This window comes from Yersinia alsatica, from assembly GCF_902170305.1.
Classification (GTDB): Bacteria; Pseudomonadota; Gammaproteobacteria; order Enterobacterales; family Enterobacteriaceae; genus Yersinia; species Yersinia alsatica.
In genome coordinates, this window is sequence record NZ_CABHWW010000034.1 from 1 (window position 1) to 85,075 (window position 85,075).

Below are 85,075 nucleotides of genomic sequence, written 5' to 3' on the forward strand. Positions count from 1 at the left end.
TTGGAGCGGGAAACGAGACTCGAACTCGCGACCCCGACCTTGGCAAGGTCGTGCTCTACCAACTGAGCTATTCCCGCTCTGGTGCTCTACTTTCCAGTACTAAATCGGTTTGCGCAAGCTTGCGAATTCTTCATCGGTACGGGGTGCGCATTATACGAGAAATCCGTTTTGCCGCAAGCCCCTGAAAGCAAAAAAATCATTTTTCGGTTTAAGTGCCGATTAAATCGGCAATATGAGCATTTTGCCAGCACTGCCAATAAATTAAAACATCATCGAGACTAATTTATTAAGCAGGGCATAATTTTATAGGAAAAATACAGTATATACCCAAAAATCCTTGGAACCGCAGATGTGCAGCAAACACACGAATCACTATGAGCCTTTTCAAGTAAAAACAACTACCAGTAAGTGATTCGGGTGAGTGTGCGTAGCTAACGCCCCTGTGGTTTCAAGGATGAAGAGACTCCCCAAAATCATTGGAATCACAGGTAGGCAGCAAACACGCAAATCCCGATGAGCCTCTTCAAGTAAAAACAACTACCAGTAAGTGATTCGGGTGAGTGTGCGCAGCTAACGCCCCTGTGGTTTCAAGGATAAAGGGGATTAAGACTGAATAAAATGCTCACGATAATAAGCAAGCTCAGCAACTGACTCGCGAATATCATCCAAGGCTTGATGGGTATTCTGCTTTTTGAAGCCGGGCAGGATTTCAGGTTTCCAGCGGCGGGCTAGCTCTTTTAAGGTGCTGACATCCAGATAACGGTAGTGGAAGTAGGCTTCCAGTTCTGGCATATAGCGGAACAAAAAGCGCCGGTCCTGACCTACGCTGTTGCCACAAATAGGGGAAATACCCGCCGGAACCCATTGCTTCAGAAATTCAATGGTTTGTAATTCAGCATCATGATCATTAATGGTGCTGGCTTTAACCCGCTCCACCAAGCCACTGCCAGTATGAGTTCGCACATTCCACTCATCCATTAGTGCGAGCTGCTCATCGGACTGATGAACCGCCAATACTGGGCCTTCTGCCAGGATATTAAGATTCGCATCGGTGACCAGAGTGGCGATCTCGATGATCCGATCCCGCTCAGGATCAAGACCGGTCATTTCCAGATCGATCCAGATCAGATTATTTTGATTCTCTGCCATGATATTTCCTGCCTGTTAGCTGGGGAGACTACCGAACAAACGGTTAATTGATAAAATAATGTGTATCATAGCCTTTTTGGTCGCAACGAGCGATATACACAAAGAACTCGGTGTTGCAGCGAATATCGCTAACCTCCCAGCAACATCAAGTCCGAAAGGTATGCCCTGAGTCATTAGGGTTGCAGGTAGGCGGTTGCCGATGAGCTTACTCAAGCACAGCCAACACCTTTGCAACCTGAGTACGAAGGGTAAAATGTAAGATTCAAGTGAGGCGCAGTGAGCAAGAATAAACTGTCCAAAGGTCAACAACGACGTGTGCAAGCTAACCATCAGCGTCGGCTACGTACTGATAGAAAACCTGAGTTAGATGACTCTCAGCTTGGCGATGCGCAAGAAGGTATCGTTATCAGCCGTTTCGGCCAGCATGCCGATGTCGAAGCCACTGATGGTGTTCAGCACCGTTGTAATATCCGCCGTACCATCAAGTCACTCGTGACCGGTGATCGTGTGGTTTGGCGTCCCGGCCTGCAAGCGCAGGAAGGTGTTCGGGTTAAAGGTATTGTCGAGGCCGTTCATGAGCGGACCTCCGTTCTAACGCGCCCTGATCTTTATGATGGCGTAAAACCGATCGCCGCTAATATCAACCAGATCGTCATCGTATCGGCGATCTTACCCGAACTTTCTCTTAATATTATCGACCGCTATCTGGTGGCCTGTGAAACACTGGATGTCGAGCCATTAATCGTACTGAATAAAATCGATTTACTGGATGCCGATGGCCGTAAATTCGTTGATGGCATGATGGATATTTACCGTCGTATTGGCTACAACGTATTGGAGGTCTCCAGCCAAACCCGCGAAGGGATGGAAGCCTTTGAACAGGCACTGGCCGGAAGAATCAGTATCTTCGCTGGTCAATCTGGCGTAGGTAAATCCAGTCTGTTGAATGCCCTGTTACCACCAACAGACAATGAGATTCTGGTCAATACTGTTTCCGATAACTCGGGCTTGGGCCAACACACCACCACCGCGGCTCGTTTGTATCATTTCCAGCATGGCGGCGATGTTATTGACTCACCTGGGGTACGTGAATTCGGCCTCTGGCATCTGGCTCCGGAACAAATTACGCAAGGATTTGTCGAATTCCGTGATTACCTCGGTCATTGCAAATTCCGTGATTGCAGCCATACCAATGATCCCGGTTGTGCACTGCGCGAAGCCGTGGAGCAAGGCAAAATTGCTGAAGAGCGTTTTGATAATTACCACCGGATTCTGGAAAGTATGGAACAGGCAAAACCGCGTAAGACATCAGATAGCGACGAGAAATGATGTCTTAATAGCAAATGCCATACCCAAATTCACTTGTGGGCGCATAAAGTTATACCCCATAGATTTCGAGTTGCAGGTAGGCGGCACCTGGATATCCCCAAGGAGTTGAGATAACTCAATCACTTGGCCCAAAGATGGCAGCCAACAACTTGAAAGATGACGGGGGTATAATGCGCCCCTTAATTTTACCGTTTACCCAAGAGGTCTACGTGCTGGACAGTATCAAAATCAGATTACAGTATTTACTCCCAAAACTTGGCCTGACCCGTTTGGCTGGCTGGGGTGCAGATAAGCAAGGTGGCTGGTTAACGCAGCTGGTTATCAAGGCGTTTGCCCGCTATTACCATGTCGATATGAAAGAAGCACAGGATCCTGAATTCTCTGCTTATCGTACATTTAATGAGTTTTTTGTACGTCCGCTGCGTGCCGGCGCTCGACCAATCGTGGTTGAAGAAAATCTATTAGCCCAACCGGCTGATGGTGCTATCAGTCAGTTAGGCACCATTCATGAGCAACAAATCTTGCAGGCGAAAGGCCACCATTACACTCTGGAAGCTTTGCTGGCGGGTAACTATATGCTGGCAGAAGAGTTCAAAAATGGTCAGTTCGTTACCACCTATTTGGCTCCCCGCGACTACCACCGGGTGCATATGCCTTGTGAGGGTACTTTGCGTGAAATGATTTATGTTCCTGGCGATTTATTCTCCGTCAACCCATTGACCGCTGCCAATGTACCTAACTTATTCGCCCGTAATGAGCGCGTCATTTGTATCTTCGACACCCCTGTTGGCCCAATGGCACAAATTCTGGTGGGTGCCACGATTGTTGGTAGTATAGAGACTGTCTGGGCTGGCACCATTACCCCGCCACGGGAAGGTGTGATTCGTCGCTGGACTTACCCGCAAGCGGGAACTGAAGGGGCAATAACACTGGAGAAAGGGCAAGAAATGGGCCGCTTTAAATTGGGCTCCACGGTGATTAACCTGTTTGCTGAAGGTAAAGTGTATTTAGCGCCGCAGTTAAACAGTGGTTCTGTGACCCGCATGGGTGAAGTGCTTGCTGAAGCCGTCCCTGCGACTCCGCCGTGCTAGCCTTTGGCTTACGACGTAATTGATGCTTAAGGAGCCCTGACTTGCGCCCAATTATTTCCCGACCTTTTGGCACGTTACTGTCTTTGAGCAAGCGGCTATCTTTTGCTCTATTAGTGTCATTTACCCTGCTGTTATCCCTGCCGCTACAGGCGGCAACTCAGCCTAATGAAGATCAGCTCAGACAAGAGTTGAAACAGGCTGAAGCCAATAAAGGGATGACAAACCAGGCAGAGATTGTTCAAGCGCTGCAAGGGGCTCTTAGCTGGTTAGCGGATGCTAAAGAGTCCGATATCCGCGCCCAACAGTATCAAAAAGCGATTGATGACTTCCCCAAACTCACCCGCGAACTACGTCAACAACTGGCGCAGGAAGGGGATAAACCCCTGCCTGTACCCAGCAATATGTCGACGTCCGAACTTGAACAGCAAGTGCTGCAAATTAGCAGCCAGCTGTTAGAGTTAAGCCGCCTGTCGCAGCAAGAGCAGGATCGCGCGCGGGAAATCAGTGAATCCCTCAATCAGTTGCCGCAGCAGCAATCCGAAGCGCGGCGAATTCTGACCGAAATCAGCACCCGACTTCAGGCGCAAAGCAGCCCTACCACCCCAGCCGCACAAGCTCAGCTAGCGTTATTGCAAGCAGAAGCCGTGGCTCGTAAAGCAAAAGCCAATGAATTAGAGCTTTCCCAGTTGTCGGCCAATAACCGGCAGGAACTGTCACGGCTACGTGCCGAGCTATACAAAAAGCGTCAGGAACGGGTCGATGCCCAACTCCAGACCTTGCGTAACAACCTGAATAATCAGCGCCAGCAGGCCGCAGAACAGGCACTTGAACGCACAGAGTTACTGGCTGAGCAAGGTGGGGATTTACCTGAATCCATTACTCAGCAGTTGCAAATTAACCGCGACCTGTCTTTGGCTCTAAATCAGCAAGCACAGCGCATTGATCTCATTTCTTCTCAGCAACGTCAGGCGGTAGCGCAGACTCAGCAAGTTCGGCAGGCACTCAGCACTATTCGTGAACAGGCGCAATGGCTGGGGGTGTCCACCGCATTGGGGGAAGCGCTGCGAGCGCAGGTTGCCAGATTGCCCGAAGTGCCCAAATCCCAGCAATTGGATCGCGATATGGCCCAACTGCGGGTACAGCGCCTGCAATATGAAGACATGCTGGAGAAGTTGCAGCAGCAAAACGTCAAATTAACCCAAGACGATGGCACGCCACTCACCACGGAACAACAGCGCATTCTCGATGCCCAGTGGCGTACACAGCGCGAGCTGCTTAACTCACTGCTATCAGGTTATGACACCCAGATTCTTGAGTTAACCAAGCTGAAAGTGGCGAATAGCCAGTTAGTAGATGCACTGAGCGAAGTTCGTGAAGCCACTCACCGTTACCTGTTTTGGGTGGCGGATGTTAGCCCGATATCACTCTCTTATCCGATTAACGTCGCCCATGATCTTACCCAGTTACTGTCGCTAGATACTCTCTCGCAGCTCAGTAAAGCGTTCGCTATGATGATGACCAGCCAAGAAACATTGCTGCCAATTATTGGTGCTCTGCTGTTTGTCGGTTTCAGTATTAGCTCCCGCCGCCACTATCATGCTTTTCTGGAGCGCGCCAGCAGCCGGGTTGGCAAAGTCACGCAGGACCATTTCTCCCTGACGTTACGTACCGTGTTCTGGTCAATTTTGATAGCGCTTCCGCTCCCGGTCTTATGGTCGGCAGTCGGCTATGGGCTGCAAAATGCCTGGTCATTCCCGATGGCTATCGCGATTGGTAATGCCGTCACAGCAACGGTACCGGTGCTATGGGTGTTTATGATAAGCGCCGCATTTGCCCATCCACATGGCCTGTTTATCACTCACTTCCGCTGGTCACCGGCGCAAGTTGGCCGGGCAATGCGTTTTTATCGAATGTCAGTGTGGCTGATTATCCCGCTGATGATGGCGCTGATTACCTTCGAGAACTATAACGACCGTGAATTTGCCGGAACACTTGGCCGCCTGTGCTTTATTTTACTGTGTATTGCCCTGAGTCTGGTGACCAACAGCCTGAAACGGGCCGGTATCCCGCTCTATCTGGATAAGAAAGGCTCTGGTGAGAATATCGTTAACGTGGCGCTATGGGGGCTGCTGCTGTCCGCACCATTGATTGCGGCCTTAGCCTCTGCACTGGGTTATCTCACCACCTCACAGGCACTGTTGGCGCGGCTAGAAACCTCGGTCGCCATTTGGTTCTTCCTGTTGGTGGTTTATCATATTATCCGCCGCTGGATGCTGATTCAGCGCCGCCGTATTGCCTTTGACCGTGCCAAACAGCGACGAGCCGATATTTTGGCGCAACGTGCCCGTGGCGAAGAGGATACGCCGCACAATAACAGCACCGAAGGGTCGATTGATGTGGAAGAGCCGGTCATTGATCTTGATGTGATCAGTGCACAATCTCTGCGGCTGGTACGATCAATTTTGACCATGATCGCGCTAGTTTCAGTGATCGCCTTGTGGTCTGAGATTCACTCAGCGTTCGGTTTCCTGGAAAACATTCGTCTGTGGGATGTGTCATCCACCATTAACGGTATTGAGTCGGTACAGGCGATCACCATGGGATCATTGCTGATCGCCATTCTGGTGATGATCGTGACCACTCAACTGGTGAGAAACTTACCCGCCCTGTTGGAGCTGGCGCTGTTACAGCACTTGGATCTGACGCCGGGAACAGGTTATGCCATCTCCACCATCACCAAATATCTATTGATCCTGTTTGGTGGCTTGCTCGGTTTCTCCATGCTGGGGATCGAATGGGCGAAATTCCAGTGGTTGGTAGCCGCCCTCGGTTTAGGTTTGGGCTTTGGTTTGCAGGAGATTTTTGCCAACTTCGTTTCTGGCCTGATCATCTTGTTCGAAAAACCGATCCGTATTGGCGATACCGTGACTATCCGTGACCTCACCGGTAGCGTGACCAAAATCAATACTCGAGCCACCACCATCTCTGACTGGGACCGCAAAGAAATTATCGTGCCAAATAAGGCCTTTATTACTGAGCAATTTATTAACTGGTCACTGTCGGATTCAATTACCCGTGTGGTGCTGACCGTGCCAGCACCGGCTGAAACCAGCAGTGAAGAAGTGACCGAAGTATTACTGACCGCCGCGCGCCGCTGTACGCTGGTGTTGGATAACCCACCACCGGAAGTCTATTTGGTTGACCTTCAGCAAGGGATTCAGATTTTTGAATTGCGTATTTATGCCGCTGAGATGGGCCATCGTATGCCGCTGCGTCATGAGATCCACCAGCTGATTCTGGCCGGTTACCGCGAACACGGTATTACTCTACCATTCCCACCATTCCAAGCGCGTCTGGAAACATTGGGCCGTGGGCGGGTGGTATCTTCAAACCGTAGCCGCACACCGGGCAGTTTGTAAGATACACTCGCTATCTTTTAAGCCGCAGCCATGTTGCCCGCGGCTTAAAGAACACAAGATATCATCCAAAGTCATTGGCGTTGCAGCAAGGCGGCCAGCGAACTCATCCCGATGAGCTTACATCAGTAAGTGATTCGGGTGAGTGAGTGCGGCCAACACTGCTGCGGCGTCAAGAATGCAGAATATTATCCAAAGTCATTGGCGTTGCAGCAAGGCGGCCAGCGAACTCATCCTGATGAGCTTACATCAGTAAGTGATTCGGGTGAGTGAGTGCGGCCAACACTGCTGCGGCGTCAAGAACACAAGATATTATCCAAAGTCATTGGCGTTGCAGCAAGGCGGCCAGCGAACTCATCCCGATGAGCTTACATCAGTAAGTGATTCGGGTGAGTGAGTGCGGCCAACACTGCTGCGGCGTCAAGGACGAAGGATAAAAGGATAACTAGGCGATATCGACAGGAAACGCAATAACATCACTCAACTTCTCTGCACCCAACGCTAGCATCACCAGGCGATCAACCCCTAGCGCGACACCAGAGCAATCCGGTAGCCCATGCTTCAAGGCGGCAATCAGGTTCATATCGATGGGGTGTTCTGGCAAACCACGTTTAGCACGGCTGCGGTTATCTTGCTCGAAACGTTGCAGTTGTTCATCACCGTCAGTGAGCTCATGGAAACCATTCGCCAGCTCAATACCTTTGAAGTAAACCTCAAAACGTTCTGCTACCCGATGATCTTCCGTGCTAATGACGGCTAAGGAAGCCTGAGATGCCGGGAAGTGATACACAAAAGCAGGTTTATCGCGGCCAATGTGAGGTTCAACTCCGACAGTGAACAGCAATTGCAACAGTGTATCGCGATCTTCTTCAGTGTCAGCGATATTACTGAGATCCAGCTTGGCTGCGGCTTCACGCAACTGCGCTTTGTCTGCGGACAATGGATCGATATCCAGATGGCGCAAGAATGCCTGCTGATAAGACAAGGTTTCTGCGCTATTGCAATCCAGTATTTGCTGTAGCAGGTCATCAACCTCATTCATTAAGCGATACATATCATAATGTGGGCGATACCATTCCAGCATGGTGAATTCAGGATTGTGATGGCGGCCAGCTTCTTCATTGCGGAAACTGCGCCCTAATTGATAAATAGAGCCGCTACCCGCCGCCAGCAGGCGCTTCATGTGATATTCCGGGCTAGTCATCATGTACAGCGTCAAGCCATCGGCAGCGCCCGGGCCAACAAACCGGGTTTGGAAGGGGACCAAATGAATGTCCGTTACTGTCGCTTGGCTCATGGTTGGCGTTTCAACTTCTAATACGCCACGATCGGTGAAAAAACGCCGGATCTCTGCCATTATTGCTGCGCGCTTCAACAAATTGGCGATAGGTGCACTCGGCTGCCAGCTTGCCGTTTCGCTCATGGTGGTTAACTCCGAAATCAAACAGGGGGTGCAGTCTACTCGCATCTCCCCACTCAGACAAATCTGTCATCCATTCCGCAGATTTTCCCCTTTAATTCAGCATTTCACTCTGTGAAAGAGACTTTTGCCCAGCAGATCCTGTTTGGGATCACGTTTTCGTCAGTAATGCCCTTGAGACGGTTCAAATAAAACAAAACAATCGATCACATCAAATTTCTGCCACTTAGCATTAGGTATAATTATTTCCATACAAAAAGTAAGAAATAGCTATTCTTAATACCATGATTCTCGTTAGCGGCTAATAGGTTAGCCAAATAATAATATTAAAAAACATATTAAGAATAGAGATTCACTTTATATAGCCAAAGTCATGGAGTTGCAGGTAAACCAAACAAACAATCCCCCTGTAGCTTCAATACTAAGGATATAAGATTTTCACTTGAACAATGGAGAAGCGCAGTGCAAACCTTTAACGCCGATCTTGCCATTATCGGGGCCGGAGGCGCTGGTTTACGTGCAGCAATAGCCGCAGCGGAAGCCAACCCTCAGCTGAAGATTGCTCTGATCTCGAAAGTATACCCGATGCGAAGCCATACTGTGGCCGCCGAAGGGGGATCAGCAGCTGTCACACAGGACCACGATACCTTTGACTACCATTTCCACGATACTGTCGCCGGTGGTGACTGGTTATGCGAACAAGATGTTGTTGACCATTTTGTCCACAGTTGCCCGGAAGAAATGGCACAGTTGGAAATCTGGGGCTGCCCATGGAGCCGTAAACCTGATGGTTCAGTTAACGTTCGTCGCTTCGGCGGGATGAAAATCGAACGTACGTGGTTCGCCGCCGATAAAACCGGCTTCCACATGCTGCACACTCTGTTCCAAACTTCTTTAAAATATCCGCAAATTCAAAGATTTGATGAACATTTCGTGCTAGATATTCTAGTCGATGATGGTCAGGCGCGCGGTGTTGTCGCCATGAATATGATGGAAGGCACTCGAGTACAAATTCGAGCAAATGCCGTGGTCATGGCGACCGGCGGTGCAGGCCGAGTTTATCGTTATAACACCAACGGCGGTATTGTTACCGGTGATGGTATGGGGATGGCATTCCACCACGGCGTTCCGCTGCGGGATATGGAATTTGTGCAATACCACCCTACCGGTTTACCGGGCTCAGGCATCCTGATGACCGAAGGTTGTCGTGGTGAAGGCGGTATTCTGGTCAACAAAGATGGCTACCGCTATTTGCAAGATTACGGCATGGGGCCAGAAACCCCGCTCGGTGAGCCAAAAAACAAATACATGGAATTAGGCCCACGCGATAAAGTCTCGCAAGCCTTCTGGCATGAATGGCGCGCTGGCCGCACGGTTGCAACGCCGCGTGGTGATGTGGTCTATCTGGACTTGCGCCATTTGGGTGAAAAGAAACTGCTTGAGCGCCTGCCGTTCATCTGTGAACTGGCAAAAGCCTATGTCGGTGTTGACCCAGTTAAAGAACCTATTCCAGTACGTCCAACCGCGCATTACACCATGGGCGGTATCGAAACCAACCAACAGTGTGAAACTCGCATCAAAGGGCTGTTCGCCGTCGGCGAATGTTCGTCTGTTGGCCTGCATGGTGCCAACCGTTTAGGTTCCAACTCACTGGCTGAACTGGTGGTCTTTGGCCGTGTTGCCGGTGAACAAGCGGCACTGCGCGCCATGGAAAGCAATCCGGCCAACGGCAGTGCACTGGATGCACAGACCCGTGATGTGGAGACCCGCCTAAGTAACCTGATGAAGCAGGAAGGGACTGAAAACTGGGCTAAGATTCGCGATGAGATGGGCCTGTCAATGGAAGAAGGTTGCGGTATTTACCGTACACCGGAACTGATGCAGAAAACCGTGGATAAACTGGCCGAGCTGAAAGAGCGCTTCAAACGCGTGAAAATCACCGATAACTCCAGTGTCTTCAATACGGATCTGCTGTACACCATCGAGCTTGGCTATGGTTTGGATGTGGCTGAATGTATGGCTCACTCTGCACTGAATCGTAAAGAGTCCCGCGGCGCACATCAGCGTCTGGATGAAGGCTGTACCGAGCGTGATGATGTTAACTTCCTCAAACACACTCTGGCCTTCCATAATCCGGGCGGCGCACCACGTCTTGAATACAGCGATGTGAAAATTACCAAGCTGGCACCGGCAAAACGTGTTTATGGTGGTGAAGCTACCGCACAAGACGCGAAAGATGCACAAGATGCGAAAGATTTAAAGGATAAGGAGCAGGCGAATGACTGATATGAAAGTCCTGAAAATGGAAGTCATGCGCTATAACCCGGAACGTGATAGCGAACCCCACTTCGAAACCTTTGAAGTGCCTTACGATGAGCAAACTTCTCTGCTTGATGCTCTGGGCTATATCAAAGATAACCTGGCACCAGACCTCTCTTATCGCTGGTCTTGCCGGATGGCCATTTGCGGCTCGTGCGGCATGATGGTTAACAAGGTGCCGAAGCTGGCCTGTAAGACTTTCCTGCGCGAATATACAGCAGGTATGAAGGTTGAGGCGCTGGGTAACTTCCCAATCGAGCGCGACCTCGTGGTTGATATGACTCACTTTATTGAGAGTCTGGAAGCCATTAAGCCTTATATCATTGGTAATGAGCGCAAAGCGAAAGACGGCCCAACGAAGCAAACTCCCGCTCAGATGGCGAAATACCATCAGTTCTCTGGCTGTATTAACTGCGGTCTGTGCTACGCCGCCTGCCCACAGTTTGGCCTAAACCCTGAGTTTATTGGCCCGGCAGCTATCACTCTCGCGCATCGCTACAATCTGGACACTCGCGACCACGGTAAGAAAGAGCGTATGCCTCAGCTTAACGGGAAAAATGGCGTCTGGAGCTGTACCTTTGTTGGCTACTGTTCTGAAGTTTGTCCTAAGCATGTTGACCCGGCTGCTGCTATCCAGCAAGGCAAGGTTGAAAGCGCTAAAGACTTCATGATCGCCATGCTGAAACCACAATAAGGGAGGGGAACAGTAATGACTACTAAACGTAAAGCTTACGTCCGTACCATGGCCCCGAACTGGTGGCAACAGCTCGGTTTCTATCGCTTTTATATGTTGCGTGAAGGTACATCCGTACCCACTCTGTGGTTCAGTATTCTGCTGATTTACGGTGTGTTCGCACTGAAAAGCGGCCCAGCTGGGTGGGAAAGTTTCGTCGGGTTCCTGCAAAACCCACTGGTGTTATTGATTAATATCATTACGTTATTGGCCGCCGTGTTACATACCAAAACATGGTTTGAACTGGCACCGAAGGCCGCCAATATTATCGTTAATAGTGAAAAAATGGGTCCAGGGCCAATTATTAAGGCCCTGTGGGTTGTGACTGTCGTGGCTACCGCGATCATTCTGGCTGTCGCCTTACTCTAACCCGGAGGAGAATAAGATGAATCAAGTCCCTAAGCGCTCCGATGAACCTATCTTCTGGGGTCTGTTTGGTGCCGGTGGTATGTGGAGTGCCATTATTGCACCTGCCGTTATTCTGCTGGTCGCTATTTTGCTCCCACTGGGTGCTTTCCCTGGTGATGCATTGAGCTATGAACGTGTTTTGGCATTTTGTCAGAGTTTCATTGGCCGCATCTTCTTGCTGCTGATGATTATTTTGCCACTGTGGTGTGCTTTACACCGTATCCATCACGCAATGCATGATTTGAAAATCCATGTCCCTGCAGGGAAATGGGTATTCTATGGTTTGGCTGCCATTCTGAGTGTGGTCACCATCATTGGTGTACTGACACTGTAGATTATCGTTGCCAGACTCTATCAACGGCCCGCGCCTCTGCGGGCCATTTTTTTGCTCTTCCGCTAATACATTCTATCAATAACTCAGATTGTTCCATTTGCCTCTTGCCTAGATGATAGCTATTCTCAATTAAAGACTAATCATTGAAATACTAAGGAATGCAGATGCGCCTGTGGTCAAAATTATCCGTATTAACAGCGACCTTGCTCTCTGTTGCCTGTGGAGTTACGCCGCCAAAAGACGTAAAGATCGTCGATAACTTCCAACTACCCCGCTATCTTGGCACCTGGTATGAAATTGCCCGGTTGGATCACTCCTTTGAGCGCGGATTAGATCATGTTACGGCCAATTACTCACTCCGTGATGATGGCGGTGTAAAAGTGGTTAATCGCGGTTATAACGTGAAGAAGCAACAATGGCAGGAGAGTGTTGGGAAGGCTTATTTCATCGGTTCGCCACAGCAAGCTTCACTGAAGGTTTCATTCTTTGGGCCTTTCTATGGTGGCTATAACGTTATTGATTTAGATGATGAATATCAGCATGCCCTGATTGCTGGCCCGAATCGAGATTACCTGTGGATTCTATCCCGCACACCGACGATTGATACTCAGACCCAACAGCGGCTGGTTGCCGTAGCGCAACATTATGGTTTCCCAGTGGATAAGTTGATCTGGGTTGAGCAGGGAGAGATGAGTTTACGCCAATGATCGCGTGAAGAGTGACATTCGGCTATTGACTCAGGGGGGATATCCCCCCCTGATGATTTATGAGGCCAATTTCAAGCCAATAATTCCCGCTAAAATCAGCCCTAGGCTAAATACTCGCGCCAAGCTGGCTGACTCCCCGAGCAACATAATACCTAGAATGGCCGTTCCCACGGCACCAATGCCGGTCCAGACGGCATACGCCGTGCCCGCCGGTAATGTTTTCATGGCATAGGCCAATAGAAAAACACTGGCTGCCATCGCCACCAAAGTCACAATACTGGGTGTCAGTCGTGTAAAACCATGGGAATACTTCAGGCCAATAGCCCAAATGACTTCTAACAGACCTGCAATAACCAGAATAATCCAAGCCATGGTAACCACCTCGCTCAGGCGGGGTCGTCCCCGAGAAAACCGATGCGTGCTGGGTCGTCCCAAGCAGCAGATAGATAAGAATGATACGTTAGCACGCTAGATAATAAGCAGCAATATCATAAGCAACCAAAAATAAATCCGGCGGCCAATGCCGCCGCTAACAATACAAACAGAGGGTTATTCCGCGCTACGTTCAATGGCACTACCAGCGCTTTGAACATCTTTGCCAACACCTTTGGTGGTATTGCAGGCGCTCAACGAAGAGATAACTAACAATGAGAAAATAACTGCGATGCTTTTCTTCAACATTATAAAAATTCCTTATAGTGCGTGAGTAGGTTCGCCCTATAAGGATAGTCAAAAAAACAACATTGCACTTTTTCCGACTTGAAATGCCAGCAGCAGGCCAAGCCCAGATAGCAGAAAACCGCCAATTCAGCGGTTTTCTTTCGTTCTCAGCGTAACCGACTTACTTCACGCGAGAAACGTATTCGCCAGAGCGGGTGTCAACTTTGATGACTTCTCCAACCTGTACGAATAGTGGCACTTTGACCACTGCACCGGTGCTCAGAGTTGCAGGCTTACCACCAGTACCAGCAGTATCACCTTTCAGACCTGGGTCAGTGTCAACAATTTCGAGTTCAATAAAGTTTGGTGGGGTGACAGCGATAGGCTGACCATTCCACAGAGTTACGATGCATTCTGCCTGATCAATCAGCCATTTAGCATTGTCGCCAATCGCTTTAGCATCAGCTTGCAGCTGTTCGTAAGTCTCGTTATTCATGAAGTGCCAGAACTCACCGTCGTTGTACAGGTAAGTCAGGTTCAGATCGTTAACGTCCGCACCTTCCAGAGAATCGGTTGATTTGAAGGTCTTTTCAACACGTGAGCCGGTCAACAGGCGGCGCATCTTAACACGAGCAAAAGCCTGACCTTTGCCGGGTTTTACGAATTCGCTGGACTCAACTGCATAAGGCTCGCCCTCGAACATGATTTTAAGACCGGGACGAAAATCGTTGCTATAATAACTGGCCATTATGGTCCTCAAGAAACTGGTAGTAAGCCTAAAAAATGGCAAGTATTGTAACCCGAAACATGCCAATTAGAGAAGATTGGTTGCAACAACTCGCCGATGTAATTACAGATCCGGACGAATTGCTAAGAATTTTGTTCTTAAATGAACACCCTAACCTGCAACAAGGCACCGCAGCGCGTCGTTTATTTCCCTTAAGAGTGCCCCGTGCATTTGTCGCACGTATGCAACCGGGAAATCCATCAGACCCTTTACTGCTGCAAGTGCTCACTGCACGCGAAGAATTTATCGCGGCCCCCGGCTTTACCAACGATCCACTCGATGAGCAGCGCAGTGTTGTCCCCGGATTGTTACACAAATACCGCAACCGCGCATTATTGCTGGTCAAAGGCGGCTGCGCCGTCAATTGCCGCTACTGTTTCCGCCGTCATTTTCCTTATCAGGATAACCAAGGCAACAAAGCCAATTGGCAGCAAGCACTGGATTATATCCGCCAGCATCCTGAACTGGACGAGATTATTTTCTCGGGCGGCGACCCATTAATGGCAAAGGACAGTGAACTCAGTTGGTTAGTGGGTGAATTAGAAAATATCCCCCACATCAAACGGTTGCGTATCCATAGCCGCTTGCCGGTGGTGATCCCCGCTCGTATTACTCCAACACTGTGTCAGTTGCTAGGTGATTCACGATTACAGGTATTGATGGTTACACATATAAACCATGCCAATGAAATCGACTCATCTTTCCGTGACAGTATGGCACAGTTGAAACGGGCGGGAGTCACACTGTTAAACCAGAGTGTGTTGCTACGTGGGGTCAATGATGATGCAGACGTATTGGCGACATTAAGTAATGCTTTGTTTGATGCTGGAATTCTGCCTTATTACATCCATGTGCTGGATAAAGTGCAAGGCGCGGCCCACTTTATGGTTGATGATGATGAAGCTCGGCAATTAATGAAAGGGTTACTGAGTCGGGTATCAGGCTATTTGGTACCCCGTTTGGCACGAGAAATTGGGGGGCAGCCCAGCAAAACACCACTGGATCTTCGATTAATGCAGAGCGAATAAGGGTAAGTCAGGGGATACGATGCGCCCCTGACTTATTTACATTGGCGCTTAAACTATTAAGGGCACTTGTAAACTTCACCGACCATTTTGCTGTCGAGTGGCGCGAAGCTTGATAAGAAGGTTTCGCTTGGGCTGGTTGCACCATAGATAACATTGCCGCCCATGGCTGCTGCTTTGTTGCGCAGGTCATTTGCCGCACCGCGCATCGAGCTGCTTTCACCGCCGCCGCCAGATATCCAATTGCTCTGAGTACCGGTGACCTGACCCACCAACTGGCATTCACTACCCGGTTTGGTATCGGAGAACTTCACTTGCTCGCCCGCCGCACTCAATTGATTAGTGGAGCTACAACCTGCCAGCAACAGCGCTGCTGAAAGACCAAGTAACACTTTAATCCGCATTTTTTTCCCCATTCGAAGTTGAGAATCACGCTAAAGATTACCAGAAAGCACCGCCGCCGCTTAGGCATCCGTTGCCGAAATTATCCAGCTACCCGATTTCGAGACTGATGGTTAATGAGTAACAGTTTACACATTAAATCAGAAACTAAGATAATAAAAAGTCCGGCAATCATCACTCTGGCAAAATAAAGCCACTTTTACAGCGTCGAGTTGCAAAATATGAGTCAGAGAAAATCTTGTTTCCAGATAAGGCCAAGTATAAGGCTTTGTTGGGGCGAGGTTATGACAGGTTTGATTTATTGCCGGTTTTTCTTTTCATAAAAAATAAGAGTGAATCTCACCAAAAATAAAAGCGAGCAGGTTTCCCCACTCGCTTTCATCAACAGCTTGTCCCTTCGGCTACCAAACTTATGGTCGCTCAAAGGGTTGGCAGCATTACATCATGCCGCCCATGCCGCCCATACCACCCATGCCACCAGCGCCCATATCAGCACCTTTGTCATCACGTGGCAGGTCAGTGATCATGCACTCGGTGGTGATCATTAGGCCAGCAATAGAGGCTGCGTACTGCAGAGCAGAACGAGTCACTTTAGTTGGATCCAAGATACCCATCGCGATCATGTCGCCGTATTCTTCGCTGTATGCGTTGTAACCGTAGCTACCTGAACCCGCTTTAACGTTGTTCGCGATAACAGAGGCTTCTTCACCGGCGTTAACTACGATCTGACGCAGTGGAGATTCCATCGCACGCAGAGCAACTTTGATACCCACGTTCTGGTCTTCGTTGTCGCCTTTCAGGCCAGAAGCAGTGATAGCAGATGCAGCACGAATCAGTGCAACACCACCACCAGCAACCACGCCTTCTTCTACCGCAGCACGAGTTGCGTGCAGAGCATCTTCAACGCGAGCTTTCTTCTCTTTCATTTCAACTTCAGTTGCGGCGCCAACTTTGATAACGGCAACGCCGCCAGCCAGTTTAGCAACACGCTCTTGCAGTTTTTCTTTGTCGTAGTCAGAAGTCGCATCTTCAATTTGCTGACGGATCTGAGCAACACGGCCCTGGATTGCAGCTTCATCACCTACACCATCGATGATGATAGTGGTGTCTTTGTTGATAACAACACGTTTTGCCTGACCCAGATCTTCCAGAGTGGTTTTTTCCAGTTCCAGACCGATTTCTTCAGAAATAACAGTACCAGAAGTCAGAGTCGCGATGTCTTGCAGCATGGCTTTACGACGATCGCCGAAACCAGGTGCTTTAACTGCAGCCACTTTAACAATGCCGCGCATGGTGTTAACCACCAGAGTTGCCAGCGCTTCGCCTTCAACGTCTTCTGCGATGATCAGCAGTGGTTTACCGGCTTTCGCTACTGCTTCCAGAACTGGCAGCATTTCGCGGATGTTAGAGATTTTCTTGTCAGCCAACAGGATGAATGGGCTTTCAAGTTCAATAGAACCAGTTTCTGGTTTATTGATGAAGTAAGGAGACAGGTAGCCACGGTCGAACTGCATACCTTCTACAACGTCCAGCTCGTCTTGCAGGCCTGAACCTTCTTCAACGGTGATAACGCCTTCTTTACCGACTTTTTCCATCGCTTGTGCAATCAGCTCACCAACAGTTGAGTCTGAGTTTGCAGAGATGGTACCTACCTGGGCGATAGCTTTAGAATCAGAGCAAGGCACAGACAGTTTTTTCAGTTCTTCAACCGCAGCGATAACAGCTTTATCGATACCGCGTTTCAGATCCATTGGGTTCATGCCGGCCGCTACAGCTTTCAGGCCTTCAGTGATGATGGATTGAGCCAGAACAGTTGCAGTGGTAGTACCGTCACCTGCAGCGTCATTCGCTTTAGAGGCAACTTCTTTAACCATCTGTGCACCCATGTTCTCAAACTTGTCTTCCAGTTCGATCTCACGTGCAACAGATACACCATCTTTGGTGATAGTTGGAGAGCCGAAAGACTTGTCCAGAACTACGTTACGGCCTTTCGGGCCCAGGGTCACTTTCACTGCATCAGCAAGGATGTTTACGCCGCGTAGCATTTTGATGCGTGCGTCGTTACCGAATTTTACGTCTTTAGCTGCCATTGGTATTTCCCTTAACTCGTTCAGTTCAGAAGATTAGAGAGCGTGATTACGCTTCAACAATTGCCAGAATGTCGCTTTCGGACATGATCAACACTTCTTCATGGTCGATCTTCTCTGACTTCACGCCGTAACCATCGTTGAAAATAACGACGTCGCCAACTTTCACATCCAGCGGCTTAATTTCACCGTTATCCAGGATGCGACCATTGCCGACAGCCAGAACTTCACCACGGGTAGATTTACCCGCTGCAGTGCCAGTCAGAACGATGCCGCCAGCAGACTTGGATTCAACTTCTTTGCGCTTGACGATAACGCGGTCATGCAATGGACGAATTTTCATTGATAGCTCTCCTATGAGAAGGTCCGTATCAGATTTAGGATTAATATCGGCATGCCTTCATAACCGATACCGTGCCTTCCTTAATGGGGGCGGCTTCTCATCCCTTCAAGGGAGACGACAAAAAAAAATTCATTTTTTTCTCGTCCTAAGATGGCTGTTTTGAGCCACCTCACCGCCCACAGTGAAAAGAAAACACTGTGATTTACTTTATAAATTTATGATTAATAAACAGGCTATTAGAGTGAACCTTCGGTTTACTTATCATCTTTAAAACGATTATCTGTCGATTTATCATCCTCATCCGGACGATGCTCGACAATGAAGCTCTCATCAGCTTTGCGCTGAAACTCACCGTCAAAAGTATTTCCGCCGCCCATTGGGCCGCTACCGGTGCCAAAACTGCCGCCACGGTAAATGTGCAAATGTGGCATCAACTTTAATGTTAATGACTTTTGAATCGGGGGTAAGAGCAGCAGCAAACCGAGGAAGTCGGTGAAAAAGCCCGGGATCAACAGCAAGAAACCCGCCAATACCAGCGAGACACTTTTGACCATTTCTGCCGCCGGGCTTTCACCCGCAGCCAGTTTTTGCTGCATCTGCATAAAGGTTTTGATGCCCTGGTTACGCACCAGAGAGATCCCCACACAGGAGCTCAGGATCACTAGCAGCAGGGTAACCAGCACACCCAATACGGCTGCGACCTTGATAAATATCGATATTTCTATGTATGCCAATAAAAATATCAGCGCTAACGGTAACCAACGCACCGCATTCTCCTTATTTCAATCATTCAATATCCCTCATCAGGTTAAACCTGCCTGACAGATACCATGAAAACCTTGACCCAGTTGGCGCTGACACTGCCTTTTCCCCTCATACTTCAAACTGCATATGCGGTGGCTGCATTCAATCACCCGAATCACTTACTCAAGTAAGCTCATTGGACTCATTCGCTTGCCGCCTTCCTGCAACTCGAATTATTTGGGGTATATATCTAGATTTCGGCGTCAGCTCCCCTCTTCGACGTGGGTCGACAATCATAAAGTGGTGGTGGTCGAAGTACTTTTCAAGTTGAGGGCATACTTTTATTACTCATTTGTGCAACTGTGAGAGAAATCACAGATATCAGATCCTCTTAATTAATTCCGACCATATAGTGATCCTAGTTCAAGGCTTTTTCTCGCTAAGCAGCATATGATCCTGTTAGCAACATGATGAATGGTTAATCTTTCCGCACTAAAGGTTCATAGCGGCATCAATGTTGCCCACGGCGACATAATTTAGTTAACAAATACAAAACAAGACAGCACATTAGAGAAGGTTCTCATGTCAAATAACATTCGTATTGAAGAAGACCTGTTAGGTACACGAGAAGTCCCCGCAGAGGCTTACTACGGTGTTCATACCCTGCGTGCGATTGAAAACTTCTATATCAGCAACAGCAAGATCAGTGATGTTCCCGAATTTGTACGCGGCATGGTTATGGTAAAAAAAGCGGCGGCAATGGCGAACAAAGAGCTACACACTATTCCACGCAAAATTGCAGACATCATTATTCAGGCATGTGATGAAGTTCTGGATAAAGGCAAATGCATGGATCAGTTCCCGGTTGACGTGTTCCAAGGCGGCGCCGGTACCTCTTTAAACATGAATACCAACGAAGTTCTGGCCAATATCGGTCTGGAACTGATGGGGCACCAAAAAGGGGAATATCAATATCTCAACCCTAATGACCATCTAAACAAGTGCCAATCCACCAACGATGCCTACCCAACCGGCTTCCGCATTGCGGTCTACGCCTCCATTATGAAATTGATCGACGCGATCAACGAATTGGGCGAAGGTTTCGGTAGAAAATCCAAAGAATTCGAAAAAATTCTGAAAATGGGTCGTACCCAGCTACAGGATGCAGTTCCAATGACTCTGGGGCAGGAATTCCGTGCCTTCCAGGTATTGTTGAACGAAGAAACCAAAAACCTGCAACGTACCGCAGAGTTACTGCTGGAAGTTAACCTGGGTGCAACGGCTATCGGTACCGCCTTGAACACACCAGAAGGTTATCAGCAACTGGCTGTTCAAAAACTAGCTGAAATCAGTGGGCTGGCATGTGTACCAGCAGAAGACTTGATTGAAGCAACATCTGACTGTGGTGCTTACGTGATGGTGCACAGTGCGCTGAAACGTCTGGCAGTTAAGATGTCGAAAATCTGTAATGACTTACGTTTGCTCTCCTCTGGCCCGCGTACTGGTCTGAATGAAATCAACCTGCCAGAATTGCAGGCCGGTTCCTCAATCATGCCAGCCAAAGTCAACCCGGTTATTCCTGAAGTTGTTAACCAGGTTTGTTTTAAGGTGATCGGCAACGATACTTGCATTACTATGGCGGCCGAAGCAGGCCAGCTCCAGTTGAACGTCATGGAGCCAGTGATTGGCCAGGCTATGTTTGAGTCCATTCATATCCTGACAAATGCTTGCTATAACTTGTTGGAAAAATGCATTAATGGCATTACGGCCAACAAAGAGGTCTGCGAGCGTTACGTCTTTAACTCTATCGGTATCGTTACCTATCTTAACCCATTCATTGGCCACCATAATGGTGACATTGTCGGTAAGATCTGTGCGGAAACCGGTAAGAATGTGCGGGAAGTGGTTCTGGAACGCGGTTTGCTCACTGAAGCCGAGTTAGACGATATTTTCTCTGTCGAGAACCTGATGCATCCTGCCTATAAGGCGAAACGTTATACCGATGAAAATGAACAATAAAATAATCATCCGGTAGCCCTATAAGGCACGTATGCTCCTCTGGACAACGTGCCTTTTTAGTTTCTGGTAAACACAATTATTTAACGTTTAAAGTTCAATTTAAACAAGTTGTTTCAAATTATAAACAAGGGGTAAAGCTATGATAGCCGTAGAATTAGTCATCGTTCTGCTGGCCATTTTTTTAGGGGCCAGATTAGGCGGTATCGGTATCGGATTTGCGGGCGGGATTGGTGTTTTGGTGTTGGCGATCATTGGCGTCAAACCAGGCAGCATTCCCTTTGACGTTATTTCAATCATCATGGCTGTTATCGCCGCAATCTCTGCAATGCAGGTGGCGGGCGGTATGGATTATCTGGTGCAGCAGACTGAAAAATTGCTGCGTAAGAATCCAAAACACATCACCATCCTTGCTCCGTTGGTCACCTATTTTCTGACCATCTTTGCCGGGACAGGTAATATTTCTCTGTCAGCCCTGCCGGTTATTGCTGAAGTGGCGAAAGAACAAGGCATCAAACCTTGCCGCCCTCTGTCAACCGCAGTTGTCTCCGCGCAGATTGCTATCACCGCCTCACCTATTTCTGCGGCAGTTGTCTATATGTCTTCTGTCATGGAAGGCCACGGCGTCAGCTACTTACATTTACTGATGATAGTTATCCCATCCACCCTGCTTGCGGTGTTTGTGATGTCACTGATCGTCTCTTGGTGCTTTAACTCCAAGCTGTCCGATGACCCAATCTATCTGAAACGTTTGGAAGAAGGTTTGGTAACACTACGTGGTGACACGGTAAAAGTGATTAAACCACGGGCTAAAACCTCAGTATTGCTGTTCCTGGCGGGCGTATTGTGTGTTGTGGCTTATGCCATCATCAACAGCCCAAGTGTCGGTCTGGTGGCAACACCGCTGATGAATACCACCAATGCTATTTTGATCATTATGCTGAGTGTGGCGACTATCACCACTATGGTGTGTTCGGTTGATACCGACTCAATCCTGAACTCCAGCACTTTTAAAGCGGGTATGAGTGCTTGTATCTGTATCCTCGGTGTAGCTTGGTTGGGTGATACCTTTGTACAACACAATCTGGAGTGGATTAAAGAAACTGCGGGTAGCTTGATTCAGGCTCACTCATGGTTACTGGCTGTTATCTTCTTCTTCTGTTCAGCCCTGTTGTACTCTCAGGCGGCAACTGCCAAGGCATTGATGCCAATGGCAATGGCACTGAACGTATCACCACTGGCCGCGATTGCTTCTTTCGCAGCGGTTTCTGGTCTGTTCATTCTGCCTACCTACCCAACACTGGTTGCGGCAGTACAAATGGATGACACCGGCACCACCCGTATTGGTCGCTTCGTGTTCAACCATCCGTTCTTCATCCCTGGCACCATCGGGGTGGCACTGGCTGTTTGCTTCGGCTTTGTGATGGGCGGTTTGGTGTTGTAATCACTTAAGTAATTTCATCGGATTGGGGCGCATCATGCGCCCTATTTCCTCAGCTATATCCCATCGTTACACAAATCATCTTCTGACCCAGCCAAGCTTCGCGTTATAGTACTTTTGCTATCCATGTAACTTATCGTCATATAAGCCACGCGACCTACGAGGTTAAAATGTCTGATTGTGATACAACTGACTGTGATGCAATTGTGGTATTGTGCACCGCTCCCGATGAAGCCAGCGCACAAGACTTAGCCGCGCAGGTTTTAGGGGAGAAATTGGCCGCCTGCGCTACCCTGTTGCCAGGTGCGACCTCGATTTACTACTGGGAAGGTAAGCTTCAGCAAGAGTATGAAGTCCAGTTATTGTTCAAAAGCAATACGGATCATCAGCAGGCGCTTCTCAGCTATATCAAACAACATCACCCCTACCAGACACCGGAATTACTGGTGCTGCCGGTAAGGGATGGAGATAAAGATTACCTGTCATGGCTCAACGCTTCATTACTCTGATTCTGCTGCTGTGCAGCGTTTTACTCGCACCGCACAGCGCACAGGCTTCACTGTTTGGTGAAAAATCCTCTTTTGGCCAGCAAAGCAGCCAGAGCCGGTTTATCCCTGTCGATCAGGCGTTTGCCTTTGATTTTCGCCAGCAAGGTGACCAGCTCACCCTAAGCTGGCAGATTCATCCCGACTATTATCTGTATCGCCAACAAATCAAAATCGTGCCGCAGAATGCTTCTCTGGGTACATTTACGCTGCCAGAAGGCATTGCTCATCATGATGAATTTTATGGTGAAGTCGCGATTTTCAAGCAACAGCTCACACTGAAAATCCCCATTATGCAGGCCGGTGAACAAGCCAGTGTCAGTGTGACTTATCAGGGCTGCGCTGAGGCCGGTTTCTGTTACCCGCCAGAAACCCGTGTCGTTCCGCTCTCCGCCGTGATCGCTGGGTCATCCGCGGCGACGGGTACAGAAGCTGTGGTTTCTCCTGCGGCCAATAATGTGGCCCCAGTGCCTGCGGAACTGCCGTTTTCACCCCTCTGGGCGCTGCTCATTGGTATCGGTATCGCCTTCACCCCTTGCGTGTTGCCGATGTATCCGCTGATTTCAGCCATTATCCTCGGGCGCGAAAAACCCCATAGTCAACGGCGGATATTGCTGTTGGCGGTGGTGTATGTGCAAGGAATGGCACTGACCTACACCTTACTTGGCCTGGTGGTTGCCGCCGCAGGTTTACAATTTCAGGCGGCATTACAACACCCTTATGTCTTGATTGGGTTATCCATCCTGTTTGTGCTGCTGGCGTTATCCATGTTCGGCCTGTATTCCTTGCAATTACCGTCCTCACTGCAAACCCGGTTGGTGCAGTGGAGCAGTACTCAACGCGGAGGCTCACTGGCTGGCGTCTTTGCCATGGGCGCACTGGCGGGGCTGATTTGCTCACCTTGCACCACCGCCCCACTCAGCGCCATTCTGCTGTATATCGCCCAAAGCGGTAACATGCTGGCCGGCGGTGGTACGTTGTATCTATATGCCTTAGGGATGGGCATCCCATTGGTGATTGTGACGTTGTTTGGCAATAAGCTCCTCCCGCGCAGTGGCCCGTGGATGCAGTACGTCAAAGAAGCTTTTGGTTTTATTATTCTGGCACTGCCGGTGTTCTTGCTAGAAAGAGTGCTGGGCGATGTCTGGGGTTTACGTTTATGGAGCTTACTGGCGATTGCTTTCTTCGGCTGGGCATTTGTATTAAGTCTGAAAGCGCACTCCGGCTGGGCGCGGGTTTGCCAGCTATTACTGCTGGCCGCCCTGCTGATTGCCGCCCGCCCACTACAAGACTGGGCTTTTGGCAGTAACACACAACAGAGTGAAATTAAGCATTTAGCCTTTAAACAGGTGACTGATTTACCACAGTTGCAAGCGGCATTAGCTCAAGCACGGGGTAAGCCAGTGATGCTGGATCTGTACGCTGACTGGTGTGTCGCCTGCAAAGAGTTTGAGAAATATACCTTCAGCGATGAGCAGGTTCAGCGCCAGTTAGCCAATACCGTGCTGCTGCAAGCTGACGTGACAGCGAATAACGCAGAACATGCGGCGCTATTGAAGCAGTTAAATGTGTTGGGCTTGCCGACCATCCTGTTTTTCGATGCTCAGGGCAATGAAGTTAGCGATGCCAGAGTAACCGGCTTTATGAATGCCGCCGAGTTCTTGCAGCATTTACAAAATAAGACGCGGTAAACCACCTTGGTGGCCTACCGCAATGAATAGACTGATGGCTACTGGACGGCAGCATCTGACAGCCGTTTTTTCAGTTGGTAATATTGTTGCTCAACATATTGCTCTGCCGCGCGTTGGTCACTAATGGCCTCCACTTTGACCGCACAATGCTTGAATTCCGGTGTTTTTGACACCGGATCGACATGATCCACCGTCAGCTCATTACAAGCACCGATCCACCACTGATAAGTCATATATACCGCGCCAAGATTTGCCCGCTCAGTAACACTGGCGCGAGCAATCACTTTACCGCGCCGGGAAGAAATCCAGATCAGCGCTTGATCGACAACTCTTAGCTCACCGGCATCTTGCGGGTGAATTTGTACATAACCTGGCTCATCTGCCAGAATTTTCAATGTGGTACAGTTGCCGGTCATTGAGCGGCAGCTGTAGTGCCCCACTTCACGCACAGTACAGAGCGCCAGCGGATACTCACTGTTAGTCTGTTCATGAGGCGGCTGCCACGGCGCACAACTGAGCAAACCTTTGCCATCCTCGGTAGCAAATTGATTACCGGTATACAGGTAAGGAGTGCCGGGGTGATCTTCACTTGGGCAGGGCCACTGCACATAACCCAACCCCGCCATTTTTTCATAGGTTGCGCCAAAGAAGGGTGGGCACAAGCCGCGCATTTCATCCCATATTTGTTGGGTATTTTGGTAAGCCATCGGATAACCCATCGCCGTGGATATCAGGCTGATTATCTCCCAATCGGGCTTCACATCGCCCTTTGGCTCAATGGCTTTATTAAAGTGCTGGAAGCCGCGATCGGCGCTGGTATATACCCCTTCATGCTCCCCCCAAGACGTGGCCGGGAGAACTACATCCGCCAGCGCGGCGGTTTTGGTCATAAAGATATCCTGCACCACCACCAGCTCCAGTGCTTCAAACGCGGCGCGCATTGCGGCTAAATCTGGCTCGGTTTGGATCGGGTCTTCACCAAACACGTAATAGGCTTTAAGTTTTCCTTCGGCCACTTTATGCGGAACATCGGTAATCGAGTACCCCACATGAGCTGGCAACTCAGGGACTCCCCAGGCAGCGGCGAAGCGGCCTCTGGCCTCATTATCCGTCACTTTCTCATAGCCGGGGAAGGTGTTGGGCAGCACCCCCATATCACAAGCGCCCTGAACATTGTTCTGACCACGAACCGGGCCGACGCCGACATTGGGCCGCCCAAGATTACCGGTTAACAGAGCCAACGAAGACAGCCCTTTCACCACGTCCACGGCCTGCCCCCATTGGGTGACGCCCATCCCCCACAGAATCGTCGCCGCTGGTGCTGCGGCATAGGTACGCATCGCCTGACGAACAGCTTGCGCAGGCAAGCCAGTAATGTGCTCGACATCCTCCGGGCGATAATCTGCAACTCCCGCTTTCAGTTCATCAAAGCCACGGGTATGCGCGCGCACATAATTATCATCAAAGAGTTTTTCTTCAATCAATACATAAATAAAGGCATTCACCAACGCCATGTTTGCGCCATTTTTCAATGCCAGCCATTGGTCAGCAATGCGCGCAGTTTCAATGTGCCGAGGATCGCAGACAATCAGTTTGGCACCTTTGTTTTTGGCTTTGATAATTCGTCTGGCGACAATCGGGTGGGAATCAGCGGCGTTATAGCCAAACACCAAGATGCAATCGGTATTCTCAAGTTCGCCGATGGAATTACTCATCGCGCCATTGCCCAGAGTCTGCTGTAAACCAGCCACTGACGGGCCATGGCACAAGCGGGCGCAGCAATCGATATTGTTAGTGCCAATCGCGGCGCGAGCAAACTTTTGCATCACATAATTGGCTTCATTACCCGGCCCACGAGAGGAGCCGGTCATCATGATGGCATCCGGCCCATGGCGTTTTTTAATGGCTTTGAATTTAGTAGTGATAAAAGCAATAGCTTCTTGCCAGCTCACACTCTCAAATGGCTCGCCCCGTTTGCGGCGCAATAGTGGTGTCGTCAGCCGAGGGGTAAGCAGGCGGGTATCATTGAGAAAGTCCCAGCCATAGTAACCTTTTAGGCACAGCTCCCCTTGGTTGGTGACACCATTGGCTGGCTGTGCGCCTACAATTTCGCCGTCTTCAACCAGTAAATTTAATTTGCATCCGGAGCCACAATAGGGGCAGACCGTGAGGATCTTTTCCATTTTTCTATCCTTATGACCACCGACGTTACCGAGCAATACCCGGCACAGCGCCACGAGCAGCGCGTAATTGTCTGTCTCGCTGTAGAGTTTCCAACGCCATCGGCGTCACCAATTTCAGTGCTTTAGTTGGGCAGACCTCAATACAGGCCGGGCCTGCTTCACGCTGATGACATAAATCACATTTATGCGCCTGCGCGCTCACCGTGGTGTTATGGCTAATCGGCTCAACCATGTTCATCGCGCCAAACGGGCAGACCAACATGCAGGTTTTGCAACCAATACAACGAGATGCCATCACCTGCACACCATGATCGCCGGTGACAATCGCCCCATTTGGGCAAGAGTTTTCACAGGGCGCATCTTCACATTGATGGCAGAGGATTGGCGCACTAACCGCAAAACTTTTCATCACACTCAGACGCGGGTGAAACTGATCCGCCGTAATGCTGCTGACCTTATTATCTGTGCTATGCGCCACCACGCAGGCGATTTCGCAGGTGCGGCAACCAATACACTGAGTCATATCAGCGATAACAAATCGGTTCATCTTTTCTCCTGACCGCTGGCGTTATAAAACATCAAGATAATAAGCAATGCTTTCCGCCGCTTTACGCCCTTCGGCAATGGCGGTGACGATTAAGTCAGCACCACGCACAATGTCGCCACCGGCAAAGATTTTGGGGTTACTGGTTTGATATGGATAACCGGAGATCGTCGGGGCAACCACTCGCCCCTGTTTATCCAGCACCACATTGTGTTCAGCCAGCCACGACATCCGGTGTGGGCTAAAACCAAAGGCCATAATGACCGCATCGGCGGGAATAATGTGTTCAGAACCGGGGATAGGCCGCGCCTGCCGCCGCCCTTTGGCATCTGCCTGGCCCATTTCAGTTCGTATCATTTTGATGCCGGTAACCTGCCCCTGTTCATCGACTTCAATTCGCTGCGGTTGCAGGTTAAACATAAATTCAGCGCCTTCCTCGCGAGCATTTTTCACTTCACGTTTGGAGCCGGGCATATTCTTTTCATCACGACGATAAGCACAAATCACATTGGCAGCACCATGGCGCAGCGAGGTACGAACACAATCCATCGCCGTATCCCCACCGCCCAGCACCACTACCCGCTGATTTTCCATACTGGTATAAGGATGAGCACCACTGGCGCTATACCCCATCAAATGTTGGGTATTACCAATCAGGAATGGCAAGGCATCAAACACACCGGGAGCATCTTCATTTTCCAATCCGGAGCGCATCGAACGGTATGTCCCAACGCCGAGGAAAAGGGCATCAAACTCACCAAGCAGACTTTCCATGGTGATATCGCGGCCAATTTCGGTATTCAGGCAAAACTCGACACCCATCTCGCTAAAGATCTCGCGGCGGCGGGTCATCACCCCTTTTTCCAGCTTGAAGGCCGGAATACCAAAGGTCAGCAAGCCACCGATTTCGGGATAACGGTCAAATACCACGGGCGTGATACCGTTGCGAACCAGAATATCCGCGCAGCCCAGACCCGCTGGGCCTGCGCCGATAATAGCCACGCGCTTGCCCGTCGGCTTAACGTCGGACATATCGGGCCGCCAACCTGTCGCCAGTGCTGTTTCAGTAATATGCCGCTCAATCTGGCCGATAGTGACTGCGCCATCATGGTCATTCAAGGTACAAGCTTGTTCACACAAGCGGTCTTGCGGGCATACCCGGCCACAGATTTCCGGCAAACTGCTGGTTTGATGTGACAGCTCCGCCGCCTCATGGATGCGCCCTTGATGCGCCAACGAGATCCATTGCGGAATGGCGTTATGTAGCGGGCAAGTCCACTGACAAATGGTTTTATCACCACAATTCAGACAGCGCTCCGCCTGTTCAAGAATCTGGCCTTCGGTGAAAGGCAGATAGATTTCAGCAAAGCTGGTTTTACGCTCTTCCAGTGGGATTTTTTTCGCTTCCAACCTTGGTGTACGTGGCCGTAGCAATAAATTGACGGGAGCGGCATCACGGATATTTTTGCTTAGCGGGCTAAAAGAGTGAGAAACCCCGGCAGCGGTGGTGGTGCTAAATAAGCGGCCATTGTGGTCATTCAATGCCGAGCGCTGGCGCTTTTGTCGCTGTTGATTCAGTAAATAATTCTGATCAACCAGAGTCAGCGCTTGAGTGGGACACGTTTTGATGCAGGCTGGGCCATCAGGTTGGTCAATACATAAGTCGCATTTTTGCGCTTCAGTACGTTGATAGGCATCTGCCAAACGATGACTGGCGGGTTGTACGGTTTCGGTCACCACAGTCATCATGCCGAATGGGCAGGCAATCATGCAGGTTTTGCAGCCGATACATTTTTCCTGAATAACCTGAATGCTATTATTCATTTCAACAATGGCCCCATTCGGGCAGGTGCTGGCACAAGGAGCATCTTCACAATGGTGGCAAAAGACCGCTGTCGCACTGTCATTATTTTTAAACACTTTAACGCGGGGCGTGAAATAGTCTGGTTTATCAGGGAACCGACCCTCATGATGCGCGACAACACAGGCAACTTCACAGCTGCGGCAACCAATACAGCTTTCGGCATCTGCAACAATAAATGGATTCATATTATTTCTTCCCAGAAGTCATATCATTGCCGATAAATAATTATTATTTTCAACAACCATTTACAACTCTACAAAATCATTAACCTTACAAACATAGTGGCCATGATATTTTATTATTACAATTAATTTTTAATGCAAAAGAATCGTGCTTTTGTTGATATTTATGACTAATTAAATTGGCAAATGCACGAGGGCATCATAATAAATAACGGGAAGAATCGATTAAGCACAGGGGATTATTTTTATTAATACCAACAATAAAGGGAATTACTTGGCACGATGTTAATTAAAAGTTGATTTCACCAATCCAATCATTCGATACAAAATTGATCCAGATCAGTTTGATATTAAAGTCCAAAACAATTTCATTAGAAAATAACCAAAGTCATGGGTGTAACAATCAGGCAGCACGCGAATAAACCCCAGCGAACTGGCTCAAGCCAGAGATGCGAATATCTGAGAGAAGCGAACCAGGCTATCGCGCCAAGAATGCTGGGTATTTGTGATGATAGCCCCACTTTGCTGTACAGCAACACAACAATTAGATAATTTCCCGGCATTTTTTTGGGCCGATGCACAATGCGAATTATTTCCCCACTCCATATAATGGATACAGCGCTAACAAAGACATTAATGAGAATTAACTTTTGTATTTATATAACACCAAATAAAAAATAGGTTATTGCATCTTATTCATAAGGAATTTAAATGCGGCAACCTAAAAAATGATTTATAGAGGGTATAAAAATGAGTCTGGATGCCGCTGTGACCGAAAAACGGACCCATGTCCGATATATAATATTATTAATTATCTTTATTGTAACTGCAATTAACTATGCTGACCGGGCAACATTATCAATTGCAGGCACTGAAGTGGCAAAAGAGCTGCAATTAGATGCAGTTGCAATGGGATATATTTTCTCTGCTTTTGGTTGGGCTTACCTATTAATGCAAATACCCGGCGGCTGGTTGTTAGACCGTTACGGCTCAAAACGCGTTTATACCTATAGCCTGTTCTTCTGGTCGCTCTTTACCTTTACCCAAGGCTTTGTTGACATGTTCCCGATAGCTTATGCCGCTATCTCCATGTTTATCATGCGCTTTATGTTAGGTTTCGCTGAAGCGCCCTCCTTCCCGGCTAACGCCAGAATTGTTGCCGCCTGGTTCCCAACCAAAGAGAGAGGAACGGCATCGGCAATCTTTAACTCGGCCCAATATTTCTCGCTGGCTATCTTCTCTCCATTATTAGGTTATTTAACCTTTGCCTGGGGCTGGCAGCATGTATTTACTGTCATGGGTGGGTTAGGTTTTGTATTAACCATTGCTTGGGTCAAATTTATTCATAACCCGACAGATCATCCAGATATGTCAGCATCTGAACTGGAATATATCAAACAAGGTGGTGCAGTTGTTGATATGGACCACAAGAAAGCAGAGGGTCATAAAAGTGGTCCTAAATTAGATTATCTTAAGCAATTGCTAGCCAGTCGAATGATGTTGGGCGTATTTTTCGGCCAATACTTTATTAATACCATCACTTGGTTCTTCCTGACCTGGTTCCCCATTTATTTAGTTCAAGATAAAGGGATGTCTATTTTAAAAGTTGGGATGGTGGCATCTATTCCAGCATTGTGCGGATTCGCCGGTGGGGTGTTAGGGGGCGTATTCTCTGATTCATTAATTAAACGAGGCCACTCACTGACTTTCGCACGTAAAGTCCCTATCGTGTTAGGCATGTTATTGGCATCAAGTATTATTCTGTGTAACTACGTCGATAGTGATGTGGTGGTGGTTGCGCTGATGGCATTAGCCTTCTTTGGTAAAGGCTTTGGTGCCTTGGGCTGGCCGGTCATTGCCGATACCGCGCCAAAAGAGATCGTCGGTCTGTGTGGTGGCTTGTTCAACGTATTTGGTAACGTGGCCTCTATCGTCACTCCGTTGGTCATCGGCTATCTGGTGAAAGAATTACACTCCTTTAATGCCGCACTTATCTTTGTCGGTTGCTCGGCCATTATGGCGATGTTCTGCTACTTATTTGTTGTCGGCGATATCAAGCGATTGGAATTGAAAACAGTTTGATAGAACAAAAACAGGTGCCTCTGATGGGGTACTTGTTATTTAGAATGTATAAGATAAATATTATAAGGGTAATATTATGAGCATGGGTCATAGTCCGGTAGAAAATCCGCTTTATATTAAAGTGCAGGATGCGGATAACGTTGCCATTGTGGTTAATAATAATGGGCTGTGTGCCGGCACCCGGTTTAAATGCGGTCTTGAACTTATTGAGCATGTGCCGCAAGGCCATAAAGTCGCCTTGGTTGATATCCCTAAAGGTGGCGCCATCATTCGCTATGCCGAAGTTATCGGGCTAGCGGTTCGCGATATTGCTCGTGGCGGCTGGATTGATGAGTCATTAGTCGAACTGCCCGCAGCTCCGGCGCTGGAAACCCTCCCTCTTGCCACGGCGGTCCCTGAGCCCCTACCACCACTGGCAGGCTATACTTTCGAGGGCTATCGCAATGCCGATGGCAGTGTCGGCACCAAAAATCTACTCGCGATTACCACCAGCGTGCATTGTGTCGCTGGTGTGGTGGATTATGTGGTCAATATTATTGAGCGCACCCTGCTACCCAAATACCCCAATGTTGATGGTGTGGTCGCCCTGAATCACTTATATGGCTGTGGGGTGGCCATCAATGCACCGGCGGCAGTGGTGCCCATTCGCACCATCCATAATCTGGCACTCAACCCCAATTTTGGCGGTGAAGTGATGGTGGTCGGCCTCGGTTGTGAAAAACTGCAACCCGAGCGGCTGCTGGAAGGCACCCCAGACGTACAAGTTATCTCACTGGATGAGAGCAATATTGTGCGCTTACAGGATGAGAAACACGTCGGCTTCCGCTCCATGGTAGAAGATATTCTGCAAGTGGCTGAAAAGCATTTACAACGCCTAAATCTTCGCCAACGTGAAACCTGCCCGGCCTCAGAATTGGTGGTCGGTATGCAATGTGGCGGCAGCGATGCTTTCTCTGGCGTGACGGCTAACCCTGCGGTGGGCTATGCCTCTGACTTACTGGTGCGCTGTGGTGCCACCGTCATGTTCTCGGAAGTCACCGAAGTGCGCGATGCCATCCACCTGTTAACCCCACGCGCCATTAATGAGGACGTGGGCAGAAGGCTGCTGGAAGAGATGAAATGGTACGATGACTATCTCGAAACCGGCAAAACTGACCGCAGTGCCAACCCTTCGCCGGGCAACAAAAAAGGCGGGCTGGCTAATGTGGTGGAAAAAGCGCTGGGCTCAATTGCCAAATCAGGTCGCAGCGCCATTGTTGAAGTGCTGTCACCGGGCCAACGCCCCACCAAGCGCGGGTTAATTTTCGCCGCAACACCGGCCAGTGATTTTGTGTGTGGCACCCAACAACTGGCCTCCGGCATTACCGTGCAGGTATTTACCACTGGGCGCGGCACACCTTATGGTCTGGCGGCAGTGCCGGTCATCAAAATGGCAACACGCACTGATCTGGCGAATCGCTGGCATGATTTGATGGATATTGATGCTGGGACGATTGCCACCGGCGATGCCACTATCGAAGAAGTCGGTCAGCAATTATTTGAATTTATTCTGGATATTGCCAGTGACCGCAAACGGACCTGGTCTGATCAATGGGGGCTACGCAATGCGCTGGCAGTGTTTAACCCGGCACCCGTGACCTAAATTATTCTGCATGATTATCAGGCCGGTAATCTACCGGCCTATTTTTCTTCTCTGCGACATCACCCGTGCTATTCCTGCTCACCTAACTGCAAAGCCACATATAGCAACAAGCGATCGTCAAAGTTTGCCAAATCCAACCCTGTCAGCTCAGAAATACGATTTAGCCGATATTCCAAGGTATTGCGATGAATAAACAGTGCTTTTGCCGTAGCGGTGGGCTGCACATTATTACGGAACCAACAGGCCAAGGTGCGGCGCAGCAAACCATTGCTGTCCATCGCCCGCAATTTGGCTAAGGGCAGTGCCAGTTCATTGGCTTGCCAACCGCCGCGTAAACTGTCGAGCAAAACCGGTAAAACCAGATCCTGATAATAGTAACTGCGCTGCTCCGGCATTCGCTGTTTCCCCACCGCCATCGTGGTACGGGCGGTGCGATATGAGCGAGCGATGCTGCCGGGGCCGGTGAAAAAATTACCCAAAGAGAGGCGCACCCGCAGGCGACCTCGCTCCGTCATACGCGAAAGCAGCGACTCCATGCGCCGCCGATGATCGACGGCATCCCAACGGCCATGGCTATTCAGTGCCGGTTTCAGCACCACCATTTCAGTCAGGGAGACAATCGCAATCAGATTGTTGCGCTCTGGCGTGGTCAACAAAGTTTGCAGCTCTTGCAATTCCGACATGGCGCTGTCGACACTGAGCTGACCGCTGTCTACATCCACCACCGCCACAACGCGGGGCTCATTGATATCCACCCCAAGACGCTGCGCCCATTCAATCAGCGCCGGTGATATCTCTTCGGTGCGGATTAGGTTCAAGACTAGCTCTTCGCGCAAGCGGCTATCTTGCGCCAACAGGTGCACCAAGCGCGCCTGTTCCATCATCATTTCCGCCGCCATACACACCAGCTCGCCATACTGACGTAACTGGCCCGGATTCCCCGTCAGACCAATCACGCCAACAATTTCGCCCTCAAGGCGCAATGGCAGATTGATTCCGGGCTTCACGCCGTGTAATTGGCGCGCGACAGCTTCGTCAATGTCAACAATCCGGCCATGAGACAGCGACAACAGCGCGCCCTCATGTAGCTCACCGAGGCGCTCTTCATCACCGCTGCCAATAATCCGCCCTTTGCCATCCATCACATTAATATTGGTATCAATGATCTTCATGGTACGAGTGACAATATCCTGGGCTAGCCGGGGGTCGAGATTATAGACGCTCATGAGTAAGACCTCAGTTTAGGCTAATGCACCAGCATATGTGGTCTGTAGTGGGATTACATTGGACAACTGCCCAATTTTGTAGTGCAAGAGAGAGAGTTGAGGCGATGCTCACAAAAATGATAAATCAGGATGAGAATAGAGGGGAAAGAGTGATAACTGGCGGGCATTATCCGCAAACTCCCGATAAAGGGATCAGGGCCAGCAAGTGTTAGCCCTGATGGATAAATGACGGTTATAAATAAATGATTATGATTTAGCGGCAGCCATACCAATTGCCAATGTGGCAGCAATATTGCGCGCCGTCATGAATACATTGTCGGCAGCATTATCCAACGCCTGCTCCAAGGTACAAATACTGTAAATCACACTAAATACGGCATCCAGACCATGTTCATACACCACATCCACATCGGCAGTCAGGCTACCTGCAATCCCAATCACCGGTTTGTTATAACGTTTGGCTACTCTGGCGACACCGATAGGCACCTTGCCGTGAATGGTTTGGCTATCAATCCGCCCTTCGCCAGTAATCACGAAAGTGGCATCGCGGACTAATGCATCCAGACCAAGGGCATCGGTCACAATATCAATCCCCGGACTTAACGTCGCCCCGCAAAAAGCCAGCAACGCCGCACCTAAGCCCCCTGCCGCTCCCGCACCTTCAACCTGATCAACATCAATATCCAGATAGCGCTTAATAACACTCGCGTAATGCAGCAATCCTTCATCCAGTTGAGTCACCATCGCCGGGGTGGCCCCCTTCTGCCGCCCGAAAATAGCCGAAGCCCCTTCACTGCCGGTCAGTGGATTAGTGACATCACAGGCAACATCGATTTGGCACTGTTTAATCCGCGGATCCAGCCCGGAAATATCAATTGAATCCAGCTCAGATAGCTTCCCGCCGCCGAAACCCATCTGCTTGCCATGCTTGTCTAATAATTTGACACCCAGCGCCTGCACCATCCCCGCGCCACCATCATTGGTCGCACTGCCACCGATTCCGATAATGATATGTTTCACGCCCTGATCCAGCGCATTACAAATCAGTTCACCCGTGCCATAAGAGGTGGTTTTCAGTGGGTTGCGTAACTCTGGCGGGACCAGCTCCAGTCCACTGGCCGCAGCCATTTCAATAAATGCAGATTTTTCATCACCGGATATCCCGTAAAAGGCATCAACTTCTTCCCCTAACGGGCCGGTTACATTGACCTTAATGATCCGCCCGGCAGTGGCGGCAACCATAGCTTCTACTGTGCCTTCGCCGCCATCAGCGACCGGCAACTTGATATATTGCGCATCAGGAAACTGGGTACGAAAACCCGCTTCAATCTGCACCGCAACGTCCAACGCGGATAAACTTTCTTTATAAGAGTCCGGAGCGATGACTATTTTCATAAATGATTTAATCTCATGAGCTATCCGATGCCGCACGGGCACCGGCACCACTGATTAACGTGTCACTTCAACTTTAGCCAATTTCTCGTAATAGCAAGCCAATGCACTGTGGTCTGCGGTTCCCAGCCCATCGGCTTTCAATGCTTGCATCATCTCCATGACTGCGGCAGTTAACGGCAATTGTGCGCCGACACCGTGCGAGGTATCCAGGGCGTTAGCCAAATCTTTAATATGCAAATCAATGCGAAAACCCGGTTTGAAGTTACGATCCATCACCATCGGCGCTTTGGCTTCCAGCACGGTACTGCCCGCCAGGCCACCACGGATGGCCTGGAACACCAGATCCGGATTGACACCGGCTTTGGTCGCCAGTACCAAGGCTTCAGACATCGCGGCAATATTCAGCGCCACCACCACCTGATTAGCCAGTTTAGTCACATTACCCGCACCAATATCACCAGTATGAACGACTGAGCCGCCCATGGCTTTCATCACCGCAAAACACTGGTCGAAAACCGCTTTATCGCCACCCACCATCACCGACAAAGTGCCATCGATCGCTTTCGGCTCACCACCACTGACGGGCGCATCCAGCATCGCAATCTGCTTTGCTGCCAGCGCTTCGCTGATTTCGCGGCTGACCAGCGGCGCAATCGAACTCATGTCAATCAGCACCGTACCCGGCTTCGCGCCTTCAATCACGCCATTCTCACCCAATACCACCTCCTTCACATGAGGCGAGTTAGGCAGCATGGTAATAATGATATCGCACTCTGCTGCCAGTGCTTTTGGCGTTGCCGCCGTGCTGGCACCAGCACTGAGCAGCTCATCCAATACCGACGCATTCCGATCAAGGACAGTTAACGAGTAGCCCGCTTTCAGCAGATTCTTACTCATTGGTTTTCCCATAATTCCTAAACCAATAAAGCCGATTTTCATTTGTCACTCCTCAATTAAGTCGCCAGGCCGTCAATGCGGCGGCACTGAATAGTTAAAACAGGCCGAACATTATTTTTTAAATTTGTCGCACAATGCCTGGGTGGCACTGCGAAATACCCCCAAGTCACTTCCGACCGCCACAAAAGTTGCGCCCCATTCCAGATAACGGCGAGCATCAGCTTCTACCGGTGCCAGAATGCCGCTCGGCTTACCCTGTGCTTTAGCGCGGTCGAATATATGGCGAATTACTTTTTGCACTTCAGGATGGTTTGGCTGCCCCAAATAACCCAGCGCAGCAGAGAGGTCGCCCGGGCCGACAAAAATGCCATCCACACCATCAACGGCAGCAATAGCATCCAGATTATCCACCCCTTGCTGACTTTCGATTTGCACCAGTACGGTAATGTTGTCGTTAATGGTGGCGAAGTAATCCGGCACGGTGCCGTAATTATTGCCACGATGAGAGACCGAAACACCGCGAATACCTGCTGGCGGATAGCGGGTTGAGGCAACCGCACGAATAGCCTCTTCTTCACTTTCGACAAAAGGAATCAGGAAATTGTAGAAACCGATATCCAGCAACCGCTTGATAATAATGGGTTCATTACAGGGTGCGCGGACAACTGGCGCGCTATTGCTGCCTTTCAGCGCCATTAACTGTGGGATAAATGTCGTGACGTCGTTCGGGGCATGTTCACCATCCAACACTAACCAATCGAAACCCGCCAGACCTAATACCTCGGCTGAAATATGATTTGCCAGCGCGCTCCAGCAACCAATCAAGGTTTGCCCTTGTTGTAGGTTGCGGCGGAACTGATTAGGATAATTTTGGAGACTCATTTTCAATCCTTATTCTACGATTCACGATAATCATTATAGAAACCGCGTTCCAATAAACCATCGGGCAAAAGAACAGGAATAATGAGTTATTAACTTATCGTTATAGGCAGATGCACAATAAAATGCGCCCTGCTTCACAGACTGTGTCATGCTCGCAATGGCATCACTCATTCGGCGCTCTGGATGAGCAAAGGAGTAATGGCAAAGAGTTCACAAAATCTCGCCACAGTAGTGATAAGGTACAGAGTCAGCAGGTGGAGAGTGCTGTGGAGAGTGCTGATGTGTTTTGGGCTATTTGCACCATAGGCTGTGGTCAACCACACTTGCCAGATAAGAAGTTGGAGGAGAGCAACGTGCAACGTGAACAAGTTTTAAGCAGTGCGCTCAATCTGTTAGAGCAGCAAGGGCTGGCAAATACCACGCTGGAGATGCTGGCAAAAGAAGTCTCGGTCGAAGTCAGTGATCTGGCCCGATTTTGGCCTGACCGCGAAGCATTATTGTATGATTGCCTGCGCTATCATGGTCAGCAAATCGATACCTGGCGGCGTCAGTTGCAGTTGGACGAGACATTATCGCCCAAACAGAAGCTACTAGCGCGCTATCAAACACTGAGTGAACAAGTGCAAAATCAGCGCTATCCCGGCTGCCTGTTCATTGCTGCGTGCAGTTTCTATCCTGATGATGATCACCCCATTCACCAGTTAGCGGAGCAACAAAAACTCGCTTCATTGCACTATACTGAGGAGCTGCTGCAAGAGATGGATGCTGATGACGCCAGCATGGTGGCACAGCAGATGGAGCTGATTCTGGAAGGTTGCCTGAGCAAGCTACTGGTTAAGCGCCAATTGGCAGATGTTGAAGTCGCCAAACGCTTGGCTGAAGATGTTTTGGACGTTGCCCAGTGCCGTAAAAATGGTGCGCTAAGCTAGGCTGCTCTGAACAGAATTTTATGGCAATTACTCGGCATTTTTTCTTTTTTTGCCTGAAAAGAGAGCGATCAGCACAGTTTTAGTGGTTTTAAGCTATAAATCCGTTGACGATCAGCGGCCAATACGGTTTAATGCGCCCCGTTGCCCGGATAGCTCAGTCGGTAGAGCAGGGGATTGAAAATCCCCGTGTCCTTGGTTCGATTCCGAGTCCGGGCACCAAATTCATATCAACGGACCTCCACGGAGGTCCGTTTTTGCATTCTAAGCCCTTACAAATCAACACCTCTACATTCCCTTAACTCCACCCAACTCAATCAACTTCAACCCGCATCAAGTCCCTTGCGAGGGTACAACTGAGGGTATAGTCTGATTCGATAAAATTTATACCCCTTTTACTATCAGGAGATACCGCCAATGGCGCTCACTGACGCTAAAATCCGTGCAGCTAAACCGGATGAAAAACCTTATAAACTTGCCGACAGCGGCAACATGTTTTTGCTCGTTCACCCTAACGGCTCGCGCTACTGGCGGCTCCGCTACCGGTTTCTGGGCAAAGAGAAAACGCTCGCTATGGGTGTATATCCTGAAGTTTCGTTATCAGAAGCAAGGGAAAAGCGCGATGCTGCGAGGAAGCAGATAACCGAGGGAATTGACCCCTGCGAACAGAAAAGGATCAAAAAATCAGTCCCCGAAACAGCTCTGACATTTGAAGGCATCGCAAGACAGTGGCATAAGAGCAATAAAAAATGGTCCGAAGCTCACAGCGAGAAGATACTGAAAAGTCTCGAGACGCATGTTTTCCCCTTCATCGGCTCACGTGATATTACCACCCTCAGGACTCCCGATTTACTTGTCCCCGTTAAAGCTGCCGAAGCAAAAGAGATTTATGAGATTGCCGCCCGCCTTCAGCAACGTATCACTGCAATCATGCGCTATGCCGCCCAGTCAGGCATTATCAGCTATAACCCTGCAGTAGATATGGCTGGCGCTTTAACGACGGTGAAACGCCAGCATCGCCCTGCCCTCGCCTTAAATCGCATTTCAGACCTCCTTGAACGACTGGATGCCTACAGAGGACAACCTCTTACCCGACTGGCAACTAAACTTACCCTGCTTATCTTCATCCGTTCCAGTGAACTTCGCTTTGCCAGGTGGTCTGAGACCGACTTTAAGAAAGCCATGTGGACCATTCCTCCAGAACGGAAACCTATTGAAGGGGTTAAGTACTCACATCGTGGATCCAAGATGCGTACAGAGCATCTGGTGCCACTCTCCACTCAGGCGCTGAATATACTGCAGCAGATCCACACGATCAGCGGAGAACATGAACTGATTTTCACCGGCGATCACAATCCATGGAAACCCATGAGTGAAAATACCGTGAATAACGCACTGCGACTGATGGGCTACGATACAAAGGTCGATGTCTGTGGTCATGGATTCCGGGCAATGGCCTGCAGTTCGTTGATTGAGTCAGGATTGTGGTCCAGGGACGCAGTTGAACGCCAGATGAGCCATCAGGAGCGAAATGGCGTACGTGCGGCTTATATTCATAAAGCGGAGTTTCTGGATGAGCGCAGGTTGATGCTGCAATGGTGGGCTGATTTTTTAGATGCAAATGCTGAGAAATCAGTAAGCCCCTTTGATTTTGCAAAACTCCAGTTCAGATAGCTGCCCCCAAAACCTGTCAGAATAGTTCACGTTAAGCACCTCCATTTCGGGGGTGCTTAACAGAGGTAGTTTTTATTTTTTGAACAAAGATTGCATTCATGATTTTTCATACATGTAACCTCTTCTACAGCCGGTTATAAAGCTCAGCTTAGTGCCAGAAGTCAGCCTCAATCTAAGCTTTACTATCGGCCAAAAGTGAATGCTCAAAGCAAGCAGCCATCGGGCGAGCATGTTAACGGCTTTAGCAAAATGCAGCTTGCTAGTTCCCCAAAATGTGGCCAAAAGAAGAGCAAGGTATAAATGAAATGCCCATTATTGAAGCAACCCGAGGACGAAGATATGCTGGAACAAGTACCCCATCCGCAAGAGACACCTTGTGCATCTGCTTGTTTTAGTTAACGATGAATTATCATAGGACGGGAAGGGTATTAGTGCTAAAATTACTGGTTTTGTAATAACTCATATTCGGTGTCCTTAGGGAATTCGTTTTGAAGGGGTTAGGTAGGTGCACTTTAGTACGTTCCATTAAAAAGTACCGATGAGCGGCATTTGAAGGTGAGTTTGATGCCTGAATGAGCTAAGGTGTAAAGAGGTTTTCATGCGAAATTTATTTTTTTGTAGGTTAAAATGAACGAAAGAATTACAGAAAACATCGTTAGGGATACCCTGAGGAATTTAGGTTATTTTGATCATGAAGATATAATAATTGAAGAGCAGAAAAGTCAAAATACGAAAATACAAAATCTGCTGAGAAGTGCGAGTAAGACTGGAAGAGGGGGTGTGGGCGCCCCAGAATTCATAATAAAATCAAAAAAAGTTCAGGACTTTGTGATTGTTTTTGAATGCAAGGCAGATAACAAAAAACACGCTAGTGAGCTGTTGGATTGTCCTAAAGACTTTGCTGTTGATGGTGCTATTCATTACGCACGTTATTTAGCAAAAGAGTTTAATGTCATTGCTATAGGTTGTAGCGGTCAGACGCGATCTAATTTGCGTATTTCAACATATCTACAGCCAAGAAGTGTTGCAGGTTTTATTCCCGAATGTAAGCCATTGAATAACAAAAGTGGCACCCAAATTGATAAAATAATAAGTTTTGACAATCTCATTGAACATGCAACATACGATCCAGAAGTTGAAAAAGGTCGCCTTTCGGATTTAATGTCATTTTCGAAAGAACTTCACAATTACATGCGTGATTATGCAAAGCTCAGCGAAAGTGAAAAGCCACTTCTAGTAAGCGGAGTCCTGATTGCTTTGAGTAATATCGCGTTCTCAAAAGTATTTCCTATTTACACACCTGACGAGCTGCCAGAGAAACTCTGTGATGCAATTGAGGAGGAAATCAAAAAGTCTGACATCCCTCATGCAAAAAAACAAAATATGATTCAGCCGTACTCATTTTTACGTGTTCATCCAGAATTGAGTCGAGCGGATAAACTTACAGGTGAGAGTCCGCTCTATAACTTGATTGACAAAATCAACACTCATGCATGGCCATTCATAAGCGTATATCATGATTATGATATCATAGGGCAGTTTTATGGCGAGTTTTTGAGATACACAGGTGGGGATAAAAAGGCTCTTGGCATTGTTCTGACCCCTCGTCATATAACAGATCTTTTTTCGCGTATTGCAAATGTGCAGAAAGATAGTACGGTTTTTGACCCCTGCTGTGGTACTGGTGGCTTTCTCGTTTCCGCAATGCATCAGATGTTTAAAAAATGCATAACTGAGGATGAAAAAGCAAGGGTGAAACAATATGGATTAATAGGTGTAGAGCAGCAACCAAATATGTATGCGCTCGCGGCTAGCAATATGATTCTTCGCGGTGATGGAAAAGCTAATCTACACCAAGGCAGCTGTTTTGATGACGCGATTACTAAAGAAATTATTTCTCGCCAGCCCGATATAGGAATGATTAACCCCCCCTATGCTCAGAAAGGAAAAGGCCTTCACGAATTAGCGTTTGTTGAGCACATGCTTGATTGTTTGAGAGTCGGAGGGGTTGGAGTCGCTATAGTTCCGATGTCTTGCGTAATCACTCCACATGAAACAAAGCATACTTTATTATCTAAGCACTGTCTTGAAGCTGTTATGTCCATGCCTGACGAGCTTTTTACTCCTGTGGGAACAATCACATGCATTATGGTTTTCACTGCCCACAAACCTCATGAAGCTGAGGGTAAAAAAACTTGGTTTGGATACTGGAAAGATGATGGGTTTGAGAAAACTAAACAGCAAGGTCGGACAGATATATCAGGCCGCTGGGAAAACATCAGAGATAGATGGCTTCACTCATATAAGAATAGAGAAGACATCCCAGGCTTGTGCGTGAAGAAACAGGTCACGGCTGACGATGAGTGGTGTGCAGAGGCTTACATGGAGACAGATTATTCCAGCGTGCTTAAGGCTGACTTTGAAGCGGCTGTGAAGAAATTCTTAGTGTTCAATATATTGAGGGATGAAGAAACTCCTGAAGTCGATGATTTAGGAGTTGAGGATGATTTGGAGGCATCGGAGTGAAACTTGTAAGTGTCTCAGACTTGTTTGAAGTTAAATATGGTTCAAACCTAGAGTTAAATAAACAAACTATTGATCCCGAAGGTGTATCGTTTGTATCCAGAACAGCAAAAAACAATGGTGTTTCTGCAAGAGTATGTCTAGTTGAAGGTGTCCCCCCCCTTCCTGCTGGCTCTATTACAGTCGCGTGCGGAGGTTCTGTCATGGAGTCTTTCCTGCAGTCTGAGCCCTTTTATAGTGGCAGAGATATATATTATTTAACTGCAAGATTGGATATGTCTAGCCAAGAAAAAATATTTTATTGCGCCTGCTTACGCGCCAACAAATATAGATTTAATTATGGACGACAAGCAAATAGAACTCTTGCAGAGATAAAAATCCCATCGTTAGAATCGGTACCTGAATGGGTACAGCACGCCAATATTTCTGCTGCCGATAACATTTCAAAATGTTTGCTCGATGAAATTATTGAGCTTGATGTTAGCTCATTTAAACCCTTCAGGTACGATGATATATTTGAGATTGACAGAGGGCGTGGGCCTAGGAAAAAAGAGCTAAATGGAAGAGGTAAACATCCTTTTGTTAGCGCCTCAGAGTTTAATAACGGTGTGACAAGCAAAACTGATCACGTTCCAATGCATCAAGCAGGAGTTATTTCTGTCGTTCGTAACGGAAATAGCGTGGCAAACGCATTTTATCAAGACAAGCCTTTTTGCTCAACTGAAGATGTGCACATATTTACGCCTAAATTTAACATGAACAAATACGTTGCCTTGTTTTTATGTGCCCTCATTAAGAAGGAGAGATATCGTTATAGTTACGGCAGGAAGTGGGGGATAGCCAGGATGAAAGAATCCTTAATATTCTTGCCAGTCGATGATACTGGTGAGCCAGATTGGTTACTAATGGAACGATATATTAAGACATTACCATTCAGCGCTGCCATCTAAAGATGATAAAATGGATTGATATTCCCCCCGTAGACAAATTCTTTACTCACCACGAGGCCTGTCGGAAGGCCTCTGTAGTGGTGCCACCCAGCTCTACCAGGCGGCCATAGATAGCTTTTACGAAGCTTCTTTCGCCAAGAGCTGCATGTTGAGTGAGCTTGTTGTCAAACCCGCTCTGTCGAACCGGTAGCGCATATAAGCCGAGATATCGTCCTCATGGGAGGAGACAACTAATTGGCAATGCTTGAGCTCACAACGGAGTAGATCGGTCAGGGATGCAACGTTGACTTCATCCAGTGATTGCGACGGGTCATCAATCAGGATTAGAGGCACCTGCGAATAGACTTTGTTGAGCGAGAGGAAGAAGGCAAGGCTAAGGGCGGACACTTGGCCAGAGCTCATGGACATAACTGCGTCGTGTTCAGACTTCTCCGCAGTCAGGAATCTCAATTGCGTACCTTCTCGGCTCTCGATAAACAGGCCCAGGCCACGCTGGTAGTTTTGGATCAGACGGCCACTGTAGATGTGGAATATGAACTCAATAGCCGAAATTGTCTGGTCGGTATAACTTTGCTCTGTCTTCTTCAGTGTGCTGCGGAGCTTTTCGACTTTATCTTGTGCTTTTTGGGCTGCCTTAGTTTCTTTTTCGATAACTTTAAGATCGGTAATACAGGTTTGGAGCCTGGAATGTTGAGCCTCATTAGCTTTAATCGATATGTACTTCTCTTTGTCCTTCAGGTCTTCAGCCGTGACTATATAGAAGTCCTGTAGGTCTTTGAAAGCGCGGTTTGTGGTTTCTCGCCAGTCCTCCGGCAGCGCTAAGGCATCAGCTTCAACCTGTTTTTTATTTCTTAGAATCTCCTTAAGCTTTTCAAATCGCTCATCTACTACGTCATCAATTTCCGTGAATGCGTAAGTAAATTGAATATGTTCACTTTGCAGCTTCTCCAGTAGCTGGATAATTGCCGGGAGCCGAAGCTTAATTCTGCTCAGCGCTACATGAAGATTTGGTTCAAAGGTAGGCGTAAGAAGTTTCAGGCGGTCTTGTATGTGGGTGTTGATGAGTTTCAGCTCAGCGTCCATAGCAGCGATAAGGATAACTAAGCCTTTACCGTCCTGCCCTAGCGAATCAGAGATCTGCTTATTTTTTGCTTCAATGGCATCTACCATTGATTTGTGATCTTCCCAGTCAGCGCCACAGAGGGGGCACATCTTATCGTCGGGATAGGACTTTTTATGTTCCTCAAGCAGTTGCTTTTTCAGATGTTCCAATTCGGCTACGACGTTCGCATTGGTGCTGCTTTTTTCTACTAGTCTGTTTCGAGATTGAATTTGTGACTCAAACCACTCAAGGCGCCCATCTTCCCAGTTTGGTAGTGATCGGGCTTCTTCGACCTTGATGACCTTAGCACCGCGTTTGATGATGTTTGCTGAGCGCTCTAATTCATCAATCTCCTGCTTGATAGCTTCAAGCCCATCAAGCTTACCAAGGTCTTTACCGAACCGAGCCAGGCTTCTCAGTGATTCCTCGTTACGCTCGATGGCAGCATCGATTGTCTCGTTGTGAACCCTGGTTTTTATCGTGGCTTTGAGTGGCAGAAGGGCAATAATCTTACGAACTGATTCCTGGTAGGCTGCATGGTTGTAGCGGTCAACAAAAACTGGCCACGACTTTAGAGTTTTTCCAGAACAATCGTTCTGATTCATTCGGCGTCAAACCACCATTATATTGATGAGGTCTGAGCTGGCTGTAATATCCTGTGATGTAATTCGTTATTGCCGTGCTGGCTTCGCTAAAATTCGCGTAGCCGTTATCCGGTACCCACTCTGTTTTCAGGCTTCTGAAGAATCGTTCCATTGGGCTGTTATCCCAGCAATTTCCCCGGCGACTCAGGCTTTGCTTTATCTGACACCTCCACAGTAACTGCCTGAAATTCCTGCTGGTATAGTGGCTGCCTTGGTCCGAGTGATACAGTAAATTAGCCGGCTTTCCCCGTGCTTCCCAGGCCATCGACAGGGCTTTACCTGTCAGTGCGGAATCAGGGAAAAATGACATCGCCCAGCCAACCGGTTTACGGGAAAACAAATCGAGTACAACAGCCAGATAAGCCCAGCGTTTTCCCGTCCAGATATAAGTCACATCACCGCACCAGGCCTGATTAGGCTCGGTAACAGCAAACTGGCGATCCAGATAATTAGGGATCTCAATGTGCTCCTTAGACGCCTTCTTATAACGATGGCCAGGTTGCTGACAGCTGATAATATTGAGCGCTTTCATTAGCTTTGTTGCCCGCCAGCGGCTCAGTTTTATACCTTTGGTGGTGACCATCGCGGCAATGCTTCGCGCTCCTGCTGAGCCGTTACTTTCGCGATAAACTTCACGCACAAGGCTCAGTAATGCCACTCTCGTGGCGTCAGGCTTCCTGGGCTGCCGCCAGTATTTATAACTGCTGCGATGAACCCCAAACACGTTGCACACAACGGCAACAGGAAACCGCGCCCTGAGTTTCTCAACTAATGAGAATTGTTCAGGGAGTCTGACATCAAGAGCGCGGTAGCCTTTTTTAATATATCCCTTTCCATTTCAACGCGTTGAAGTCTTTTCTTTAGCTCGCGTATTTCAATCTGCTCAGGTGTCATGGGTGAAGCAGTGGGTGATTTTCCCGCTCGCTCTTCTTTCAGTTGTCGAACCCATTTGTCCATTGTGGATTTGCCGACGTTCATTGCCGTAGCAGCGGCGGCAACGGTGTAATGCTGATCGAGTACAAGCTGGGCAGCTTCGAGGCGAAACTCGGGGCTAAAATTGCGTCTGTTACGTCCGGTCATAATGTCACCTGTTTTGACTATGAGGTGATGATATCACCTCTATTCAGGTGGCCAAATTCACTATGCCACTACAGGTCTACCGCAGAATACGATGAGAACAGTATCTCCTTGTCCCATCCAGGTTGAACATCAGTCGTCGAGAGCTTTTTGTACTCAATGATCCCAGCCTCTGCCTGCAAAGAGTCTCTTAGGGTGGCTATCTCTTCTTTAAGTGATACAGCTTTTGCCGTGCGTTCCGGATTGTTGATGTACCTTGTAAGTTTAGTGTATATAGTGTTGCAGTTTTCGATCTCAGCTTCAACATCGCTGATGTTAAAGAGGTTTCCAAGTTTCTCCTTACGTTCGTCTACCCGAGTGTGTAACAGCCGGTTTTGTCCTTGCTCGAGATAGTTAAGGAAAGAGAAGTTTTCCCTGAAATTTTTTCCGAAAATTTCGTCCAGGAAGTTGTTGTCGCGCAGATTGTTCTTGGTGAAATCAGATGATTCAAATTCTGGTAGCTCATAAAGCCTGAAGTTCCCATATTTGTCTGCACGATTGTTTGCTGGTTTTTTGAATATCGCCGCAGGGCAATGTCTGGCTAAAACAAGTTTGCGACCATCATTAATGAATTCAATCTTGATGCAGAGATCGTTATCGCCAGAGCGACTGTTCCAGAAGAGATTGTCTGCATAGTCTCTCTTGTTCCTGGTTAATAATGTATTGAATAGATTTTGTATTCGATTGATCTGGCCGGTAAGCAGCAGTTCGATTGCGTCGAAAATGCTTGTTTTGCCATAACCGTTTGGGCCGTCAAGAGTTAGCAAGGACGCCCCGCCAAGGTCCAATAAAATATTCTTGAATGCTTTGAAACTAGAGACTTCAATCCTGGATATTTGCCATTTCATTACGAATCATTTCCTTGATAAAGTCGTCAGCGTTTTTGTCTGTGACTTGCTGGATAGTCGAATATATATCGTTCAGGTCGGTTTCAGCTACAGCTTCAGCAGCTTGCAACCTCAAGGACACAAGGTTCCCTTGATGACTAGGTAGTTCTAAGAATGGAAGCTTGATAAAGGTCTTCGCAGCGAAACTGTATTGTGTGGCGACAAGAGGGTTTTCTTTATATTCAAGAAATTCCTTTTGGTCAGCAATCACCGTTAACAGTTTGTCATAGGTAAAATTAGCGAGCACGCTTTCTTCCGCAACACTGTAATAGAGGACATATTTTTTATAAAAGTGCGGATCTTCCTCAATTGCGAAGATTTCTTCTTCGTGATCCTTAAACCTGGCCAGAACATCAAGGCGATGAATACAAATCAAGTCGCAGTTTTTCTTAAAGCTTGGGTTTCTGAGAAATTCGTCAGGAGCAAGTTGATTGATTCTGTTATTTAGTTCGGCCGGATCCAGGAGATCGTCAAGATTATGTAGGACTGCGAACCTGATAGCAGATCCAGACTCGCGAATATAAAAGCTTGTGTTGTCCATGTCGAGTTTACTGACAAAGTCATGGGCCAGAAGTGCTTCATTAATGAGTTGTTTTATCATTCAGTCGTTCCTCCGCGTCGTCTTTTGTTATGACACTAATGCATAGCGACTTGGTGATGTTGCTCTCAAACTTTTCAGTGGTTTGCTTGTTGTCAAAGTCATCCGAGCTCGTGAATTTTGTATTAAAAGTGAATGAGGTTTCCGCTTTACTGGCGATTAAATGGTTGTACTCAAAAAGCAGTCTCAGCAGGTCTCCGTTGTTTTTCATTTCACGGATCATGTCAAACTCACACTCTTCGCTTTCATCCACGTCAAGAGCGGTAGGTACGTAGAACCGATTTACGTTGTCAAGATAGTGTGGAAGATGGTTGAATATAGGTTCCATCGAAATAGCCTGTATCAGCTTGGTGTATCGCCGGATGTCGTTCTTCTGAACGTCTTGAAACCGCTCGGATGGTTTCATCATCTGGCAAAGGGTTTTTAATTCGTTGATGTGCGTTTTGCGAATATGCTCACTCAGAAGTCTGGCTCTCTCATAAGTGGCATCACTCATTGTTGGTAGCATCTGATCCAATCTTTCTTCTAAATGGGTTTGGAGCCTGGCCTTTAATTCAACTGCATAGTAATCCCTATTCTGGTAGGGGTTTTCGGTCAGCAGTTCCGTTAAAATACTCCTGGCCTTGATACGACCCTCGTATGCGGCTTTGTCTTCTGAGATCCCGTCAACTTGATTCAATTTATGGTTATGTATTGCCTTGGTGCTAATTTTTTCAGACAGTAAGCAGTAGTTAAAATTTATAAGGTTATCGCTGACAATGATTGACTGTTTTTCACATAATTTTTTTATGAGTTCTTTGGTCAGTCCTTCAATCTCATCCAAACCACAATGATAGTTGTCTCCATAGCGATAGAATTTTACTGTTTCTCCGCTAGTGCCTCTGTGATCGCCTGTCTCATCTAGCGGGACAGATACATGGAAGTAACGCGTTGTCCCCTTGATTTTATCGTGTTCGATTAAAGTTGACTGTTCCAGCGCCTTGATATAACCACTTCGATATTTACTTATCTTAGCTTTGACTTGATGGGCGGTGTGTAGTTTTCCGTTTTTATAAATAGCGAAGTCGTCACTGCTGTCTAGCTGCAGCTCGAAGTCCAGATCGTTATCGTGAATCAGTTTAAGAGAGTGATATAACGCAATTTTCCCTTGATAAACGAAGCCGCTCCACGAGGATACGGCGCTAGCTGGATACTTCTCATCATCTTCTTGGCTCACATAACCTCCTTTTATCATTAGCAAGTCGTCAGTTATCATCGGCGTTGTTCTGCTGCCGCCGGTGGCCGTATCGCAAACCTCAGATACAAGTTAAAAAAAGTCCTCATCGAGTCCTTTATGAATCATTCCCACAACTTTATATTTTTAAAGGTTGTCGTTGCTGGCAAAGCCTGAATATCAATTCTCCCGGCGAGTTCTTCCGAGCGAGGAGCCCAGAGATTTGCATGTAAACGCATTGCAAGATGCGGAACTGGTGTGGGATCCCAACTGGCGCGCTCGTGCACAACTCTCCCATCGACAGACCAGACGATCCGGTCTGGTCGCCAGTCAATGGTATAGCGATGAAAATCCAGAGAGGCATCGAAACCAAGTTCTACACGATATGGGGATCCTCTGTATCCATAACCTAAAGTTGCTCCTTCGTCGCCAGGATTGAAATAGACATTCACTAACATGCTCTCAGGAGCATCACCCGCTATTTCAATATCTATCTCCTGCCTTGGTGAATCACGATGCAGAAAGAAGCCGGTGACCAGACCAGAACCGCGAGCAGCTTTAATTTCTGCCTCAAACCGCCCGTATTCAAAAGATTGTTTTGATGCGAAGGCTCCCGCGCGGTACGGCCTGTTGCCGGTAGGTATTGCACTGATAGTTAGATGCGTACCGTCCTCATCGCAGACCAGGTTTTCCTTAGAAAACGAAGCCATATTGCCAGGAAAAGTTTCGACAAGCCCAATGAAGGATGGCGTTTCAGTCGCCATATCTGTACATAACAGACAATTGCCCACAGGATGCATCTCATTACCTGAGAGGTGTGCTGGGCGCCACCCATGTTGAGGAGGTAGTACCCAGGGTGAAACATCCAGTAAAAAACATGTTTCAGGTGACTCAAATTGATCCTGATGAGATAAATCACAGAGCCGATCCCACCTGAATAATCGGGATCCACGCGGTGCACCAATAGGGTACCCCTGTGCAGGCCTCGGAAGATTGAGCAGAGTACAAAGCGGATCCCACATTTGAAAATCAGACTCAAGGTCCGATAAGAATACCGAGCGTAATGAAGGTAAAGACTTCAGTTCAAATTTAAACCTCTGTTTAGCCCCCGCCTCCACAATGAATTTTATTTCGGCCCTTGCAAGCACAGTATTAAAAGTTTCAGGAGTGAGCGGAACATCAAGAAGAACATCAAATACCGTAAAAAGATTCAGCAATTCCTGGGGCTGGATTTCCTCTTCATCAGCATCGAATACACAAACCCGCAGCCCCAGCATAGCCAGAGCCATCGCCAGCCCCTCTCGTGAACCGCCAGCAGTCCAGGCCATCACTGAACATGAGTCAATTTGATCCGGAGCCATCAATCCCGTACCTGCATCAACAATCCCTGCGCGGGCCAGGTAAGGAAGTACGGAATAGGCGTTATCGGAAGCACCATCCTGTCGTTGCAAAATAGCTGGCTTTGAGAGCGCAAGCGCGCCAAGTTCATTAAAGCGGTAGTTCATCCAGAGATCCACTGGACCAACCACGGGCATTGCCTGCAACAGAGCTGCCGCTCCATCGCGTGATAACACATAGCCAGAAAGAAACCACAGTCCTCTTACGGGCCTGAAGAGGTCACCACAGCAAGTCATACGTTCAGCTGTTCCCCCTGCATCTTCATAAGACATATACAGTAAATGCGGCCCGTGATCCTCTGAACACTCTCGTATAGCGGCCCGCCAGCCTCTTGTGATAGCCGCAACAGCCCCCAACCGAAACCATACATCGTCTTCAAGGACAAGAACATATTCCTTATCCCCGGCAGCAATAGCCTTCCATACTTCCACATGTGACCTTGCAACAGCAATCTCCTGCCTGGTCATTTTGATGGGTTCATCATTGCTGAAATGTGCCTCCAGCCTTGCATCCGGCTGGACATAAAGCTGATCACCAATACAGTAGACCGAATCAACGTCAGCCGTTGCGGCACTCGCGCGACCATCCCTGGCATCCACGGCAGAAAACCGCTGTATGATAGAGGCTAGTGGAAAACCATCGTAAGTCCGGAATCTTTTGAGCTCTCTGCTCAACCTCCGCCACCTGCCGGGTTGACGATCGAGATTAATAACAACAATTGAACCGATCATTTCGGGACCTGAACCGAAAACGGGGATCCTACGACCAGGAAAGATACTTATTATTACACGTGAAATTTTGAATAATACCTTGCGCAAAACACCTGAAGCATCCTGAAGGTTCATTAATTCTGTCCTTGATATGTGGGATCAGGCTGAGCCCATATTACGCCAGTTACGTTCATCATTACGGTAGGACAGATCCCAACGCGTTTCTGCAATCTTTTCCCAATCACGTAACAATTCGAAATCGAATGACTTCCCTTCCCTTATCAATTTGTGAGCGTGTGCTGCCAGTGCAGCAGTGAAATTCCCTGGCCCAGTTGTTGATTGAATTTCGGGAGAACGTACATCACTCAGTAGCGTTTCGGTCGCCCTAATAAGCGCACTCTGTAGAACCGGATGGCCTGCTGGGGCCACAATAGGGTCATTATTAATGTAAAAAATGCGCTCAGTCGTCGGTAAATCACTTCTCCAGATATCCGCAGCAGGAACCATTGAAGAGGACTGAATATCGTAACATAAAGGTTGTACTTTGAGTGTCCCATCATGGAAAAGATATTTCCAGTTGTCGCCAAGTAAAACATCGTCAGCATCAACGTATAATCCCCCCTCAACAAGTAAAACGCACATACGCAGATAGTCGCAGCGCATTGCCGGATGATAGCAAAGGGAGAAGGCTTTACGCTCTTTAGCGCCAAATTGTTCGGCAATATATGCCATTGCCGATTCATCGTTAAACATACTACATTCAAAACCATCATCAAGAAGCCGATCCCAGCTTCTGAGACAAACCATAACGTCTTCCGGTACATTGTGCTGGTCATGCCAGTAGCGAATCAATTTCTTGGGAATAAGGGGCGATAACTCCTGCTTATTAGTATGTAATGAAGCAGGATGTTCCAGTTGCTGCAGCGTAAGATCCCGGATGAATGAAGAGCGTAAGTCGTCATCCTCTTCAAAACCCGTTCGATATGAATTCATACTCCCCCTATTAAATCAACTTTTGTGAACAGCATACATGAAGTCCTCTCCAGATTTTGTCCTCAACAATGAAATGAACTGGCTCAGGGTAGCTCTTTATTTTTCATAAAAATAACTGGCTTTCCTTATATGCCTGATAACGTGATGAATCAATTAAAAGATATACCTGACCTTCCACCACAAACCCATCCAGGTGATGCTCCTGAACGTATACAGCCAGATCATTGATATTGTTTATAAAACCTTTCCCATTGAAGTTGAGAGATGTATTGCACAAGACACCATAACCAGTCCGATTTTTAAATGCTGAAAGTAATTTATGAAGATTACTATTTGTTGCAGTTGTAACGGTCTGAATACGTGCAGTGCCATTAACATGCGTGACTGCTGCAAGGGTTTCAGTCTTTGCTCTATGCGTAAAGAGCATATATGGGCTTTCGTTATTACAGCCGAACCACTTTTCAGCGTCCTCCAAAAGACAAACTGGAGCAATTGGGCGAAATTGTTCACGTTGTTTGATTTCGTTTAAACGAACCCTGGTACTTTCCTGAAAAGGAGCAGCAAGGATGGACCTGTTGCCCAGCGCGCGTGGACCTATTTCATATTTTCCATTCACCCAACCAAGGATGAGATCGTTAGCCAGCATATCAGCAACCTGATCATTGTCGACATTATAGACATCATATTTCTCTGAGCAGAATGTATTATCCGTTCTAAAATCTAATCCGCTGTAAACATCCCATTCAATCTTAGGATTACCTGTAAAATAGAACTGAGCATCAATCGCAGTGCCTATAGCAACACCGGAATCGTTAGCAACAGGAGGAACGAAAACTTCAGAAAAAAGCTTTGTCTCCCTCCATTTAGTATTCCAGTCACAGTTCAGACCGCATCCACCAGAAATAATAAGTGGTTGTTTTTTCTTTAAGTTGTCTTTTGCAAACTGATAAAAAACGTTAAACAGTGCATCACTATATATCCCAGTAAAGTTACGAAATTCTTTATCGTCCAAACCAACATTATAGTGCGGAGCTTTTTCAATATTCGCATAGTCGCAAAGTTTTCTGGCAGGGCCATTCAACAGAAAGTCGATGAGTTCTTGTTCTTCCGGGGAGGCTATACTTCTCTTTGAAAAAGATGCCAACGCCATAAGTTTCCCGGCATCTGAGAAGCGAGGGTAGGCACTGTCTTTGGAAAAAACTGGATCGGCTAATCCATAAACAATACCATAGCGGTTACCAGGCTGATTTTGAACATCGCCAATGAGCGTTATATTCAGATCTGCATCTAATTCGTAGAATGCTCCGATTCCTCCTTCCCAAACCAAAGCATAACAGGATGTTCCTTTTGGTAAGTCTGACATGCCAAATGCACAAAGTATGTGTGCTCGCTCGTGAGAAGACGAAAAATATTTAATTTTCTTCTTTAGGAATCGTCTTTCTGAAACCATGACATCTGTATCTGAGATGCCCCGATAACCAACGTTAATTTTCGAACCATTTAAATATTCATCATGATCCCTGGGCCACCATCCCCCTGCGCAAATTACATCTGGTATATCGTCGATTTCACCAATAGCATCTAATACGTCCGAAATACCCAGTGGAGAATAGCGATGGTTAGAATCTTTTTCTGCTTCAATAGACATAATTAATCGTCCATTATCCAGAAATGCCACAGCACCATCATGACCTGGATTATAAGAGAGAATTTTCATTAATTCATAACCTCTATATGTAATTAAAAGTTAGTCATCCATTCTTACTTGTATTAGTTTATACATTTTCAACGCACAACATCGCTGGCTTTACCGATACACTTAGATGCGTATTTTTTGTTATTCATCAACCTCCTTCACACTGGAATCGAAAATCACGTTCCTGTTATGAAACTTCTTTATTTTCAGCCGACTGGCCTGAGTTTTAATTGCTGCCACAGTTCGGTGAGGCAATTTTTTGGCAATTTCTGAACCTGGATAAGGATAGTATTCTCGCAAAATTTCAATTTCTTCAGGTGACCAGTTCTGGGATTCTCTTATTCCCATTTTATTGGCCTGTACACCGATTGCTCCCTTAGTGCGTCCCGGAAGTAGGGCTTGTACACGCGTTATCCATGCACCAGAACCGTAATGGGCCCACAATATTTCCAGTACCTGCTCTGACCAGGGAACGTTGATGGTTTCAGGTCGCTTTGCCAGGCCCATTTTTCTGTCCATATCAGCGACGCCCTTGGCGCTTCGGCCCAGCGATGCCGCTATTCTCGCAATGGGCACACTGCCATGATGCGCCTCAAGATACCGCAGTTCCTCGTCGCCCCAGGAGGCGTTCGTCACGCCCATAAGGCTTGCCTGAATGCGAATTGCATATATTGTTCTCCCTGGCAGAAGCGAATGAACAAACATAATACCCTTGTAATAATTCACACGAATAAGCGCCAGTTCCTCTTCCGTCCACACCGGAGGCCGGGGAGTGGATAACCCTAATTTTCGCGCTACTCCTCTGACGGCTCCTGCGCTTCTCCCCAACGTATCACCGATGTCCTGAGCAGAAAATTTTCCATATTTATTTTCAAGAGAACTCATCTCTTTTACCGTCCATGGGGACAGATGGTTTCGGCCTCGCCGCGTCTTCTCTGGCATCGGTTCTTATCCTTACTCCGGTGATAGCTTTGTTGCAGATTCTGTCAGCAGGCAGGGACAATAATCTGATCAACCCAGTGCAGTTTTACACAATAACAGAATGCGGGTAACAGCCTACTGATCTGCCGTCACCGTCGAGTAGCTACTGATTAGCTGCTTAAGGCGCAGCTCTGTCTGGATTTTTTGCGCGGACGGGATCATCCCTGAGTTTTCCCGAATGCTCATCTGCCGCAGCTGTTCTTCAACGGGCACTGTTTTACTGAGTGCCTGGGTAGCAGCAAACACCTGTGATTTCAGCTCGCTGACAGTAATATACTTTCCTTTTTGCCTATCCAGGGTATTGAGCTGTGCCGTCAGATCCTGCAGTTTGAGCATACCCTCAGCTGAGGTATTTGACGTGAGACCTGCTCCGGGGTGAAATCCTTCATGCTCCGGAAGGTCAGGCTGATGTTGTCTTCGCTGCCGTCATCAGCCAGCGTGTTTTTAACGGTCAGATTGACGTTTGGGGAATATTCGGACAACACTGAGTCGAAATTATTTTTATTCAAATCAACTTTTTTGCGCTCAGACAGGGGGGCAGACTCCTGACCATTACTGAAGTCGCCCGCCACCAGCAATTTCAGGGGGAGCTCCGTTTTCTTGCTCGCTCCACCCGTATGCAAATCGAGTTTGAGATTAATACGTGCTTTAGGGATTTCGGACTGAAAGGAAGAGTTAGACATGGCTGTCCCTGTTCTATGGAGTAATAGAAACGGTCAATGCCAGTGAGAAATAAATAAGAAAAAATTACCCTGCCAGAACAACTTTCCGGTTCGCGTCATCCGACGTAAATAAAAATCCCGGAACTAAAAAGCGGGCGCATTCCATCCACCAGCATGCCGATACTGTATTTTTGAGCATTTGTCTGAAATGAAAAATTTCGGATAAGACCCAATAGCCGGAGTGTAGGAACGTTCCCTGCCTGAACGGAAATGAAAAAATGTAACAATGCTTTACATTTTCATTTTTTAACAATCACAGATCACCCTTCTGATTTATAAGAATTTTCCTGCATAACCCCTTCAAGCCTTATGGGATAAGGGTGTGCAGCAAATGATCAATTTAGCTTAGGGGAAGGTTTTGTACAAAATACCACCATGCACGTGAAATATCTGATTTTGTACTTTTATCAAAAATGAGAAGCAGAACGTGACAGAGCAAGTGAAAAATTGACGACATTTTCAGTTTTTCATCATTTCTTATTATTCATTTAAACGGGGCTTATTTGGGGTCGTCTCAGAAAACGGAAAATAAAGCACGCTAAGCGTGCGTGGAGGCTGGCACCCAGCGGTACAGCGTCGGAATGGACACGCCGAGGTTCTTGGCCACGTCCTTGGGCGGCACCCCGCTGGCCAGCAGCTTCTTGGCCGACTCGATCTTGCTGTCGGTCATCTTCGGCTTGCGGCCGCCTTTGCGGCCGAGCTGCTTGGCGACTTCCAGCCCGGCGCGGGTGCGCTCGACGGTCAGCTCGCGCTCCATTTCGGCAAGGCTCGCCATGACGTGGAAGAAGAACCGCCCGGATGGTGTGCCGGTGTCGATGGAGTCGGTGAGGCTCCTGAACTGGACACCGTGCTTGTGCAGATCGCCGACCAGATCGACCAGTTGCTTGACCGACCGGCCCAGCCGGTCGAGCTTCCAGACGACCAAAGTATCGCCTTCGCGCAGCATTTCGAGCGTCTTGGCCAAGCCAGGCCGGTCTGCCCGCGTGCCACTCACCTTGTCCTCGAAGACCTTTTTACATCCGGCCTTGCTCAAGGCTTCGCGTTGCAGCTCCAGGTTCTGATCCTGCGTCGAGACGCGCGCATAGCCAATCAACATGGCTTGTCTCGCGCCCGGTCGATGCGTTCCTGCATCGCCTGCATCACTTCTTCGTGGGTGTACGATCTGGCGTTGGCGTCGGTGGCTTGCCGCAGGGCTTCCTCAACCTCGCGCGTCATCCGCTCGTAATCCTCCGGCCACAGCGCTTGCTCCATGCGCAGCGACGCCTGACCCAGCAGGTGCAGCAGGCTGAACAGCCGCATGTCGTTGGTGGCGACGATGCGCTCCCGAATCTGCTCCTGAATAGCTTCGCTAGCCCGATGCGCTTGTGGTGTGGCAGTCCCCTCGTAGTCAGCGGGGAATTCCGCTTCCTCGGCAATCCTTGCCCAGGCGCTGGCCAGCGCCTCGATGGTTGACGTGCTCATTTCCGCCGCTCCTGTGCTCTTTGGCGAATCAACCGGCCAAGGGGCCTCGACGCGAAAACCAGCAGCATCACGCCTATCGGATACCAGGTCGAGAAGACCACCAAGGCATCGAAGGCTGGCCGTCCGGTGTTGGTAGGCAGTACGGCGGTCACAGCCATCAACCCGCCGACCGTCCAGATGATGCGCCACACGTAGGGCATCACGCGGGGCACGTAGCCGTCATCGAAAGCGGTCTGGTAGTAGCGGCGCAGGCCGCGCTCGGCAAGCGCCTGGCGCTGCCGCTCCGACAGCGCATCCGTCCGGCCATACCAGCGCCGGAATGGTGGACAGCGCAGCAGCAAAGGGGTGAAGAGGATCATCACCGCCACGATCGCGACACCCCACGCCATGACGGCGCCGGCATCGGGCCGCTTGGCGTTCTCGATCACGGGCGCGAAGACGCCCGGAGCACCGATCATCCAGAACAGCGCAATGTGCTGATGGAAGGAGAGCTTCATTTGCTCATCCACTTGCGCAGCAGGCGCTTTTTCAGGGAGGCGCGTTCTTGCGGGTTGCGTCCCTTGTGATTGGCGATGCGATCCGCCGTGGCGGCCTGGCGCTTGACGGGCCAGTAGGAGCGGCCATCCTTGCCCATCGACCAGACGCTGCTGGCCTGGTTTTCCAGCAGGGGCAGATGGGCGCTCAGGGCTTCGGGCGACGCGCTGGTCAGCGCCGTGCGCTCACGGGTGCGCCAGCGCTGATGCCAGAGCTTCTTGTCCTCGCGCTCGCTGCCGCAGGTCGTGTGCCCGACGATGGGTGTTTTGCGGCGGCTGCGGCTCATAACGGGGGTTTGAGGTCCAATGGGGCGAAAACCTACGCTAAGCGATAGGAAACCAAATTCAAATTTTTTTTAAACAATGAGTTGTGCTGTTACCGGCTTTGTTGAATAAATCAGATTTAAGGCGAGTTTCCCTGTAACAGCTCCGACTTTCAGCCGATACGTACACTTTCTGGCATGCCTGCCTTCGTCATTTTGTTCAGCGCACGCACCATGGCCAAAGCCTCTGCAACCTGACCATCGTAGTCACGCAACGTCAGCGAACCACCGAACAACTGCTTTACCCTGTACATTGCCGTTTCCGCTATCGACCGACGGTTGTAATCTGTTGTCCATTTCCACCGTGCATTGCTTCCGCTCAGCCGTTGATTCGCAACAGCACGATTGCGGTCTGCATACTCACCGGACCAGTAGCCCGCTCCCTTTCGGGGAGGAATGAGCGCGCTGATTTTCTTGCGACGCAGTTCGTCATGACATCGCCGCGTATCGTAAGCACCGTCCGCCGCCGCTGACCTGATTTTTCGGTGGGTCTGCCGGATAAGCCCCGGGAAAGCTTCAGCGTCCGTGACGTTGTTCAGCGACAGGTCCGCGCAGATGACTTCATGCGTACTCGCATCAACAGCCAGATGCAGTTTTCGCCAGATACGACGGCGCTCTTTGCCGTGCTTTTTGACTTTCCACTCACCTTCACCGAAGACTTTCAGCCCTGTGGAATCAATCACCAGATGCGCAATTTCACCCCGGGTGGGCGTTTTAAAACTGACGTTAACCGACTTTGCCCGCTTGCTGACACTGGTGTAATCCGGACAGCGAAGAGGAACGCCCATCATGGCAAAAATGGAATCAATAAAGCCCTGTGCGGCTCGCAGGGTCAGGCGGAACACACGTTTAACGACCAGGACGGTGGTGATGGCGAGGTCAGAATAGCGTTGAGGCCGTCCCCGCGATGTGTGTGTGGCGGGCTCATACCAGGCCTGAATAGCCTCGTCGTCAAGCCAGAAAGTGACGGAGCCGCGGTTGATGAGGGCTTTGTTGTAGTTGCGCCAGTTGGTGACTTTGAATTTCTGCTTTGCCATGGGACGGCCAGTGTTGCCGGATGATGCGTGATCTGATCCTTTAACTCAGCAAAAGTTCGATTTATTCAACAAAGCCGCTGTTACCATAAGACGCTAATTGTGACTGCCACCGACCTTTATTATGCTTCGGTGACAGTTCATTCATAGGTTATCCCACTTGAGACTCTCGATAATTATTCTTTATGAAGCTATGAAAAAATTTACCGTGCGATTCTGCTCCATCAAATTCATACCAACATGTAATAGGAAAATCATGGTAATTCCATACTGCACCACTATTGAATTCAATCTCTAATGTAGAAATAGATTCGTCGTACCCAATACTACGAATCATGCTTGATGAAATACTTCTTCGTTCCATTTTACACTCCTTTGGTTATATTTTCTGTTCACGTATTTTAGTTACAACAATTTTATAATTATCAGCATCGAAAGAAAATGCTTTTGTCCAACATTCAATTAACTTTGGATCTTCACTTGTAGGTCTTGGGTGATTCAATTTCAATCGAACTCTAGATGGAATTTTTATAGCCTCACCTGAAATAACTGCCTCACCTATACGCAAAGATGAAAGAAGATCCATAAGACTATTTAGATTATCGGGGGCTGATGATTTCACTATGGATTGATCACTTGAATTGGTAAGCCTAAGAGCTATCAACGTGCCAATTTGGGAAATTATAGTCTCTGACAACTCTGAGGGGCGTTGAGAAATGACTAGCGCTCCTACGCCAAATTTTCTCCCTTCTTTAAATATTTTCTCAACTGCGGCTTTTGAATAATTACTCTTGTCATTTTTCCCTAAATACGTATGAGCTTCCTCAAATGCTAAGAGTATTGGCCTTTGCTTACCGGTATATGACTCTTTACGCCCCCAGAACATGCTGTCGTAAACAAATCTTGTAATCAAGCCTATGGTTATATCTAACACCTCAAATGGTACACCGCTAAGATCTAGTATTGTTAATCGCTGCTCACAGCCTATCCAGTCAGCTAGTAAATCATGCAAATCTTTTTCAGAATCTGCTGTTTTGTAATCACCTGGATTGAACAGAAAATCGTATCGGGTATCTCTGAGTCGAGAAAGTAATTTCTTTTCATAAGAAAAATACTCTGCGTGTTGAGATTTATATGGAGCTGTATTTCCCATTACATATGCTTCAAAGGTTGCCGGAGTCAATGTTTCTGCATCCCCAGCAGCCAGTTCATTTGCTGTATCTCTAGTTTGTTCATCTTTCTTTGCAGAAGAAAATGATGCATTAAGTAACCAATTCATCTCATACCATAGCTGCCTAGCGCTAAAAGGAATAGGTGAGTCGGCTGTGATAAGATTTTCATTAACAATCCCAGCTTTTAAATTTAAGTTTTCTTTCTTAAGCTTTGTTACAAGATCTCTCAGTAAACGATATTCTATTCTTTGTTCATCGCGATGATCAGCACCTACAAGAAAATAGGCAAGTTCTTCAAAGGTCATAAGCCAAAATGGTATCACCAATGGGGATGCTACTTCATTAATTCGAAGTACTTTGGCATCAGGAAATGCAGAAGCATATTCACCGTGTGGGTCAACCAATATAATTCTTGAACCAACGTAACCATGTAGAATAGATTTCAAAATACTGACGGTAGTATTGGATTTCCCGCTACCTGTTGAGCCTAAAATACCACAGTGACGTAAAATTAAGTTATGAGTATCTACATGAACACCTAAATTTTCAGATGAAGAATGTTTTCCAATTTCAATGGAACCGGCATCCTTTTCACCATAAATTGCAAATAAGTCGTGTTCGATTACAAGGTGTACTTCATCACCTATTGTAGGATAAGTACCCACTCCTTTTTCAAACTCACTGTCACCTATTTTTTCGCCAATCAGTTGTACTGAAAGAAATTTTGAGCTTACTCTATACTCATCATCGCTACTATCTGTGAACGGTCTGTCACTTACCGCAGCAACGATAGCGTAGATAGTAATATTTCCCATTGGCATTTTTACAAATGTGCCGATCTGGCCAATTTTATACAATCGTCCATTTATTATTGGCGCAGCGGAAGGTATTTCTGATGAAACTTCTACCTCTACAGTACTGGAATCCACACGAATAACCTTTCCTAAATATGTAGAATCAGTCTTCATTTATAGATACCTCAATCTCACTACTACGACCAGAATTACCAACTAAGAACTCAACCAAATAATTAAAATCACCAAGCAAGAATTTTTCACCTTCAGCATTCCAAAAACTATCACATTTTTCTTTGTTTTTTAGCTCGGATTGGTCAAAGGACCATTTCCCTAATGTTCCGTTTATAATCGCAGTTGTTGGTCCGAATACAGATAGATTTAGATATCCTGCCGAAAGGGAATGCAATTTTTTAACTTCACTGTCTGCATAAAAAAAGACTACAACACTAAGCCTGTTGTTTTGCCTCAAGCAATTAAAAATAATTTCATTTATATGCTGATCTAAAAATGAGTATCCGGTGAAAATGAATAGAAGCTCACCATTTAGTAAATAGTTTTTAAGGCGGTCGAAGTAAACTAAAAAAGGTTGTCTACGAGATAGATCATATTTTTCTTTTGATGGGTAAATGACTATCTCATTTTTCTCTTCTTCAATTTTATCTACTTTCCCAAGGCGTATAACTTTATGCGACTTCAGATTCTCTCTTTTTTTCCAAAACCAACTAAGAGAACCATGTATCTTCCATAATCGAATCCAGTTCTGAGTTAGATCATTTCTACGAACAAGTGTTTCGACACTTTCTTGCCAAAAAAATGGTTCATAAGAACCAACGAAACCGTCAAAATACGGCGCACGAATTGCTTCAAGAGATTTTTCTATTACCAGATCATAATTTGTAGTAAAAATCTCTTTCGAAAAATCTCTGTTTTGCATGTTTAACCACGCAAAAAATTTCTTTGGAGCAGTCAGATTAGCACTAACTTCTTTCTCCGTGATTAGATTATAAATATTTTTGCAAATTTCAATATCCAGATCACGCGCGCTTATGCCAGAAACCCCGAGGAATTCTCTATCAGGCCTTTCTTCAGTTATTTCGCGAATCCGTCTTATCTGATTAAGAATATCTTCAATGCTAATTGTTTCATCAGGCTTCGATAAGTCTGTTTTAATAACATTAAAATAATCCAACAATGATCCGGTTAATGCACTTTCGACTTGAATAGTCAATTGAGATATATTTGGCAAGCCTAAAGCACAGGAGGTACCAGCCCCCATAAAGAAACCAATATTTTTAGCGTAGGATAGTTGACTTTTTAGCTCACGAATTTCTTTAAGTAGGTTTATTTCTTCCATAGCTTTTAATTCCCTATCATAATTTGTTGTATGACTTGATCTCTGCTTAGAATAATTCTTTTTAAATCATGGTTAATATTATCTTTATGATGATTTCTGATTGTTTTCCGATTTTTTTAACCGAAAATAAGTAGCCCGAGAAACCCCTGTCTTTTCTAGAATTATTTTTTCTGATAGCTTCTGATTGATAAGTTGTCTGACAAGTGCTGCTTTCGAGTGCGGTTTCCGTCCAAATTTGACACCGGATGCCATAGCAACAATTCTGCCATCATTAGTGCGTTCCAGAATACGTTCTCGTTCTGCTTCTGCAACAGCCGCCAAAATTTGAATCACCATTTTCCCCATAGTTCCTTCTGTACTTAGTCCGTTCTCCAGAAAACGAATGGCTATTCCCTTTTTATAGCAAGCATCAACAATGTGGATCATGTCTACGGTATTGCGGCCAAGCCGATCCATTTTGGTACAAATAATGATGTCATCCTTTTCTGCACGGGCAAGCAGCCGTTGTAACCCTTCGCGCTCATCCGTGGCTCCTGACATCATATCAGTAAAAATCCGGTCATCTCTGACACCTACAGATTTCAGCTCCGTAATCTGTACCGTCAGTTTCTGATGGCTGGTTGATACTCTTGCATATCCCAGTAATGCCATATTGGTCTCACAAATCGATATTGATACTGCGTAGTATCATAAAGTATAAATCGCGATTTTTGATACTCATGTTTGAAATCGTTTTGAGTGGTCTCAAAACTTATAACATTTGAGATAGTTAAAAATAGACCTAAGTCATAGTTACGCAAGGAGTGCTGGATGCCTATCGATTTTTTGACTGAAGAGCAGAAGCAAAATTATGGGCGTTATGCGGCAGAGCCGAACGAGGTACAACTTTCCCGTTATTTTATTCTGGATGAAAATGACCTGATATTCATCGCACAAAGGCGCGGGGACCAAAACCGTCTTGGTATAGCCCTTCAACTAACATCCGTCCGATTTTTAGGAGCGTTCCTGCCTGATTTGGCTCTGGTTCCGCACAATGTACAAACCTTTGTTGCCACGCAGCTTTCAATCAGTCGGACTGATATTCTGGCTGAATACGCAAAACGAGAACCAACCCGCTGGGAGCATTATGCTCAAATCAAAAAATATTATCACTATCATGAGTTCGGGGAGTTTCCGTGGACATTCAGATTGAACCGGTTGCTGTATACCCGAGCCTGGATTAGCAATGAACGCCCCAGCCTGATGTTCGATTTCGCCACCGCATGGCTGGTACAGCATAAAATTTTATTACCAGGAACCACAACACTCTCCAGAGTGATCACCGAAATCCGCGAACGAGCAGCAAACCGTCTTTGGCAAAGATTACTGGCATTGCCCAATGATGAACAGAAACGACAACTGGATGAATTACTGAGCTTTAGTGAAGGTCAGAGAGTATCCATGTTCGAGCAACTGAAAAAAGGTCCTGTGACAGTCAGTAGTCCTGCATTTAACGATGCACTTGATCGTTATAACAAATTGCACCAACTGGGTTTTCAGCAACTTGATTTTACAGGCCTTCCACCGGCTCAGCTAAAAAGTCTTGCTCGCTATGCCAATGTAACCTCGGTAAAAAAGATAGTTCGTATCCCCATGAAGAAACGTACAGCGATACTTATTGCCTTTGTTAAATCATTGGAGGTCATTGCGCTGGATGAAGCCATCGATGTTTTGGATATGCTAATCACTAATATTGCGGGAGAGGCTAAAAAAGCAGGGCAAAAGAAGCGGTTGAGGACGTTGAAGGATTTGGACCGCTCTTCGTTGATACTGGCAAAAGCCTGTGCACTCCTGCTGGATGAGGTAACTGATGATTCCCACCTCCGAAAATCAATTTTTTCCTGCATTTCCAAAGAAAGACTGGCTGAGTCGGTAAAAATGGTCAATGAGTTGGCCCGACCGGCAGACAATAATTTCCAAGATGAAATGATTGAACAATATGGGCGCGTTCGCCGTTTTCTACCCAGAGTTCTTCGGGAATTAACTTTTCTGGCCGCCCCGGCGGGAGAACATACTCTGGCAGCTTTTAACTATTTATCGTCGCTAGGCGCTTCAAGAAAGCACATCCTTGACGATGCTCCAAAAAATATTATTACCGGCCCCTGGAAGCGTTTGGTTTTTGACGAAGAAGGCCGAGTAAGACGGCCTGGCTATTCACTATGTCTACTTGAGCGGTTTCAGGATGCATTAAGGCGGCGGGATATTTATCTTGAGAATAGCGATCGTTGGGGAGATCCACGGTCAAAGCTATTACAAGGGACAGAATGGCAAGCTCAACGCGTCTCTGTCTGTCGAGCATTAGGCCACCCTGTCAATGCTCAGCAGGCAACAGAAAAGCTTGCTCAGCAGTTAGATTTTGCCTGGAAAGCGGTAGCTGATAGCTTTGATGATAATGCGTCAGTCCATATCGAATACGGGGGGAAACATCCTACGTTGACTATCAGCAGCCTAGAGAAACTGGATGAATCACCAAGTCTGATAGCTCTCAACAGACAAGTCAGAGGTCTTTTACCTTTGGTGGATCTGACTGAGCTCTTACTGGAAATCAATGCCCATACAGGATTTGCCGAAGAATTTACTCATGTCAGCGAGTCTAATGCGCGAGCGAAAGATCTGCATATCAGCATTTGTGCTGTATTACTGGCAGAAGCCTGCAACATTGGCTTTGAACCATTAATTAAGCACAATATTCCATCATTAACCCGGCATCGTCTTAGTTGGGTGAAACAAAATTATTTTCGGTCAGAAACCCTTATCAAAGCGAATGCTCGCCTGGTTGATTACCAGGCTACGCTCAGTCTCGCTCAGCGATGGGGTGGTGGAGAGGTCGCATCTGCTGATGGTATGCGTTTTGTTACGCCAGTAAAAACGATTAACGCCGGACCCAATAGAAAATACTTTGGCTCTGATCGTGGAATTACCTGGTACAACTTTATCTCCGATCAGTTTTCTGGTTTTCACGGCATTGTTGTCCCAGGTACGTTGAGAGACTCAATCTTTGTTCTGGAGGGTTTACTTGAACAGCAAACGGGGTTAAATCCACAGGAAATTATGACTGATACAGCAGGTGCCAGTGATTTGATATTCGGTCTGTTCTGGTTGTTGGGATACCAGTTTTCCCCACGTCTGGCGGATGCCGGAGATGCCGTTTTCTGGCGAGTGGATAAAAATGCGAATTACGGCCCTCTCGATGAATTGGCCCGTGGTTGCATCAATCTAGCACTGATTGAGGCTAACTGGGACGATATGATGCGGATTGCGGGTTCTCTTAAATTGGGAACTGTACAAGCATCAGAGCTAATCCGTAGTTTATTGAAGAGCACGCGCCCGTCTAGTTTGGCGCAGGCCATCATTGAAGCTGGGCGAATAAATAAAACGCTATACCTGCTGAATTATATTGATGATGAAGATTATCGTCGCCGAATACTAACGCAACTAAACCGGGGTGAAGGGAGACACAGTGTGGCTCGCGCCATTTGCCATGGTCAACGTGGTGAAATCAGAAAACGCTATCGCGAAGGGCAAGAGGATCAACTTGGATCATTGGGACTGGTAACAAATACTGTTGTTTTATGGAATACGCTGTATATGCAGGAAGCCCTTGGACATATTAATACAGATAGCCAGCCTACTGAAATTAACGAAGAAGATATATCCAGATTATCACCGCTGATGCACGGTCATATCAATATGTTAGGGCATTACTCATTCACCTTGTCTGAAAACGTGATGAATGGTGAATTAAGGCCTTTAAATCAACATGTTAATGAATATGTAGACTCTTAGCGTAGGTTTTCGCCCCATTGGACCTCAAACCCCTAACGTAGTGGTCTCCAAGAACATTCAGGACTGATCCCAGGCGTCGATGGTCAAGACCTGATCGGCAGGACAGGCGGCTACGCGGTCGGGAACTGGATGGTGTTCAGTCTCATGCCGACCCCATTCGATTGATCGCGTCGCTTGCGGCACGCTGCGACGCAAGGAGGTTTGCGACCTGGTTTAGCAGCCGTGTCCGCTGCATGTCTGTTACCTATCTCCCCGACCGCTCATTGGACCAACTCCAGAGATTGGGCTCTATCGCTCAGCCAATACGAAACCGGCATTGGCTGATGCCACAACCGAGACGAACACAAATGGCTCGGTACCTGTATTTCGCGCCCCGTGCACTTGGCCCGGTCTTGCCACGGCTATCTCACCTTCCCTGAGGGCACGAACAATCCCATTGCCCTGAAAGTAATCAGCCATTCCCGACAAAACAGTCCACGTGTCTTGGCCGTGAGGATGAATGTGAGCCGCAATTTCCTGCCCGGGATGGACATGCCAAACCACGATAATTGAGTCTCGGGTTTCAAGCACAACGGAACGAATAGGCTCGCCTTCGGACGGCTGAACATACTCGGCTACAGAAAATATTCTCGATTCAACAGTCATCGGAGATCCCTCTTTCACAGTGCCCCCAGACAGGCTGGATATGAGTTCTAACTCGAATTTGAACGGGAGGCTGGTCGTGCGGTCGTGCAGTTGCCGATGAGCGTGTCGGCTGCTGCCTCCTTGCCCACCAGCGAACCAGACGGTCGCATGCGCATCCTTTCTTATCGAAACTCGTTGAGATGATATGCAATCAAGAATAGAATTTCAAGAACTATTTTCGAGAATCGCAATGCCTTGATTCCCGTGCCGCGCCGGTTGCCTTGGCGGGCTTGTCACAAACCTACGTTTTCAAGAAGAAGGAAACCGCATGCCCCGCCGTTCGATCCTCTCCGCCGCCGAGCGCGAAAGCCTGCTGGCGTTGCCGGACACCAAGGATGAGTTGATCCGTCACTACACGTTCAGCGAAAGCGACCTCTCCATCATCCGGCAGCGGCGCGGCCCGGCCAATCGGCTGGGCTTCGCGGTGCAGCTCTGCTACCTGCGCTTTCCCGGCGTCATCCTTGGCGCTGATGAGCCACCGTTCCCGCCATTGCTGAGACTGGTCGCCAACCAGCTCAAGGTCGGCATCGAAAGCTGGGACGAGTACGGGCAGCGTGAGCAGACCCGACGCGAGCACCTGGTCGAGCTGCAAACGGTGTTCGGCTTCCAGCCGTTCACGATTGGCCACTACCGGCAGGCTGTCCAGTTGCTGACCGAGCTGGCCATGCAAACCGACAAGGGCATCGTGCTGGCCAGAGCCTTGATCGAGCACCTGCGGCGGCAGTCGGTCATTGTGCCCGCCCTCAACGCCGTCGAGCGGGCGAGCGCCGAAGCGATTACCCGCGCCAACCGGCGTCTCTACGACGCCTTGGCTGAGCCGCTGACGGACGTGCATCGCCGTCGCCTCGACGATCTGCTCAAGCGCCGCGACAACGGCAAGACGACGTGGCTGGCCTGGCTGCGGCAATCCCCGGTCAAACCGAACTCGCGGCACATGCTGGAACACATCGAACGCCTCAAGGCGTGGCAGGCGCTCGACCTGCCCTCCGGCATCGAGCGGCTGGTTCACCAGAACCGGCTGCTCAAGATCGCCCGCGAGGGCGGCCAGATGACGCCCGCCGACCTGGCGAAGTTCGAGCCGCAGCGGCGTTACGCGACCCTGGTGGCGCTCGCCATCGAGGGCATGGCCACCGTCACCGACGAAATCATCGACCTGCATGACCGCATCCTGGGCAAGCTGTTCAATGCCGCCAAGAACAAGCATCAGCAGCAGTTCCAGGCATCCGGCAAGGCGATCAATGCCAAGGTGCGGCTGTTCGGGCGCATCGGCCAGGCGCTGATCGAGGCCAAGCAAGCGGGCCGCGATCCGTTCGCCGCCATCGAGGCCGTCATGTCCTGGGATGCTTTCGCCGAGAGCGTCACCGAAGCGCAGCGGCTCGCGCAACCCGAGGACTTCGATTTCCTGCACCGCATCGGCGAGAGCTACGCCACGCTGCGCCGCTACGCGCCGGAATTTCTCGACGTGCTCAAGTTGCGGGCCGCGCCCGCCGCCAAGGACGTACTCGACGCCATCGAGGTGCTGCGCAGCATGAACAGCGACAACGCCCGCAAGGTGCCCACCGACGCGCCGACCGAGTTCATCAAGCCGCGCTGGCAGAAGCTGGTGATGACCGACACCGGCATCGACCGGCGCTACTACGAACTGTGCGCGCTGTCGGAGCTGAAGAACGCGCTGCGCTCCGGCGACATCTGGGTGCAAGGCTCGCGCCAGTTCAAGGACTTCGAGGACTACCTGGTGCCGCCCGCGAAATTCGCCAGCCTCAAGCAGGCCAGCGAATTGCCGCTGGCCGTGGCCACCGATTGCGACCAGTACCTGCATGACCGGCTGACGCTGCTGGAAACGCAGCTCGCCACCGTCAACCGCATGGCGCTGGCCAACGAGCTGCCGGACGCCATCATCACGGAGTCGGGCCTGAAGATCACGCCGCTCGATGCGGCGGTGCCCGATACCGCACAGGCCCTGATCGACCAGACGGCGATGATCCTACCGCACGTCAAGATCACCGAATTGCTGCTGGAGGTAGACGAATGGACGGGCTTCACCCGGCACTTCGCCCACCTGAAGTCAGGCGACCTGGCCAAGGACAAAAACCTGTTGCTGACCACGATCCTCGCCGACGCGATCAACCTGGGCCTGACCAAGATGGCGGAATCGTGCCCCGGCACGACCTACGCCAAGCTGGCCTGGCTGCAAGCCTGGCACATCCGCGACGAAACCTACGGGGCGGCACTGGCCGAGCTGGTCAACGCGCAGTTCCGACATCCCTTCGCCGAGCATTGGGGCGACGGCACCACGTCATCGTCGGACGGCCAGAACTTCCGCACCGGCAGCAAGGCCGAGAGCACCGGCCACATCAATCCGAAATACGGCAGCAGCCCAGGGCGGACGTTCTACACCCATATCTCCGACCAGTACGCGCCGTTCCACACCAAGGTCGTGAACGTCGGCGTGCGCGACTCGACCTACGTGCTCGACGGCCTGCTGTATCACGAATCCGACCTGCGGATCGAGGAGCACTACACCGACACGGCAGGGTTCACGGACCACGTCTTCGCGTTGATGCACCTGCTGGGCTTCCGCTTCGCCCCGCGCATTCGTGACCTGGGCGACACCAAGCTCTACATCCCGAAGGGCGATGCCACCTACGAGGCGTTGAAACCGATGATCGGCGGCACGCTCAACATCAAGCACGTCCGCGCCCATTGGGATGAAATCCTGCGGATGGCCACCTCGATCAAGCAGGGCACGGCGACGGCCTCGCTGATGCTCAGGAAGCTTGGCAGCTACCCGCGCCAGAACGGCCTGGCCGTCGCCCTGCGTGAGCTGGGACGCATCGAGCGCACACTGTTCATCCTGGACTGGCTGCAAAGCGTCGAGCTGCGCCGCCGCGTGCATGCCGGGCTGAACAAAGGCGAGGCGCGCAACGCGCTGGCCCGCGCCGTGTTCTTCAACCGCCTGGGGGAAATCCGCGACCGCAGCTTCGAGCAGCAGCGCTACCGGGCCAGCGGCCTCAACCTGGTGACGGCGGCCATCGTGCTATGGAACACGGTCTATCTGGAGCGGGCCGCGAACGCCTTGCGTGGCCACGGTCAAGCCGTCGATGACGGCCTGTTGCAGTACCTGTCGCCGCTCGGCTGGGAGCACATCAACCTGACCGGCGATTACCTCTGGCGCAGCAGCGCCAAGATCGGCGCGGGCAAGTTCAGGCCGCTACGGCCGCTGCAACCGGCTTAGCGTGCTTTATTTTCCGTTTTCTGAGACGACCCCTATTTGTATTCTTCAGAAGAAAGGAAATTTCACGACAGCCCTTTACACATCCCTCAATACCAGGAGGTGAGCACGATCAGGATACCTGCCATTCAGAGAGTTTCAGATTAACTGATGCGTTGAGAATATTTGTCCTATTGCTCAGGTTGTAATGAGATCCGGTTCAACTCCACCATGACCGACGGTAGGACATGGGCCTGAAAAACCTCTCTACATGCTGACAGGTTGCCCGTCACTAGAAATTCCACCGGTGTAACCAGTTTGTCCTCTTCCGAAAATCCACAGGTCAGAGCCGACTTCCTTACCAGCAGTGCATTCGTATCGATGTATTCCTGAACTAAAAGAGCTTCATTGTCCCAGTCTTCGTCACTCACCGCTGCATTGACCCAGCCCTGCGATTTAAGCTGTTCAATTGCGTACGTCAGCCGGTACAAATCCGACTTTGCAGACACAGGTCCGGCACACGAAGACCAGAGATATTCCAGACGACTGAATAAGCTTGCGGCAAGACCTTTCTGGCGCCCCAGCACCACCAGACTCTCAATATCGGATGCGATTGAACGCGTAAACCGTTTTTGCTTATACGCCACCGTTAACCAGCGCAGTAAAAATGCGTGCGTGCTGAGTGGCGACAACGCATGACCATCCTGCTGCGCGGTACGTAAGGCGACAAGCGCACACCATGCAAAATGTTCCAGTGCCGTGACGGTTTGTTCCGGGGGAGGATATCGTGGGTTTTCTTCATTCAGGAATTATATCGGCGCAGCAGAGATCGGGGAAGTCCGGGATAAGGTGCGTATTTTCAGACCTGAATTAACTGTCATCTCCTTTGTTTACAGAGACCATTACTTTCACGGACAAACCACACCCGTTCTGGCTGTCATCACGGGAGATACCATTTCATTCACCCTGGTCTGTAGCTGACTGAATGGCTGTGAAAATGAACATCTTTCTGTGCGACTGATAATGAAAGACGCCATACTGGTGACGTTGCTATCAGTACCCGTCACAGTGCGCCATGCCTCTCTGAGTATCACGCTCATCTCCTGCTGTACGACCTCATCGCGCCAGGCCCCCAGCGTATCAAGATTCATCAGCAGCGCCATTTTACACTCTGGTGCACTGACAGACTCCCACAGCCAGCGCAGTACTGTGGGAGGTGAATGATGGCGTGCCTGCTGACACTGGCGCGAATATTGGCCGGTCCGCTGCCAGACTTCGGTGTGAAAACGCAAAATCAATGACCGGTAATCGCTCATGGTTTCACGATACGGCAATTTCAGCGTAAAGCTGAATGCCACCAGTCGCGGGTAATGGTCAACAGCCTGCTGCAGAAAAGCACATGTATTCGCTACATCTGTAGCATTACTAGCGGTTGTAGCGGGTAAATAATGATTCATATGAGAGACTCTCAACGTTGCGCCAGCAAGGATCAGAGGATTGATTTATAGCGGCACAGAAGGTTTAATCGATGGGTTATTGTGGGTCAGAAGTGGCTCCGCACCAGAGCGATCACGACAAGCAAAATACTCGCTCACTCGCTTTTGGTGCCCGATTTGCTTTATCCTGCTGAAGATAGAATCCAGATTAGCCGTGTGGGCAATAACAATGAATAACGTTAATAACTACCCTGTTGAAGCTTTTCCGCCCGTTTTACGTGACGCGATAACGGCGTTTCATGAAGACACCCTGATCCCTGTCGAAATGATTGGCAGCACAGTCCTGGCCGCTGTCGCCCTAGCTCGGCAACCGCTGATCGATGTTGCTTCCCCCTTCGGTAATAAGAAGCCAGAACCCTGCTCATTGTATTTTCTGACATTGGCGAAATCAGGAGAAGGGAAGAGCCCGGTGCGCGAATGTATGATGGAGCCCTTCGAGACTTTTGCAGCAGAGATGCATGCCGAATATGAAGCACTCTTTGATGCTTATAAAAAAGACCATGCTATCTGGTCCTCGAAGGAAAAAGCGTTAAACCGCAATTTTCAGAAAGCCTCTAAACATGGTGGAGACAGTGACGTTGAAGAATTATTGCTTCGCGAACACCAGGCTGCAGAGCCGACAAAACCCAGGGCATTTGAAATGTTCTATGAAGATGCCACGCCCGAAGGGATTATTCAGGGATTAAAAGAATATCCCTATGCCGGTGTATTCGCTGATGAAGCCATTACCTTCTTTACCGGCCACCTGAAAAACAACCTTGGCCTGCTGAACAAAATATGGAAAAACGAACCACTGTCACTTTCCCGAAAGAAAGAAGGCAGTATACGGCTCAATGCTTACCTGACCTTTTTACTTATGGTGCAACCTGAAATATTTGAAGAGTATTTAGAGAAAAATGGCAAGCGCGCTGTTTCAAGTGGTTTTCTGGCACGATTTCTTTTTACGAACACCGCGAGCACTATCGGGCAACGACGAATAAACCTGAATCAGGAAAAATCCAGAAACGCCCTTGATGCTTTGTTTACCCGATTTAACCATTTCCTCCAGAAACAAAAAGAACGGTTTTATGATGACACAATTCAGAAGCAAACTTTAGCGTTGTCGGATAACGCAAAAATGCTATTTGAAGAAAGGATAAACCAGTATCAATTAAGTATTGGTGAAAATCAACCACGGGAACATATTGCAGAGTTTGTATCTAAAGCAGGCAGCCATGCAATACGCATTGCCGCTTTATTTAGCTTCAGCTCAATAGAAGGCATCCCTGAAAGTACTCTGAGGGATGCCTTCACGATTACTGAATGGCACATTAATCAGGCCGACAAGTATTTTTACATACTGAGCGAGCAGTATCAGTTACAGCAAGATGTGTATGAGTTGTTTGACTGGATAAAAAACAGATTTAACAATCCCAAAGGAACAATGAAAGTTGCCACCAGTTATTACGGAGGCTTTCAGGATGTAAACCTGAAGCAGTGGCAGCCATTTTTAAGAAATGAACTTGAGACTCACGGCCCCGCTAGATTGAGAAAAGCTGAACGTTTAATACCGGTACTGAATCAACTCATTCAACTGGGACTGATTGTCACAATATGCTACCCACCACAACGTGCGCTTTATATCTCGATGGCAGGTACCGATGCGTATGGTAATATAGTTGCCCTGAATAATTTTTTCCCTCAATACAACCTTGTGGGCTACAGAAATAATGCCACTCAACCACTGAGTGGATACGATTCCAACAGACTGCAATGGCAATAATTGTTATCGAAATGTTTTACAAAACATTAGTGTCGTATGTGGAGTTCATCTGTCCGGTGGGATTCTGCTGATAGCCAGAAGTCAGCCAAGAAAAGAGATGAGAGTTTTCATTACAGCCTGCCAAAGCTGCTAAAATTTTCTTTTTTAGCAGATTTAGCGGCGCTCTTATAAAAAAATGCACATCATGCGTACAGAATTCACACAATAGTAAACCACAACGCATTACGTCAACGTTGGCTTCAGTGACTGTTATACCACGCCAGATTGCTATGAAATTATTACAAGGAATCGTGAGGAACCACTGGTTAGTTAAGTGCTTTTTATCTACAGTATTGGACCGGTGATTATTTAACTCACTATCACCGCTGAGTTAACATGCTCCGTCATTTATTCTCGAAATTCAGTTTAGTTTATTCCAAAAAGCTGTAAACGAGAGACCTGCAAGGTGCACATAAAACATTCGCACAGGCTCTCATTATAAATACACAAGAATAATTAGCGCATGCCTATCTGTAATATTTAAACAACCCAGATAACAAACAGGGTTACATAAATATTTAAGATCCACAGGAGAGTTTATGGGGGGTATACGGCTCGCACATCAGGATGCATTATGCACGGGACTCAGCAATACGTTTCTGAACCCATTCCTCAACCTCACTTTTAAGCCAGCGCGAACTACGCCCCAGCTTAATCGGCTTTGGGAATAAACCTTCCTGAATCAACTTGTAAAACCATTTATCGCTGCACCCGGTAAATTCCGTAATGAATGCCATATCGACCATTTTATCACTGAGCAGGCTGCGGGTTGTTATATCTGTCATGACGATTTCTCTCTGTCTTAAGGAAATGAAAGACAGGAGCACTAGGAATGATTGATTTATCGTTAACCTGGTACTCCGCCATAACATTCCTTTCGCCAGTAGAAAAATACTTATGACCTAATCAGTACTGACTGCAGCCAAAGTTACGCTGGCTGTCTGAATTATCTTTGCTGTAGTCCTTGGCCAGATAGTTAAGCCTGTCAGTGACATTTGATAACTGGGCAGTAAAGCCATTATGGTTTTTACTCAGGTGGTAGTAACAACTGGCAGGAAACTCTACTAGGGGGTAATATTGCTGATGATTAACCACAGTATTCAGTCCCAGCGCCCGTACCCAGGCCTCCATAATCATCATGGCCAGATTGTGAGTGTATTCTCCATCCGTACTGGTATAGCTTCCTGGATAGGCATACGCTTCTCGATTAAAGAGCAGGGCCACGTGATAATGCTTTTTACCGTACTCATTAAACTCCCTTGCCCAGATATGACGAACATGACAGGAATGAACTCGTTTACCTGCATTACATTTTTTCAGTAAATCAGCTTCAATCTGTGCTTTAAGGGAAACAACGAAACGGGTGACTATTCCTGAGTCAGACTTATATGAACCGGTTTCAATCTCAGGCAAACGAAGGTCTACCCTCAGGACCATTACACGCGGATACTCATTCAGGGCTTTAGTGATAGTCTCCTGAATACGCTTAACATAGTTCTGGTTCAATGTACCGTAGCTGTCGGTATTAATGCTCATTATGAAAGACCTTGTGTTAGTGAGTTTGTTCAATAGGATATACACCGTCAGTAATAAATTACTTTCTGTTCTGCAGAGTAATACCAGGAAGTGATTAAGTGCGAATGTGTGTTACTGGTACCACGACAGGTATAGTTTTGTTGATTGATCATATTTATTGAATTGGTTTGTTATCTGGAATTGCTTATATAACCGTTACTCTGTCTGATACACTTATTGATATAATCATACAAACACCAACGAGTGTATCTATATTAATATATTACCAACCCGACAAGCATTAACGTATTTTTATAAGAAAATACAATAGAAGAAGGAAACACTTAAAAACCGTATTTTCACATCAGATAACTGCTTGTTTTTACTCTCAAGTTAGCACTCCTGTCACATATAATAGCCAGCATAATAACGGGTCTATTGAACCTGCTCTGTCATACCCTAAACTGTCCTTTCAACAGGAACAGTTCACCTCCCTAAAAAATTACATTCAAAAAAATTTCAGACCTATATTACCAGGGTGAGAACGGCAGCAGAAATGCTGCCATTTTATTATTTCACTCACGGAGGTTAATGTGTCCGATAAAACCGAACAGGGTCTTGATACCCTGAAGCAACAGCTGTCTCTCCTGCCCGAAACACTCTCCCGCACAATACTGAACCGCATCCGCCAGCATATCCATTATGAGCCAGTCATCGGCATCATGGGTAAAACAGGGAGTGGCAAAAGTTCGCTCTGCAATGCCCTCTTTCAGCAGCCCCTTAGTCCGGTCAGCGATGTCCAGGGTTGTACCCGCGAACCGCTTCGCTTCACGCTCGATATCGGCGGGCGCCGCATGACGCTGGTCGATTTGCCCGGTGCAGGCGAATCTCTGGACTATGACCGTGAATACCGGCAGCTGTATAAAGAGCAGCTACCGACGCTGGATCTTATTCTCTGGGTGATGAAAGCGGATGACCGGGCCTGCGCGACCGATGAAGCATTTCACCGGTTCCTGCTCAAGTGCGGTGTCTCACCAGGCAGCATTGTCTTCGTCATTAACCAGGCCGACAAGGCGGAACCCTCGCTGGAATGGGACAGAGAAGCGCGTCAGCCCTCCACCGGCCAGTTGCTGACGCTGACCGCCCGAAGCGCAGCCATCTCACGGCAGTTTTCCTGTCCTTATCCGGTGCACGCAGTGTCAGCAAAAACCGGCTACAACCTGGCCCGTCTGGTTGAAACCATGATATTTGCCCTGCCACCGGAAGCCAGCAGCGGCGTGTTTCGTCAGGTCAGGGAAGAGCACCGATCTGCGGAGGCAGAGAGTACCGCCCGACAGGATTTTGGCGATCTGCTGGGTGAGCTGTTCAGCCGGATAGTGGATGCCATTCCGCTGCCAAAGCCGGTCCGTGAAGCGCTGGGAACAATCCGCGACGGCATTGTGAATGCTGCTTCTGCGCTGTGGCACTTACTTTTTTGAGGAGGTGGAAAATGATACTCAGGAAGCTGACACGGCTCCTGTTGCGCATGCTGCTGCGCTATATCCGGAGACAGATTGTAACCCGGATCCTGGATTACTGCCGGCGCGCAGGCTGGCCAGAGAAAGAGATCCAAAGCGTACGTTGTGCCCTCGTCATTCTGTTTCGCCTCTTACTGCGTTTGCTCAGATCGAGATTAATAAAACGCCATACTACAGCCACCTTCAGCCCTGACAACGCGTCCTGCTGACCGGCTTTATGACAGGGTATGACCACCTGCAGCTCACTCACTGAACAATGTGAAATTATCCACGTATATTCAGTCAGTTAACGTGGGAAAAAAATTTCATCTTTTCTGCCGCTCGCTCTCATCACTGGTCATAACCTGTCCACCCTATCCTGCATAATAACCGCATGAGTTATCTCAGTATTTTCCATTCACGGAGGGTATATGCGCGCGACGGACTCTGCGTACCGACACGACAGGCTGGCCCTCAGGCTGTCAGTTATTATCAGCCGGCTTCTTGCCGGTGAATCTCTTTCACTGAAAGCGCTGTCCGGTGAATTTGGCGTATCTGAACGCACCCTGCGCCGGGATTTTTCTCAGCGTCTGCTTCATCTGGATCTGACCGGCGATAACGGCTGCTGGCGGTTACGGACAAATCCGATGCGTGATCATACTCCTGGTGCGCTGGCGTTTGCCCGCAACACCGGAATAGCCCGCCTCATTCCCTCACAGAGCCGTCAGTTAATGCAGCTGTTGATGGATGAAAACGGCACATCGCCGTGTCTGATAGGTCATGTACATCAGCCTGCGGGGATCCTCCCGGACTGCTTTCAGCGGCTTGCTGAGGCGATTTACCACCACCGGATGGTCAGCCTGCTGGTTAAGGGCATCCGTCACGACCACCTCGAGCCCTACCGGCTGATTTTCTCACAGGCATGCTGGTTTCTAGTGGCCTGCCGGCAGGGAGCCATTCACGTTTTCTCGCTTCACGAGATTATCTCCGTCTCGCTTTCAGAGCAGCATTTCAGACATCGCAACGAGACTAATGCACTAATCGCCATGGAGGACTTTATCAACGCTCTTCCGCATTTTCACTTTATCAGCAACGTCATTCATACCTTCCGGGAGCATTCTCCCGAACCTCACACCAGACCAAAAGGAGTTAAAACATGAAACACGGTAAAGCCCGGTTGCTGAGCGCAGGAATGATGCTGGCATCGCTTTCGGCCGTAAATGCCGCTACACCCGACGCACTTATACAGGCACACCACCAGCGCTGCGGCAAACCCGTCTTCTATGCGCAGACCGCTAACCATAAAAAGGAGGTTGAAATTTGCATCATCTCCCCGTCGGTATCGTACTCATTCGGTAAGACCGGCGCAGAACATAAGGAAATGGACATTACCGTACCGGCAAACACCACCACGTATGCATACCAGAGCAATCAGGTAATCAGTCTGCAGGAATTCACGGTCCGGAACGGTAATACCTCATACCAGGTATCTGCCGGGACAAACGATGAAGGCAGACCGTTCGCGTCCCTGGACGTTTACAAGGGAACACCTGAGACGGGTAAGCATCTGGCGGAAATCCGGCTCGACCCGGATACGGTGGTGAACAACATCAGCCATGCACTTGAACAGGAAGGCGTGGCGCAATCAGACAACCTCTGAGCAGAGGCGTTTTAACGAATGGACTATTCACACAATGATTAACAGGCAATTAAAAATGACGATGGCTTCCAGGAGCGTATTACTGGCCGTCACGCTGCTGTCAGCGCTGGCCCTGAGCGGCTGTGGTGACAAAAACGAACGTGAGTTTATCCGGGGCTGTAAGTCCGGTGGCGGGACAACCGCGGTCTGCGGCTGTATCTGGGAAGAGCTGAAGACGAAATATACCCACGGAGAACTGGAGAAAATGAACCAGCAGTACGGCTATGTACCCTCGCGTTTTATGGACAACATGCTGAGCGCCGCTAAGCAGTGCAGAAAATAAGGACTGAACAGAATGCCGCTAGTTATTAAATATTTCGCAATTGCCTTCGGCATCGCGCTTGTTGTCGTCCTGTTTAACGTATTCGGGAACACGGGCGAAATCCGCAGTTTCGGGCAGGGGATGGGGTATCTGTTCTGGATGACGCTCGGTCCCGGTGCCGGTATGACCATCGGCGCGTTCCTGCGCCAGTGGCTGATGCCGGACAGCATCTATACCACTGGCGGAATGGGCGGCCTGTTAAAACCCCGGCTGTTCTGGCTTGCGGGTCCTCAGTGTATCGGCTGGCTGGCCGGTCTGATGACGGTGGGTAAACAGCTGATGTAGTGCCTTACTCGAAGAAATTCACCCCTACACCATACAAGAATGGCAATAAATTTAAATATCTTTCAGAAAGGAAAGACCCTCATGTTTAAACATGTACTGACTGCCACGCTGCTCATCATAAGCGCCTCTGCCCTGGCTGACACTGCGCCTCTGTCCGTGAATTCACAGGGAACGTATCTGATTAATAATCCGAATCTCCCCGTCTGGCAGCTCACCCTGACCAGCCTGGAAAACGACATCACCATTAAGTCACTCACGCTCAACCGGGGCATCTGCCTGATTTCCATCGCAGGCCGGGGTAAGAATATGAACAAACGTCTGGGCTACGGGCAGACGTTCTCTTTCACCACACCGAGTAACAGTAACTTCACCCAGTGTCGCCCACTGGAGCTGACAGTCCAGACCAGCAAGGGACCATACACCTTTAACTGGCAGTAAGGGCAACCGCTTTTTCTGCACTCAATATCTGAAGCCATTATCTGATAAGGAAATTATCCCATGACCGACATCATTACCCTAAGCCAGCGGCTGAATACCCGTACGCTGCATTTTGTCCTGCTCAGCATGGCCACCTGCGGCGTCTGGCCGCTGCTCTGGCTCTACAAAAAGCAGGATATCATCAGCGAAACTACGGGTTATCCGTTTTACGGCAATTTGTTTGTTATATGGCTCACCGTCTGTTTCGGGCTCAGCCGCCAGCTGGGTGCTATGGCAGCGCCTGACCCGTACGGCTATGACTCAACCGGCGATATCCTGCTGGCCATCAGCGGGCTGCTCTCAGTGGCCAGTGGAGTGATGTATGTGGTCTGGGCCTTTAAGGCGAGAACGGCTCTGCGTCACTATGCGCTGAACACGTTTCGCTTTGACCTGAAGATGAACGCCTTTTATACCGTGCTGTTTAACGTCTTCTACATCACGTACTGCATCAATGACATGCAGCAGGCGCTGGCGAAGCACCAGATTATTCACGGCACTCCCGCAACATCGAATGAACCCGCTCCGGCCAGGGCAGAACAGACGAACCCGTCCTGACGACTGCCACAACACAGGTATTACACACCACCGACACCCTGCTCATCCGAGCGGGGCGTTTTCTTTTGTCTCTCAGAAAGGAAATTTCCATGCGCTTAGCCAGCCGTTTTGGCGCTGCCAGCCTCGTGCGCCGCGACCGTCCGTTAACCCGCGATGAACTGGCGCACTATGTGCCCAGCGTCTTCAGCGAAGAAAAACATGCATCCCGCAGCGAGCGTTACACGTACATCCCGACCATCACCCTGCTGGATAACCTGCAGCGGGAAGGCTTCCAGCCGTTCTTTGCCTGCCAGACACGCGTGCGCGACCTGAATAAACGCGACCACACAAAGCACATGCTGCGCCTCAGGCGTGAGGGGCAAATCACCGGCAAACAGGTCCCCGAAATCATCCTGCTTAACAGTCACGACGGCTCCAGCTCCTACCAGATGCTGCCGGGGTTGTTTCGCTTTGTCTGCCAGAACGGGCTTGTCTGCGGCGAAACCTTTGGTGAGGTGCGCGTGCCGCATAAGGGCAATGTGGTGGAGAAAGTCATTGAAGGGGCTTATGAGGTGCTGGGGATATTTGACAGGGTTGAAGAAAAACGGGATGTCATGCAGTCGCTTTTACTTCCCCCACCGGCACAGCAGGCTTTTGCAAAAGCCGCGCTGACGTACCGCTTTGGTGAAGAGCACCAGCCGGTGACGGCATCCCAGATACTGACGCCCCGACGCTATGAAGACCGTCAGGACGACCTGTGGTCAGTTTTCAATCGTTGCCAGGAGAACCTGCTGAAAGGGGGACTGCCTGGACGGACCGCCAAAGGCAAACGCAGTCAGACGCGCGCAGTTAAAGGCATAGACGGCGACGTTAAGCTCAACCGGGCGCTCTGGGTAATGGCGGAAGAACTGCAGCAGGCGCTGAGCTGATGCCACCGCTGCCCGATAACGCCCGCCAGCCCCCCTCTTATCCGCACTCCCTGGAGAACAATCCCTGCTGCCGCTCCATCTCCGATGACGACCTCTGCGCATGGTGTTCGCATCTTCTTTATCGTCCCGGTGAACTCAGCCTGTGCAGCTTAAGCATCACTGAAGGTCACTGGCCCTCCCGCTGTGATGAGGATGGCTATGCGCAGTCCTGCCCGTCACTCCGGCTTAACCAACATCCCCAACCCGATAAATAAACAAGGAAAAACTAACATGACCGATATTATTAACCTTAACAATACCCTCCCGTTACAACCACAACCTGCCGGTATCTGTTCTTCACCCTCGCTGACCGCCACCCTCGTGCAGGACGAGCAGCGCGTGGGGTTCTGGCCGCAGCACTTCGGCAGCATACCGCAGTGGATAATCCTCGAACCGACCGTCTTCGCCTGGATGGACCGCTTCTGTGCAGACTACAACGGCGGCATCTGGCAGTTTTACACACTGAGTAACGGCGGTGCGTTTATGGCCCCGGAATCGGAGAACAATGAACCCAGGACGCTGTTCAATACCCTGAACGGTAACGGCGGTGAACTCAGCGCTGAAGCCGCTGGGATTGCGGTTTGCCTTATCTCCTACAGCCACCACGCGTGCCGTACCGAATGCGATGCCATGACGGCGCACTACTACCGACTGCGGGACTACGCGCTCAGCCACGCGGAATGCAACGCCATCATGCACATCATCGACTGAGGTCAGCCGCGATGGAACAACAGTTACCGTTGTTTGCCCGTGAATTAGCCCCTGCCGACCAGCAGACGGTCAGGGAAGCCTTAACCCTGCTGGAGTGTCAGCTACGTGAACCCGGCGCGTCATTTACTTCCAGCCATGCTGTCCGCGACTGGCTTCGTCTGCAGCTCGCCTCACTGGAGCGGGAAGAGTTTACCGTACTCTTTCTCGATAACCAGCATCGACTGATAGCCCATGAAACGCTCTTCACCGGTACCATCAACCATACACAGGTCCATCCCCGTGAAGTGGTGAAATCAGGTCTGAAGCATAACTGCGCCGCTGTCATTGTCGCTCATTGCCATCCGTCAGGACTTGCTGACCCCAGCAATGCAGATCGGCAGGTCACTATACGTATTCAGCAGGCGCTGGAACTGGTGGATATCCGTCTGCTGGATCACCTGGTGGTCGGCGGTATGGAAATCACCTCGTTTGCCGAGAAAGGCTGGCTGTAGCACAACAGGAAAATAACCCGATGAAAATTATCAGTAAACGTCAGGCAATGGCGATATACCGCCAGCACCCTAAGTCCCGACTGTTTCGCTTCTGTACCGGGAAATACACGTGGTCCGGCAGCGTCTGCCACTACGCCGGTCGGGAAGTGCAGGATATCAGCGGTGTACTCGCGGTCTTCGCAGAACGTCGTCAGGACCGCAACGGCCCCTATGTCGTATTACGCAGCGTCACGCTGAATTAACACACGTTTAAGGAAGGCTAAAATTGTCGAATAAAATACCGGCAGCAAACCACGATATCGCTGAACCCTGGTGGGGGCTTAAACGCAGTATCACGCCCTGTTTTGGCGCTCGCCTGGTGCAGGAGAACAACCGGCTGCACTATCTCGCTGACCGTGCCAGTATCACCGGACAGTTCAGCGACGCGGATTTACGCCATCTTGACCAGGCATTCCCGCTGCTGTTGAAACAACTTGAACTGATGCTCACAAGTGATGAACTCACTCCACGCCATCAGCACTGTGTCACGTTATACGCAAAAGGGCTGACCTGCGAGGCGGACAGCCTCGGCTCGCATGGATACGTGTACGTGGCGATTTACCCAACACCATCTGAAGCAACCGCGTAAACCTTCGCACTACTTTCCCTCGTTTTAACCCATCAACAAAGAGATCCCACTATGCAAACCCAACCACTATCCTCCACGCAGGAGGCTTCGTCACGTCCGACGCCCGTTGAAATCTGGCAGCAACTTCTTATATATCTGCTGGAAAGACATTACGGCCTTTTGCTTCAAGACACACAGTTTGGTGATGGCAATGTGATTCAGCAGCATATTGATGCCGGGATTTCACTGGCAGATGCACTCAATTTTCTCGTTGAAAAATCTGAGCTGGTACGAATTGATCTCCCCGGTTTCTCCATTCAGCATCAGTCTCAGTTCATCAGCGCTATTGACATACTCCGGGCCAGAAAGGTCACCGGCCTGATGCAACGTACCGGCTATAAAGCAGTGACTTGCGCCATCAGTGGACGCTCTTCCGGGGGGCAGCAATGAGACTGTCCCTCACAGTAGAAGCCGACACCATTAACGTTTTGGCCCTGAATTCGGGCCGGATCGCCGTGGATATTGACGGTATTGAACTGGCCGACCTGATTAATGTGGTCTGCGATAACGGATATTTACTTCGCGTTGCTGACGAGCCAGGAAGACTGATTGTTGAAGATCCACTTTCGCCTGTCGCCCGCGTTAACGGCATTCAGTGCAGCACCGCACATATCACGGAGGAAGACAATGCTCTGCTGTTTACTCTTTCACACCAGTATGAAGACTTTGGTGAGTCTGAATGGATTTCGTACACCGGTTCGGGTTATCTGCTCAACCTGGGCGCGTGGTCGTTTCCGGTATTACGCCTCAAACGTCTCGGTCTGTCGAAAGCCTGTCGTCGCCTGGTGGTGACGCTTATCCGTCGCTATTCCGCTGGCATCATTCATCTGGATGCCTTTGGCGAAGTACTGCCGGGCTTCGCTACGTTTGACTGGTAGCGCAACCTCAATCTCCATAAGGTTTTCACATGCCGGAATTAACCACCGAAGCGGCTCTCAACATTCTGATCGACTGGCTGCAGGACAACATCGATTGTGGCAGCGAGATTATCTTCGACAACGACGAAGACAACACCGATTCAGCAAAGTTGTTGCCCCGAGTTGAACAGGCATTACAGAACGTTCGCGATCTCCACCATCTTCAGCTTTTGCAACAGGCCAGTACAGATTGACCACCGAACCGTACTCATCACTTACTCATAAGCGCCAGCCCTCACCGGCTGGCATTTTGCTTTATATAAGGAAAAAATAATGACCGGACAGGCTACTACTGAACCCGACGTCTTAACCAGGCACACTGACGTCATTTGCTCGACCAGTATCGAACGTATTGTCACCGGACGTAACGCTGCGCTGGCGCAAATTGAAGCGCTGATCCAGCAACTTAATGATATCTCGTCGCTGACCCGCAGTATCGGCGGTAAAACGGCCCTGGACTGGGCCATGAAGCAGGATTTTCGCTGCGGCTGCTGGCTGATGGAGAAACCAGAAACGGCAATGAAGGCTATCACCCGCAGTCTCGATCGCGGCATATGGCGGGATCTGATGAAAAAGTCCGGGATGCTGTCGCTCATGGACGCTCAGGCCCGTGATGAATGGTACCGAAACCTTGAAGGGGACGACATTCCTGTTGTAAGCGAAGCGAATGTTCTCAGTACCTTTGAGCTACTGCATCAGAGCAAGGGTGAGGTATTTGAACGTGGCGTCATCAACGTATTTAAAAGCTTATCGTGGGATTTTAAGACGAACTCACCCTGTAAATTTGGCAGGAAAATCATCGTCACGGGGCTGGTCAAATGTGACCGGTGGGGATTTGGTCTGAACTGGGGGTGGCAGCGTGACAGGCTGGCTGACCTGGAGCGTATGCTGATGCTCCTCGACGGCCAACCCTTTCCCGACAACCGCGCCGATGTTACCCGTCGTCTCGGCGATCATATCCATGAAAACAGGCACAGCAATCGTTATGAGGATGAGATGTTTGCGATCAAATATTTTCAGAAGGGTACTGCGCATATCAGCTTCAAAAGGCCAGAACTGCTTGATAAAATGAACGACATTGTAGCGAAGCATTTTCCTTCGATGTTACCCGCTCGTTCCTGAGTTTGAATCCCCCGATCCAGCACCAAAAAGGACAGAGGGTACAATTGAGGGTACAAAAACAATCAAACCAAAAATAAATCATAAAATTTAATAAATTAACTCAATACATCGATTCCGAGTCCGGCACCACATTCAGAGAAACCAGCCTAACAGCTGGTTTTTTGCTTTCTGACGTTTAGACTCTTCATCGAACACGTTCGATTATTCGCTCTGCAAGCAGCGCTCACCCCTGCGGGGCCATCGCCAGCGACGTTCAATCCCGCTGCGCGGGTTGTCCGAGTCCGGGCACCCTATTTAGAGAAACCAGCCTAACAGCTGGTTTTTTGCTTTCTGACGTTTGGACTCTTCATCGAACACGTTCGATTATTCGCTCTGCAAGCAGCGCTCACCCCTGCGGGGCCGTCGCCAGCGACGTTCAATCCCGCTGCGCGGGTTGTCCGAGTCCGGGCACCCTATTTAGAGAAACCAGCCTAACAGCTGGTTTTTTGCTTTCTGACGTTTGG

77 protein-coding genes, 2 tRNA genes and 1 pseudogene are annotated in these 85,075 nt (G+C 48.9%); 39 read left to right on the top strand and 41 right to left on the bottom strand.

Features of this window, described 5'->3' with window-relative positions; translation table 11 throughout:
- Position 1: 1 nt before the first annotated feature.
- Positions 2 to 77 (bottom strand) — tRNA-Gly (locus tag FTA96_RS20965).
- 526 nt (positions 78 to 603) lie between these two features.
- The gene (gene orn / locus FTA96_RS20970) at positions 604 to 1,149 is read right to left on the bottom strand and encodes an oligoribonuclease (protein ID WP_050110979.1); all 546 of its coding nucleotides are present in this window, start codon (positions 1,147 to 1,149) and stop codon (positions 604 to 606) included.
- Between the two features lie 276 nt (positions 1,150 to 1,425).
- Between orn and rsgA the strand changes: the two genes are divergently transcribed.
- The 3 genes from rsgA (at position 1,426) to mscM (ending at position 6,988) form a co-directional block, all read left to right on the top strand.
- A complete protein-coding gene (gene rsgA / locus FTA96_RS20975) occupies positions 1,426 to 2,478 on the top strand; it encodes a small ribosomal subunit biogenesis GTPase RsgA (protein ID WP_050110978.1) in 1,053 nt (350 codons plus the stop codon).
- Positions 2,479 to 2,687: 209 nt separating this feature from the next.
- On the top strand, positions 2,688 to 3,569 hold the full coding sequence (gene asd, locus FTA96_RS20980) for an archaetidylserine decarboxylase (protein WP_050110980.1): 882 nt from the start codon (positions 2,688 to 2,690) through the stop codon (positions 3,567 to 3,569).
- A 41-nt stretch (positions 3,570 to 3,610) separates the two neighbouring features.
- Positions 3,611 to 6,988: a miniconductance mechanosensitive channel MscM gene (mscM, locus tag FTA96_RS20985; RefSeq protein WP_050110977.1), complete on the top strand. Its 3,378-nt coding sequence runs from the start codon at positions 3,611 to 3,613 to the stop codon at positions 6,986 to 6,988.
- Between the two features lie 442 nt (positions 6,989 to 7,430).
- Here the strand turns inward: mscM and epmA are convergent, their stop codons facing one another.
- The gene (epmA, locus tag FTA96_RS20990; RefSeq protein ID WP_050110976.1) at positions 7,431 to 8,408 is read right to left on the bottom strand and encodes an elongation factor P--(R)-beta-lysine ligase; all 978 of its coding nucleotides are present in this window, start codon (positions 8,406 to 8,408) and stop codon (positions 7,431 to 7,433) included.
- A 459-nt stretch (positions 8,409 to 8,867) separates the two neighbouring features.
- Here epmA and frdA point away from each other — a divergent pair, with 459 nt between their 5' ends.
- The 5 genes from frdA (at position 8,868) to FTA96_RS21015 (ending at position 12,906) form a co-directional block, all read left to right on the top strand.
- Positions 8,868 to 10,691, top strand: coding sequence for a fumarate reductase (quinol) flavoprotein subunit (gene frdA, locus FTA96_RS20995; protein ID WP_050110975.1), 1,824 nt, complete (start codon positions 8,868 to 8,870; stop codon positions 10,689 to 10,691).
- Positions 10,684 to 11,418 (top strand): succinate dehydrogenase/fumarate reductase iron-sulfur subunit, encoded by a 735-nt coding sequence (locus FTA96_RS21000; protein WP_050110974.1) that lies wholly within the window; start codon positions 10,684 to 10,686, stop codon positions 11,416 to 11,418. Before frdA ends, FTA96_RS21000 begins: the two co-directional genes overlap by 8 nt.
- 15 nt (positions 11,419 to 11,433) lie before the next feature.
- Positions 11,434 to 11,826 carry a fumarate reductase subunit FrdC gene (frdC, locus tag FTA96_RS21005; RefSeq protein ID WP_050110973.1) on the top strand — a complete coding sequence of 131 codons (393 nt, stop codon included), beginning with the start codon at positions 11,434 to 11,436 and terminating at the stop codon, positions 11,824 to 11,826.
- 16 nt (positions 11,827 to 11,842) lie between these two features.
- Positions 11,843 to 12,199 (top strand): fumarate reductase subunit FrdD, encoded by a 357-nt coding sequence (frdD, locus tag FTA96_RS21010; protein ID WP_050110972.1) that lies wholly within the window; start codon positions 11,843 to 11,845, stop codon positions 12,197 to 12,199.
- A gap of 164 nt (positions 12,200 to 12,363) precedes the next feature.
- Positions 12,364 to 12,906, top strand: a complete 543-nt coding sequence (locus FTA96_RS21015; RefSeq protein WP_050110971.1) for a lipocalin family protein — start codon at positions 12,364 to 12,366, stop codon at positions 12,904 to 12,906.
- A gap of 57 nt (positions 12,907 to 12,963) precedes the next feature.
- On the opposite strand, the gene sugE is transcribed toward FTA96_RS21015, so the two are convergent.
- The 3 genes from sugE to efp form a co-directional block, all read right to left on the bottom strand.
- Positions 12,964 to 13,278, bottom strand: coding sequence for a quaternary ammonium compound efflux SMR transporter SugE (gene sugE / locus FTA96_RS21020; RefSeq protein WP_050099755.1), 315 nt, complete (start codon positions 13,276 to 13,278; stop codon positions 12,964 to 12,966).
- 177 nt (positions 13,279 to 13,455) lie between these two features.
- Positions 13,456 to 13,587, bottom strand: a complete 132-nt coding sequence (locus FTA96_RS21025; RefSeq protein WP_004706993.1) for an entericidin A/B family lipoprotein — start codon at positions 13,585 to 13,587, stop codon at positions 13,456 to 13,458.
- A gap of 160 nt (positions 13,588 to 13,747) precedes the next feature.
- The gene (gene efp, locus FTA96_RS21030) at positions 13,748 to 14,314 is read right to left on the bottom strand and encodes an elongation factor P (protein ID WP_032910408.1); all 567 of its coding nucleotides are present in this window, start codon (positions 14,312 to 14,314) and stop codon (positions 13,748 to 13,750) included.
- A gap of 35 nt (positions 14,315 to 14,349) precedes the next feature.
- On the opposite strand from efp, the gene epmB reads away from it, so the two are divergent.
- Entirely contained in the window at positions 14,350 to 15,381 is a 1,032-nt protein-coding gene (gene epmB, locus FTA96_RS21035) for an EF-P beta-lysylation protein EpmB (protein ID WP_050110970.1), read from the top strand.
- Positions 15,382 to 15,437: 56 nt separating this feature from the next.
- On the opposite strand, the gene FTA96_RS21040 is transcribed toward epmB, so the two are convergent.
- From FTA96_RS21040 to FTA96_RS21060, 4 genes are all read right to left on the bottom strand, one after another.
- A complete protein-coding gene (locus tag FTA96_RS21040; RefSeq protein WP_050110969.1) occupies positions 15,438 to 15,782 on the bottom strand; it encodes a DUF4156 domain-containing protein in 345 nt (114 codons plus the stop codon).
- 435 nt (positions 15,783 to 16,217) lie between these two features.
- Complete coding sequence (groL, locus tag FTA96_RS21050; protein WP_050121757.1) at positions 16,218 to 17,870, bottom strand: chaperonin GroEL; 1,653 nt, start codon at positions 17,868 to 17,870, stop codon at positions 16,218 to 16,220.
- A gap of 46 nt (positions 17,871 to 17,916) precedes the next feature.
- Complete coding sequence (locus tag FTA96_RS21055; protein WP_048618980.1) at positions 17,917 to 18,210, bottom strand: co-chaperone GroES; 294 nt, start codon at positions 18,208 to 18,210, stop codon at positions 17,917 to 17,919.
- 254 nt (positions 18,211 to 18,464) lie between these two features.
- Complete coding sequence (locus FTA96_RS21060; protein ID WP_050110968.1) at positions 18,465 to 18,977, bottom strand: FxsA family protein; 513 nt, start codon at positions 18,975 to 18,977, stop codon at positions 18,465 to 18,467.
- Between the two features lie 559 nt (positions 18,978 to 19,536).
- On the opposite strand from FTA96_RS21060, the gene aspA reads away from it, so the two are divergent.
- From aspA to FTA96_RS21080, 4 genes are all read left to right on the top strand, one after another.
- The gene (gene aspA / locus FTA96_RS21065; RefSeq protein WP_004706985.1) at positions 19,537 to 20,973 is read left to right on the top strand and encodes an aspartate ammonia-lyase; all 1,437 of its coding nucleotides are present in this window, start codon (positions 19,537 to 19,539) and stop codon (positions 20,971 to 20,973) included.
- A gap of 139 nt (positions 20,974 to 21,112) precedes the next feature.
- Positions 21,113 to 22,414: an anaerobic C4-dicarboxylate transporter gene (locus FTA96_RS21070; protein WP_050110967.1), complete on the top strand. Its 1,302-nt coding sequence runs from the start codon at positions 21,113 to 21,115 to the stop codon at positions 22,412 to 22,414.
- A 167-nt stretch (positions 22,415 to 22,581) separates the two neighbouring features.
- Positions 22,582 to 22,920, top strand: a complete 339-nt coding sequence (cutA, locus tag FTA96_RS21075; protein WP_050135645.1) for a divalent cation tolerance protein CutA — start codon at positions 22,582 to 22,584, stop codon at positions 22,918 to 22,920.
- On the top strand, positions 22,896 to 24,647 hold the full coding sequence (locus FTA96_RS21080; protein WP_145574836.1) for a protein-disulfide reductase DsbD: 1,752 nt from the start codon (positions 22,896 to 22,898) through the stop codon (positions 24,645 to 24,647). The genes cutA and FTA96_RS21080 overlap by 25 nt, the downstream gene beginning before the upstream one ends.
- A gap of 38 nt (positions 24,648 to 24,685) precedes the next feature.
- Here the strand turns inward: FTA96_RS21080 and fdhF are convergent, their stop codons facing one another.
- Genes fdhF through aegA form a run of 3 tightly spaced genes read right to left on the bottom strand, consistent with a single transcriptional unit; the run spans position 24,686 to position 29,423 of the window.
- The gene (gene fdhF / locus FTA96_RS21085; RefSeq protein ID WP_050152037.1) at positions 24,686 to 26,830 is read right to left on the bottom strand and encodes a formate dehydrogenase subunit alpha; all 2,145 of its coding nucleotides are present in this window, start codon (positions 26,828 to 26,830) and stop codon (positions 24,686 to 24,688) included.
- 25 nt (positions 26,831 to 26,855) lie between these two features.
- Positions 26,856 to 27,377, bottom strand: a complete 522-nt coding sequence (locus FTA96_RS21090) for a 4Fe-4S dicluster domain-containing protein (RefSeq protein ID WP_050135651.1) — start codon at positions 27,375 to 27,377, stop codon at positions 26,856 to 26,858.
- Between the two features lie 21 nt (positions 27,378 to 27,398).
- Positions 27,399 to 29,423 carry a formate-dependent uric acid utilization protein AegA gene (gene aegA / locus FTA96_RS21095; protein WP_050135653.1) on the bottom strand — a complete coding sequence of 675 codons (2,025 nt, stop codon included), beginning with the start codon at positions 29,421 to 29,423 and terminating at the stop codon, positions 27,399 to 27,401.
- 747 nt (positions 29,424 to 30,170) lie between these two features.
- Between aegA and FTA96_RS21100 the strand changes: the two genes are divergently transcribed.
- Together FTA96_RS21100 and garD are read left to right on the top strand one after the other, a co-directional pair.
- Positions 30,171 to 31,502 carry an MFS transporter gene (locus FTA96_RS21100; protein WP_050110961.1) on the top strand — a complete coding sequence of 444 codons (1,332 nt, stop codon included), beginning with the start codon at positions 30,171 to 30,173 and terminating at the stop codon, positions 31,500 to 31,502.
- A gap of 76 nt (positions 31,503 to 31,578) precedes the next feature.
- Complete coding sequence (gene garD, locus FTA96_RS21105; RefSeq protein ID WP_050152035.1) at positions 31,579 to 33,144, top strand: galactarate dehydratase; 1,566 nt, start codon at positions 31,579 to 31,581, stop codon at positions 33,142 to 33,144.
- 68 nt (positions 33,145 to 33,212) lie between these two features.
- Here the strand turns inward: garD and FTA96_RS21110 are convergent, their stop codons facing one another.
- The 4 genes from FTA96_RS21110 to garL form a co-directional block, all read right to left on the bottom strand.
- Complete coding sequence (locus tag FTA96_RS21110) at positions 33,213 to 34,370, bottom strand: CdaR family transcriptional regulator (protein ID WP_050110959.1); 1,158 nt, start codon at positions 34,368 to 34,370, stop codon at positions 33,213 to 33,215.
- A 246-nt stretch (positions 34,371 to 34,616) separates the two neighbouring features.
- On the bottom strand, positions 34,617 to 35,765 hold the full coding sequence (locus FTA96_RS21115) for a glycerate kinase (protein ID WP_145574839.1): 1,149 nt from the start codon (positions 35,763 to 35,765) through the stop codon (positions 34,617 to 34,619).
- 54 nt (positions 35,766 to 35,819) lie between these two features.
- Complete coding sequence (gene garR / locus FTA96_RS21120) at positions 35,820 to 36,704, bottom strand: 2-hydroxy-3-oxopropionate reductase (RefSeq protein ID WP_050135655.1); 885 nt, start codon at positions 36,702 to 36,704, stop codon at positions 35,820 to 35,822.
- 69 nt (positions 36,705 to 36,773) lie between these two features.
- A complete protein-coding gene (gene garL, locus FTA96_RS21125; protein ID WP_050110956.1) occupies positions 36,774 to 37,544 on the bottom strand; it encodes a 2-dehydro-3-deoxyglucarate aldolase in 771 nt (256 codons plus the stop codon).
- Between the two features lie 353 nt (positions 37,545 to 37,897).
- Here garL and FTA96_RS21130 point away from each other — a divergent pair, with 353 nt between their 5' ends.
- The 5 genes from FTA96_RS21130 (at position 37,898) to FTA96_RS21150 (ending at position 43,617) form a co-directional block, all read left to right on the top strand.
- Complete coding sequence (locus FTA96_RS21130; protein ID WP_050110954.1) at positions 37,898 to 38,473, top strand: transcriptional regulator; 576 nt, start codon at positions 37,898 to 37,900, stop codon at positions 38,471 to 38,473.
- A gap of 143 nt (positions 38,474 to 38,616) precedes the next feature.
- Positions 38,617 to 38,692: transfer RNA gene (locus FTA96_RS21135), tRNA-Phe, on the top strand.
- A gap of 195 nt (positions 38,693 to 38,887) precedes the next feature.
- A complete protein-coding gene (locus FTA96_RS21140; protein ID WP_046051727.1) occupies positions 38,888 to 40,144 on the top strand; it encodes a tyrosine-type recombinase/integrase in 1,257 nt (418 codons plus the stop codon).
- 627 nt (positions 40,145 to 40,771) lie between these two features.
- The gene (locus FTA96_RS21145) at positions 40,772 to 42,670 is read left to right on the top strand and encodes an HsdM family class I SAM-dependent methyltransferase (RefSeq protein ID WP_136345331.1); all 1,899 of its coding nucleotides are present in this window, start codon (positions 40,772 to 40,774) and stop codon (positions 42,668 to 42,670) included.
- The gene (locus FTA96_RS21150) at positions 42,667 to 43,617 is read left to right on the top strand and encodes a restriction endonuclease subunit S (protein WP_046051731.1); all 951 of its coding nucleotides are present in this window, start codon (positions 42,667 to 42,669) and stop codon (positions 43,615 to 43,617) included. The genes FTA96_RS21145 and FTA96_RS21150 overlap by 4 nt, the downstream gene beginning before the upstream one ends.
- A gap of 117 nt (positions 43,618 to 43,734) precedes the next feature.
- Here the strand turns inward: FTA96_RS21150 and FTA96_RS21155 are convergent, their stop codons facing one another.
- The 19 genes and pseudogenes from FTA96_RS21155 to FTA96_RS21245 all read right to left on the bottom strand — a co-directional run bounded on the left by FTA96_RS21155 (position 43,735) and on the right by FTA96_RS21245 (position 63,002).
- Positions 43,735 to 45,324, bottom strand: coding sequence for a hypothetical protein (locus FTA96_RS21155; protein ID WP_222424318.1), 1,590 nt, complete (start codon positions 45,322 to 45,324; stop codon positions 43,735 to 43,737).
- A protein-coding gene (locus FTA96_RS21160) for an IS3 family transposase (protein WP_145574842.1) occupies positions 45,269 to 46,443 on the bottom strand; the annotation gives its coding sequence in 2 pieces (ribosomal slippage) (positions 45,269 to 46,185 and positions 46,185 to 46,443; 1,176 coding nt in all). The genes FTA96_RS21155 and FTA96_RS21160 overlap by 56 nt, the downstream gene beginning before the upstream one ends.
- Positions 46,444 to 46,511: 68 nt before the next feature.
- On the bottom strand, positions 46,512 to 47,327 hold the full coding sequence (locus tag FTA96_RS21165) for an AAA family ATPase (protein ID WP_222424319.1): 816 nt from the start codon (positions 47,325 to 47,327) through the stop codon (positions 46,512 to 46,514).
- Positions 47,302 to 47,967: an ABC-three component system middle component 1 gene (locus tag FTA96_RS21170; protein ID WP_046051733.1), complete on the bottom strand. Its 666-nt coding sequence runs from the start codon at positions 47,965 to 47,967 to the stop codon at positions 47,302 to 47,304. Before FTA96_RS21170 ends, FTA96_RS21165 begins: the two co-directional genes overlap by 26 nt.
- On the bottom strand, positions 47,948 to 49,180 hold the full coding sequence (locus tag FTA96_RS21175; RefSeq protein ID WP_046052091.1) for an ABC-three component system protein: 1,233 nt from the start codon (positions 49,178 to 49,180) through the stop codon (positions 47,948 to 47,950). Before FTA96_RS21175 ends, FTA96_RS21170 begins: the two co-directional genes overlap by 20 nt.
- A 122-nt stretch (positions 49,181 to 49,302) precedes the next feature.
- Positions 49,303 to 51,420, bottom strand: a complete 2,118-nt coding sequence (locus FTA96_RS21180; RefSeq protein WP_046051734.1) for a family 16 glycosylhydrolase — start codon at positions 51,418 to 51,420, stop codon at positions 49,303 to 49,305.
- A 24-nt stretch (positions 51,421 to 51,444) separates the two neighbouring features.
- On the bottom strand, positions 51,445 to 52,278 hold the full coding sequence (locus FTA96_RS21185; RefSeq protein WP_046051735.1) for a glycosyltransferase family 32 protein: 834 nt from the start codon (positions 52,276 to 52,278) through the stop codon (positions 51,445 to 51,447).
- 103 nt (positions 52,279 to 52,381) lie between these two features.
- On the bottom strand, positions 52,382 to 53,995 hold the full coding sequence (locus FTA96_RS23620) for a carbamoyltransferase C-terminal domain-containing protein (protein WP_046051736.1): 1,614 nt from the start codon (positions 53,993 to 53,995) through the stop codon (positions 52,382 to 52,384).
- Positions 53,996 to 54,115: 120 nt separating this feature from the next.
- Entirely contained in the window at positions 54,116 to 54,916 is an 801-nt protein-coding gene (locus tag FTA96_RS21195; protein WP_052705595.1) for an SANT/Myb-like DNA-binding domain-containing protein, read from the bottom strand.
- Between the two features lie 114 nt (positions 54,917 to 55,030).
- Positions 55,031 to 55,638 (bottom strand): annotated as a pseudogene (gene tssB, locus FTA96_RS23815) (type VI secretion system contractile sheath small subunit).
- A 577-nt stretch (positions 55,639 to 56,215) separates the two neighbouring features.
- Positions 56,216 to 56,773 carry a recombinase family protein gene (locus FTA96_RS21205; RefSeq protein ID WP_003100847.1) on the bottom strand — a complete coding sequence of 186 codons (558 nt, stop codon included), beginning with the start codon at positions 56,771 to 56,773 and terminating at the stop codon, positions 56,216 to 56,218.
- Positions 56,767 to 57,138: a hypothetical protein gene (locus FTA96_RS21210; RefSeq protein ID WP_003100853.1), complete on the bottom strand. Its 372-nt coding sequence runs from the start codon at positions 57,136 to 57,138 to the stop codon at positions 56,767 to 56,769. The genes FTA96_RS21205 and FTA96_RS21210 overlap by 7 nt, the downstream gene beginning before the upstream one ends.
- Positions 57,135 to 57,635, bottom strand: a complete 501-nt coding sequence (locus FTA96_RS21215) for a hypothetical protein (protein ID WP_003100856.1) — start codon at positions 57,633 to 57,635, stop codon at positions 57,135 to 57,137. The genes FTA96_RS21210 and FTA96_RS21215 overlap by 4 nt, the downstream gene beginning before the upstream one ends.
- Positions 57,632 to 57,958, bottom strand: coding sequence for a hypothetical protein (locus FTA96_RS21220; RefSeq protein ID WP_003100858.1), 327 nt, complete (start codon positions 57,956 to 57,958; stop codon positions 57,632 to 57,634). The genes FTA96_RS21215 and FTA96_RS21220 overlap by 4 nt, the downstream gene beginning before the upstream one ends.
- 149 nt (positions 57,959 to 58,107) lie before the next feature.
- Entirely contained in the window at positions 58,108 to 59,031 is a 924-nt protein-coding gene (locus tag FTA96_RS21225; protein ID WP_001118639.1) for an IS5 family transposase, read from the bottom strand.
- A gap of 148 nt (positions 59,032 to 59,179) precedes the next feature.
- Positions 59,180 to 59,392, bottom strand: a complete 213-nt coding sequence (locus FTA96_RS21230; RefSeq protein WP_075261940.1) for a KTSC domain-containing protein — start codon at positions 59,390 to 59,392, stop codon at positions 59,180 to 59,182.
- Between the two features lie 15 nt (positions 59,393 to 59,407).
- Positions 59,408 to 61,168, bottom strand: a complete 1,761-nt coding sequence (locus FTA96_RS21235; RefSeq protein WP_046051737.1) for an ATP-binding protein — start codon at positions 61,166 to 61,168, stop codon at positions 59,408 to 59,410.
- Positions 61,158 to 62,351, bottom strand: a complete 1,194-nt coding sequence (locus FTA96_RS21240) for an SIR2 family protein (protein ID WP_046051738.1) — start codon at positions 62,349 to 62,351, stop codon at positions 61,158 to 61,160. The genes FTA96_RS21235 and FTA96_RS21240 overlap by 11 nt, the downstream gene beginning before the upstream one ends.
- 84 nt (positions 62,352 to 62,435) lie before the next feature.
- Positions 62,436 to 63,002, bottom strand: a complete 567-nt coding sequence (locus tag FTA96_RS21245; RefSeq protein WP_046051739.1) for a recombinase family protein — start codon at positions 63,000 to 63,002, stop codon at positions 62,436 to 62,438.
- A gap of 159 nt (positions 63,003 to 63,161) precedes the next feature.
- On the opposite strand from FTA96_RS21245, the gene FTA96_RS21250 reads away from it, so the two are divergent.
- On the top strand, positions 63,162 to 66,176 hold the full coding sequence (locus FTA96_RS21250; RefSeq protein ID WP_046051740.1) for a Tn3 family transposase: 3,015 nt from the start codon (positions 63,162 to 63,164) through the stop codon (positions 66,174 to 66,176).
- Between the two features lie 288 nt (positions 66,177 to 66,464).
- On the opposite strand, the gene FTA96_RS21255 is transcribed toward FTA96_RS21250, so the two are convergent.
- Positions 66,465 to 66,821, bottom strand: a complete 357-nt coding sequence (locus FTA96_RS21255; protein WP_003465043.1) for a cupin domain-containing protein — start codon at positions 66,819 to 66,821, stop codon at positions 66,465 to 66,467.
- A gap of 307 nt (positions 66,822 to 67,128) precedes the next feature.
- On the opposite strand from FTA96_RS21255, the gene FTA96_RS21260 reads away from it, so the two are divergent.
- Positions 67,129 to 70,095 carry a Tn3-like element ISPa38 family transposase gene (locus FTA96_RS21260; RefSeq protein ID WP_003100881.1) on the top strand — a complete coding sequence of 989 codons (2,967 nt, stop codon included), beginning with the start codon at positions 67,129 to 67,131 and terminating at the stop codon, positions 70,093 to 70,095.
- Between the two features lie 167 nt (positions 70,096 to 70,262).
- Here the strand turns inward: FTA96_RS21260 and FTA96_RS21265 are convergent, their stop codons facing one another.
- Both FTA96_RS21265 and FTA96_RS21270 read right to left on the bottom strand, forming a co-directional pair.
- The gene (locus FTA96_RS21265; RefSeq protein ID WP_314732606.1) at positions 70,263 to 70,877 is read right to left on the bottom strand and encodes a DUF2913 family protein; all 615 of its coding nucleotides are present in this window, start codon (positions 70,875 to 70,877) and stop codon (positions 70,263 to 70,265) included.
- A 102-nt stretch (positions 70,878 to 70,979) separates the two neighbouring features.
- Entirely contained in the window at positions 70,980 to 71,528 is a 549-nt protein-coding gene (locus FTA96_RS21270) for an inovirus-type Gp2 protein (protein ID WP_046051742.1), read from the bottom strand.
- 208 nt (positions 71,529 to 71,736) lie between these two features.
- Here FTA96_RS21270 and FTA96_RS21275 point away from each other — a divergent pair, with 208 nt between their 5' ends.
- Positions 71,737 to 73,329, top strand: coding sequence for a YfjI family protein (locus tag FTA96_RS21275; RefSeq protein WP_046051743.1), 1,593 nt, complete (start codon positions 71,737 to 71,739; stop codon positions 73,327 to 73,329).
- Between the two features lie 611 nt (positions 73,330 to 73,940).
- Here FTA96_RS21275 and FTA96_RS21280 read toward each other — a convergent pair.
- Positions 73,941 to 74,153 (bottom strand): helix-turn-helix transcriptional regulator, encoded by a 213-nt coding sequence (locus FTA96_RS21280; RefSeq protein ID WP_080342191.1) that lies wholly within the window; start codon positions 74,151 to 74,153, stop codon positions 73,941 to 73,943.
- Between the two features lie 121 nt (positions 74,154 to 74,274).
- Positions 74,275 to 74,904, bottom strand: coding sequence for an inovirus Gp2 family protein (locus FTA96_RS21285; protein WP_046051744.1), 630 nt, complete (start codon positions 74,902 to 74,904; stop codon positions 74,275 to 74,277).
- 572 nt (positions 74,905 to 75,476) lie between these two features.
- Here FTA96_RS21285 and FTA96_RS21290 point away from each other — a divergent pair.
- From FTA96_RS21290 to FTA96_RS21370, 16 genes are all read left to right on the top strand, one after another.
- On the top strand, positions 75,477 to 76,361 hold the full coding sequence (locus FTA96_RS21290) for a GTPase family protein (protein ID WP_046051745.1): 885 nt from the start codon (positions 75,477 to 75,479) through the stop codon (positions 76,359 to 76,361).
- 449 nt (positions 76,362 to 76,810) lie between these two features.
- Positions 76,811 to 77,539, top strand: a complete 729-nt coding sequence (locus FTA96_RS21295; protein WP_046051746.1) for a helix-turn-helix transcriptional regulator — start codon at positions 76,811 to 76,813, stop codon at positions 77,537 to 77,539.
- The gene (locus tag FTA96_RS23625) at positions 77,536 to 78,039 is read left to right on the top strand and encodes a hypothetical protein (RefSeq protein WP_235897561.1); all 504 of its coding nucleotides are present in this window, start codon (positions 77,536 to 77,538) and stop codon (positions 78,037 to 78,039) included. Before FTA96_RS21295 ends, FTA96_RS23625 begins: the two co-directional genes overlap by 4 nt.
- A gap of 61 nt (positions 78,040 to 78,100) precedes the next feature.
- Positions 78,101 to 78,361 (top strand): hypothetical protein, encoded by a 261-nt coding sequence (locus FTA96_RS21305; RefSeq protein WP_046052095.1) that lies wholly within the window; start codon positions 78,101 to 78,103, stop codon positions 78,359 to 78,361.
- Positions 78,362 to 78,373: 12 nt separating this feature from the next.
- Positions 78,374 to 78,685: a hypothetical protein gene (locus FTA96_RS21310; protein ID WP_046051747.1), complete on the top strand. Its 312-nt coding sequence runs from the start codon at positions 78,374 to 78,376 to the stop codon at positions 78,683 to 78,685.
- A gap of 81 nt (positions 78,686 to 78,766) precedes the next feature.
- A complete protein-coding gene (locus tag FTA96_RS21315) occupies positions 78,767 to 79,123 on the top strand; it encodes a hypothetical protein (protein ID WP_231854914.1) in 357 nt (118 codons plus the stop codon).
- Positions 79,124 to 79,183: 60 nt separating this feature from the next.
- On the top strand, positions 79,184 to 79,717 hold the full coding sequence (locus tag FTA96_RS21320) for a DUF4234 domain-containing protein (protein ID WP_046051749.1): 534 nt from the start codon (positions 79,184 to 79,186) through the stop codon (positions 79,715 to 79,717).
- 89 nt (positions 79,718 to 79,806) lie between these two features.
- Positions 79,807 to 80,625 (top strand): DUF932 domain-containing protein, encoded by an 819-nt coding sequence (locus tag FTA96_RS21325; protein ID WP_046051750.1) that lies wholly within the window; start codon positions 79,807 to 79,809, stop codon positions 80,623 to 80,625.
- 270 nt (positions 80,626 to 80,895) lie between these two features.
- Positions 80,896 to 81,375, top strand: coding sequence for an antirestriction protein (locus tag FTA96_RS21335; RefSeq protein ID WP_046051751.1), 480 nt, complete (start codon positions 80,896 to 80,898; stop codon positions 81,373 to 81,375).
- 11 nt (positions 81,376 to 81,386) lie between these two features.
- Positions 81,387 to 81,866: a RadC family protein gene (radC, locus tag FTA96_RS21340; protein ID WP_046051752.1), complete on the top strand. Its 480-nt coding sequence runs from the start codon at positions 81,387 to 81,389 to the stop codon at positions 81,864 to 81,866.
- A 20-nt stretch (positions 81,867 to 81,886) separates the two neighbouring features.
- Positions 81,887 to 82,108, top strand: coding sequence for a DUF987 domain-containing protein (locus tag FTA96_RS21345; protein ID WP_046051753.1), 222 nt, complete (start codon positions 81,887 to 81,889; stop codon positions 82,106 to 82,108).
- Between the two features lie 23 nt (positions 82,109 to 82,131).
- Positions 82,132 to 82,494 carry a type IV toxin-antitoxin system YeeU family antitoxin gene (locus FTA96_RS21350; RefSeq protein ID WP_046051754.1) on the top strand — a complete coding sequence of 121 codons (363 nt, stop codon included), beginning with the start codon at positions 82,132 to 82,134 and terminating at the stop codon, positions 82,492 to 82,494.
- Between the two features lie 51 nt (positions 82,495 to 82,545).
- A complete protein-coding gene (locus FTA96_RS21355) occupies positions 82,546 to 82,923 on the top strand; it encodes a TA system toxin CbtA family protein (RefSeq protein WP_046051755.1) in 378 nt (125 codons plus the stop codon).
- Positions 82,920 to 83,411, top strand: a complete 492-nt coding sequence (locus FTA96_RS21360; protein ID WP_046051756.1) for a DUF5983 family protein — start codon at positions 82,920 to 82,922, stop codon at positions 83,409 to 83,411. The genes FTA96_RS21355 and FTA96_RS21360 overlap by 4 nt, the downstream gene beginning before the upstream one ends.
- Positions 83,412 to 83,440: 29 nt before the next feature.
- Positions 83,441 to 83,644, top strand: coding sequence for a DUF957 domain-containing protein (locus tag FTA96_RS21365; protein ID WP_046051757.1), 204 nt, complete (start codon positions 83,441 to 83,443; stop codon positions 83,642 to 83,644).
- A 79-nt stretch (positions 83,645 to 83,723) separates the two neighbouring features.
- Positions 83,724 to 84,572, top strand: a complete 849-nt coding sequence (locus FTA96_RS21370; protein WP_046051758.1) for a DUF4942 domain-containing protein — start codon at positions 83,724 to 83,726, stop codon at positions 84,570 to 84,572.
- Positions 84,573 to 85,075 lie beyond the last annotated feature (503 nt).

What these genes read in the sequence shown, in the direction of transcription:
- orn (WP_050110979.1), bottom strand. Translation starts at nt 1,149, where the DNA reads ATGGCAGAGAATCAAAATAATCTGATCTGGATCGATCTGGAAATGACC.
- epmA (WP_050110976.1), bottom strand. Translation starts at nt 8,408, where the DNA reads ATGAGCGAAACGGCAAGCTGGCAGCCGAGTGCACCTATCGCCAATTTG.
- FTA96_RS21000 (WP_050110974.1), top strand. Translation starts at nt 10,684, where the DNA reads ATGACTGATATGAAAGTCCTGAAAATGGAAGTCATGCGCTATAACCCG.
- frdC (WP_050110973.1), top strand. Translation starts at nt 11,434, where the DNA reads ATGACTACTAAACGTAAAGCTTACGTCCGTACCATGGCCCCGAACTGG.
- frdD (WP_050110972.1), top strand. Translation starts at nt 11,843, where the DNA reads ATGAATCAAGTCCCTAAGCGCTCCGATGAACCTATCTTCTGGGGTCTG.
- FTA96_RS21015 (WP_050110971.1), top strand. Translation starts at nt 12,364, where the DNA reads ATGCGCCTGTGGTCAAAATTATCCGTATTAACAGCGACCTTGCTCTCT.
- sugE (WP_050099755.1), bottom strand. Translation starts at nt 13,278, where the DNA reads ATGGCTTGGATTATTCTGGTTATTGCAGGTCTGTTAGAAGTCATTTGG.
- FTA96_RS21025 (WP_004706993.1), bottom strand. Translation starts at nt 13,587, where the DNA reads ATGTTGAAGAAAAGCATCGCAGTTATTTTCTCATTGTTAGTTATCTCT.
- efp (WP_032910408.1), bottom strand. Translation starts at nt 14,314, where the DNA reads ATGGCCAGTTATTATAGCAACGATTTTCGTCCCGGTCTTAAAATCATG.
- epmB (WP_050110970.1), top strand. Translation starts at nt 14,350, where the DNA reads ATGGCAAGTATTGTAACCCGAAACATGCCAATTAGAGAAGATTGGTTG.
- FTA96_RS21040 (WP_050110969.1), bottom strand. Translation starts at nt 15,782, where the DNA reads ATGCGGATTAAAGTGTTACTTGGTCTTTCAGCAGCGCTGTTGCTGGCA.
- groL (WP_050121757.1), bottom strand. Translation starts at nt 17,870, where the DNA reads ATGGCAGCTAAAGACGTAAAATTCGGTAACGACGCACGCATCAAAATG.
- FTA96_RS21055 (WP_048618980.1), bottom strand. Translation starts at nt 18,210, where the DNA reads ATGAAAATTCGTCCATTGCATGACCGCGTTATCGTCAAGCGCAAAGAA.
- aspA (WP_004706985.1), top strand. Translation starts at nt 19,537, where the DNA reads ATGTCAAATAACATTCGTATTGAAGAAGACCTGTTAGGTACACGAGAA.
- FTA96_RS21070 (WP_050110967.1), top strand. Translation starts at nt 21,113, where the DNA reads ATGATAGCCGTAGAATTAGTCATCGTTCTGCTGGCCATTTTTTTAGGG.
- cutA (WP_050135645.1), top strand. Translation starts at nt 22,582, where the DNA reads ATGTCTGATTGTGATACAACTGACTGTGATGCAATTGTGGTATTGTGC.
- FTA96_RS21080 (WP_145574836.1), top strand. Translation starts at nt 22,896, where the DNA reads ATGGCTCAACGCTTCATTACTCTGATTCTGCTGCTGTGCAGCGTTTTA.
- fdhF (WP_050152037.1), bottom strand. Translation starts at nt 26,830, where the DNA reads ATGGAAAAGATCCTCACGGTCTGCCCCTATTGTGGCTCCGGATGCAAA.
- FTA96_RS21090 (WP_050135651.1), bottom strand. Translation starts at nt 27,377, where the DNA reads ATGAACCGATTTGTTATCGCTGATATGACTCAGTGTATTGGTTGCCGC.
- aegA (WP_050135653.1), bottom strand. Translation starts at nt 29,423, where the DNA reads ATGAATCCATTTATTGTTGCAGATGCCGAAAGCTGTATTGGTTGCCGC.
- FTA96_RS21100 (WP_050110961.1), top strand. Translation starts at nt 30,171, where the DNA reads ATGAGTCTGGATGCCGCTGTGACCGAAAAACGGACCCATGTCCGATAT.
- garD (WP_050152035.1), top strand. Translation starts at nt 31,579, where the DNA reads ATGAGCATGGGTCATAGTCCGGTAGAAAATCCGCTTTATATTAAAGTG.
- FTA96_RS21110 (WP_050110959.1), bottom strand. Translation starts at nt 34,370, where the DNA reads ATGAGCGTCTATAATCTCGACCCCCGGCTAGCCCAGGATATTGTCACT.
- FTA96_RS21115 (WP_145574839.1), bottom strand. Translation starts at nt 35,765, where the DNA reads ATGAAAATAGTCATCGCTCCGGACTCTTATAAAGAAAGTTTATCCGCG.
- garR (WP_050135655.1), bottom strand. Translation starts at nt 36,704, where the DNA reads ATGAAAATCGGCTTTATTGGTTTAGGAATTATGGGAAAACCAATGAGT.
- garL (WP_050110956.1), bottom strand. Translation starts at nt 37,544, where the DNA reads ATGAGTCTCCAAAATTATCCTAATCAGTTCCGCCGCAACCTACAACAA.
- FTA96_RS21140 (WP_046051727.1), top strand. Translation starts at nt 38,888, where the DNA reads ATGGCGCTCACTGACGCTAAAATCCGTGCAGCTAAACCGGATGAAAAA.
- FTA96_RS21145 (WP_136345331.1), top strand. Translation starts at nt 40,772, where the DNA reads ATGAACGAAAGAATTACAGAAAACATCGTTAGGGATACCCTGAGGAAT.
- FTA96_RS21155 (WP_222424318.1), bottom strand. Translation starts at nt 45,324, where the DNA reads ATGAATCAGAACGATTGTTCTGGAAAAACTCTAAAGTCGTGGCCAGTT.
- FTA96_RS21165 (WP_222424319.1), bottom strand. Translation starts at nt 47,327, where the DNA reads ATGAAATGGCAAATATCCAGGATTGAAGTCTCTAGTTTCAAAGCATTC.
- FTA96_RS21170 (WP_046051733.1), bottom strand. Translation starts at nt 47,967, where the DNA reads ATGATAAAACAACTCATTAATGAAGCACTTCTGGCCCATGACTTTGTC.
- FTA96_RS21180 (WP_046051734.1), bottom strand. Translation starts at nt 51,420, where the DNA reads ATGAACCTTCAGGATGCTTCAGGTGTTTTGCGCAAGGTATTATTCAAA.
- FTA96_RS21185 (WP_046051735.1), bottom strand. Translation starts at nt 52,278, where the DNA reads ATGAATTCATATCGAACGGGTTTTGAAGAGGATGACGACTTACGCTCT.
- FTA96_RS23620 (WP_046051736.1), bottom strand. Translation starts at nt 53,995, where the DNA reads ATGAAAATTCTCTCTTATAATCCAGGTCATGATGGTGCTGTGGCATTT.
- FTA96_RS21195 (WP_052705595.1), bottom strand. Translation starts at nt 54,916, where the DNA reads ATGCCAGAGAAGACGCGGCGAGGCCGAAACCATCTGTCCCCATGGACG.
- FTA96_RS21205 (WP_003100847.1), bottom strand. Translation starts at nt 56,773, where the DNA reads ATGTTGATTGGCTATGCGCGCGTCTCGACGCAGGATCAGAACCTGGAG.
- FTA96_RS21210 (WP_003100853.1), bottom strand. Translation starts at nt 57,138, where the DNA reads ATGAGCACGTCAACCATCGAGGCGCTGGCCAGCGCCTGGGCAAGGATT.
- FTA96_RS21215 (WP_003100856.1), bottom strand. Translation starts at nt 57,635, where the DNA reads ATGAAGCTCTCCTTCCATCAGCACATTGCGCTGTTCTGGATGATCGGT.
- FTA96_RS21220 (WP_003100858.1), bottom strand. Translation starts at nt 57,958, where the DNA reads ATGAGCCGCAGCCGCCGCAAAACACCCATCGTCGGGCACACGACCTGC.
- FTA96_RS21225 (WP_001118639.1), bottom strand. Translation starts at nt 59,031, where the DNA reads ATGGCAAAGCAGAAATTCAAAGTCACCAACTGGCGCAACTACAACAAA.
- FTA96_RS21230 (WP_075261940.1), bottom strand. Translation starts at nt 59,392, where the DNA reads ATGGAACGAAGAAGTATTTCATCAAGCATGATTCGTAGTATTGGGTAC.
- FTA96_RS21235 (WP_046051737.1), bottom strand. Translation starts at nt 61,168, where the DNA reads ATGAAGACTGATTCTACATATTTAGGAAAGGTTATTCGTGTGGATTCC.
- FTA96_RS21240 (WP_046051738.1), bottom strand. Translation starts at nt 62,351, where the DNA reads ATGGAAGAAATAAACCTACTTAAAGAAATTCGTGAGCTAAAAAGTCAA.
- FTA96_RS21245 (WP_046051739.1), bottom strand. Translation starts at nt 63,002, where the DNA reads ATGGCATTACTGGGATATGCAAGAGTATCAACCAGCCATCAGAAACTG.
- FTA96_RS21250 (WP_046051740.1), top strand. Translation starts at nt 63,162, where the DNA reads ATGCCTATCGATTTTTTGACTGAAGAGCAGAAGCAAAATTATGGGCGT.
- FTA96_RS21255 (WP_003465043.1), bottom strand. Translation starts at nt 66,821, where the DNA reads ATGACTGTTGAATCGAGAATATTTTCTGTAGCCGAGTATGTTCAGCCG.
- FTA96_RS21260 (WP_003100881.1), top strand. Translation starts at nt 67,129, where the DNA reads ATGCCCCGCCGTTCGATCCTCTCCGCCGCCGAGCGCGAAAGCCTGCTG.
- FTA96_RS21270 (WP_046051742.1), bottom strand. Translation starts at nt 71,528, where the DNA reads ATGAATCATTATTTACCCGCTACAACCGCTAGTAATGCTACAGATGTA.
- FTA96_RS21275 (WP_046051743.1), top strand. Translation starts at nt 71,737, where the DNA reads ATGAATAACGTTAATAACTACCCTGTTGAAGCTTTTCCGCCCGTTTTA.
- FTA96_RS21280 (WP_080342191.1), bottom strand. Translation starts at nt 74,153, where the DNA reads ATGACAGATATAACAACCCGCAGCCTGCTCAGTGATAAAATGGTCGAT.
- FTA96_RS21285 (WP_046051744.1), bottom strand. Translation starts at nt 74,904, where the DNA reads ATGAGCATTAATACCGACAGCTACGGTACATTGAACCAGAACTATGTT.
- FTA96_RS21295 (WP_046051746.1), top strand. Translation starts at nt 76,811, where the DNA reads ATGCGCGCGACGGACTCTGCGTACCGACACGACAGGCTGGCCCTCAGG.
- FTA96_RS23625 (WP_235897561.1), top strand. Translation starts at nt 77,536, where the DNA reads ATGAAACACGGTAAAGCCCGGTTGCTGAGCGCAGGAATGATGCTGGCA.
- FTA96_RS21305 (WP_046052095.1), top strand. Translation starts at nt 78,101, where the DNA reads ATGGCTTCCAGGAGCGTATTACTGGCCGTCACGCTGCTGTCAGCGCTG.
- FTA96_RS21310 (WP_046051747.1), top strand. Translation starts at nt 78,374, where the DNA reads ATGCCGCTAGTTATTAAATATTTCGCAATTGCCTTCGGCATCGCGCTT.
- FTA96_RS21315 (WP_231854914.1), top strand. Translation starts at nt 78,767, where the DNA reads ATGTTTAAACATGTACTGACTGCCACGCTGCTCATCATAAGCGCCTCT.
- FTA96_RS21320 (WP_046051749.1), top strand. Translation starts at nt 79,184, where the DNA reads ATGACCGACATCATTACCCTAAGCCAGCGGCTGAATACCCGTACGCTG.
- FTA96_RS21325 (WP_046051750.1), top strand. Translation starts at nt 79,807, where the DNA reads ATGCGCTTAGCCAGCCGTTTTGGCGCTGCCAGCCTCGTGCGCCGCGAC.
- FTA96_RS21335 (WP_046051751.1), top strand. Translation starts at nt 80,896, where the DNA reads ATGACCGATATTATTAACCTTAACAATACCCTCCCGTTACAACCACAA.
- radC (WP_046051752.1), top strand. Translation starts at nt 81,387, where the DNA reads ATGGAACAACAGTTACCGTTGTTTGCCCGTGAATTAGCCCCTGCCGAC.
- FTA96_RS21345 (WP_046051753.1), top strand. Translation starts at nt 81,887, where the DNA reads ATGAAAATTATCAGTAAACGTCAGGCAATGGCGATATACCGCCAGCAC.
- FTA96_RS21355 (WP_046051755.1), top strand. Translation starts at nt 82,546, where the DNA reads ATGCAAACCCAACCACTATCCTCCACGCAGGAGGCTTCGTCACGTCCG.
- FTA96_RS21360 (WP_046051756.1), top strand. Translation starts at nt 82,920, where the DNA reads ATGAGACTGTCCCTCACAGTAGAAGCCGACACCATTAACGTTTTGGCC.
- FTA96_RS21365 (WP_046051757.1), top strand. Translation starts at nt 83,441, where the DNA reads ATGCCGGAATTAACCACCGAAGCGGCTCTCAACATTCTGATCGACTGG.
- FTA96_RS21370 (WP_046051758.1), top strand. Translation starts at nt 83,724, where the DNA reads ATGACCGGACAGGCTACTACTGAACCCGACGTCTTAACCAGGCACACT.